Here is a 110,076-nt window from a genome sequence, read left to right as displayed (position 1 = left end):
CGCGGGAGATGCACACACCCGAGGCCACGCGGGCGCGGCGGCTCGGCCGGCTGCGCGGGCTGCCGGCCGGATGCCTGCCCCTCGCGGCGGATCAGATCGCGGCGCTCCGCTTCGCGGACGCATCCTGTGCGGACATCGCCACGTGTTCGCGTCTCGGGCTCCTCCGGACAGGCGCCGTGACATCCGGTGACGTGGACCACGTCGTCGCCGCACTCACCCGCCTCGCTCGCGCGTCCGATCCGGTTCCTCCGCGTCCCCTGGAAGAGGCCGGGGCGGCACCGTCGTGCGACGCCGCGAGCGCGGCGGCCCGCCGCGCCGCCCTGCTGGCGGAGCAGGATCGCGAATGGGACGAGGCCGCACCGACCGCGCGCCGGCCTCAAAGCTGACGACCCGTCCGGATCCGATATCGATTTCTCGCGGCGAGACCTGGCAGGGCCGCGCCCTGCCGCGGTTCGATCCGACGCGGCGCTGTTCCTGTCCTCGAGGCAGTTCCGCGCATCCTCCAAGACGTCGCGATCGGCCCCTCCGATTGGAGTCATCACCGGCAACCCTTGCGCCGCCGTATCTGCACACCATCTACAGACCATCCAACCGGATGGCGTATGGATGGTTCACATGGCCGACAAGGTGCACGATCTGCGACCCAGGCTGCCTGACAGCGAGAAGATCACGCTCAACCTCGGTTTCGTCGACCTCGGCCATATCGACCTGATGGTGCGCGACGGTTTCTACGCCAACCGTGCCGATTTCATCCGCACCGCCGTGCGCAATCAGATCGAGCGCCAGGGCGAGGCCGTCAGGCAATCCGTCAGCCGGAAGCAGCTCAGCCTCGGCCTGTCGCACTACACGAAGCAGGCGCTCGAGGCGGCGCGCGACGCGGGCGCGCCGCTGCACATCCAGGTGCTCGGGCTGGCCAGCATCGCCCTCGACGTCACGCCCGAACTGGCGCGCGCCGCCATCGCCTCGGTCGAGGTGCTCGGCGCCTTCCAGGCCAGTCCCGCCGTCAAGGCGGCGCTCGCCGACCGGACGGCCTGACGGCGCCACCTCTCCCCGCCGACGCGGCCGGACCCCGCCGCGCCCGCTTCCCGCTCAGCCAGGACCCGTCCGATGGATCACGCCACGAAGACCGCCTTCACGCGCTTCGCGTTCCCGAAGGTCGACCCGGCCCGTGCCGCCCGCGCCGCGGAGGCGATGGCCAGGCTTCAGGAGCGCCAGGCCGCAGCCTTCAGGCTGTGGTCGGGGGCGGCCCGGAGCGCCGCCGGGACGGGTGCGCCGAGCGCGGACGCGGCCAACATCCTCGACATGGTCGCGCCCTCCGCTCCCGGCGAAGCCTGGGTCGCGCCGGAGACGGCCGGAGAACGTCCGGGCCGCCATCCCCACGCCGGATCCGCGGGCGACATCGCCGGCACCGTGATGCGCACCGTCCAGGAGGCGCTGGCGAAGGCCGGCATCGGCACGGATCGCGACGGGCGGGACGGCGCGACGCCGGCCGCGCCCCGGCTTCCGGAGGGGGCACGCTTCGAGGCCCGCACCTTCACCGGCGCGGCCGGGACCCGAAACTACAAGGTCTACGTACCGAGCGGCTACACCGGCCAGGCCCTGCCCGTCGTGGTGATGCTGCACGGCTGCACGCAGAACCCGGACGACTTCGCCGCGGGCACGCGGATGAACGCGGTCGCGGAGGCGCGCAGCGTCCTGGTGATCTATCCGGAGCAGCCGCGCTCGGCCAACATGCAGCGGTGCTGGAACTGGTACGAGCCCGGTGACCAGCAGCGGGAGGGCGGCGAGCCCGCCCTGATCGCCGGCATCGTCCGGCAGGTGATCGCGGAGTTCTCGGCCGATGACAGGCGGGTCTACGCGGCGGGCCTGTCGGCGGGCGGGGCTGCCGCCGCGATCCTGGCGATGACCTACCCCGACCTGTTCGCGGCGATCGGCGTCCATTCCGGCCTGGCCTGCGGTTCGGCGCGGGACGTGCCCTCGGCCTTCGCGGCCATGAAGGGGGACGGCGCGCGCGCGACGGGACAACGCCACGCCGTGCCGCTGATCGTGTTCCACGGCGACCGCGACCGCACGGTGCACGCGGCCAACGGCGATCGCGTGGCCGCGCAGGGGCCGTCGGACCCGGAACTCCGCACAGCGGTGACCCAGGGCCGGACACCGGACGGGGTGGACTACACCCGCACCGTCCGTTCGGACGCGTCCGGCCGCGCCATCGTGGAGCAGTGGGTTCTGCACGGAGCCGGGCACGCGTGGTCGGGCGGCAGCCCGGCCGGCTCGTTCACCGACCCGCGCGGACCGGACGCGAGCCAGGAGATGATCCGCTTCTTCCTGGAGCACGCGCGCGCCGCCGGTGCCAGACCCTGAATGTTGCCGGCCGGTCGGCCGCATCGGCCCGGCCGGATCACGGGACAGACCGCTTCGATCGCAACCGGTCGGCGCGCTCGCGTCCGTCCCGATCATCCAATGGGCGCTGGGCGCAGGTCTCGAGCGGGCCCGCCGCGTCGCGCGCCGGGCGCGACGCCCGTCCGGTCAGGGCTATCTTTGTCGGCCGTGAGAGCGCAGAGTGTTGCCATCACCGGATCGGTTGATCCAGGCTCCGGTGGCTGAGGGTCCATGCCCCCGCCTGCAACGGACAGGCGCGCGTGGCAGACCTCATCACGTTTCCCGCCAAGCCGCGCTCACGACACGCGCGCCGCGCCTATCAGGTCCATCGGCTCGCCCCGACCGGTGGCGTGCTCACGACTTGCGTCATCACAGCGCGCAACGACGGCGACGCCAAGCGGCAGGCAGCGGGTCTGATCGCGGGGCATCATGCCGAACTCTGGGCAAGCGACCGCCTCGTTGCCGTCTTCGGCCTGTTCGAGACCCCGGTCGCGACCGCGATCCGGTTGCTTCCAGACCAGCCGACGCCCGAACGGTGAGGACGACGTCGTCGGGGCTGTCACCGTATCCAGGAGCGAGATCATGGCAGCGGAACAGAAGCGCGGAAATCGCGAAGCCAAGAAGCCGAAGAAGTCTGTGCCCAAGACCAACGCGTCGGCGCCCTCCGTCAAGGGCTCCGTCGCGGCGGCCACGAAACCGCCCCGGAAGGTCTGACGCGATGTTCGCGCGTCACGGCCAAGCCGCGTGGTAGAGCCCGGCCAACCCCGGCCGTGCCCGGTGATGCGGAAGCTGACCAGGTTGGTCGTCCGTATGGCGCAGCGACCCGGCCTCCTTGAGAGCGGGCGGCTGATCGATCAGCTCACGGATCTGGAAACCGAGGGCCTGGCCCGGAATATTTCGTGGCGCTCCATCGAGACGATCAGGGCCACTCGATTGAAGCTGCGCGTCGAGGGACTGATGCCGACGTCGTCTCTGCCGCTCGCTCCCTGATGGATGTGCGCATGACTGATCGTGAGATGTGCTTGGAGGCTCTGGGAGCGCTCATCGTCCGGGCGGACCCGGCCGATCTCGCGGCCGCCCAAGATATCCTGCTGCGACTCGTCCTGCGTGAAGACGGTGCGGAGCGACGCGCGGCGGCCCTCGACGGGCTCCGTGCCGAACTCGCGTGCGCGACGCGGGCGGGCTCCCGCTCGCGCGAGCAGGAAGCCTTTCACACGGTCCTCCTCGCGATGATCGAGCGGACCCGCGACATGGCCGGTGCCACGACGGCGTGACGCGCCGCCGCTGGCCGAGCGACCGCGGAAGTGCGACGCGGTCCTCCGAGGCACGAATGTCCCGCGCCTCCCGTCAGATGCCGATACTCGCCGCCCCGGCCGCGGCCGCCTGCGGAACGGTGGCGCCGTTCCGCAACGCCATCGCTATGGCGATCGACATGGTGTCGATGGCGAGCGCGCGATCCTGCCCGTAATCGTAGGAGCTGTTTCTCCCGGAACTCAGCCGCGCGTAGTAGGCGTCGGGGAATTCCCGATCGATCCGCGTTCTGAGGAGCTGAGCTGCCGCGGCGTAGTTGGCTTCGAAATCCCGGCCCTTGCTCGCCGATGCCCCCTCGAAGGTCCCGGCTTCCTTTCGCTTGGCGATCGCATCGGACCTGCGCTCCTGCGCGCTGCCAAGAAAAAACTGGATCGTTCTGGAGATCAGCCACCGGACGATGGTCATCGAAATCTCCTGAGCGGGCGGCGAATGCGTGCCCGTGCGGATACATAGCACATCGCGTCGCGCCCTGATCTTAAAAATACGACTTCGGAGACAATTAGGAGCCCCGGCCTACCGCCGCGGTATGCCGGGACGGGGGCCGGACGCCGCGCGCCCACCGAGTCGTCGCGCGTCCCGGCACCCGGCCGTGCCCGCACAGCCGACGGTCACGGCGGAGAAATCTGCGGACCCGGATGCACCAGGGTCGTGTCGTGTTCGGTCGCCTGCCACACGGGCCAGGAGCCCTCGCGCACGAACATGGCGAACGCCTCGATCACGTCCGGCCGGTCGAAGGCGTGCACGCCCTCGACTGCACGCCCGACGATGCAGACCGCATCCGCCACATCGGCCGCGGGCGAGCGGATATCCAGTGAGAACATCACGCCCGATCGATCGGGCCTGAGCGCGTCGGGCAGGACGTCGATCTTGCGCCAGAGGCAGTACCACCGGGCACAGGCCTCCGGGCGTTCGCTGTAGATCCCGCAGCCCGTTCCGGTGTTGTGCCGGCACACGATCCCTGCCGGCTTGTCGAGGGCAGGGATCGCCAGAGCACGGCAGCACACCGTGCAGGAACCGCATGACCGGCCGGGGACGGTGCGCTCGGGAACGCGCGGGGCATCCCGGCTCGGGACGCCGCGGGCTCGTGCTTCGCTTGCGATCGGTCTGTCCTCGATTGCCGTCGTGCGGCGGCGATGGTGCTGATCTCGGAGAGGCGAGGGGGCTGCGTAACCGTCGGTCGCTGCACAGCCCGCGGAGCCGCATCGCCCTCATACCGTGTCGGCGGCCGCTGTTCACGTCCCCCGTCCGGGATGCCGCTCCGCGATCGGGCCGGACCGAGAGGGCGGCGGGTGCTGCGCGCCAGAAACGGCGTCTTCCCGGCGCGTGCCGGGCGCTTCGACGACGGGCCGTGCCAAGTGGCGCCCGATCCCGCAGGCGGGTGGCTCAGGCGGCCGGGCGCCGCGCGTGCCGCCACGCCGCGATCGCGCTCCGTCTCGCCTCGAAGGCCGTGCGCAACCGCGTGCCCGGTGCGCCCTGACGCTCCGCGCCGAAGCCGTGGAGCAGGACCGCATCGGGTCCGAAGGCACGACGCATCTCGGCGCGCCAGAGGCGGTCCGCGCCGGCGAGCGTCGTCTCGGTTTCCGCGAAGCGTTCGATGTTCATGGCAGACGTCCTCCGCTCACCGCCGCCTGCCACAACGCGCTGTCCTGCCCGGAGGTCCAACGCGGCCGTGACCCCGGTCGCGGCCGCAGATCGGCTCGGGGGATCGGCGCGGCTGGAAGACCTCGTGGGTTACGAGGGTCGCACTTCGGCTTCTCCGCGCGATCCCGCGGTGTGGCCGGGCCAGGGGGCCGTCGTGTCAGAGCGCGCGCGCGAGGCCCGCTTCCAGATCGAGTGCGCTGGCGGTCTGCTGGGAGAGGCGGACGCCCGTCGGCTCGACCTCCGCATCGGCTTTCACCGCGCGGCGCACGATGGCCAGCGCCTCGTCCTCCGAGGTGGTAATCGCGGCGTAGAACATGACCAATCGGCCCGACAGTTCCGCGTCGTCGGGCCGCGTCACCTTGAGGATGAAGGCCGTCTGATTGGGTTCGATCATCGCCGCATCGGCCGGGTGGATGTCCTTCGTCGTCGTCATGGATCGCAAAGGCCTCGATCTCGGTCCATCCGGACGCCTTCCGCCGGGCCGGTGCACCATGGCGGATGCGCGTCACGGGACGCCGCGTCGTCCCCCGCGCGCCCGACTGCCCGAGACGGTTCAGGCGGGCGTGAGTTCGCCTTCCCGCACGGCGCGCTCGCCGCTCGCGGACTTGATGCGGTAAGTCGGCTCGCCGGAACGATCGTCCGGCGTCAGGCGGACCACCTCGAAGAGGCCGTCGACGGTGCTCTTACTGCCAGCGTAGCTGATCCCCAGCTGCCGGACATGCTGGCCGATCTTGAACTTGTGAGACATGGGTCGTCCTCCGGAGTGATGGCGCGCGCGGGCTGAGTTCGACCTAGCGGCGTGCTAGCGGCGTGCACGCGCCTTGCGGGCCGCGAATCGCGCGTCGCGTGCCGCCTTCTGTTCGGCGGCGCGGGCAACCTGCTGCTCCGCCTTCTCGGCGGCCAGACGGTCTGACTCGGCCTCGGCGCGGGCCTGCGCGGCCTGGACCTCAGCCTCACGCTCGATCTCGGCGGCCAGACGAACGGCTTCCCGTTCGGTCGCCCGCAGGTCCCGGGCCTGGACGACCGCGCGCCGCGCGGCTTGCCGCGCGAGGACGACCGGATCATCGGCCGCCGGGCGTGCCCGGAACCGGGCCAGTGTGGCCTGCCGCGCTCTGGCCGTCTCCGCGAGACGATCGACGAGGTGATCGGTTTTCAAAGGCTTCACGAACTCTCCGTGGGCGCACCGGACGTCAGCCCCGGTGGCGAGACATGGATGAAGCCGCTCCGCGTAGGAACGGCTTCGAAGCGCGTCACGATTGGACGCGTGAGACTCAGGCGGCCTGAAGGCTGCCGGCCGACTGCTTGCCGGTCCTCCGGTCGGTCTCCATCTCGTAGGAGACCTTCTGGCCCTCGTTCAGGCCTTGCATGCCGGCGCGCTCGACGGCCGAGATGTGGACGAACACGTCCTTGCCGCCGTCATCCGGCTGGATGAAGCCGAAGCCCTTGGTGTCGTTGAACCATTTAACGGTGCCGATGGTCATAGGTATTCCATGTCAGTGAAGGCAAATAGATAGGACGGGCGCATGGATCACACGCGCCCGGTCGCCGGATGTCGAAAATGGGAGAGATGCAGAACGCTCGCCCTGTTGAGGCGATACGGCCGGATACCTGGCCAAAAATCGATTTCATATCTGTACGCCATCGACGTGTCGATGACAAGTACATTGAGAAATTGCGCGTTCCACGCCGATTTGTGCGGCGATTATTTATCCTGAAACTTCGCGTGGCGTTTCCCGTGAACGGCTCGGACGAAGCGGCTTGCCGGTTCCCGTGCGGTCCCGCGTTCGGCCGCCCGATCTCCGGCAGTGTCGACGGCCGGTCGCGCGTGATGAGGAGGGCCGCGCCAGCGGGGCGGACAAGCGGCGGCAACGTCGGCTCCGACCCGTGATGCCTTCCGCGCCACGGCGCGGATGCGGCGACGTGGACACCTGGCCGCGGGGCGTCCCGGCTCTCTCTACACGCGCACGCAATCCACGGTTCGCGCGCAGTCTCTCGGAGCCGGCGCGCCGTCAGATCCGGAAGCGCGCTACGATGACCCAGGATCTGCCGGACTTTCCCCCGGAGGCGTTCGCCAAGCACGACCGCGATCCCGATCCCGCCTTCTACGCGCAACCGCGCTTCGTGACCCATATCGATGCCGCCGCGGTCGCGGCGGTCACCGACCTCTACAGGGCGATCGTGCCGGCGGGCGGCGACGTCCTCGACCTGATGTCGAGCTGGGTCAGCCACCTGCCGGACGAGGTCGCGTATGCCAGCGTCACCGGTCACGGCCTGAACGCCGCCGAACTCGCCGCCAACCCGCGCCTGACCCGGCATTTCGTGCAGGACCTCAACGTTGAGCCGCGCCTGCCGCTCGACACGGCCTGCGTCGACGCCGCGCTGATCTGCGTCTCGGTCCAGTATCTCCAGCGCCCCGTCTCCGTCCTGTCCGAGGTCGCGCGCGTGCTGCGCCCCGGCGCCCCGGCGGTGATCAGCTTCTCGAACCGCTGCTTCCCGACTAAGGCGGTGGCCATCTGGAGTGCCCTCGACGGTAGGGGACATGCCCAGCTCGTCGGCCTGTACCTCCAGCGCGCCGGCTTCGCCCGCGTCGAGCGGCGCGTCCTCAAGCCCGCGGGAGGTCCCGGCGACCCCGTGACGGCGGTGGTCGGCTGGACCGCCGCGGCCTGATCGGTCCGGATGCGGCCGTCACCGGGACCGCACCCGGTCTCTCAGGCCGGCGCGCGCACCGGGAACCAGTTGCCGTGGAAGCCCGGGGGGATCCGGTGCCCGAGGCGGATCCGGGCGAGGGGAGGGGCGTCGAACGCCCGCGCGTCGAGGACGGTGAAGTCGGTCACGTCGCCGGCGGTGTCGATCACGAGCCCGACGAGCCAGCCCTCGTCCTCATCGGCCCCGGTCCGCGCCGGCACGAAGACGAACTCCCCCGGGACGTGACCGGGACCGAAATCGTGCACGTGGCGCGCGCCCGTCTCGAGGTCGTGCTTGTAGAGCTGCGTCGCACCGGCGAGCTGCGTGTTGCCGTCGGCCGGCACGCTGACCGTGTAGACGTAGCGGTGGCGCTGCCCGAGGCGCCGCTCATCGATGCGGGGGAATTCCTGCGCCGCCGCGTCGATCACGCGCCGCTCGACCCGACCCGTCGACGGGTCGATGATCCAGCGCTCGAGCCGGCCCGGCGCGTCGAGCCCGCCGGCGGCCGAGGCGAACACCGTCCCGTAGGCGACGACATCGAGGATCACCCGCCCGTCCGCGTCGTCGTAGGCGTTGGCGGTGTGGAACACGAAGCAGGGCTCGACGGCGCACCAGACGATGTCGGCGCCGTCGCCCTGACGCGGGAGGAGGCCGACACGGGCCCCGTGGCCGGGGTTCCAGCGGAACGGGAAGCGGTACCCGGCGAGCAGGGCCCGGAACGAGAACGTGACCGGCAGGTCCAGCACGATCACGAAGCGCGCCGTGATCGCGCAATCGTGGATGCAGGGGCCGTGCGCGACCGCGACCGGCACATCGCGCACGACCCGCCCGCTCGGGGCGAGGACGACGTGGCGCACGCTGTCCCAGACGCGGCCGTCATACGCGACGGCGTGCGTCTCGCCGGTCAGCGGGTCGCGGTGCGGGTGCCCGCTGAAGGAGCCGGCCAGCGTCCCGTCGAACGGGTTGTAGCGCTGCGCCTCCAGGGTGGGCGAGAGTTCGACCGGGAAGCTGCCGGCCTCCACCACCGCGAAGATCCGGTCGCCGATCGCGACGACGTTGGTGTTGACGGTGTCGTTGCCGCCCCGCCGCGGCCCGGGCGCCGCGGGCCGCTCGAGCGCCGCGGCGGCCGTGCGCGAGCCGATCCAGCGGTTGCGATACCACAGCGCCCTGCCGCCCTCGAGCGCAAGACCGTGCACCATGCCGTCGCCGAGGAACCAGTCGTGGCCCCGCGTCGCCGCGCGGACGGGGTTCGCCCCCATCTTGAGATAGAGGCCGTCGAGGCCCGGCGGGATCGTCCCGGTGACCGGCAGGTTCTCCAGCGTCAGCTCCGCGCGCATCGGCGCGTGGACACCGACGACGAAGGGATTCGCCGCCCTGGGCAGCCGCAGCCGGTTGCAGGCCGCCACCAGGCCGACGCCGAACTCGGCGGCCGCGCGGAAGGCCGACTGGACTCGATTCGGCATCGGCAGCGCTTCCAGGATGGGGCGGCGGGCAGGAGCGACATCGACGCGAGGCCGTCCGGGTCCTCGCCATGGGAGGCCGCCGCACGCGCTTCACGGCGCAGTATAGCCGAAAGCGGTGAGGCGGCGTGCTGCCGGATGCCGCTGCGACCGGAGGCGGCGCGCATGACGCACGCGGGTGGTCTCGCGACGGTCCGCCTCCGCGCGACGATCCAGGGTCGCGGACGTTGCCGCCGCGCCCGTTCCCGACCCGAGGCCGGCTCTCGCGATGTCCGCTCCGCGTCGTTCCGACCTGCCGGCCCGCGGCATCGGGCCGGTGGCCATGCCTCGCCGCGACGAGACCCACGATGAATCGGCATCGGCTGCGTGGCCGGTCTCGCTGCGCGCTGGATCGAACAGCGGCCGGGTGACGTTCCTCATGGCCTACATCGCCCAGACAGGAGGAACGCTCATGCGAATTCGCTATCTGCTGCCGCTCGTCGGCTTGCTCGCGCTCACGGCCTGCAAGGACGAGAAGAAGGCCGAGACCCCCCCGCCGCCTCCGCCTCCCGCCGGCACGGCGCCGGCGAACCCTGCGCCTCCGGCCACGACGACGAATCCGGCTCCCGCCAACAAGCCGTAGCCGAGGCGCCTCGAAGGTGGCGGGCCCTGTGACGCATTCCAGGCCCACAGGGCCCGCCCGTCGCGACCGGGGCCGACGCCGCCGGCGATGCCGCCGGTCTGGGCGCGCAGCCGAAGCGAAGCTCCGCGACAGGGACGGGGCAGTTCCGTTCCGCACCGCGATCCGGCGCAGCGTCAGCACCGCCTGTTCCGCGCTCGTCTTCCGACCGCGCCGCATGTCCGGCTCCCTCGGTCGAAGCCGATCCTCCCGCTCGCACCGGCCAGGACGGGTCCAAGTCGGTCGGGTCCAAGTCGGTCGGGTCCAGGTCGGTCGGGTCCGAGTCGGTCGGGTTCAGGTCGGCCGGGTCGAGCGGGCCGATCGGGTCAGGGCGGCTCCGGTCAGAGCGAGGCGAGGGCGACACCGCCCAGGGCCGTGAGCGCGACGACGATCCACGGCGCCACCCGACCGACCGTCAGCAGCACGAACGCCAGCACGGCCACGGCGAAATCGCGCGGGTTGCCGACCGCGCTGCTCCAGACGGGATCGTAGAGCGCGGAACCGAGGATTCCGACCACCGCCGCGTTGGTCCCGCGCATCGCAGCCTGGGCCAGCGAACGCGTCCGGAACGCGTCCCAGTAGGGCAGCGTGCCGTAGACCAGGAGCACGCCCGGCAGGAAGATCGCGACCAACGCGATGGCCGCGCCGACCACGCCGTGGGGCGACGGCCCCGCGACCGCGCCGAGGTAGGCCGCGAACGTGAACAGCGGGCCGGGCACGGCCTGGGCGGCGCCGTACCCGGCGAGGAAGGTGCCGGGGCCGACCCAGCCCGGCGCGACCACCTCGGCCTGCAGCAGCGGCAGCACCACGTGGCCGCCGCCGAACACCAGGGAGCCGGAGCGGTAGAAGGCGTCGAACAGCGCCAGGCCCTGGGATGGCAGGCCGGCGACGAGCAGATGGGGCACGACGAGGAGCAGGGCGAAGGCGACCAGCGCCGCGGCGCCGGCCCGCCGGGACACTGGGACCGCGAGGTGCCCCGCCTGCGCCTGCGGTGCCGCCCGGCAGAGGACGAGCCCGGCGAGGGCACCGAGGGCGATGGCGCCGAGCTGCCCGACCGAGCCCGCGACGAACACTGTGAGGAACAGGGCCGCCACCGCGATGCCGGCGCGCGGCCGGTCCGGTGCCAGGGAGCGGGCCATCCCCCAGACCGCCTGCGCGACGACCGCCACGGCGACGAGCTTGAGACCGTGGATCACGCCGTCGGCGACCGGACCCGACAGGGCCGCGGCGCCGTAGGCGAAGGCCAAGAGCAGCAGGGCCGAGGGCAGCGTGAACCCCGCCCAGGCGGCGAGCCCGCCCAGGAGGCCGCCGCCGCGGAGCACGCCGAGCGAGAACCCGACTTGGCTGGAGGCGGGCCCGGGCAGGAACTGACACAGCGCCACCAGGTCGGCATAGCCGCGCTCGTCCAGCCACCGGCGCCGGGTGACCAGCTCGTCGCGGAAGTAGCCCAGGTGCGCGATGGGGCCGCCGAACGCGGTCAATCCGAGCTTGAGGAAGGCGCGGAAGACCTCTCCCACGGAACCGGGCGCGCGTGCGGACGCGGACTCGGGCCGCCCGGGCTCAGCGGACGATGAGGCGTCGGTCATGGGCGGCCTGGGTCCGGGCGTGTCGCGAAGGGGCGGGCGTGGCTGGCGTCCAACGACCGGCCCCGGGCACCTCGGGGTCGAGCCGCGTCCGGATGCCGTCCGGGAAGAACACCGCCGGGCGTATTACCAAGCTTACCACTTGGCCTACCAGCAGGCGCACCAGGATGACCCAACCGGTTTCCGCGGTTCGCGGGCGGCCGTGCCGGGAGCGCGTCCGTCACGTCCTCGCGAACAGGCGGAGCGGGCCAGGGGCGCTCGCGGGACTGATCCGCTCCGCTCGTGGCGGGCGAGGCCGGGCGCGGGACGAACGGCGCAGGATACCATCCCGGCCGGGCGGGATGGCACCGGACGAGTCTCGGCCTTCGATGGGCGCGAAACTGGGCAAACCTCGGGCCTTGACCTTCCAACGGTGGGAAGCCCCATCTCGTTCGGACGCCGTCGGGAGGAGAGCCACATGGTCCGCTTCGAGGTCGGGAAGACGGGGCGCGGCGGCTGCGCCGGGTCCGTGACCCGCGCCGTGCAGGCCGTCGCGCCCGGCGCCCGGATCGAGGTCGACATAGAGGTCGACCTGGCGACGAAGCGCGTCACCGCGGCCTTCTTCCCGGCCGAGCCCGTGCTCGCGGCGGCCCCAGGGGACGCCGCAGCGACCGGAATCGCACGTCGGCATCCACGTCCCGGCCGCGGACATGGTCCCGCCGCCAGAACCGGTGTAATCCCGTACCCATGAGCCCGGACCGGCAGATCCTGCGCCTGATGGCGGCGATGATCCTCGCGATCGTCGCCTACGTCGCGCCGTCCGCCGCCCAGGCCCACGAGGGCCATGCCCACCACGGCCACCGCGCGGCCGCGGCGCAGCCGAGGGCGGTCGCCCCGGTCGCCGCGTCCGTACCGGTGACGCCCGCCGCCCGGTCGGCGGCGCCGGCATGGTCCAAGGTCGCCCGCGCCACCGTCGCGGCGGCGCGCGTCGAGCCGACCGAGGACGGGTGCTGTCGTCCGGGCCGCGAGACCCGCTGCTGCGGGACGATGGCCTGCTGCGCCACCGGCGTCCTCGGGGGGGCCCCTGGCCTGTCGCCGGACCTGTTCGGCGCCGTCACGCTGGTCCCGGGCGACGTCGCCGGCCGCACCGGCCTCGGCCCCGAGGCCCTGCCCGAGCCCCCACGAACCCGCGCGTGAGATGAGGCGCGCCCGAGGCGCGCGACGCCCGAGGTGCGCCCGCCCGTGGCCGCGCCCGGCATCCCCATCGCGAGGATACCGTTTCCATGTCGACCCGTCTTGCCGCCGCCCTCGGCGCGGTGGCGCTGCTCGCCGCCGTCCCGGCGGGGCCCGCCCGCGCCCACGAGGGCCACGACCACGGCGCCGCCCAGCCCCCCGTCTCGAAGACCATCGCCCCGCGCGGCGAGGCCTTCTCCGACGCCTTCGAGCTGGTCGCCATCCCGCGCGACGGCACCCTGACCCTGTTCCTCGACCGCTTCCGGACGAACGAGCCGGTGACCGGCGCGACGATCGAGGTCGAGACCCCCGAGGGCCCGAGGACCGCCAGCGCCACGCCCGGGGGCGGCTACACGCTGCCGGCCCCGTGGCTGTCGAGGCACGGCCGGCACGACCTCGTCGCGACGGTCACCGCCGGCGACGCGGTCGACGTGCTGCCGGTCACGGTGACCGTGCCGGCCGATGCCGGCGCCGCAATTCCCGCCGAGCCGGCCGCGGCACGGGCGGCGCTCGCGCGCGTCTCGGAGGTCGCCCGCGGCGTCCGCCAGCGCCTCGGCGCCGGGGACCCGATCCTGGTCGGCGCGGTCGCCGTCGCCTTCCTGCTCGGCGTCCTCGTCACCGCCCTCGCGCGGGGCCGCCGCGGCGTCCCGACGGCGGCGCTGATCGCCGTCGGCATCACCCTCGTTCTGGGCACCGCCGCCTTCGCGCACGGCGACGACGACCGCGAAGCCCCCCCCGTGCAGGGGGCCGCGCTGACCGGGACGCGCCCGGCCGCGCCGTCCGCGTCGGATCTCGCGCAGCGCCTGCCCGACGGATCCGTCTTCGTGCCGAAGCCCACCCAGCGCCTGCTCGCCCTGCGCACGACGGTGACCGAGCGGGACAGCTTCCACCGCTCGGTCGAGCTGCCCGGCCGCATCATCCCGGACCCGAACGCCAGCGGCGTCGTGCAGTCCTCGGTCGGCGGTCGCCTGTCGCCTCCGCCCTCGGGACTGTTCCCGCGCCTCGGCACGCGGGTGCGCAAGGGCGAGGTCCTGGCCACGGTCACACCGCCGATCCAGGCCGTCGACGTCTCCGACATGCGCCAGACGCAAGGGGATCTCGACCAGCAGATCTCCATCGTCGAGCGCCGGGTCGACCGCTACAGGCGGCTCGCCCTGACCGGCGCCGTGGCCCAGACCCAGCTCGACGACGCCCTGGCCGAGCTCAAGGGCCTGCAGGACCGACGGACGGCCCTCGACAGGATCAGGCGTGAGCCGGAACCGCTCGTCGCGCCGGTCGACGGCGTCGTCGCGCAGGCCGCGGCGGTGGCCGGTCAGATGGCCACCCCCGGGCAGATGGTCTTCCAGGTCGTCGACCCGGGCCGCCTCTGGGTCGAGGCTCTGAGCTTCGACGCCCTCGCGGCGGCGCAGGACGCCACGGCACGGCTCGCCGACGGCCGGACCCTCAAGCTCGCCTACCAGGGTTCGGGCCTCGCCGACCGCAACCAGGCCATTCCGGTGCAGTTCGCCGTCCAGGGCGACGCCTCGGGCCTGCGGGTCGGGCAGTTCGTCACCGTGCTCGCCGGGACCGACACCGAGCAGGCCGGGCTGGCGCTGCCGCGCGCGGCGGTCGTGCGCGCGGGGAACGGGCAGGACGTCGTCTACGAGCACACCACCGCCGAGCGCTTCGAGGCACGGCCGGTCCGCGTCGAGCCCCTCGACGGCGGCCGGGTGCTGGTGGCGGAGGGGGTCGGGCCCGGCACGCGGGTCGTGACGCAGGGCGCCGAACTCCTCGACCAGGTCCGCTGAGGAATCCGCCGATGTTCACCGTCCTCGTCGGACAATCGGTCCGCAACCGCCTGCTCGTCCTCGCGCTCGCCGCGGTGCTCGTGCTCTACGGCGCCTTCACCGCCACCAAGCTGCCCGTCGACGTCTTCCCCGACCTCAACAAGCCCACCGTCACCATCATGACGGAGGCCGAGGGCTACGCGCCCCAGGAGGTCGAGCAGCTCGTCACCTACCCCATCGAGACCCGGATGAACGGTCTGCCGGGCGTCACCCGGGTGCGCTCGGTCTCGGGCGTGGGGCTGTCCATTACCTACGTCGAGTTCGACTGGGGCACGGACATCTACCGGAACCGGCAGCAGGTCGCGGAGCGCCTCGCCCTGGTGCAGGACCAGCTGCCCCGGGGCGTGACCCCGGTCATGGGCCCGATCTCCTCGATCATGGGCCAGATCCTGCTGGTGGCGGTCACGGGCGACACCGCGACCCCCATGCAGGTGCGCGAGGTCGCCGACTTCACGATCCGGCCGCGGCTGCTGACCATCCCGGGCGTCGCGCAGGTCATCCCCATCGGCGGCGAGGTGCGCCAGTTCCGGGTCAGCCCGAACCCGGCCGCCATGCGCGCGCTCGCCGTCACGAACGCGCAGCTCGAGGCGGCGCTCGCCCGGTTCGGCACCAATGCCGGCGGCGGATTCACCGACCAGAACGCGCGCGAGTACCTGATCCGGAACATCGGCCGGACCATGAGCCTCGACGACCTGCGCAGCCTGGTGGTCGCGACGATCAACGACGCGCCCGTCCACCTGAGGCAGGTCGCCGAGGTCTCGTTCGCCGCGAAGGTGAAGCGCGGCGACGCCGGCTACATGGCGCGACCCGCGGTCATCGTCTCGGTCGAGAAGCAGCCGGACGTCGACACGGTGCGGCTCACCCGCAGCATCGAGACCGCCCTGAAGGAGATGGGCCCGACCCTGCCGTCCGGCATCAGGGCCGACCGAGTCCTGTTCCGCCAGGCCGACTTCATCGAGACCTCGATCCGCAACGTCGCGCGCGTCCTCGTCGAGGCCGTGCTGGTGGTGGCGGTGGTGCTGTTCGCCTTCCTGCTGAACGTGCGGACGACGGCCATCTCGCTGCTGGCCATCCCGGTCTCGGTGCTGACGACCGCGGCGGTGTTCCACCTGTTCGGGCTGTCCATCAACACGATGACGCTCGGGGGGCTGGCCATCGCCATCGGCGAGCTCGTCGACGACGCGGTGGTGGACGTGGAGAACATCTACCGACGGCTCGGCGACAACCGGCGGGCGGGCAACCCGAGAGGCGTGCTCCAGGTGGTGGTGGAGGCCTCGAACGAGGTCCGCTCGGGCATCGTCTACGCGACGCTCATCATCATCCTGGTGTTCGTGCCGCTCTTCGCCCTGTCGGGCATCGAGGGTCGCCTCTTCGCCCCGCTGGGCGAGGCCTACATCATCTCCATCCTGGCGAGCCTGCTCACCTCCATCACCCTGACCCCGGTGCTGGCGTCCCTGCTGCTGCCCGGCCTGAAGACGCTGGAGGAGCACGACAGCCGACTCCTGAAGCGGCTCAAACGCGGCAACGCCGCCCTGCTGCGGGTCGCGTTCCGGCACCAGGGCCTGCTCGTCGGCACGGTCGCGGTCGCGGTGGTCGCCGCCGGCGTCGCGGCCTGGACCCTGCCGCGGGCCTTCCTGCCGCCGTTCAACGAGGGCTCGTTCACGGTCAACATGACCTTCAACCCGGGCATCTCGCTCGCCGAGAGCAACCGGGTCGGGCTGATCGCCGAGAAGCTGCTGCTCGACATCCCGGGCGTGAGGACGGTGGGCCGCCGCACCGGCCGGGCCGAACTCGACGAGCACGCCGAGGGCGTCCATGCCTCCGAGATCGAGGTGGCCCTCGACGCGGGTGCCGAGCGCCCGAAGGAGGCGCTGGTCGCCGACATCCGCGGGCGCCTCGCGGCCCTGCCGGTCGCCGTCAACGTCGGCCAGCCGATCTCGCACCGGCTCGACCACATGCTCTCGGGCGTGCGCGCCGAGATCGCGCTCAAGGTGTACGGGGAGGATCTCGACGCCCTGCGGCAGGTCGCGAACGCCCTGCGCGACCGGATGGCGGCGATCCCCGGCCTCGCCGACCTGCAGGTCGAGCGCCAGGTCCGCATCCCGCAGCTCGAGGTCCGCGTCGACTACACGCGGGCGGCCCTCTACGGGGTGCAGCCCGCGGCCGTGGTCGAGCAGATCAGCCGCCTCTCGAACGGGCGCGTGGTCTCGACGGTGGTCGACGGCGTGCGCCGCTTCGACGTGGTGCTGCGCCTGTCCGAGGACCGCCGGACCACCGCGGGCCTGGGCGACCTCCTTCTGGAGACGCCCTCGGGCTGGGTGCCGGCGCGCCAGGTGGCCGACATCCGCGAGACGGACGGGCCGAACCAGATCCTGCGCGAGAACGCCCGGCGCCGCATCGTGGTGCAGGCCAACACGGACGGCGGGCGCGACATGGCCACCGTCGTGGCGGCCATCCGCGAGGCGGTGGCGAAGGAGCCGCTGCCACCGGGCTTCTTCACCAGCCTGGAGGGGACCTTCCAGGCGCAGGAGGAGGCCAGCCGGACCATCGCGGTGCTCTCCGCGGTGTCCTTGGCGCTCGTCTTCGCCATCCTGTTCAGCCGCTACAGGTCGGTGGCGCTCGCCCTGATCATCATGGGCAACGTGCCTCTGGCGCTGATCGGCTCGGTGGTCGCCCTGTGGCTGACCGGGCAGCCGCTGTCGGTGGCGTCGATGATCGGCTTCATCACGCTGACCGGCATCGCGGCGCGCAACGGCATCCTGAAGATCAGCCACTACCTGAACCTGTCGCTGCACGAGGGCGTGCCGTTCGGGCCCGACCTCGTGGTGCGCGGCAGCCTGGAGCGGCTCACCCCGGTGCTGATGACCGCGCTCGCCGCCGGCGTCGCGCTGGTGCCGCTGCTCTACGACCCGGCGAGCCCGGGCAAGGAGATCCTGCACCCGGTGGCGGTGACGATCTTCGGCGGCCTCGTCAGCGCGACGCTGCTCGACACCGTCCTGACCCCCGTCCTGTTCCTGCGCTTCGGCCGCGCGCCGCTGGAGCGGCTGCGCGCCCTCCACGCCGACACGCCGGCCCACCCATCCCCGGACGGCGCGCGCCCGCGCCCGGCCGAGGCCTACTGACCCGCACAACCCAACTGACCCGCACAACCCAGGAGAACCGGAATGATCCTACCGAGACTGGCCCTGATCGCCGCCCTCCTCGCCGCGTCCGCCGTCTGCGCCCACGAGACCGCCGGCCAGCACGGCGGCCGTGTGACGGATGCCGGCAGATTCCACGTCGAGCTCGTCGCCAAGGGCGAGGCCGTCGACGTGTTCCTGTCCGACGAGGGCCAGAAGCCGGTCCCGGCCGTCGGCTTTAAGGGCACCGCCATCCTCGTCGTCGGCGGCAAGCCGACCCGCGTGCCGCTCGAGCCCGCCGACGGCAACCGCATGACCGGAAAGGCCGCGACCGCGCTCGGCGCGAGCCCCAAGGGCGCGGTGCAGCTCACCGGCCCGGACGGCGCGACCGCCAGCGGCAAGTTCAACTGACCCTACCGGGAGAGAACCATCCATGACGCACCTCCGCACCCTTCTCGCCGCCGCCCTGCTGTCGACCGGGCTGGCCGGGGCGGCCCTGGCGCAGGGCATGCACGACCACGGCTCCATGTCCGGCAAGGACATGGGCTCGATGAAGCCGAACCCGAAGGACGACGCCTCGACCAAGGCGTTCAAGGCCGCCGACACGGCGATGATGAAGGACATGGACGTCCCCTATACCGGCGATGCCGACGTCGACTTCCGCAGGCACATGATCCCGCACCACAGGGGCGCGGTCGCCATGGCCAAGGTCGCGCTGACGCACGCCAAGGATCCGGCCACCAAGGCGATGGCGCAGAAGATCATCGACGATCAGGAGAAGGAGATCTCCGACATGGAGGCGTGGCTGAAGCGGCACGGCCAGTAGCCGCCCGCGCCAGGACCGGAGACCGGGGCGGTCCCGGCCCGCCCCGATGGAGGTGCCTCACCCCGCGCCTGACGCGGGCGCCGTTCCCGGTCAGGCGCGGGACGGGATGCCCGGTCCCGCCCTGGCGGCGCGACCGGGACCCGGCCGAGCGTCGACAGCCCGCGATCCCGGCCGCTTGACAGCATGTTCGTTCTGGTCTGTTATTTCTGTCATGACAGAAATAACAGACATGCCGAGTCCCCTGCCGGCCGCGGTCGAGCGCTTCGTGCTGCACTGGGGCGATCTGGGCGGCCAGTGGGGCGTCAACCGCTCGGTCGCGCAGATCCACGCGCTCCTCTACCTCTCCGAGCGCCCTCTCGCCGCCGAGGACATCGCCGGCATGCTCGGCATCGCGCGGTCAAACGTCTCGAATTCCCTGCGCGAGCTGCTCGGCTGGAACCTGATCCGCCGCGTGCCCGTGATGGGCGAGCGCCGCGACCACTTCGCCGCCGAGACCGACCTCTGGGAGATGGTCACGCGCATCGCCGCCGGCCGCAAGGAGCGCGAGATCGATCCCGCCATCGCGGCCCTGCGCGCCTGCGTCGCCGAAGCGGACGCGGACCCGGCGCTCGGGGCGGTCGCCAAGCGGCGCCTGCGCGCGATGCTCGACTTCACCGAGTCGATGGAGCGCTGGTACGGCCAGATGCTCAACGTGCCCCGGGGCACGCTGGCCAAGCTCATCCGGCTGGGCGGCCGGATCGTGAAGTTCCTGCCGGCCAAGGCTGAGTGACGATCCGAGGGTCGTCTTCAGGGAGCCGAACCGATCGAGGGGCCCAGGTGACCGCGATGGGACATGTCCGTCGAGCCGATGCGGGGCCGTCCCGCGCGTTCTCCCCCGCCCGGTCGCTCACCGAGCCGGGCGACCTGCTGGACCTGCGCTTCCGGGCCCTGATCCCGGAACGCGCATGGGCGAGCCTGTCGCCGGCCGTGCGCCGCCGCTTCGGGAAGCGGCTCGCGCAGGGGGCGAGCGCGGTCTATGTCGGCCACGTCGTCGCGATGGACGTCAGCCGCTTCGGCTGGCTCGTCGCGCAGGCGACGCGGCTGGTCGGCGGCCCGCTGCCTCTGGAACGCCAGACCGGCCGCGCCGGCGTCGTCACCGTCACCGAGGACCCGGATGGCGGGGGTCAGGTCTGGACGCGGCTGTACGCCCGCGCCTCCGGCTTCCCGCAGGTGATCCACTCGGCCAAGCGCTTCGCCGGTCCCACCGGCCTGGAGGAGCATGTCGGCGCCGGCGTCGGCATGAGCCTCACGGTGGCGGTCGAGGACGGGGCGCTGACGTTTCGCAGCCACCGCTACTTCATCGCCTGCCTCGGGCGCCGCCTGCACCTGCCGGGCTGGCTCACCCCCGGCGCGCTCACCGTCACCCACGCCGATGCCGGCGGGGCCGCGGCGCCGGGCGCCTTCCGCTTCATCCTCGACATCGCCCACCCCTGGTTCGGGCGGCTGATCCACCAGGAAGCGGTCTTCCAGGACGCCGAGCCGGCGGGGCAGGGAGAGGCGGCGTGAGCACGATCCTGGTCTTCGGCGGGTACGGCGGCTTCGGGGCTCGCCTGTCGCGGCGGCTCGCGGCGGCCGGTCACGACGTGGTCGTCGCCGGCCGCCGCCTGGCGCGCGCCGAGGCGTTCTGCGCGGCCCATCCCCCGTGCCGTCCCCTTCAGGCCGACCGCAACGGTGCCGTCGCGCCCCTGCTGGAACGTGTCCGTCCCGACCTCGTGATCGATGCGGCCGGCCCCTTCCAGGGCAGCGGCTACGACCTGCCCCGGGCCTGTATCGCCGCGGCGATCCCGTACCTCGATCTCGCGGACGGCCGGGCGTTCGTGACCGGCATCGGCCGGCTCGACGCCGCCGCACGCGCGGCCGGCGTCGCGATCCTCTCCGGTGCATCGAGCGTCCCCGCCCTGTCCGGTGCCGTCGCCCGGCGCCTGGCGCAGGGGATGGAGGCGGTCACGGCCGTGGAGATCGCGATCAGCTCCTCGAACCGCGCGACCGCCGGGACGTCGGTCGCCGCGGCCATCCTGAGCTACGTGGGCCGGCCGATCCGGCTCTGGCGCGGACAGCGCTGGTCGGCGGCTGTCGGCTGGCAGGCGTTGCGGCGCGAGCGCTTCGCCCTGTCCGACGGCGCGTCCCTCGGCCGCCGCTGGCTGGCCCTGGCGGACGTCCCGGACCTCGATCTCCTGCCCGATCGGCTTCCGGGCCGGCCGGCGGTCAGCTTCAGGGCCGGGACCGAACTCGCGGTGCAGACGATCGGCCTCTGGTGCGCGAGCTGGCCGGTGCGTTGGGGCTGGATCCCGTCCCTGCAGGGGCTCGCGCGCGGGCTTCTCCTGGCGCAGCGGCTGACCGCGCGCTGGGGCTCGGATCGGTCCGGCATGGTCGTCCGGATGTTCGGCACCGCCGCAGGGCGCCGCGTCGAACGGCGCTGGACCCTCCTGGCGGCCGACGGTCATGGCCCGGAGATCCCGGTGCTGCCGGCGGCGATCCTGGCCGAGCGGATCCTGGCCGGTGCGATCGCGCCCGGGGCGCGCGACGCCGGGACCGCGCTCGACCTGTCCGATTTCGAGCCGAGCTTCGCGCGCCTGTCGATCCGCCACGACGTGCGGGAGTCGGGACAGGCCGATGCGCTCTACGCGCGCGTCCTGGGTCCGCGCTTCGCCGAACTCGCGCCGCGCGTCGCGGCCCTGCACGGCGTGCTGCGCGAGGCGGGGGCGCACGGCCGCGCCGTCGTGCGACGGGGCCGCCACCCTGTCGCGCGCGGCCTCGCGGCGCTCCTCGGATTGCCGGTCGCGGGCGCGCACGATCTCCACGTCGGCTTCAGCGAGACGCGCGGGGTGGAGCGCTGGACGCGCGCGTTCTCCGGTCGCCGGTTCACGAGCGCGTTCTCCGAGGAGCGCGGCTGCGTCGTGGAGCGGTTCGGCCCGCTCCGCTTCAGGTTCGAGCTCGCGCCCGAGGGCGGCGGCCTGCGCATGGTGCTGCGCGGCTGGTCCGTCGCGCGGCTGCCCCTGCCGCTGGCGCTCGCACCCCGCACCGCCGCCCGCGAGTGGGAGGAGGCGGGGTTGTTCCGCTTCGACGTCTCGATCGCCCTGCCACGCGTCGGGCTGGTGGTGCATTACCGCGGCTGGCTCGACACGGACGATCGCGCGCGCCGTCGATCCGGCTTCGTCCCGGGCGCAGAGCCGACCGCGCCGCCGCGGAGCGGACATCCGGCACAGGGCCCATCCCGGCCACCCGGCGGGGATCCCGGGCCGGTAACGGCCCTGCCGATCGCGTCATCGCGCGCCCGCGCCCCGTCCCGCAGCGGGCACGGTCTCGAGCCGCGTCACGGGCGGGTCTGAGCCGAGGCACCGCCATCGGCCGCGCGACCCTTCAGATTCGCGGCCGCCGCGGCATAGCCGCCACCGGCACCGTCGATGAAATGCATGTGCCCGCTGCCGGGGACCGGAGGGCTGATGCAGGTCAACTGCGCAGCCGACTGGCGCTGCAGGCCGAAATGGCAGATCCCCTGCGCCTCCGCGCCGGCGAGCTCCGCCTCGAGTCGATCGGCGAAGGCGCGGGTGCAATCCAGCGTCATCCGCAGCGCGTCATCGTACTTGCGGAAATCTGTGTTGCCCACGATCTCGCGCCGCAGAACGGCGGGATCGAACGCGCCGACCCGCGCGCCCGTGCGGTAGATCAGGTATTCCGGTATCGATCGCGCCGCGAGGCGGAGCTTGGCCCAGAAGCGGCTCCTGCGAGAGCCCGGCATCGCCCGCAGTTCGAGGTCCAGTCCCGCCCACGGTCCGCGCATTTCCGGTCCCGCGTCCTGCATCGGGCGCGCGACCTCGGCGCTGATCTCGAGCCTCTGCAGGAGCTCCTGCACGAGTTGCCGGAAGGCCGGCGCGTCGCCGCTGTGCTGGGGCACGAGCATGAGCGAGAGCATCAGCTCGTGCCGGGGACGGATCTCCTGCCAGCGGCAGGAGAGGCCGGTCAGGTCGGGCTGGGTGCCGGCCTCGGCCGGTGCGATAGCGTGGTCGCCGGCCTTCATGGCCGCCTCTGCCCAGGGCAGCCCACCTCCGCTGAACATGGCATAGGAAACGTGGGCGCTGGGCGCGTAGCGCGCCACGCGCACGTCGAGCGCGCGATCGCGCACGGCCGAGACCGGCACGAGAGCGGTGCGCAGCTCCAGTTGCAGCGCCTCGCGGACCCAGCTGGCCGTCGCCGCCAGCGCGTCTCTCGCGGCGTCCGCGTCGTCCGGGGCGACGGCGAAACTGGCCCCGTCGCCGCCGAAGACGAAGGGGAATTCGCGCCGGCCGAGTGCGTTGGAGACCGCCGTGATGATGGCTGCGCCGGCCGCATTCACCGCCTTGTAGCGGCCAAGCCCGATCTGCTGCCGGGAGCCGACGACATCGGCCACGCCGAGCCACCAATCCGCGGGCAGGGGCCGGTAGAGGCCTGGATCCATGAGGCTGGAGAAGGCGGTGAACCGGGGCAGGCTGTCGTAGAAATCCGGGGCCGCGCGGCGTGTCGCCGGTTCGCGTTCCTGACCTGCACCCATCGATGTCCCCACCGCCATCGCCCTGCTCCTCGGCGCAGCGCCAGGGCGCCGTGACGCGCCCGGATCGCGTCACCGATACCATCCTCGGTGAGACAACCCTCACCATGCTCACGGGCCGCCCTCAAGCGAGGGCGGCACGTGAGGTCCGAATTTGCGGCCGCTACGAGCTGTCGCTCGATCCGCGGCCGATGCGGCTCGGATCACGACAGTCGGGCGGCATCCCCGGGACGGATGGGGCTGGGGTCGCCGTCACGGATCCCGTCGTCGGAGCGAGGGGTTGCGGGATGGAGTCGGTCAGCCGGCCGCCGCCGCGCGTGCAGCGGCGGCCGATCGCGTGACGGAAACGCGATCCGTCGAAGATGGTCGCTCAGCTAGCCGCACACGCGCTCATGGCCGAAGAAGACAGGATTGTAGATCGCGCGGCAGTCGCCGAAGTTCGGGCCGAGGAAGGAGCTGTTCGCGGGATAGCCCCAGCTGAACCCGCCGAGGCGCCGACGGAATCCACGGCGGTAGAAATGGCGATGGTGACCGAACCCGCCGTGCCTGAAGCCTCCGTACCCGAACCCGCGATGGCCGAAGCCTCCGTGATGGCCGAAGCCTCCGTGTCCGAAACCGCCACGGCCAAACCCGCGGGCGTCGGCACTGGCGGCACCACCGGCCAATGTCGCGGCCGCGAGACCCGCCACCATCAACAACTTCGTCGAGATCATTTTCATCGTGCGTCTCCCTGTTGGGGTGAAGGCACTCTGCCGCCGACCGATGGCCGGTCGCTGTGATCCCGGTCACAGAAGCCCGGACGCGGGGCTCGACGGGGATCCCTCGCGGGGGCTCGGGTGCGCGCTTCGACCGAACCTCGACCGGTCGGGACGACCGCGAACTCCGACGCCGCGGCGGGCAGGCGGCCCGCGCCGTTGGCCGCGCCGTTGGCCGCGCGCGTGCGATCGCTCTACGCACGCTGCCCCATCACGAGCGTGACCGGCTGGCCCGCGAAAGTCTCGACCGCGGTGAAGGCGCGTGCGCGGAGTTCAGCCTCCATGGCCGCGCCTTCCCACAGATGTCCGCCGCTGCGGGCCAGCCGCAGGGCAGCGAGCGCGGCGGCCGCGGGATCCGCCGGCGGAGCGTAGAGTCCGACCACAAGATACCCCCGCGGCTCGAGCGCAGCCGTGAGCCGATCGAGCGCTGTTCGGGCCGCGTCCCGGGAGAGGAAGGGTGCCGGAAGCCACGTCAGCGAGTAGCCTGCCGAATCGTCGAACCGCGTCACATCCTGCAGACGGAGTTCGATACGGCCGTGAAAGGGGCTCGCCGCCACGTTCGCGCGCGCCAGCGCCAGGGCCGGCTCCCAGATGTCCAGGCCGACGACCCGCAGCGAGGGCCAGTGTGCCGCGGCCTCCAGCGCGATGCCGCCCACGCCGGTGCCGACATCCAGGAAGCGCCCGGTGAGTGCGGCCGCGAGCGACGGGCGCTCGGTCGACAAGGCCGCGAGGCGCCGCACGACGCTGCGCGACGCCTGGCCTTGAGCCTGCAACATCGCGGGATCGCGAACCTGCCAGACCGGCGGCCGCTCCGGGTGATCCAGCAGATCCCGCGCCTCCTCGAGCGCGTGGGTGACGGATGCCAGGAGCGCGGACACCTGCTCGGGTTCGAGCTCACCGAGGCCGCCCGGGATGACGGCGGCGACCACGTCGCGCAGTCGGCGCGCCACCTCGGGATCGACCGCCCTCGCGCTTTCCCGCGCGCCTTCCTTCGCGTCTTGCCGCAATCGCAGGGCCGCACCGATCGCGGCCAGGCCTCGCGCCGCGTTTCCCATCGCGCGCAGCGTGTGTTCAATCGTGTCGATAGCCATCCGCGACCGCCGAAGTGATGATCGCCACGACGCGTCGCGGCACCCGAACAGGACCGCCCGGCATCCTCGGAAAGAGGCCGGGCAAGGATCCGCGGTGTCTTTCCCGGCCGTGAGCCCGTGGATCACCCACCCGGGCGCTCCTCGACAGCGGCTCAAGGGACCTCAGCGCTTCCGGCCGTCACACGCGGCCTGATCGGGCCGTCCGCGACGCGCGGTGCGTCGCGATTCCGGGGACGGGATCGACGCCCGGCTCGGCCGGTGCGATGTCCGCGCGACGGGGCGTCCTGAGCGACCCCTCCGGTCGGCCGATCGTGCTCGCTGCGGCGACGGGCGTTACAGGCCGTTCGCCCGCTTCAGCATCTCGGCGGCCCGTTCGCCGATCACCGCGCACGGCGCCTGGGTGTTGCCGGTGGTCACGCGGGGCAGGATCGAAGCGTCGGCGACCCGCAGGCCGTCGATGCCGTAGACCCGGAGCGCCCCGTCCACGACCGCCAGCGCGTCGCGGCCCATCCGGGCGGTGCAGCTCTGGTGCCAGTAGGTGACGGCGGCATCGCGGATGTAGTTCGCCATCGCCGCGCCGGACAGCGGACCCGGCATGGCCTCCGCGCGCACGTACGGGCGGAACGCCGGCGCGTTACCGAGGGCACGGCAGAGGTCGACGCAGGCCGCGGCCGCCGTCACGTCGGCCGGGTGGGACAGGAAGTTCGCCTCGATGACCGGCGGCGTCGCCATGTCGGCGCTCCGCAGCCGCAGCCGGCCGCGGCTGGCGGGCTGCGCGAGGCCGGCGAACATCGTCCAGCCGTGGGCCGGAACGCCGCGCGCCGCGGTCTGCTCGCTCGGAACCGGAAACTCGACCTGGCAGAACAGCAGGTCCGGCGCCGAGAGGCCGGGCCGGCTCGTCCAGTACAGGGTCGCCTCGCTGCCGCTGTTCCGCGGCGCGATCGGGTCGGCATATTCCCAGGTGCAGCCGAAGGACACGTGGTCCTGAAGGTTCTGTCCGACGCCGGGCAGGTGCTGCACCGACGGGATGCCGAGCGCCCCGAGCTCGTCCCGGTCGCCGATCCCCGAGAGCATCAGCACCTTGGGTGTGTGGATCGCCCCCATCGACAGGACCGTCTCGGCACGCGCGCCGACCGTCCGGACCGCGCCCGCGTGGACGAACTCGACCCCCGTGGCGCGGCGGCCGTCGAAGGTCACGCGGCGGACGAGCGCGTCCGTGAGGACGGTCAGGTTGGGGCGGTCGAGCCAGGGATGGACGTAGGCGCGGAACAGCGAGACGCGCCGGCCGTCGCGGACCAGCATGTCGGTGATCGCCGCGCCGCCGGGCCCCTCCATCATGCGCCCGTTGGGGTTGTCGAAGGTCGGGATGCCGAGGTCCCGCGCGGCGTCGAGCAGGGCGTGGGCCACGGGGCTGGGATCGGAGGCGGGCTGCACCCAGACCGGACCGCCGCTTCCGCGATGCGCCGGATCGGGGGCGCCGCGCCAGTTCTCGATGCGCCGGTAGATGTCGAGGACGCTCTCGTAGCCCCAGGCCGCGTCGCCGGCCTCGGCGGCGAAGGCGTCCCAGTCGCACCGGTGGCCGCGCGCCCAGACCATCACGTTGACGCTGGAGCCGCCGCCGAGGCCCTTGCCCATCGCCATGGAGAGCGTGCGTCCGTTCAGGTGGGCATTCGGCTCCGCGCGAAAGCCCCAGTCCCGCGCCCCGCCGAGGTTGGTCGGCCAGAGGGCGGGATCGAGCACGGCCTCGGCGTCGTCCGAGCCGCCCGCCTCGAGCAGGAGCACCTGCACCTTGGGGTTCTCCGCCAGCCGCCGCGCGACGACCGACCCGGAGGCGCCGGCGCCGCAGACGACGAAGTCGTAGGCCGGTTTCAGGTCGGCGGTCAGCCGAGCCTGGTTCTCCCCCGCCCGCCGCGCGAAATCGGCCCGGTCGAGGGCGTCTGAAGTGCTCATGATCTGGAAGGTCTCACCTGTAGCAGCGGATCGGAATGATCTCGGTCAATCGAGGATCGGGCAGAAAACTCCGACGCTCACGTCTCCGCGCTCCAGCAATCGCCTCGTCGGGATTGCCGGAACATCAGTGGCGCCGCGATCGGGCTGCCGCGCGAAGCGGCGCGCGCCCCGCGTTCGACGCGCGGATCGATAACGCAATGCTTCTGTTACAGGTGGATTTCGGCGCGTGACCGCGCGCGTTACATGGGACACGGTTTTTCGTCCGCGCTGCCGAGCCGGCGAGCGGGCAGGTCGGATCGGCGGATCGAGCGGCAGGACACGCGAAAGCGGCGAGGCTCGCACCCCGCCGCTCGCGTCAGTCTCGTTGTCCGTTACCGGGTGGCCGCCGGCATCCTGCCGGGTTCACAGGCCCATCAGCACGCCGGCCGAGCCGACGACGGTCATCATGAGGCCGCCCAGGAAGGCGCCGATCATCGCGTAGGAGAAGGCCTTCAGCATCGTGTCCCCCGACCTCAGCAGCGGTTGCCGCCGGCGGTCTGGCCGTACTGCTTGACCGGGAAGTTCTGCTGGTTGGCATTGCCCTCCGCGGCCGAGCTCTGCGGGCAGGTCCAGGGGTCGCGGTCGTAGCGGCCGCCGAACGGGGCGCCGAACGAGCCCGTGGTTTCGACATCGTAGGGCGTGGAGCCAGTCCAGGCAGGACGATCGTAGGCCATGGCGGACGAGATCGGAGCTACGGCGAGCATGAGAGCGGTGACGGTAGCGGCGATACGGGTCTTCATAGGCTAATTCTTGCTCCTTTACGCAGTACAGTCCGAGACTTACGGCCCATTTCATCTTGCGTGACACTGATATGGGGGCGATTGTCTCGGAGCGACGTGCCGCTGCGCACGCGGCGTCCGGGATTAATCGCGCTGGCGGCGCAGCTGTGACCGCGCGTGACCAGGCTGTCTCTGCCGCCGGCGTCGCGGCCGCCCGGCAGACTGCGCTCACGAAGGCCCGCTCATTGAACCAGACGCGCGCTTCAGGTCTTCCCTCCATGCCGAGGCGATCCATCTCCGCCGAGGCATGGAGGAGCTCTATGCGCATTCTCGTTCTCGCCGCGCTCGCAGGTGTCGGCCTCGGCGTCCTGGCCGTCCCCGCCTCGGCCGTTCCCGCGGGCCCCGCGACCGGCCTCTCGTCGCCGTCCGACATGCTCACCGACGTCCGGATGAGGCGCCATCACGTGCGGCGACACTCGATGTCGCGGGTCCAGCGGCGCTATCCGGGTGCGAGCTTCGTCCGGAACAAGACCCCCGGCTCTGCGGGCGGCAGCAGCCGGGGTAACGGCGTTACCGGCAGCTACGCCGCGCCCAGCGGACGGTAGGCCCCCACGCTCGCGCAACGCGGCCGGCCGCGGCGGGCCTTGCGCCCGCCATCGCCGTCACCAAATTCCTGCGCGCGCGCGGGACCGGGGGCGGCAGACGGCGCAGGCGGGATGAACCCCCGCGGCCGGCGATCCCGCCGGCTTCCGGTTCGTGCCGGCGCCCTGCGCCCGCGCGGGCGAATGGTGGCGGATGCGTCGGGCTCTCAGCGCGCCAGTCTCGCGGGGAGCACCGTCGGCGCCGGGCTCGACGCGTTCGACGCCGCGAACGACGCGACGAAACCGGCGAGGGAGCGCACATTGTCCGGCTGCCGCGGGTCCCGAGCAACCGCGGCTGCCTCGCGTTCCAGCCGAAGGTTACAGGCCTTTGTCGGAAGTCCGATATCCGGCGTGCAGGCGTCGTGGCGGGCGCAGGCTGCGTCGAGGGCGTCGATAGGCGGCAGAGGCGCGTTGTTGCCGGGGCCGCAGTAGTTGCCGTGGATGAGGAACTTCGGCCCGCCATTGGCGGCCGGCTGTGCCAGGGACGGCGTGGCCCACGCGGCGGCGAGGCAGACGGGGGCGACGAGGCCTATGACGGTGCGAGTCAACATGGTGGAGACCCTCCAGCACCTGCGCCGCACAAGTCCCATCGGCGATGACGGTGCGAGACACGATTAAGCACCACACATCACGGCGCGACGTGCTCCGGAGCACCACCCCTATTTGGATGATGTCCTACCCGCATCGCGGACATCGCGGTCGCTGCGTCACCGCAGCGTCCGCGACATCGCGCGGCATCACGGAGGTCGGGCCCCGCCGCACTCTCCCCCTCTGCCTCCTCTGCCGATCGCGTGTCGGCACCTCTGTCGTGCAGACACGCCTCGCTCGGCGCGAAGAGGCGGGGCATCGGGCTGCCGACTGTGGTAGACATCACCGCATGCTCGCTGGCGATCCAGCGTCTCACGGCCTTCAGGGAGAGTCTCAGTGGCGCGTCCGGACCTCGGCACGAAGCGTATCTGCCCGACGACGGGGAAGAAGTTCTACGATCTCGGCAAGAATCCCGTGATCTCGCCCTACTCGGGCGAGGTCGTGCCGATCGCTGCCGCGACATCGTATTCCAGGGGGAGCGCTCCCGTCGTCGCGCGCAAAGAGGCGCCGAGCGACGAAGAGGACGAGACGGAGGGCCCCGAACTCGTCTCGCTGGACGAGGTCGAGGCCGAGGAGGCCGAGAAGGACACGGACAGCAACGCTGAGGATGACGACGCGCTCGACATCGAGGACGACGGGGAGCAGGTCGACGACGACAACCTCGTCGTCGATGAGGACGATGACGACACCAGCGATCTCGTCGAGGTCAACGACGACGATGACGACCAGTAGGCCCGCACGCCGCCGCCGGTCGTCCGGCGGACAGGCGCGGGTGGCCGCAATCTCAGTCGCTGTTTGATCGGGTGGTGGGGCGGCTCATGAGCAGGGCCGCCCGCACCGCCATGCGGCGCGACGGCTCGTCGGACTCGGTGTCGACCACGATCGCGGGCGCGGAGGGGTGGGCCGCGACGGCCGCCGCGAGATCGAGCACGTGGTCCGGACCGATGGCGTGATCCTGAGTGGTCGGTTCTGCCAAGTAGGCGTCGACGGCGGCGCCGACATCCTCGATGGCGATACGCTCGGCGGTCACCAGATCCCAGAGCGTGGCCTCAGCTGACATCCGCGGCGTATCGCACCTCGCGCGAGAGCATGCAACAATGTAACAACGGCTGGCTCGCGGCGCCGGCAGGCCAGCGCGTCCGCGGGATCAGGGCCCGTCGCGCAGGGGACCGATGCAGGCCGCAACCGGGTGGCCGGCCGGCGCGAAGTGATCCAGGAGCCGGTCCCCGGACCACAGCTCGGCCAACAATCCCTCGGCCAGCCTGTCGGCCTGATGCCTGGCCTCCGCGTCGTCGCGGGCTCGGATGAGGACCGTGCCGCGGTCGCTGCCGTCCGCGCCGAACCGGTGCAGCCGGTAGGCCGAGCCGACACCTCGGCGTTTCCCGGGGAAATCGATGAGGTCGGCCATCGCGGGCTCACGGCTCCGTAGGAGGGGGCACGCGTCCCCCAGCCGCCGGAACCTGAAGTCTGGCCGATCCGGCGACGGATCGAGTGTAAGAGGGCCGGGACGCGAAGGATAGAGTGCGACGGACGCCCGCTCGCTGCCGAGGCAAGGCCATCAGGGCCGGAACGCGGCCCAATCGATGTTCAGGAAGGGTCAGACCGTCGGGCCGGCGGAGGTCGCGATCCACACCACGTGCCGCGGGCCGCTGCGCCCGTTCGCGTGGGGGCGAACCTCTTCGACGGCGAAACCCGAGCGCTGGAGGCGCGCCTTGAACTTGCGGTCGGGATTGGCCGACCAGACGCCGAGCACGCCGCCCGGCCGCAGCGCCCGCCGCGCCGATTCCAACCCGTGCTTGCCGTAGAGGCGATCGTTCTCCGGGCGCACGAACCCTTCCGGTCCGTTGTCGACATCGAGCAGGATCGCGTCCCAGGCGGCCGGGCCGCACCGGATCAGGTGGTCGACATCGGCTTCGCGCAGGTCGACGCGGGCGTCGTCGAGGCAGCCGGCGAAGACGCCCGCGAGCGGTCCGCGCGCCCAAGCCGCGACCGTCGGTACCAACTCGGCGACCGTGACGCGCGCCTCGGGCTCGAGGTTGCGCAGGGCCGCGCGCAGGGTGAACCCCATTCCGAGGCCGCCGACGAGCACCCGCGCCGCGCCCCGCCCGCGCACCCGGCCGCAAGCGAGGATCGCCAGCGCCTCCTCGGAGGCCCCGCGGGTGCTGTTCATCAGCTCGATCGTGTCGGCGACGATGGAGAACTCGTGGCCCCGCTGCATCAGGTGCAACGGGGTCCCGCCGGGAACGAGGCCGGTGTCGATGTGCATCCAAGATGTCACAGGCGTCCCTCTGTGGGCCGGCGCCATGGATATTCCGGCAAACGGGAAGGATGGGTTATGAGACGCGCTCCTGACCGCGCGTCGCGCCTGCAAGACGCAGGGGCCGCGACGGCGTTCGCCTCGTCCGAGAAGCCGGCATACCCCTCATGGCCAAGCGTACCAAGTCTCTGCCGAAGGTGCAGGGGTTCGTGCTGTTCGACGTCACCTACGCCGACGGCAGCCGCGCCTCGAATCGGCGCGTGCCGGCCGAGATCCTGGGCGGCCTCGACGGCGACGAGCCGGCACGCACTCTCATCACCGAGCAGGAAGAGGAGATCGCCCGCAAGTCGGGGAGGCCGATGCGGGAGATCGAGAGCCTGACGCGGTCTCCTGCCCCGAGTTCGAAGCCCGATCTGTGACGAGCGGCCCCGATACAGGCCACTCGTCGCGCGGTGCTCAGCCAGCCTTCAGGTTGGCGGCGCTCTCCTTGCCGCTGCGGCGGTCCGCCTCGACGTCATAGGAGATCTTCTGACCCTCGTTGAGGGAGCGAAGGCCCGCACGCTCGACGGCCGAGATGTGAACGAACACGTCCTTGCCGCCATCGTCGGGCTGGATGAAACCGTAGCCCTTGGTCTCATTGAACCACTTCACGGTGCCTGTAGCCATGGCTGTATCCTGGTCGTCACCGGCTCGCCAACGTGGCGGGCCGTGACGCCTGAACGAGCCGCCGCGGCCGCCTGTTCCAAGGGCCCCCCGATCAGGAGCCTCGGTTGAGACCCCCGCGCCCTCATCCGCCGACCTCAGGCCGAACGGTCCTGGGCCAGGCTCTGCCGAGCCGGCCAGCGCGGGCACCGGCCCGCTCCGCGGCGCGATCAGGGTCGCTCCGTGCGGGGCCAGACGCCGCCTTCCGTCACGATGATGTCCATGGCGACGTCGTGCGCCTGCGGGTGGATCGTCGCGAGCCGCGCGAGCTCGAAGCCGACGCCGATGACCCGCGGCTTCGTCGACCTGGACGCGATGGTCCGGTCATAGAAGCCGCCGCCGTATCCCAGGCGGTACCCTGCCCGATCGAAGCCGACGAGCGGCGCGATCAGGACGTCCGGGTCGACAATCTCGCCCTCTGCGGGAACGGGTATGTTCCAGACGCCGCGGATCATGCGCTCGCCCGGCGACCAGACCCGGAACTGGAGCGGGCGCGCCTTCTCGACGACGACCGGAAGCGCCAGTCGCGCCCCGCTTCCGCGCAGCTCCGTCAGGAGGGATCTGGCGTCGAACTCGCCCCTGAAGGGCCAGTAGAGACCGATCGATAGGCCCGATGGCGAAGGTAGAGCGGCTCGGAGACCCTGCTCGATCCGCTCGCTCCGGGCGGCGCGGTCCTGGGCGGAGATGCCGACCCGCCGCGCGATGAGCGTGGCGCGGGTCTCCTTTCGCCATTGCCGCACGCTCGGCCAGTCGGATGCGGCGCTCTCAGGACCGCAGGGTTCGGAAGGCCGAGGCTCCGCCGCCGGGCCGACGAAGTCGGGGCCGAGCTCGTGCATGAAGCAGGGGGGAGAGCTGTACGCGCCGAACGCGGAGTGTTCGGGCGCCGCGGGTTCCGGGGGCGTCTCAGGCCGCTCGGTTGAATGCCCGACCACGATGATCTCCCGCGCGACGGTGGACCCGCACAGTCCTGGGTGACCTCGGCCAAACGCGCGCTCGGCACCTCCGGTTCGGTGAAGCGGATCACGACGTCCCGCGCCGTTCCGACCCGGCCGGCCATCGTCCCTGGCCGGTCTCCGAGCGGCACGATGGCGAATGCCGGCGAGATCCGCCGCCCACCCTCGCGGGTGCCCGGGACTGGCAGGCGCGCGCGTCGACGGCGGTCCGGCGCTTCGACCCGGGGATCCCCGGTCAGCGCGTCACGGGCGCGCCGGCGCTCGGGAAGAACAGCTGCTCGCCGCCGACCTTGTATCCCGCGATCGCCTGCTGGCCCTCCGGTGAGACGAGCCAGTCGATGAAGGCCTGTCCCTGCTTCGCCTTCACGCCGGGGTGCCTGTCGGGATCCACCAGCATCGCGCCGTAGGGGTTGAACAGGCTCCGGTCCCCCTGGACCAGGATGACCAGGTCGGCGCGGTTCTTGAACGCGAGCCACGTCCCCCGGTCGGCGAGGATGTAGGCGCCGAGGGCCGAGGCCGTGTTGAGCGCGGGGCCCATGCCCTGGCCGACATCCCGGTACCAGGGGCCGCGCACGGCCGCGAGATCGACGCCCGCCTCCTTCCAGCTGCGCAACTCGGCGCTGTGAGTGCCCGAGCGGTCCCCGCGCGACACGAACGCCGCCTTGCTGGCCGCGAGCTTGGCGAAGGCCTCGCGCACGCCCAGGCCGCGCACGCCGGCCGGATCGGAGGCCGGGCCGATCAGCACGAAATCGTTGTACATCACGTCGTACCGCCGCTTCGCGAAGCCCTCGGCGAGGAACTTGTCCTCGGCCGGACGGTCGTGGACCAGGACCACGTCGGCATCGCCGCGGCGCGCCGCGTCGAGCGCCTGTCCCGTGCCCAGGGCGACGACCTTCACGTCGATCCCGGACGTGTCCCGGAAGAGCGGGAGGATGTGCTTGAACAGGCCCGACTGCTCGGTCGAGGTCGTCGAGGCGACGACGATCGACACCGGTTCGGCCTCGGCCGGCGGCAGGACGCCGGCCGCGCTCAGGAGCGCGGCCAGTCCCAGGGTCAGGAGGCGGCGACGAAAGGCGTCCACGGCAATTCCCCAGCGAGGTAGGCCCGCGCCTCGGACGTCCGGGGCGAGAACAGGATCTGTCGGGCGGGACCATGCTCGACGGCGCGGCCCGAGGCCAGCACGATCGCCGCGTCGGCGAGGCGCGCCACCTGCCCGAGATTGTGTGAGACGAGCACGACCGTGGTGCCCGCCCGCGCCATCGCGGACACCAATCCCTCGACGATCTCGGTCGAGGCCGGGTCGAGGTTCGCGGTCGGCTCGTCGAGGAGGAGCAGGCCGGGGCCGACCGCCCAGGCGCGGGCCAGCGCCAGCCGCTGCTGCTCGCCGCCCGAGAGCCGCGTCGCCGGATCGCGGGCGCGCTCGGAGAGGCGGACGCGGGCCAGCGCCTCCTCCACCCGCGCGGCCCGCGCAGGACGGGGCAGGTCTCCGAGAGCCAGCGCGACGTTCGCGGCCGCGGTCGCGCGGATCAGCGCCGGCCGCTGGAACACGAAGGCCCGCCGGTGCGGGCCGACCTGCACCGTACCGCCGTCGGGCCGCAAGAGCCCGTCGACGACCCTCAGGGTGACGCTCTTGCCCGCCCCGTTCGGGCCGATGACGGCCGTGACGCTGCCCGCAGCGACCTCCAGGCAGAGACGGTCGAGCACCGTCCGACCGTCGAGGACCAGGGTCACGTCCTCGAGGCGGATGGCCGGCGTCGCGCTCATCCGTACACCCGCGCGGCGTGCCGGCGGAGCAGGGCCACGGCGACGTTCACCACCAGAACGAGGCCGATCAGCACGAGGCCGAGCGCCAGGGCGAGGCTGAGATCGCCCTTCTGGGTCTCCAGGGAGATCGCCGTCGTCATCGTGCGGGTATACCCGTCGATGTTCCCGCCGACGACGAGGACCGCGCCGATCTCCGAGATCGCCCGGCCGAACGCGGCGAGCGCGGCGGTCACGAGGGAGAAGCGCACGTCGTAGATCATCGCCGCGGCCTGACGCGGTGCGGAGAGCCCGAGGGAGCGCAGCTGCTCCCCGAGTTGCACCCGGGCGTCGGCGACGACCTGCTGCGTCAGGGCGGCGACGAGCGGGGTCGCGAGCGTCGCCTGCGCGGCGATCATCGCGGCGGGGGTGAACAGCAGGCCGAGCGGTCCGAGCGGACCGGAGCGGGACAGGACGAGGTAGAGCGCGAGGCCGACGAGCACCGGCGGCAGCCCCATGAAGGCGTTGAGCAGGCCGACCGCGGCGCCGCGTCCGGGGAAGCGGGCGACGGCCAGGAAAGCGCCCAGGGGTATGCCGAGCACGAGACCGATGCCGACGGCGGTGAGGCTGACACGCAGCGACAGCCACGCGATCGCCAGCACGTCCCGATCCAGGCTGAACAGGCGGGAGAGGATGTCCTGGAGCGTCTGCATCATGCCCCCGGGCCGGTCCTCGGGAATCGGACGAGGCGGATGGCGAGATCAGCCGTCGAGGCCGACCTCGTGACGCAGGTTCGGCGGAATGGACCTGTCATGCCTGTCAGGGGAGCGCGTGCGAATAGGCGGCGAGCATATCGCCCGGGGCGACCATTGTCGTGTCGGCGGGTCGGCCGCCGCGCCGGCCCTTGATCATCGAACCCGGATGGCGCATCGCCGCCACGATGATCCGGAATGCGTCCTCGGCGCTGATCCCGCTTCGGGAGGCGGCGATCCTGCTCAGCGGCGCGGCGGCTCCCGTCGAACCCGCGACCGTCCCGCTCGCAGCGGCGCTCGGACGCGTCGCCGCGCGAGCGGTCGTCGCGCACGCCGCCGTGCCCGCGGGCCCGACGGCGATGCGGGACGGCTTCGCGGTCGCGGCCGCCGCGGTGGGCGGCGCGTCGGCCTACGCGCCGATCTTCCCGGCGCGACCGCCGCCCTGGGTCGAGGCGGGACAGCCGCTGCCGTCGGGCACCGATGCCGTCCTACCCCCGGAGGGATTCGCGGACGGCATGGTCGTCGCGGACATCGCCCCGCGGGAGGGCGTGCGCGGAGCGGGGGAGGACGTCGCCGCCAACGCGCGGCTGATCGAGGCCGGCACCCGGATCGAGCCACTCCACCTGCTCGTCCTGGAGGCGGCCGGCCTGGAGGCGGTCGACGTCCGTCAGCCGCGCTTGCGCGTCGTCACCGCCGGGACGTCCAGCCTCGATACCGTGTCGCCCCTGCTCGGGCGTCTGATCGCGCGGGCGGGCGGGGCGACCGAGGCGGTTCGCGCCCGGGGAGTCGAGGAGATCGCCGAGGCGATCCGCGGCGGCACGGCGGACGCGGTGCTGGTGGTCGGGGGCAGCGGTTTCGGCCGCTCAGACCACAGCGCGGCGGCCCTCGCCCGCGCCGGAGACGTCCGCGCGCACGGCATCGCCCTGCGGCCCGGGGAGACCACCGCGGTCGGCTCCGCGGCCGGCAGGCCGGTCCTTCTGGTGCCCGGGCCTCCCGAGGCGGCGCTCGCCGCGTTCCTGGCCCTCGGCCGTCCGCTCATCGCGCGGCTCGCCGGCGCGCGGGAGCGCTCGCCTCGGAGGCACGTCCTCCTCCGGAAGATCGTCTCGTCGATCGGTCTGTCCGAGGTCGTCTTCGTCCGGAGCGGGTCGGACGGCGTGGAGCCGCTGGGCGGAGCCGGCCTTCCGCTCGGTCGGTTGGTGCAGGCGGACGGCATCGTCGTGGTCGAGCCGGAGAGCGAAGGCTTCCGGGCCGGCGAGGAGGTAGAGGTTTGGGCCCTGTGAGCGCCGACGCGGACCGTGACGGGGCGGCGGATTTCGTCGCGCGCCTCGCCGCGGCCTCGAGCCAGGAGCAGTTTCTCCGGGTGATGAGCCGGGACGACGCGCTCGCGCGGTTCCGGGCGGCGGTCCCGCACGCGCGCCTGCCGTCCGAGACGGTGTCGTTGGACGACGCGCTCGGGCGCGTTCTGGCCCGCGACGTCGCCTCGCCCATGGACGTCCCGCCCTTCGACCGGTCCCTGGTCGACGGATTCGCCCTGCGCGCGACCGACACGGAAGGCGCCGGGCCGGCGAGCCCGCGGCGTCTCACGCTGAACCGCGAGATCCTCGCCTGCGGCGTCGCGCCGACCGTCGTCGTCCAGCCGGGTACGGCGACGCCGATCGCCACCGGCGGCGTGATCCCCCGCGGCGCCGACGCCGTGGTGATGGTCGAGCACACGGAGTTCGACGCCCGGAGCCTCACCGTCGATGTCCTGACCGCGGTGCGGCCGGCGCAGTTCGTGGGCTATGCCGGGGCCGACATGGCCCGCGGCGAGACGGTGCTGCGCGCGGGAACGCGGATCACCGCCCGCGAGATCGGCATGCTGGCGGCGTGCGGCCTGGCGGCCGTCGACGTCACCGGACGCCCGCGGGTCGCAATCCTGTCCACGGGGGACGAGCTGGTCGCACCGGGCGAGACGCTGCCCGAGGGCGCGATCTACGATTCGAACGGCGCGATCATCGCGGCCGCGGTGACCGAGAACGGCGGGGAGCCGGTCCGGCTCGGGATCGTGCGCGACGAGGCTTCCGTCCTCGAGGCCGCCCTCCGGTCCGCCCTCCGGGACAGCGACCTCGTCGTGCTCTCGGGCGGCACGTCCAAAGGCGCCGGCGACGTCTCGCATCGGGTGCTGTCCCGCCTCGGCGAGCCGGGAATCCTGTTCCACGGCGTGGCCCTGAAGCCCGGGAAGCCGCTCTGCGTGGCGGTGGCGCAGGGAAAGCCGGTCATCGTCCTGCCGGGGTTCCCCACCTCCGCGATGTTCACCTTCCACGACTTCGTCGTGCCGTACGTGCGGGCGCTCGCCGGGCTGCCGCCGCGCGAGGACGAGACGATCGCGGCGCGGGTGTCCCAGCGGGTGCCCTCCGAACTCGGCCGCACCGAGTTCGTGATGACCTCCCTCGCCCACGGTCCCGAGGGGACGATCGCCCTGCCGCTGCCGAAGGGCTCGGGTTCGGTCACCGCCTTCTCGCAGGCGGACGGCTTCTTCGCGGTTCCGGCCGCGCGCGCCGGCGTCGAGGCGGGGGAGGGTGTCGCCGTGGTCCGCCTGGGCGCCGGCGTGCGGGCGCCCGACCTGACGATCGTCGGCAGCCACTGCATCGGCCTGGACCGGGTGGTCGGCCTGCTCGGCGAGCGCGGCTACCGCGCCCGCACCATCTGGGTCGGGTCGGCCGGCGGCCTCGCCGCCCTGCGGCGAGGCGAGTGCGATGTCGCCGCCATGCACCTCTTCGATCCCGAGACGGGCCGGTACAATGCCCCGTTCCTCACCGAGGGCCTGTCCCTCGCGCCCGGGTGGCGCCGCCTCCAGGGCGTCGTGTTCCGCCGCGGCGACGCCCGGTTCGAAGGGCGCGACGCCGCGGACGCGGTCGCCGCGGCGCTCGCCGACCCCGACGCCGTGATGGTCAACCGCAACGCCGGATCGGGCACGCGCCTGCTCGTGGACGGGCTGCTGAACGGTGCCCGGCCGGCGGGGTTCTGGAACCAGCCGCGCTCGCACAACGCCGTCGCCGCGGCGGTCTCGCAGGGCAGGGCGGACTGGGGCGTGGCCATCGCGAGCGTCGCGGATGCCTACGGGCTGGGCTTCCGCCCGCTGACGGAGGAGGCCTACGACCTCGCGTATCGCGCGGACGCGCGGGAGATGCCGGCGCTCGCGGCCTTCCTGAGCCTGCTGGGCGAGCCCGAGACGGCCGCCGCGCTGCGCGCTCTGGGCTTCACGCCCGCCGCGTGAGCCGCGTGACGCGCGCACCGTTGGCGGGCCTCGACGGAACGGGACGGACGATCCTGTCGCCCGCCGGGATGATCGACGGGGCCGTTTCGCGTAGGGACGCCTGCGAGGCGCTGGGGCCTCCAGCGAAGCGGCGGTGTGCGTTGGGCGAGGACACGAGCATCAGTTTGCGGATCGAGCTCGGCTCGGACACCCTGCTGGGACCGGGCAAGGCCGCCCTCCTGAGCGGCATCCGCGACACCGGCTCCATCGCCGCCGCGGGGCGCCGGATGGGCATGAGCTACAAGCGAGCCTGGTACCTCATCGACACGTTGAACAAGGCGTTCCAGGAGCCGCTCGTCTCCGCGAGCAAGGGCGGCCGCCGGGGCGGCGGGGCGGTCCTGACCGGCACGGGCGACGCCATCCTCGACAGCTACCTGCGCATGGAGCGGCTCGCCTCGGAGGCCGTGGCGGGCGAGCTCGACCTTCTCGCCTCGCTGATGAAGGTTGATTCGTAGGAGCGAGGCCGCGCGGAGGCGCGCCTCCGTGGGAAGCGGTCTCTCGACGGTCGGGCGTCGGCTTCGGTCTGTGCAGCCCGCTGCGTCATCGCGAGCGGAGCGAAGCGACCCAGGGCCGCGCGACATCTGTCAGCGTGGCGCCGACTGGATTGCTTCGCTCCGCTCGCAAGGACGGCACTGGGCCGATCAACCGGAAACAGCATCAGCCCGCTGCGTCATCGCGAGCGGAGCGAAGCGACCCAGGGCCGCGCGACATCTGTCAGCGTCGCGCCGACTGGATTGCTTCGCTGCGCTCGCAAGGACGGCACCGACTTGATCAACCGGAAACAGCATCAGCCCGCGAGCTCGCCGCATCAGCCCGATGTCCGCCGCCAGGGTCCGGCGGCACGCCTGGGCGCGCCGCCGGAGATCACGCCGCCTACTCGGCGGCCATGGCCGTGTGGACGGCGGAGGCCCGGGCCGCGCAGAACTTGAACTCCGGGATCTTGCCCATCGGGTCGAGCGCCGGGTTCGTCAGCAGGTTGGCCGCGGCCTCGGCGTAGCAGAACGGCATGAAGATCATGCCGACCGGCACGTCGCGGTCGGAGCGCACCTTCAGGTGGACCGCGCCGCGGCGCGTCTCCAGCTTCATCGTGTCGCCGGGCTCCAGCCCGAGCCGGTAGAGCTCCTTCGGGGCCATGAAGGCGACCGCCTCGGGCTCCAGCGCGTCGAGGACGCCGGCGCGCCGGGTCATCGATCCGGTGTGCCAGTGCTCGAGCACGCGGCCGGTCGACAGGACCATCGGGTAGTCCTCGTCCGGCAGCTCGTCCGGGGGCACCACGGCGGCAGGGACGATCTTCGCGCGCCCGCTCTCCGTGGGGAAGCCGGCGTAGAAGATGATCTCGTTGCCGGGCTGGTCCGGCGCGTCGACCGGGTAGGTCACGGCGCCCTCGCGCTCCAGGCGCTCCCAGGTGATGTTGTTGAACGACGGCATCACCATGGCCATCTCGCGGAAGATGTCGGCCGGGCCGCCGTAGTTCCAGGGCAGGCCGAGGCGCTTCCCCAGTTCCTGGATGATCCACCAATCCTGCCGCGCGTCGCCCGGCGGGGACACCACCGGCTGCGAGATCTGCACGCGACGGTCGGTGTTGGTGAAGGTGCCGGCCTTCTCGGCGAAGGCGGAGGCCGGCAGCACCACGTCGGCGTGGAAGGCGGTCTCCGTCAGGAACAGGTCCTGCACGACGAGGTGGTCGAGCATCGCCAGGGCGTGCCGGGCATGGTTCAGGTCCGGGTCGGACATCGCGGGGTTCTCGCCCTCGACGAACATGCCCTTTATCTCGCCGGCGTGGATCGCGCGCATGATCTCGACGACGGTGAGGCCCTTCTGCGGGTCGAGCTTCTGACCCCAGAACTCCTCGAACATCTCCCGCACCGCGGCCTTCTCGACCGACTGGTAGTCCGGGTAGACCATCGGGATCAGGCCGGCATCGGACGCGCCCTGGACGTTGTTCTGGCCGCGCAGCGGATGCAGGCCGGTGCCGGGGCGCCCGATCTGCCCCGTGACGAGGGCGAGCGCGATCAGGCAGCGCGAGTTGTCCGTGCCGTGGACGTGCTGGCTGATGCCCATGCCCCAGAAGATGATCGAGGACTTGGCGCGGGCGTAGAGCCGGGCGACCTCGCGCAGGGTCTCCGCGTCGATGCCGCAGACCGAGGCCATCTTCTCCGGCGTGAACTCGACGATCTTCTCTTTGAGCGCCTCGAAGTTCTCGGTGTAGCCGGCGATGTACTGCTCGTCGTAGAGCCGCTCCTCGATGATCACGTTGAGCATCGCGTTGAGCATCGCCACGTCCGAGCCGGGCTTGAACGCGAGGTGCTTGTAGGCGTGCCGCGACAGCACCTGCCGGCGCGGGTCCATGACGATCAGCTTGGCGCCGCGCTGCTTCACGGCGTTCTTGAGGAAGGTCGCCGCCACCGGGTGGTTCACGGTCGGGTTGGCGCCGATCACGATGATGACTTCGGCGTCGAGCGCCGCCGAGAACGGCGCCGACACGGCGCCCGAGTTCAGCCCCTCCATGAGGGCGGCCACCGACGAGGCGTGGCACAGCCGGGTGCAATGGTCGACGTTGTTCGAGCCGAACCCGAGCCGCACCAGCTTCTGGAAGAGGTAGGCCTCCTCGTTCGAGCCCTTCGCGGAGCCGAAGCCGGCGAGCGCCTTGCGGCCATGGGTGTCGCGGACCGTCTTGAGGCCGCCGGCGGCGCGGTCGAGCGCCTCCTCCCAGGTCGCCTCGCGGAAGTGCGTCCACGGGTTGGCCGGGTCGACCTGGTCGTTGGCGTCCTTCGGGACGTTGTCCAGGCGGATCAGCGGCGCCGTCAGGCGGTGGGGGTGGTGGACGTAGTCGAAGCCGAAGCGGCCCTTCACGCAGAGCCGGTTGTGGTTGGCCGGGCCGTTCACGCCCTCGGCGTAGACGATCTTCTCGTCCTTCACCTTGTAGGAGACCTGGCAGCCGACGCCGCAATAGGGGCACAGCGAGGTCACCTCGCGGTCGGGATAGACCGTCCGGGTGTTGTGCTCGGCGTCGAGGTAGGCGGACGGCATCAGCGCGCCGGTCGGGCAGGCCTGGACGCACTCGCCGCAGGCCACGCAGGTCGAGCCGCCCATCGGGTCGTCGAAGTCGAACACCACCTTCGCGTCGGCCGAGCGGTAGGCCATGCCGATCACGTCGTTGACCTGGACCTCGCGGCAGGCGCGGACGCAGAGGTTGCACTGGATGCAGGCGTCGAGATTGACGCTCATGGCCGGGTGGCTGAAGTCGCCGGTCCAGCGCTCGGCCGCGGGGAAGCGGCTCTCGGACACGTCGAGGAAGTCGGCCTGCACCCAGAAGTGCGATGTCGGGTCGTGCGAGGTCGCGCGCTCGGGCTGGTCGGCCACGAGCAGCTCGAGCACCATGGCGCGGGCCTTGGTGGCGCGCTCGGTCGCGGACTTGACCTTCATGCCCACGGCCGGCGTGCGCTTGCACGAGGCGGCCAGCACGCGCTCGCCCTCGATCTCGACCATGCAGGCGCGGCAATTGCCGTCCGGACGGTAGCCCGGCTCGGGCTTGTGGCAGAGGTGCGGGATGTGGGTGCCGAGGCGCTTGGCGACGGCCCAGATCGTCTCGCCGGGGGCGGCCTCGACCTGCTGGCCGTCGAATTCGAACGCGATGGTCGGGGGGGCGGTCGGCCGCTCCTTGAGATCGTGCAGGCCCGACGGCTCCGGGGCCGCCTGGCCGCCCGCCTTCGCCCCTTCCGAGTAGGAGCCGCCGGCTCCCGGCTTCGGGCCCGGCGCGGGGCCGCCCGCATCCTGCAGCCCGTCGGCCCGGATCTCGGGCTTCTCGGTCTTGTCGCCGCGCTGTTCGGGGGCGTTGCTCATGCGGCCGCTCCTGGCTCGGACATCGGGATAGAATTCGCCGGCACCGTCGGTTGCCTCACTCGGCAGCCGCGGCGCGCGGGGCGGGGAACAGGTCCGGGAAGTACTTGATGACGCTGCTGAGCGGGTTCGAGGCGGCCTGGCCGAGGCCGCAGATCGAGGCGTCCCGCATGCACTGGGACAATTCGCCCAGGAGCTCGGTGTCCCAGACGCCCTGCTCCATCAGGATGCGGGCCTTCTGGGTCCCCGAACGGCAGGGGGTGCACTGCCCGCAGCTCTCGTCCTCGAAGAACTTCATCAGGTTCAACGCGGCGCCGCGCACATCGTCCCGGTCGGACAGGATCACGACGGCGGCGGAGCCGATGAAGCAGCCGTACTTCTCCAGCGTCCCGAAATCGAGCGGGATGTCGTTCATCGACGCCGGCAGGATGCCGCCCGACGCGCCGCCCGGCAGGTAGGCCGCGAAGGTGTGGCCCTCCGCCATGCCGCCGCAATACTCGTCGATCAGTTCCTGGATGGTGAGGCCGGACGGGGCGAGCTTCACCCCCGGCTCCTTCACGCGCCCCGAGACCGAGTAGGAGCGCAGGCCGACGCGGTCGTTGCGGCCGTGGCTCTTCCACCAGTCGCCGCCCCGCTCGATCAGGTCGCGGACCCAGAACAGCGTCTCGATGTTGTTGATCAGCGTCGGACGGTTGAACAGGCCGACCTGGAACGGGAACGGCGGCTTGTGCCGCGGCAGCCCGCGCTTGCCTTCGAGGGACTCGATCAGCGAGGATTCCTCGCCGCAGATATAGGCGCCGGCGCCGCGGCGCAGGTGGATGCGCGGACCGCCCGCGGGGAGCTTCGCGATCTCGCGCGTCAGGATCTCGCGGGAGATGGGATACTCGTCGCGCAGGTAGATGTAGACCTCCGGCGCCTCGACGACGTGGGCGCCGATCAGCATGCCCTCGAGGAAGCGGTGCGGGTCGGTGTTGAGGTAGAGCTGGTCCTTGAAGGTGCCCGGCTCGCCCTCGTCCCCGTTGACCGCCATCAGCCGGGGCCCGGGCTCGCCGCGCACCGAGCGCCACTTGCGCCCCGTCGGGAAGCCCGCGCCGCCGAGGCCGCGCAGGCCGCCGTCGTCGAGCACCTTCAGGACGTCGTCGACCGGAAGGTCGCCGCTGCGGAGCCGGTCGAGGGTCGCGTACCCGCCGGCGGCCCGATAGGCCTCGTAGTCGACGTAGTCCGGGATATGGGCGTGCGTGTCGCCGGCCTCGACCGCGGCCCGCACGGAGGCGAGGTCGGCCTTGTGCAGGAAGTTGTGCCCGACCTCGACGGCGGGCGCGTGGTCGCACAGGCCGACGCAGGGCGCGCGCACGACGCGGACGGCGTCGGAGGCGAGTTCCCGCTGGAGCGTCTCCAGCAGCTCGTCGGCGCCGAACATCGCGCAGGTGATGCTGTCGCAGACCCGGACGGTCAGCCGCGGGATGGCGGCGTCACCCTCCTTCACGACGTCGAAATGCGCGTAGAAGGTCGCGGTCTCGAACACCTCGGCGAAGGCCAGGGCCATCTCGTCGGCGAGCGCCGCCAGGTGCTCGGCGCTGATCTGGCCGTAGGTGTCCTGGATCAGGTGCAGGTGCTCGATGAGCAGGTCGCGCTGGCGCGAGCGGGAGCCGAGAAGCGCCTCGATCTCGACCTTCGCCCGCGGCTCGACCTGGCGCCCCTTGGGGACGCTGCGCGCCTTGTTCCGCCCCCGGCCGGGATGCGAGAAAGTCCTGACTGTCCCCGGTGCCTCACTCATGCGGTATCTGATTTCCAACTGCTGGGACGGGTGGTCGCGGTGTCCTGAGGTCCGGTCGGGGGCTACTGGCCGCCGAAGGCCCGGAGCGGCTGGCCGGCCTCGGACCGCGGCTTCATCGTGGCCGCGCCCGTCGCCTCGTCCAGGGACGTGACCCTGGGTCCGACGACGGAGCGCAGCTCGGTCTCGAACGCGTCGAGGGCGTCGTTCAGGCGGTCCATCAGGGAGCCCGGCGCGTCTCCGGCCGGCGACGCGGCCGCCTGGGCGAGCGCGTCGCGGACCCGGCCGGCGAGCTCCTGCGTGAGCGGCGGCTTCGCGTCGGCGCAGTAGGCGTCCGTCACGATGGCGGCCCAGTCCGCCGCGGAGGAGGCGTCGCCCATGCTCAGGCCTGCGCGATCGAGGGACGGTTGAAGTCGTGCATGGCGTGCCCGTTCGGGTCCGTTGGCGTGGCGCTCGCTCGTGGCATACCAAATGGCAGCCGTTATAGCGGAGGTGTTATATCGTTTTTGAAGTCGTTTCAATTTGCGTGACGCCGGGGCCGCGCGTCCCGGCGGCGCGGCCGACGCTTGCCCTGAGCCCTCGCGCGGGGCAGTGGGAACGGCACGAGAGGGGCTGTCAGCGGTGTCCGGCATGCGCGTAATCGGACTCGCCGGGTGGAGCGGGGCCGGCAAGACCAGCCTGCTGGTCCGGGCCATCCCCCTGCTCGTCGCCCGCGGGGTGCGGGTGGCGACCATCAAGCACGCCCATCACGACTTCGACACGGACTGGCCCGGGAAGGATTCCTACGAGCACCGCAGGGCGGGCGCGAGCGAGGTTCTGATCTCGTCGGGCCGCCGCTGGGCCCAGGTCCACGAGCTGCGCGACGAGCAGGAGGCGAGCCTGGGTCAGCTCCTGCGGCGGATCAGCCCGTGCGACCTCGTCGTCGTGGAAGGGTACAAGCGGGAGCCCATCCCCAAGATCGAGGTCCATCGCGCCGAGAACGGCCGCCCACCCCTCCATCCGCTGGACACCACCATCGTGGGCATCGCGAGCGACGTCGCGTTTCCGGCCTCGGGCATTCCCGTCGTAGATCTGAACGACGCGGCGGCGGTGACGGGGCTGATGCTCGACGTGGCCGTTCCCTTCGAAGACGTCCTCGGGAGGCTCTAGCCGGATGGCCCAGCTCAGCGACGACTGCTTCGCGTTCGGCGGCCCTCTGATGACCATCGAGGACGCGCACGCGCTGTTCGGCGAGCGCCTCGCAGCGATCGTCGGCACCGAGGACGTTCCCGTCCCGGACGCCGACGGGCGCGTCCTGGCCGAGGATTGCGTCGCGCCCATCGACGTCCCGCCGTTCCCCAACTCGGCCGTCGACGGCTACGCGGTCCGTTTCGCGGACCTGCGCGCCTCCGATGCGACGATCCTGCCGGTCGGCGCGGTCGTCGCGGCCGGCGCCTCCCCCGAAGGCGTGTCGGTGGCGGGCTCGGCCGCCCGGATCTTCACCGGGGCCCCGATGCCGGCGGGGGCCGACACCGTCTTCATGCAGGAGGACGTCCAGGTCCTGCCCGACGGCCGGGTGTCCCTGCCGCTCGGGCTGAAGCGGGGCGCCAACAGCCGCGACGCCGGCGAGGACGCGGCGAAGGGCTCGACGATCATCGCGGCCGGCCGGCGTCTCCGGCCGCAGGACCTGGCCCTGGCGACCGCGGTCGGCCTGCGCACGCTGAAGGTCCGCCGCACCCTGCGGGTCGGCGTGTTCTCGACGGGCAACGAACTCGTCGAGCCCGGAGCGCCCCTGGGGCCGGGCGCGATCTACGACTCGAACCGCGTCCTGCTGCTCGCTCTTCTCCGGCGGATGGGCGTCGCGGCGCGCGACCTCGGCGTCATCCGCGACGACCCGGCGGCCCTCGCGGCCAGGCTCTCGGCGGCGGCCGCCGAGCACGACGTGATCCTGACTTCGGGCGGCGTGTCGACCGGCGACGAGGATCACGTGAAGACCGCCGTCGAGAGCATCGGGCGCCTCGTGTTCTGGCGGCTGGGGATCAAGCCGGGACGGCCGGTCGCGATGGGCATGATCGACGGCAAGCCGTTCCTGGGCCTGCCGGGCAACCCGGTGGCTGTCTACGTCACCCTGCTGTTCGTGGTGCGGCCGCTCCTCGCCCGGCTCGCCGGCGAGGCCTACGCGCCGTCGCGCGGATTCACCGTCAGGGCGGCCTTCCCCTATCGGAAGCGCGCGGGCCGCAGGGAGTTCGTCCGGGTCAGCCTCGCCCGGGACGCCGACGGCGCCTGGGAGGCCCGGAAGTTCCAGCGCGACGGCGCGGGCATGCTGTCATCGCTCACCGAATCCGACGGCCTCGTGGAGCTGGAGGATGACCGGACCGAGGTCGTGCCGGGCGACGCCGTGCGGTTCCACCCGCACGGGGCCCTCTGGTAGCGGGGCCGCGCTCAGGGCCTCACGCGACGCGGACCGCGCCCCAGCATTGCCGGGCTCGCGCATCCGTTATATCAAATCTGCTATATCGCTTGTGATGGGCCGTGCGAGCGGCCGCTCGATCGGCGGGCTTGAGCAACGATGTTCGATGGTGTCTGGCGGAGCCAAGCCGGCGCGGAACTCCGCCTCCTCCAGATGGGCGAGGCGGTCTCCGGGACCTACACCGCCGCCGATCCCGGCTTCGCGCAGACGCATCGAAGCCGCATCCTCGTCGGCACGGCCGAGGGCGACATCATCGGCTTCGTGACCAGCACGTCGTCGCCCCAGGAGATCACGGCCTGGACCGGGCGCCTCGTCCGGACCGACGAGAAGACGGCCGAGGCGATCCACGCGGTCTTCCACGCCGTCGAACGGTCTCCGCAGCCGAAGGCCGTGGCCGATCACGTCGCGCTCGAGACGACCATCTTCTCGAAGGTCGAGAACGCCTGTTCGTGAAGCCAGGGTCGCGTCCCTCCTCGATGGGGTCCCGAGGAACGGGGGCGACCGTGGCGCGAGGAGCGGTCGGCGCATGCGTGATCGGCGACGGCTCTAGATGAACGGAGCGTCGGCTTCGAGGCCCAGAAGGATGCGGCCGGTCGGCACGAGCAACCGGTCCTGATAATGCATGTGCTGGCAGGCCGCGTAGACATCGCGGAGCTGGCGCGCGAACGGCAGGTCTTCGAGGACGGCGGAACTGCCGGCCGCCTCGTACATGCTCGTGACAACCTGCTTCCCGACATGGCCCGCGTACCAGCAGGCCCGCCGAAGCTTGGCCTGCCACGCGAGCGTTATCGGACGGCCGTTCTCGGCTTCCCACCAGAATTCGGAGACCGTGTCCCGGGCGAAGGCGCGCGCGGCACCGAGGCTCGTCTCGGCACGCGCGATCGCGACCTGGACATCCTCGCGAAGTCTCAGGGGCACCTTGCCGCCATGCGGTGTCTTCGTCTGCGCGAGATCGATGAACGCGTCGATCGACGCCCGGGCGATCCCGAGCGGAACACCGATGGCGGCGATCGCGGCCGCCGATGCCATGGGCAGCATGTAGAGGGGCCTTCTGTCGCGAGGCATCATGAGGCTCGCGCCGTCGATGGTCTGCTCGTTCGGCACCCAGATGTCGGTGCACGCGACGTCGTGACTCCCGCTGGCCCGGAGCCCCCCGGCATTCCAGTTGCCGACGACCTCGACATCCTTCGAGGCGATGAAGACGCCGCGCAGCGACGGCCGCCCGTTCTCGTCGAGCTTCGGCCGCTCGCCGTCGATCTGCATACACATGAGTGCGGACACGGAACTGTAGCGGCAGAAGCTCGCCCAGGACCAGCGTCCGTTGATCCGCCAGCCGGATCCATGGCGAACCGCTGTTCCCGTCGGCTGGCCGCTCCCGCTGCCCGCGAACTTCCTGCCGGCAGGGATGAGCGAACGCATCACGTCCGCGTCGATCAGGTCGGCGAAGCGTGACGCGCCCCCGGACGAGATCGCGGCGCACCAGGCGACCGAACCGTCGAGTTCCGCCAGAGCTTCGATCGCCGCCAGGACGCTCAGCGGATGCGCTTCAGGACCGCCCAGGCCCCGCGGAAGCCAGAGCTGCGCGAGACCGGCGTCGATGAGCGCCTCTGCGACCGGCTCCGGCAGGTCCGGGCCGACAGCGAGGGCCGACCGGTGCTCCGCGATGAGTGGCCGAAGCGTCGCGACGGTCGCGAGAAACGCCGCGTCCGGATCTCCGGCTCGCGCGGCAGGGCGGATCGAGGGGGCGACACCGTTCATTCTCAGACCTCATGACTGTCCGAGATGCATAGTAAGTTCGGTGATCGGCCGCTTTCGTGTCTGTCGGAAGAGTTTTTGGTTACGGTCGTAACTGGGGCGCCGTCAGACGATATTATCTGCCGGTCGGGACGCGGTAGATCGCGCTGTAACGGTTGTCGTTGAATTTTTTCGCGCTGGATCCGCGATGATGATGCTTGAATGCTTCGGGTGGACGGTCTCGTGATCGCGGAAGCCGCTGACCAATGTTGACGGGCCGCGCGCGCATCGCGGCCTTCGCGCAACCTAGGACACCGGCATCTCGATGCGGCAGCGCACGCCGTCGCGGTCCAGCGCGTACTCGACCGTGGCGCCCAGGGCATATGCCAGCGCCTCCTGGATCAACTCGGTTCCGTAGCCGCGGCGAGTGACGCGCGCCGCCTGCGCGGGCAGGCCGCTCTCGATCCAGCACAGGGCCAGTCGGCGGCGCTCGCGCCGGTCGCGCACGATCTCCCAGGTGACGCTGAGATGGCCGGTCCCGGTCTTGAGCACCCCGTGCTTGACCGCGTTGGTCGTCAGCTCGTGGACGGCGAGGGCGAAGTTCTGCACCTGTCGCGCGGTCAGGTGCACCTCGGGGCCGGCGACGGTCATGCGGTCGGTCGCGCCGTCGACGTAGGCGGCCAGCTCGGCGCGCACCAGCGCGCCCACCTCGACCGAGTCGCTGCCGTACTGGCTGAGCAGGCCCTGCGCGCGGCTGAGCGCCTGCAGCCGCGCCTCGAACGCCTCGACCGAGCTGCCCTGCCGCAGTGTCTTGCCCGCCACGGCGCTGACGACGCCGAGGAGGTTGCGCGTGCGGTGCTGCAGCTCGTTGATCAGCACTTCCTGGCGCGCCAGCAGCCTGTGGTGGTCCGTGACGTCGATGTTCACCCCCGACCACTTGCGGATCGACCCGTCGGGGTTCGTGATCGGCACCGCGCGGACGTTCGACCACCGCCAGGACGCGCTCGGGGCGTGCCACAGGCGATACTCGTGATCGACCGCCGTCCGCGTCGCGACGGCCTGCCGCCACTTCGCTTCCGTGAGCGCCCGGTCGTCCGCGTGGATCGCGTGGATCCAGCCGCGCCCGAGCCACTCGTCCGGGCGCTGCCCGGTGAACGCGCGCCAGCCCGGGCTGTCGACCTCGATGAGGCCCTCGGCCGAGGCCTCCCAGCTGAACTGACCGAACCCCTCGACCAGCCCGCGGAACCGCTCCTCGCTCGCGCGCAGATCGTCCTCCACCCGCTTGCGCGCGGTCACGTCGCTGGCGGCGCCGAACCATTCGCGGATCTCGCCGTCATCGTCGAGCAGCGGCACGGCCCGGGACAGCGCCCAGCCCAGGCTCCCGTCCGCCTGCCGGACGGGGTGCTCCAGCTCGAACATCGTCTTGGATCGGATCGCCCGCTGGATGGCCTCGCGCAGGCGCGGCTGGTCGGCCGGATCGATGTAGGCGCTCAGCCAGTCGTCGTTCGGGGTGACGGTGTCGGCCAGGAAGCCGCGGCCCTCCAGGACCCGCAGCTCGCTCCAGTCCGGGCTCATGCGGTAGATGACGTCCGAGCTGGCCGTGACGAGGGCGCGGAACCGCTCCTCGCTCGCGCGCAGCCGATCCTCGGCGCGCTTGCGCTGGAGGATGTCCTTGAACAGGACCGCCACCTGCCGCCGTTCCGGCGCCCCGATCGGGAAGGCGTAGACCTCGTACCAGCGCCCGAGCGCGTCGGCGCGGTCCTCGAAGCGTTCCGCCTTGCCGGTTCGGACGATCCGGCCGTAGGTCTCGAACCAGTGCGGCTCGAGGTCGGGCGCCAGCGCCCGGACCGTCCGGCCGACCGCGTCGCGGAGCCCGGTCTGCTGCTCGAAGGCCGCGTTCACGGACAGGAAGCGGTAATCGACCGCCCGCCCGGCCGCGTCGAGCAGGACCTCGATGGTGCAGAAGCCCTCGTCGATGGCGTCGAAGAGGTGGCGGTACCGGGCCTCGCTCGTCCGCAGCTTGGCCTCGGCGCGCAGGCGCTCACCGATCTCGAAGCCGGTCATGTGGACGGCCATGACCTTCCCGTCGGCGTCGCGCACGGGCACGAGGAGCGCGTCGAAGACGTCCTCCGCGGCCCCCTCGCCGCGGGTGTCCAGCGGCTGCCCGGCCACCTGCACGGCCTCGCCCGCGAAGGCGCGCGCGTAGAAGTCCGCGACCGTCGCCCACCCCTCCGGGAACGTGCGCGCGAGCGGCCGGCCGAGACCCTCCGGGTGCCGGGCGCCGTAGAGACGGGCGGCGGCGTCGTTGTAGATCAGGAGGCGCTCGGGCCCGCAGACGAGGGACGCGACCAGCGGGCTGGCGAGCACCTGCTCGACCATCACCTTGAGGCGCTCCGGCCAGCGGGCGGGCGGCCCCAGCGGCGTCCGCTCCCAGCCGAAGTCGCGGATGCGCGCGGCCATCTCGCCGTCGCCCTGTGGCCATGCCGACACTGATACGCCGCCTCGGTGATGTCGCGCGCCAGCATGTCCGCTCGCGGCGCGCGCAGCAACGTTCAAGCCCGATCGGACGACGAAATCTTCGTTCCGCCGGGCGATGACAGCATTCGCGGGGACCGGCTCAGGCCGTCTCGGATCGCGCGAGGCCCAGCTGCTCCTCCACGCACCGACGCATCACGAATTTCTGGATCTTTCCGGAGACCGTCATCGGGAAGGCGTCGACGAACTGGATGTATTTCGGGATCTTCTGATGCGCGATCTGCCCCGCGCAGAACGCGCGCACCGCCGGCTCCGACAGGGTCTCGCCGTCGCGCAGCCTGATCCAGGCGCACAGCTCCTCCCCGTATTTCGGGTCGGAGACCCCGAAGACCTGGACATCCTGGATCTGCGGATGCCGGAAGAGGAACTCCTCGATCTCGCGCGGATAGATGTTCTCGCCGCCGCGTATGACCATGTCTTTGATCCGCCCGACGATGTTGCAGTACCCCTCCGCGTCCAGCGTCGCGAGGTCGCCGGTGTGCATCCATCCGGCGTCGTCGAGGACCTCCGCGGTCCGCGCGGCGTCGCCCCAGTAGCCCAGCATGACCGAGTAGCCGCGCGTGCACAGCTCGCCGCGGGCGCCCCGCGGCGTCACGCGTCCCTCGGGATCCACGATCTTGACCTCGAGATGCGGGTGGATCCGGCCGACGGTCGTGACGCGCCGCTCCAGCGGGTCGTCGCTCGAGCTCTGGAAGCTCACCGGGCTGGTCTCGGTCATGCCGTACGCGATGGTGACGTCGCGCATGTTCATCTGCTCCACGACCCGGCGCATCACCGCGATCGGGCACGGCGCGCCCGCCATGATCCCGGTCCGCAGGGAGCGGAGATCGAAGCGCGCGAACTCGGGATGGTCGAGCTCGGCGATGAACATGGTCGGCACGCCGTAGAGCGCGGTGCAGCGCTCGGCCTGCACGGTCTCCAGTGTCGCGCGAGGGTCGAAGCCCTCGCCCGGAAACACCATGGCGCAACCGTGGGTCAGGGCCGCGAGATTGCCCATCACCATGCCGAAGCAATGGTAGAGCGGCACCGGGATGCAGATCCGATCCTCGGCGGTCAGCCGCATCGCGCGGCCGACGAAGTGGCCGTTGTTGAGGATGTTGTGGTGGGTCAGCGTGACGCCCTTCGGGGCGCCCGTCGTGCCGCTGGTGAACTGGATGTTGGCCGCGTCGTCGAACTGCATCGCGTCGGCGAGGTCGCGCAGGGCGCCGGTGCCGGCCGCGTCGCCCCGGGCCGCGACCGCGTCGAACGGGACCGTCCCCGGGGCCGGCGGTCCGCCGATCTGGATCACCGTGCGCAGGTGCGGCAGGCGGGCGGCGGACAGCCGGCCCGGCCCGGAGGCCGCGAGTTCGGGGGCCAGGGTGCGGAGCATCCCGAGATAGTCGCTGGTCTTGAACGCCGTCGCCGTGACCAGGGCGGTGCAGCCGACATTGTTGAGCGCGAATTCCAGCTCCGACAGCCGGTAGGCCGGGTTGATCGTCACCAGGATCAGCCCCGCACGGGCGGCGGCGAACTGAGTCAGCACCCACTCGGCGCGGTTGAGCGACCAGATCCCGATACGGTCGCCGGGCCGGAGTCCGAGGGCGAGCAGGCCGGCCGCGAAGGCGTCGGCTTGGTCCTTCAGCTCGCGCCAGGTCCATCGGACGCCCTGGGCGTGCGCGACCAGCGCCAGGTGATCCGGCCACGCCGCGGCGGCGCGATCCAGGGCCTGGCCGATGGTCAGGCCGAGCAGGGGCTCGCCGATCGCCCCGTGGACATAGCTCACCGCCCGGTCGCTCATGTCGTCCTCCCTCGTTCCTCCGAACGCGCGCGCCGCCGCGGCGCTGTCCGAGGCCGCCCTTCGATCAGGGTGTCGGCGGCGGCGCGGCGGCCAGCGCGCGGGCGACCTTCGAGGCCGGCTCCCGGCCGAGCTGGGACGCGATCGACCGCCCGGCCGCGGCGAGGGCATCGAGATCGATCCCGGTCTCGATGCCCATGCCGCGCAGCATGTAAACGACGTCCTCGGTGGCGACGTTGCCGGCGGCCCCCGGCGCGTAGGGGCAGCCCCCGAGGCCCGCCACCGCGGCGTCCACGGCCGACACGCCGAGTTCGAGGCAGGCGAGGATGTTGGCCAGGGCCTGCCCGTAGGTGTCGTGGAAGTGCAGGGCGATCGCCTGCAGCGGCACGTCGGCGGCCACCCGCTCGACCAGCCGCCGGGCCGCGCGCGGCGTCCCGGTCCCGATCGTGTCGCCGAGGGCGATCTCGTGGCAGCCCATCGCGTGGAGGGACGCGGCGACGCGGGCGACCGCCGCCGGCGCGACGTCGCCCTCGTAGGGGCAGCCCAGGACGCAGGAGACGTAGCCCCGCACCCGCAGGTCGTTCGCGCGCGCCGCCTCCAGCACCGGGGCGAAGCGGTCGAGGGTCTCGGCGATCGAGCCGTTGACGTTGCGCCGGGAGAAGCTCTCGGAGGCGGCGGCGAACACCGCGATGTCCCGGACGCCGGAGGCGAGGGCCCGCTCCAGGCCCTGCAGGTTCGGGACCAGCACGGAATAGCCGACCTCGGGCCGGGGGCGCAGCCGCGCCAGAACCTCCGCGGTGTCGGCCATCTGCGGCACCCATCGGGGCGACACGAAGCTGCCGGCCTCGATGCGGGTCAGCCCGGCCTCGGCCAGGGCCTCGATCAGCGCCACCCTGGCGGCGATCGGCACCGGCGCGGGCTCGTTCTGGAGCCCGTCGCGCGGCCCGACCTCGACCACCTGCACCCGGGCCGGATAGCTCATGCGGGCCGCTCCTCCGCCGCGAAGGTGACGATCTCGGTGCCCTCCTCGACCATGTCGTCGACGGCGTGGCGGGTTTCGGCGACGGTGCCGGCCTGCGGCGCGCGGAGGGTGATCTCCATCTTCATCGCCTCGATCACCGCGAGCGGCGCGCCCTTCTCCACGGCATCGCCGGGCCGCACCCAGAGCTGGGTCAGGCGGCCCGGCACGGGCGCCGTCACCCGGTCGCTGCCGGACGCCTCGGTCCGGGGCGGGGCGAGGGGATCGACGTGGACCAGCGTCGCGTTCCGGCCGCCGACGATCACCGTCAGCTCCGCGCCGCGGCGGACCGTGCGCAGCCGGCGCCAGACGCCGTCCAGCATCAGCCGCTCGCCCTCGGCGTCCTCGGCGAGCGCCGCCAGGACGGTGCCGCCCGGCAGGTCGAGGCGGGCGCTGCCGTCGGGGAGGGGGCATGCCCGCAGGGTGACGGGCGGCGCGTCGCCGTGGCGGAACTGCAGGTCCTGGTAGCCCGCCCCGTTCATCCGCCACGCATCCGGATCGGCCCAGGGCGACCACGGGTCGCCGCTCGCCCGCGCCTGCGCCGCGACGGCCGTGCGCCGGTCGCGCAGGACGGTCAGGGCGGCGGCGGCCCAGAGCGCGGGATCGACCGCACCGGTCGCAAGCGGCGCCAGCAGGTCGTCGGCGTGGCGGGCGATGAAGCCGGTGTCGAGGTCGGCCGCGCGGTAGGCGGGATGGCCGGCGACGGCGCGCAGGAGACTGAGATTGGTCGTCACGCCGACCACCTCGTAGGCGGCGAGGGCGGCCGCGAGCTGCCGGATCGCGGCCGCCCGGTCCTCGCCCCAGACGACCAGCTTGGCGATCATCGGGTCGTAATCCGGGGTGATCCGGTCGCCCTGCACGATCCCGGTCTCGACCCGCACCCGCCCCGGCACCTCCGGCGGCTGGCGCAGGTGGGCGAGGGTGCCGACCGCCGGCAGGAAATCGCGCGCCGGATCCTCGGCGTAGACCCGCGCCTCGATCGCGTGGCCGCGCAGGGCCAGATCCGGGGCGCCGAGCGGCAGCCGCTCGCCCGCGGCCACGCGCAGTTGCCACTCCACCAGGTCGAGGCCGGTGACCATCTCGGTCACCGGGTGCTCGACCTGGAGCCGGGTGTTCATCTCCATGAAGTAGAAGGTCTCGCCCTCGGCGATGAACTCCACCGTGCCGGCGCCGACATAGCCGACCGCCCGCGCCGCCGCGACCGCGGCCTCGCCCATCCGCGCGCGCCGGACCGGATCCATCCCCGGGGCGGGCGCCTCCTCGATCACCTTCTGGTGGCGGCGCTGGATCGAGCAGTCGCGCTCGAACAGCGAGACGGCGTTGCCGTGGCTGTCGGCGAAGACCTGGATCTCGATGTGCCGGGGGCGGGTCAGGTACGCCTCGATCAGCACCCGGTCGTCGCCGAAGGACGCCCGCGCCTCGCGCTGGGCGCCGGTCAGGGCGGACTCGAACGCCGCGGCCGCCTCGACGACGCGCATGCCCTTGCCGCCGCCGCCGGCCGAGGCCTTGATCAAGACCGGGTAGCCGATCCGGGCGGCCGCCTCCTTCAGCGCCGGGAGATCCTGCGCGGCGCCGTGATAGCCCGGCACCAGCGGGACCCCGGCGCGCTCCATCAGCGCCTTGGCCTCGGCCTTGGAGCCCATGGCGCGGATCGCCGCCGGGGGCGGGCCGACGAACACGAGGCCGGCCCCGGCGCAGGCGCCGGCGAAGTCCGCGTTCTCCGACAGGAAGCCGTAGCCCGGATGGATCGCCTCCGCCCCGGCGCGCCGGGCGACGTCGAGGATCCGCTCGGCCACGAGGTAGCTCTCGCGCGCCGGGGCGGGCCCGATCGGCCACGCCTCGTCGGCCATCCGGGTGTGTCGGGCGCCGGCATCCGCCTCCGAATAGACCGCGACCGTGCCGATGCCGAGGCGCCGGGCGGTGGCGATCACCCGGCAGGCGATCTCCCCGCGGTTGGCGATGAGGATCTTGCCGAACATGGCCGCCCCCTCAGTCCCGCCGCCACGGGGCTAAGCGCTTGTCGAGGAAGGCGGCCATGCCGGCCTGCCCCTCGTCGGAAGCACGACGCTCGGCAATGCGCCGCCCGGTCTCGCGCCCCAGGTCGGGGTCCACCGGCCGCCCCTCGCACAGGAAGACGAGGTCCTTGGCCTCGGCCTGCGCGCCCGGGGCGCCCCAAAGGATGTCGCGCAGCACCTCCGCGCCGGCCGCCTCCAGCCGGTCGTCGGGCACCACCTCGTGCACGAGGCCGATCGCCCGGGCGCGCTCGGCGGAGAAGACCTCCGCGGTCTGGAACAGGCGCCGGGCCCAGCGCGGGCCGATCGCGTTGACCACGTAGGGGCCGATCGTCGCCGGGATCAGGCCGAGCCGCACCTCGCTCAGGCAGAACCGCGCGCTCTCGGCCGCGATGGCGATATCGCAGCAGGCGGCGAGCCCTACGCCGCCGCCGTAGGCCGCCCCGTGCACGAGGGCGAGCGTCGGCTTCGGCAGCCGGTCGAGACTGTGCATCAGCCCCGCGAGCCCGGCGGCGTCGGCGAGGTTGCTGTCGAAGGACTGGCCGGCGATCCGGCGCATCCAGGCGAGGTCGGCGCCCGCCGAGAAGCTCTGGCCGGCGCCCGCCAGGACGACCGCCCGGATCCCGGAGGCGGCGCCCAGCCGGTGCAGGGACGCGGTGAGGGCGGCGATCAGGCCGTCGTCGAAGGCGTTGTGCTGCTCCGGACGATTGAGCGTCAGGGTGGCGACCCCGCGCTCGTCGACCGCCTCCAGCAAGGTGCCGCTCATCCCGCGCCTCCTACATCCGGAACAGGCCGAAGCGGGTCTCGGGAATCGGTGCGTTGAGGCTCGCCGAGAGACCGAGCGCCAGGACGCGGCGCGTGTCGGCCGGGTCGATCACCCCGTCGTCCCAGAGCCGGGCGCTGGAATAGTAAGGGTGGCCCTGCTCCTCGTACTGCGCCCGGATCGGCGCCTTGAACGCCGCCTCGTCCTCCGCCGACCACGTGCCGCCGCGGCCCTCGACACCGTCGCGCCGGACCGTGGCCAGGACCGAGGCGGCCTGCTCGCCGCCCATCACGCCGATCCTCGCGTTCGGCCACATCCAGAGGAAGCGCGGCCCGTAGGCCCGCCCGCACATGCCGTAATTGCCGGCCCCGAAGCTGCCGCCGATCAGGACGGTGAATTTCGGCACCGCCGCGGTCGCGACGGCGGTGACCATCTTGGCCCCGTCCTTGGCGATGCCGCCGGCCTCGTAGCGCCGGCCGACCATGAAACCGGTGATGTTCTGGAGGAACACCAGGGGCACGCCGCGCTGGGCGCAGAGCTCGACGAAGTGGGCGCCCTTCAGGGCACTCTCCGAGAACAGGATGCCGTTGTTGGCGACGATCCCCACCGGGTAGCCCCAGATATGGGCGAAGCCGCAGACCAGGGTCTGGCCGTAGAGGTGCTTGAACTCGTCGAAGTCGCTGCCGTCCACCAGCCGGGCGATGACCTCGCGCACGTCGTAGGGCGTCCGGCGGTCGGCCGGCACCGCCGCGTAGATCTCCTCGGCGGCGTAGCGCGGCGGCTTGGGCTGCCGCGGCGCGAGCGCGGGGCGCTTCACCGCGTTCAGGTTGGCCACGATGCGGCGGGCGATGCCGAGGGCGTGGGCGTCGGTCTCCGCCATGTGGTCGGTCACGCCCGAGATCCGGGCGTGCACGTCGGCGCCGCCGAGCTCCTCGGCGCTGACCACCTCGCCGGTCGCGGCCTTCACCAGCGGCGGCCCGCCGAGGAAGATCGTGCCCTGGCCGCGGACGATGATCGATTCGTCGCACAGCGCCGGCACGTAGGCGCCGCCGGCGGTGCAGGAGCCCATCACCACGGCGATCTGGGCGATGCCCTGCGCCGACATCGTCGCCTGGTTGTAGAAGATGCGGCCGAAATGGTCCCGGCCCGGGAAGACCTCGTCCTGGCTGGGCAGATGCGCGCCGCCGCTGTCGACGAGGTAGAGGCAGGGCAGCCGGTTCTGCTGCGCGATCTCCTGCGCCCGGAGGTGCTTCTGCACCGTCATCGGGAAGTAGGTGCCGCCCTTCACGGTCGCGTCGTTGGCGACGATCACGCACTCGCGCCCCGCGACGCGGCCGATGCCGGTGACGATCCCGGCCGAGGGGACCTCGCCGCCGTAGAGGCCGTACCCGGCGAGCTGGCCGATTTCCAGGAAGGGCGAGAACGGGTCGATCAGCGCACGGATCCGGTCCCGGGGCAGGAGCTTGCCGCGGGCGCGATGGCGCTCCCGCGCGGCCTCCCCGCCGCCGAGCCGGACGCGGTCGGCGGTCGCGCGCAGGTCCGCCACCAGGGCGCGCATGGCCTCGTCATTGGCGCGGGCCTCGGGCGCGCGCGGATCCAGAGCGGATTCGATCACCGGCATGGGGCCCGCTCCCCGCTCAGGCCGTCTCGGCGAACAATTCGCGGCCGATCAGCATCCGCCGGATCTCGCTCGTGCCGGCGCCGATCTCGTAGAGCTTGGCGTCGCGCAGCAGGCGGCCGGTCGGATAGTCGTTGATGTAGCCGTTGCCGCCGAGCGCCTGGATCGCGTCGAGGGCCACCGCGGTCGCGCGCTCGGCCGCGAACAGGATCGCGCCCGCGGCGTCCCGGCGCGTCGCCCGCCCCCGGTCGCAGGCCCGCGCCACCGCGTAGACGTAGGCCCGGGCGGCGTTCGTCGCCGTGTACATGTCGGCGATCTTGCCCTGCATGAGCTGGAACTCGCCGATTGGCCGACCGAACTGCCGGCGCTCGTGGAGGTAGGGCAGGACGACGTCGAGGCAGGCGCGCATGATGCCGAGCGGCCCGGCGGCCAGCACGGCGCGCTCGTAGTCGAGGCCCGACATCAGCACGCCGACGCCGCGCCCGACCGCGCCCAGGACGTTCTCCTCCGGTATCGCGCAGTCCTGGAACACCAGCTCGCAGGTGTTCGAGCCGCGCATGCCGAGCTTGTCGAGCTTCTGCGCGGTGGAGAAGCCGGGAGAATCCTTCTCGACCAGGAACGCCGTGATCCCCCGCGGACCGGCCTCGGGATCCGTCTTGGCGTAGACCACCAGGACGTCGGCGTCGGGACCGTTGGTGATCCACATCTTGGTGCCGTTCAGGACGTAGCGGTCGCCGCGCCTGTCGGCCCGCAGCCGCATGGAGACGACGTCGCTGCCGGAGCCCGGCTCGGACATCGCGAGCGCGCCGACATGCTCGCCCGCGATCAGCTTCGGCAGGTAGCGCCGCTTCTGCGCCTCGGTGCCGTTGCGGCGGATCTGGTTCACGCAGAGGTTGGAATGCGCGCCGTAGGACAGCCCGACCGAGGCCGAGGCCCGGCTGATCTCCTCCATGGCCACCGCGTGCTCGAGGTAGCCCATGCCGGCGCCGCCATAGGTCTCCTCGACGGTGACGCCCAGAACGCCGAGGGCGCCGAGCTTGCGCCAGAGGTCCGCGGGAAACGCGTTGCTGGCATCGATCGCCGCCGCGCGGGGGGCGATCTCGGCGCGCGCGAAGCGCTCCACCTCGGCGCGCAGGGCGTCGGCCGTCTCGCCCAGGCCGAAGTCGAAATCCTGCAGGCCGATGGGCATCGCGCGTCTCCTCGCCTGAGAATCGGGCACTCGCCTCTTTGAAACGAACGTACGTTCGTTAAGCGGTGCTGGCAAGGCGATTTACGAACGGTTGTTCGTTAGCCTATAGCGGGGATCGGCGTGAGCATTCCCCGGTGTCTGTTGCGCTCTGAACTGTCTTCGGAGTGTCTTCGTGGGTCGTACCGCCGGATCGAACGGGCCGCGCACGGCCGCCGCCATCCGCCGGGCCGGGCTTCGGCTCATCTATCGCCACGGCTACGAGGCGATGACCCTGCGCGCCCTGGCCGCCGAGGTCGGGATCCAGGCGGCCTCGCTCTACAACCACATCCGCAGCAAGCAGGATCTGCTGTTCGACATCGTCCGCGACCACATGGAGACGCTGCTGGCGCGGACCGACGCGGCGCTGGCGACGGCGACCGGCACCCCGACGGACCGTCTCCGCGCCTTCGTGGCGCACCACGTCACGTACCATCTCGAGAAGAAGCAGGAAGTCTTCATCGCGAATTTCGAGCTGCGCTCGCTCGACCCGCCGCATTACGCGGCGATCGTCGCCCTGCGCCGGGCCTACGAAGACCGATTGGTCGCGCTGCTCGAGCGGGGATCGGAGGCGGGGGAGCTGGACGTCCGGGATGCGCGGGTCGCCGGCTACGCGATCCTCGGGATGCTCACCAGCGCCTGCACGTGGTACCGGCCCGACGGCCGGATGACCAAGGCGGAGATCGTCGCCCTGCACACCGACATGGCGCTGCGGGGTTGCGTCAGGCGTCAGCCATAGACCCCGTCGCGCCGGGGAACGGCGGTCGCTTCAGATCAGGCCGCCCGGCGGTGCGGCGGTGAGGGTCCTGCCGGCCCGCGTGACGAGCTTGGCGAAGGCCAGCGCCGCCGCCGAGGCCTGGGCTTCCGAGGGGAAGGTGCGGTCCGATGTCAGGACGGGCAACTGCGTCGCATCGAGGAGGACCCAGGTCCACAGACGGGTGTCGGTCGCGCGGATCTCGAAATGCATGGCGAACTCGTCGGGCAATGGCACATGCCCGCACAATGCGCCGCGAAAAGGCCTGACGCGTTAAGAGCTTGACCAGCGCAACAACCTGCGTCGGCGCGCACCGGCCTTGCCCCCGACATCCTCGCAGATCACAGGCGGGAACCTGCACCGCCCAGGGCGGATCTCGCCACGGTCGGCCCCGACTTGGCATGCCAGCTTGGCTTTATCCGGCCATTCGATGCTACCCTCGCGCGGTCGGCATGCCGTGCCGACGGCGTGAGCAGGAGCGACATGGTAGAGCGGTACCATTTCCGCCTGAGGGGGCCGGACGAGGTCATCGAGGACGAGGAGGGCGTGCTGGCAAACTCGATCGAGATCGCCGTGGCCGAGGCGACGCAGCTGATCGCCGAGATGCACGCACGGGGCGAGTTGCCCGATCCGGACGAGCGCTGGTGCGTGGAGATCCACACCACCGACGGTGTCGTGCTTCGTTCCCTTCAGCTGTACTGAGCGCTGGGCGCGGGGCGCGGGAGCTTGCGCAGGATCAGGCGGATGTGTTCGCGGAGGGTGATCGCCTCAGGCGGCGGACCGGCACCCGGAGGCTCAACCGCTATCTCCGGACCACCCAGCACCGAGGCGTACATCGAGCTCTCCACGCTTTTCGCGAGCAGTAACCATCAGCCGTAGCAAACCGTTGCAAGCATCATAAGTCAGGTTTCGCCCTACAGGACGCGGCCGCTTCTACGTCGACAGGGGCACCCGGCTCGATGGGCGACTTCCGGATATGAAGTCTCTCGCAGACGAGGCACATATTTCGGCGGCCGCGAGGCCGGCTGAGTCAGGTATTCGCCTGGACAGGTCGGCGCGGCACTGGAGGCGCGTGCCGCATCGGTCGAGGACGAGGCTGCGGCGGCACACGCTGATCTCGGCGACGGCGCCCGGAAGCCCGGCAAGCGCGGCGATGACTTGCCGGATCGGTGACCGAAGCGTCCGGCTGGGGTCGCGCAGGGTTGGCCTCGTGCGCCGCGTGCGCGGTCGGGAGGTCGACAGCGCCGCCGGCGAGCCGGATCTGTCGAAAGGGTCGCAGGCGTCGGAAAATCCCCGGCCACGCTGAAACAGGCGACCCGGCGATGCAGTTGCCGCTGCATGTCAGGACCTCGCCCCATCGCCGTCCTCGCCGAGGACGAAGAGTTCAGCCGGCTCGTCGCGGCGGACATGCTGACGGCGTTGGGGTTCGAGGTGCTGGAGGCGGAACACGCCCAGGGCGCGCTCCAGCATCTGGAGGCATGTGACGGGGCCGTCCTGCTCTACACCGACATCAACATGCCCGGCACGATGGACGGCCGCGCGCTCGCGCACGCCGTCCGGGTACGCTGGCCGGAGACCCGGATCATCGTCTGCTCGGGCTGCGATCCGCGCGAGGCGACCGCGCTGCCCGAGGAGGCCCATTTCATCGCCAAGCCCTGCGGGGAGAAACTGGTGCGCAAGGCGCTCAAGGCCCTGCACCTGCACTAGGGCCGCTCCCGACCGGGTCGGGCGAGGGGGCATGTCGCGGCTGTCTCGACCGGCGACACCTGTCCTCCAGCCGTCGCAGCACGGTCGAGAACGGCCCGTGCTGCGCTGTCTGGGCGGCCTCAGCTCGCGAGGAAGGCGGCCAGCCCGGCCAATCCCGAGAGGGAAGCGCGGCTTTCCTCCAGGCACCGCGCGTTCAGGTCCGCGGCCAAACCGTCGAGCTTGGCCTGGAGCAGGCCGATGCTGGCCGGGGACAAGTTGCCGGGGAGCAGGACAATCACGTCGCCTTCGTCGAGGTGTATCGTCTCGCGGATCGCAGCATCAGCCATCGGAGCCTCCACCGGGAATACTGATCTCTCGGCCTGTCGGTAAGCTCTCACGGGCCGAGGCCGCCGACCGTGCTCCGGCACACGCCCTCGAACACTGACTCGCGTCCGTGGCGATCCGGGGAGATCCGCGCCGGCGTCCCGCGGGCAGGACCGTCCGGCTACGCCCGAGCGCGCCGCGCCAGCGCTCGCCCGACCTCGAACAGCGCCAGATCCGACACCTGTTGCAGCCGCTGGTGGCCCATCGCGACGATCGCCGCGCGCGCCTGCAGGAGGTGATCGACCGCGATGACCATCGGGTCGTCCGCCGGCAGATCGCCCGCCGCGCTCGGAAGGAAGGGGCCGCGGTGACTGTCCGTGGTGTCGATGATGATGCCGCGACCGCGCATCCGTCCCGCCGGATCGGGCGTGAGGCTGCCACGGTCGAGAACCCATCGAACCTCGCCGCCGTCCGTGAGGACGCGGTACTCGGCCGAGACGGGGCCGCCGGTCCGGCGCACCCGGGCGATGCGCGCGAAGACCCAGTCGCGATCGTCCGGATGGGTGCATCGAAGGGCGATCTCGATGGGCAGCGGGCGCCCGGCCAGGGTCGCATCCCCGGCGAGCAGCGCCGCCGTCCCCTCGTCGAGGAGGGATTGTCCCGCCGACACGTCCGCTGTCCAGGCGCCGACATAGCCGGCGGCGCGCAATGCAAGATCAGCCGTAGTCTGCAACAGCCTGGCCTCCTCCGGCGCAAATCGGTTCGCACAAACCCGATCTCTGGTAGCGATATACCAAAATCGATGTTCGGTACCAGTATCATACCGCCCGTGCCGGAAATTTAGCAACTTCTAGTATCGGTGTGATCCGCAGATATACAACTCTCTGCAGCAGATCGTGTCGGCCAGGATCGGCGCGACGCGCGGCAAGAACTCCTCGGCGCCGCCGCAACAATGTGTCAGTGCTCCCGGCGACCCGACAGCGCCGTCATCGATCGAAGCGCGCCGCGGCCCCCCGCTCTGCTATGTTCGTGGCACAGGTTATCGTGGGCCGCCGTCACCCCGTCGACGGGACGCGGGTCCGCTGCGGGCGCGTCGGGCGCATCCGATCGGATCGGCCTGTTCCGGGGGCGCGCCCAAGGGCCTCCTTGTGGCAACGCCCGAACTTCGACAAACCCGGACGGAGCTATCGAGGACGGGCGCCCATGATCATCCGCCACACCCGCAGGCTGCAGCGATCGGGCGAGGCGGTCGCGAGCCGCGATGGTCGGCTCGTCGCGCCTGCCCCGACGGAGCCCGACTGGGATGTCCTGGGTCTGATCGATCTCGGCGGGCGCGCCACGGTGGTCGCGCTCCTGGGTCCGAACGACGCGCGCGCGTTCCGATTCCTCAACTCGGACGGCACACCGCTGGCGTCCTGCGCTGCGGACTTTCTCGCCGCGCCGTGGGACGGCGCCGGGCCGCTCGACTGGCAGGCCGAGGCGCTCCACACCGACGACGGCGACGCGTCGAACACGCGGGCCATGATCGAGGATCTCCACCTCCTGATCGAAGCCCTCGCGCGCGCGGCTGCCGCGAGCCCGGAGCACGCTGTCCGGGTCGTCACGAGCGGCGGTTCCGATCCGCGGGCGCAGGCGATGCACGCGGCGCTGGCACGCCTCAACGCCGCACCGGCGGGGGCTCCGCCCCACCTGCCCGAACTGGTGACGAAGGCGATCGTCGCGCGCGGCGGCCAGGAGACGGCCCATCCGGACGGCGGCGATCTGCGCTTCTCGATCTACCTGCCCATGCCGGGCTTCCGCTTTGTCGGCTACGCGGCGGACCGGAACGAGACGCTGTGCACGCTGATCGGCAAGAACTCGCGCCTCGCATCGGCCCTGCTGGACGTTCGCGCGAACACGGCCTACGCCCGGCCGAACCTGGGAAGCGTCGGTTTCGACGCCGCGACCCTGGTGCAGGTGCGGTTGTGGCGGCAGTACCTCCTGCCGGCGCTGATCGACGGCGCGGCGCGGTCGACGCGCGTCGGGGTGGTCTTCGAGCACGCGCACATCAGTCACGCCATCTGGAACGAGCTGGCCGCGGTCGACGACGTGCTGTCGCTCGGTCGCGCGCCGGCGGTGTTCCTGTTCGCGAGCTGCAACGAGCCGATCTCCCCGGTCGACGCCGTCTTCCCGGAGCTCGCCGGGCAGGTGTATCGCGGGATCGAAGGCCCGCTGCCCCTGCTGCAGGCTGCCGTCGCCGGCGCGGCGACCTTCCTGCCCTTCCGGTCCTACCGTGTGAGCCAGCGACTGGCGGATCGTCTCGCGGCCCTGGCGCGGAGCGCGGAACCCGCGCTCGATGCCCGCCTGACGGACGCGGCGCGCCGGGCCACGATCGTCCTGATCGGGCTGCGCCTGGAGAACCGCCAGTGGGTCCGGCAGCTCGACGGCTACGTGGCGCTGATCCGACGCCTCGGCCGGCGGCGCGGCGAGAGATTCCTCGTCATCGTCGACGGGCACAACACGCTCGCGGGCACTGCGGGCGGCTACGTCGAGAGCTACTGCGAGAGCCTCGTGCCCGCGGAGGGGACCGTGCCGTCCATCGTCCGGAAGGAGCTCGACCTGATCGGGGCGCTCCGCGCACGGGTCGCCGATGTCTCCAACGTGGAGTTGCTGCCGCTCGTGCCCTGCTCGATGGGGGCGAGCCTCGTGGCCGCGCTCCACACCGACCTGTTCGTGACGCATTTCGGGGCCGGGCTCGCCAAGTATAAGTGGGTCGCCAACGCGCCCGGATGCGTCATATCGAGCCGATCCGTGCTCAGCGGGAAGGACGATCTGCGCATCTACGACACCGAGATCTTTCGCGAGAACGTGTCGGCCTGTCACTACTTCCCCGCCGAGCGGGTGACGGACCTCGACACCTCGACCAACGCCCTGCATGTCCCCGGCAGCCGGGAGCGCGAGGATTTCGATCTCGACCTCGAAGAGTTCGCCAGCTTCGTCGAGCGGAACCTGCCCGAGCGGCGCGCCGCGCGCCCGCACTGGCTGAGACGGCTCACCCTCTTCGGGACCCGCGCCGCCACCGACGCGGCCAGGCTCTGAGCACCGGGAGCATCACGGATGAGCGATCGGATCCTGATCACCGGCGGCGGCGGCTTCATCGGCTCGCACCTCAGCGAGCGCCTGCTGGAGCAGGGCCACGAGGTGCTCTGCGTCGACAATTTCTTCACGGGCCGGAAGAGCAATATCGCCCACCTGTTCGACAATCCGCGCTTCGAGCTCATACGGCACGACGTCACGCACCCGCTCTTCGTCGAGGTGGATCGGATCTACAATCTCGCCTGCCCGGCATCCCCGATCCACTACCAGTTCGACCCGGTCCAGACGACCAAGACCAGCGTCATGGGGGCGATCAACATGCTGGGGCTGGCGAAGCGGCTCCGCGTGCCGATCCTCCAGGCCTCGACCTCGGAGGTTTACGGGGATCCGCTCGTGCATCCGCAGCCCGAGGGCTACTGGGGGAACGTCAATCCCCTCGGCCCGCGCTCCTGCTACGACGAGGGCAAGCGCTGCGCCGAGACCCTGTTCTTCGACTATCACCGACAGCACCGCGTCCCGATCAAGGTGGTGCGGATCTTCAACACCTACGGCCCGCGCATGCATCCCAGCGACGGCCGGGTCGTCTCCAACTTCGTCGTCCAGGCCCTGCGCGGCGCGCCGATCACGATCTTCGGCGAAGGGCATCAAACCCGCTCGTTCTGCTACGTCGACGACCTGGTCCTGGGGCTGCAGGCGATGATGGCCACCGACGCGGAGATCACCGGCCCCGTCAATCTGGGAAACTCGGACGAGTTCACCATCCGGCAGCTCGCCGAACTCGTCGTCGACTTGTCGGGCTCGCGCTCGAAGCTCGTGCACGCCCCGCTGCCGGTGGACGACCCGCGCCAGAGGCGGCCCGACATCGCCCTGGCCGCGCAACTCCTCGACTGGCGCCCGACCGTGCCGTTGCGGGACGGGCTCATGAGAACCATCGCGTATTTCGAGACGCTGCTGGCCTCGGAGCCGATCGGGCCGCGCTGATCCGGCGCGCGTGACGGCGAGATTGGCCGTCCCGCCGTGTCTCGGCGGGATCGGTCCTGACCGACCGCCGCCCGCTCCGGGCGAGCGGCCGTGCGCGCTCGGGGCGTCCGCGGCGGCCGACCCGGGCCTGGCCCCTATCGCGGTCCGGCGGCCTCTGCGGCGGGGCCGGCCTCCGCCGCGTAGGCGTTGATGATGCCCATCAGCAGGCCGGGAAAGCGCGCCTCCACCTCGGCCCAGCGGGAATGGTTGCGCACCTCGACGCCGTGACGCTCGCTGCGGATCAACCCGGCCTCGCGCAGGACCTTGAAGTGGTTGGACAACGAGGATTTCGGGATGACGCGGTCCCCGAGCGCCGACACGGCCGAGCAGGCCTCGACGCATCCCGCCCGCATGATCCTGGCGAAGATGGCCGCGCGGCTCGGGTCGGCGAGAGCGTGCAGGATGGCCTCGGGTCGCACGTCCTCGATGGCGGGGTGAAACAGCGGTCTCATCTTTCGTCCATATGGGGTCTTGAACGACGCTCCGTTAGTTCCGAAGTTCCGAACTATGGGACTCAGGCCGCCATCCCGCGGCCGGCCCATGCCGGAGATAGGACACATGTCGAAGCTTGCGGGCAAGGTCGCCGTCGTGACCGGCGCATCGAAGGGCATCGGTGCGGGGATCGCCAAGGCGCTGGCGCGGGACGGCGCCGCCGTGGTGGTGAACTACGCGTCCAGCAGGGCAGGGGCCGACGCCGTCGTGGCCGCGATCACGTCCGCCGGCGGCAGGGCCGTCGCGGCCCAGGGCGACGTGTCCCGAGCGTCCGAGGCGCAGGATGTGATCGAGGCCGCGATCCGCGCGTTCGGGCGGCTCGACGTGCTGGTCAACAATTCCGGCGTCTACGAGTTCGCGGCGATCGAGGAGGTCACCGAGGAACACTACCGCCGCCAGTTCGACGTCAACGTGCTCGGCGTCCTGCTGGCGACGCGGGCGGCGGCGAAGCATCTCGGCGAGGGCGGGAGCATCGTGAACGTCTCCTCGGCGATCACGCACGTCCACACGCCGGCGGCGGCGGTCTACGCGGGGACCAAGGGGGCGGTGAACGCCATTTCGGGGGTGCTAGCCAACGAGCTGGCGCCGCGCAAGATCCGCGTGAACGTCGTCAGCCCGGGCTACGTGGTCACCGAGGGCACGCACGCGGCCGGGATCTCCGGCTCGGAGATGGAGGCCGGGATGGTCGCGCAGACGCCCCTCGGCCGGGCCGGTGAGCCGGACGACATCGCCACCGTCGTGGCCTTCCTCGCCTCGGACGACGCGCGCTGGCTCACCGGCGAGAACATCACGGCCAGCGGCGGCATCCGCTGATCCACGGTGCTGCCCCTGCGCGCGTGTCGGTGCCCGACCGCGTGCCGGGGCAGCGTCGCGGAGACAACGACGCGACGACGACGGCGCCTTCGTCCACGGGGGCGGCTAGGGTGGAGCGCCGCGCCGTCCATGTCGGTCGCGGTGCCTGCCGCAGGCAGAAGGGGAGGGGAGGGATGATCCGATCGAGATGGGGACTGGCCGTGCTCGCGGCGGCGCTCGTGACAGCGCTCGCGGCGGCATCGACCGCCAGAGCCGAGCCCGCCAACCAAGTGCTGGGGACGTGGCGCATGGTGTCCGCGCGGCTCGATCCGGAGGGGCGCAACGCGCCGGCCTACGGCGCGCGCCCGAGCGGGCTGCTGGTGTTCACGCGCGACATGCACTTCGTCGAGGTGCTCACGGACGCCGACATTCCCCGGTTCGCCTCGAGCGCGCGCGGTCAGGGGACCGCGGAGGAGAACCGGGCGGCCATGGCTGGCAGCATCGGGTTCTTCGGCACCTACACGGTGGACGCCGACGGCGCGTTCAGCGGCAACCGCGTCGAGGGCTCGACCTTCCCGAACTGGGTCGGCGACGTGCGCACGACCGAGCAGCTTCGCCTGACCGTCGAAGGGGACCGGCTGAGCGAGAGCTTCCGGCGCCCGGACGGCACGCGGATCGCCATCACGTGGGAGCGCGTCCGCTGAGCCGGAGCCGTGCGCGCGACCCGGGGCTTCGGCCCGGGAGGGCCGCGCAGGAGGGCCGCGCAGGAGGGCCGCGCAGGAGGGCCGCGCAGGAGGGCCGCCCCGACCGGGGGCGGGGCGGCCATCGGCGGATCGACGCGACGGAGCCCGCGTCCGGCGGTCCGCCGCGGAGGTTCACGCGTTGGCGCCGCCGTCGACCGTGAGGGTGGTGCCGGTGATCTGGCGCGCGGCCGGGCTCGCCAGGAAGGCCACCGCGGCCGCGATATCGTCCGGCGTTCCGTAATGGCCGAGGGCGGTCATCGCCCGCTGCATGTCCGCCTGCGCCCCGTCGGACGGGTTCATGTCGGTGTCGGTCGATCCCGGCTGCACGAGGTTCACCGTGACGGCGCGCGGCCCGAGTTCGCGCGCCAGACCCCGCGTGAACGAGAGCAGGGCGGATTTCGACATGGAGTAGACCGTCACCCCGGGGAACGGGACCCGCTCCCCGAGACAGGAGCCGATGGAGATGATCCGGCCGCCCTCCTTCAGGTGCGGGATGGCCGCCTGCGACGCCAGCACGACGGAGCGGACGTTGACGTCCAGGATGGCGTCGATGTCGGCGAGGCTCATCTCCGCGACGGGGCCGCCGCGGGCGATGCCGGCGTTGTTGACGAGGATGTCGAGCCCGCCGAGGCTCTCGGCCGCCTCGTCGACCGAGCGCTTCACCGCCGCGGCGTCGGCGCTGTCGGCCTGGATGGCGCGCCCGCGGCGGCCCTTCGCCTCGATGGCGCGGACGATCTCGGCCGCTCGCTCGGCGGACCGCTCGTACGTGATGGCGACGTCCGCGCCCCGGTCCGCGAGCGCCAGGGCGATGGCCGCACCGATGCCGCGTGATGCGCCCGTCACCAGGGCGCGCTTGCCTGCCAGCTCACTCACGTCCGCCTCTTTCTGTAATGAACGACACAGAAATGGCTAGATGCGTTGCCGGCCTGGGTCAAGCGGTTTATATAACGATCGATGCAAAAATCCGCTTCGATCCAGGCAGGGGACCAGGCAGGGGATCAGGCAGGGGACCGGGCCGCGCCCGCCCGCGGTCGCGGCCGGCCCCGCGCCTTCGACCGGGAGGCGGCGCTCGATCAGGCGATGCAGCTGTTCTGGCGCCGCGGCTTCGCCGCGACATCCATCTCGGATCTCACCGCGGCCATGGGGATCGGGTCGCCGAGCCTCTACGCGGCGTTCGGCTCGAAGGAGGCGCTCTACGCCGAGGCGCTGCGCCACTACGGCGACCGGTACGGCGGGATGGTCTGGGCCAACTTCGACGCTGCCGCCTCGGCGCGCGGGGCCGTCGAGGCGCTCCTGATGGATTCGGCCGCCGCGCTCACCGGCGCCTGCGGCCGCATCGAGCCGCTCGGCTGCATGGTGACGCTCTCGGCTGCCGGCAGCGAGGGGCAGGCGGAGCTCGGCGCGTTGCTGCGCGCGGCCCGCGCCGAGGGGCGCCGACGGGTCGCGGAGCGGCTGGCGCGCGCGGTCGCGGCGGGCGAGATCGGCGCCGCCGTCGACGTCGCCGCACTCACCCGCTTCGTGCTCACGGTGCAGAACGGCATGTCGCTCCAGGCCCGCGACGGCGCGACCCGGGAGGAGCTCGAGGCCGTCGCCCGGCTGACGATGGCGGGGTGGGACGCGCGCGTCGGAGGTGAGGGCGACCGTCCGCTCCGGTGACGGTTCGGCACGCGCGGCCCGCCGGCGGCCCGATCGTCTGGGGGAGGGCGCGCGGCGTCCTCAGGCGTCCGGCGGGAAGTCGGCGATGCCGTCTTCGATGAGAAGCTTCGAGCCGCTGAAAGTTATTCGCATAACAAGCATTATGGAATGCGGTGACGAATTCCGCATGATCGGCACTTATACTACGATCTGATCCCCGGCGTCATCGCGAATCATCGCGAAGGACGGCTGCAGCCCGCGACCAGGGCAGCGAGACCGGTCCGGGCGCCGGCCAGAGGGATCCGCTGCGTGTCGCCAGAGAGCGTCACGCGAAGGGTCTTGCCGGACAGGATCCGCACCCAGTCTTGCGTCAACGTTGTCGTGGTCTGGAGCACGATCTGGTCGTCGAGTTCCAGCTGTTTCGCCCGCATCGGCAGCGAGAGCGTGCCGCCCTCCGAGGCGAACTCGACCTCGGCCCGGGTGCCGTCCCGAGCGCGGTCTCTGTCGTCGTAGTAGTCGACACTCAGCTGTCCGCCCCGCGTGTCGCAGGTGAGCGCGAGGCTCTGCGCGCCGCTGTCCGGAATCTCGTAGGCAAGATGGACGCGACCGTCCCCTTCCCGCTCCTGCCAGCGCATCTCCTGCGCCATCGCAGGGACTCCAAGACAAGACCCTAGAATTGCCACGGTAAGAAAAGTGATCTCACGGCGCATGGCCTTCGATGTCCTCACGCTTCGTCCATGGAGTTGCTGCATGATGGGTGGATTCTGTTCCGTGCGTGTATCCGGCCGGTGGCGAGTGCTCGATGATGCTGCGTGCCAGGCCGGGAAGCCGTGGAAGCCCCCGGCGCTGTCGGGCGGCCTGTCGTCGCCCGACATGTGCCCGTCTTCGTCGACGCCGGGTCGAGCGCCAGCCCTTGTCCGCATGGTCGAAGGCGTGTGCCTCGGGCGATCCGGGGGCCGCCGTCGGTCGCGCGGAGCGCCAGAGCCGTCACGATCGCGTCCGGGAATGCGCCGAACCCGTCCTCATTCCTGTCACACGCGCCCTGCGGCCGTACGGCTGCGCGCCGGCGTTGCCTCACGGTGGCGCTCCCTCTGTCATGCGAACCGCAGCCAGCAGAACAGAGCCACGGTGCCCAAACCTGTCCGATGGCATCGTCGGAGCCGGTGGCCCTGTCCAGAGGACTAGCTCATCGCCGCGCCGTGACGTTCGCTGCAGCGCGGGGTACCATACGAGGGCGCTAGACATGGACAAGCCCCGTGCTCTTCCGGCGCAACAGCGGCCGGACCCGGAGCCGACGGCACGGATGCTGCCGGCGCGCTGCGCGAGATGGATGAAGTCTTTGGGAAGCGTCCGGGACGCGTCGGCGGGATCTCGACAACGGTGCAGGACCGGCTCGACCGCCCGCCCCTCGATCCGTGCGAGGCACGGGGAGATACGGGTCACAGCGCCCTCCCCTCTCCGCGGCCATCGGGCGTCTCCGGAGGGCGGCGTGCCCGCCGACCGAACCTTCCGGCGCTGACGAGGATCGTGCATGCCCCGTTTGGCGATCACCGGCACTGAGCAGCGATACAACACGGTCGCGGCCGTCGAAGACGGCGGGCGGTGGCGCATGATCCTGCCTTTTCCGCAGGCCTCGATCCGGGCCGCCGCCCTGGTCGGCGCTGCGGGGCTGGTCTGCCTGTCCGATGACGGGGAACTCTGCCTGATCGACTGGCGGGCGGGCCGGGATCGCGTGCGGCGCCGCCTGCCGGGCGAGGGACCCTTCAATCACAAGCTGTTCGTCACCCGCGATGCCGACCGGATCGCGGTCTATCGGAGCCATGGTCCGAAGAACGACGAGCAGTACCTCGACGACATCGTCGTCCTGCGGGCGTCGGATCTCGAGATCCTGCAGCACGGGCGCGGACTCGTCTGGCATGCCGATGGCCCTGTCGGGTCCCTGTCGCCCGAGGAGGCCTATCCGCCGCGCCCGGACGGGCCGGCCATCCTGACCATTCACGGTGAGCTGTTCGAGGATCCCGGAGGGCGACTGGCCTTCATCGGCTTCCGGTGCGGGCCGGGCGGGTCGGCCTACGGGCTGTGTCGGCTCGAACGGGCCGGCGCGACGCTGCGCTACGACCCGCTGCCGGACGCGGTGAAGCCCTACTGGTTCAGCCCCAGCGGCCGCTACGCCGTCACGCCGCACTCCGATCCCGCGCGCGGGGGCCCACCGGAGGCAGCGGCCGATACGGGGGACGCCGGCCCTCCCCGCCTCGGACAGGCCGTCGAACTCTGGACAACCGGGCCCGTCGCCCGCGCGGCGACGCTCGTCGCGCGGCCCGGCTCCGAGCCTCCGCGCGCGATCACCGAGGTGGCCTGGGAGCCCGACGAGCGGGCGTTCTGGATCAAGTCGGGGTATTTCTGGGATCGGACCACGGACTTCCAGCGCATCGGCCTGGACGGCACGCGCTCGCCCGTCTTCTCCTTCGCGCGCTACGACGGCGCGAAGGCCGTCTCCGCCTTCGCGGACGTGGCGGATGCGGAGCGGGTCGAGATCCGCTTCTTCAGCAACTCCGTCTACATCCCGCGCTCTCGGTGCGCCGACGCGGCGCCCGCCCGGACGATCACCCCGGAGGAGGACGGCTATCGATCCCGGCCGTCGGCAGGCCCGAGCGCGTCGGCGGTCCGGCGCTTCCTGGCGCGCTCGCAGCCGGTGGTCACCGTCGCGGCGTTCTCGGCCGCCGCCATCGCCGAAGCCCTGGACGCGCTCACCGGCCGGATCCGAGCGGATCTGGGGGGACTCCTGCGGGGCGACGTGCTCGCGTTGACCTTCGAGGTCGGCGGGCGGGCGATGACGGAATCGGCCTTCTTCGCGCGCATCGCCCGCGAGCGCGTTGCCGTGGTCCCGGCGCTGCGCGCACTCCTCACGACTTATCTCGCGGTCCAGCCGGGGGTGGTGGAGGCCAGGAAGCTGTATCGCCAGCTCTGGGGGCCCGAGGACGATCAGGGTGCGCTGGCACCGGCCATGCAGGCGCTGCTCCACCTCGATCCGACGGCCCACGACGTCTTCCGCGACTACCTCGCCCAGCGCGACGGGGAGCACGAGGTCTTCTCCACCGACGTGATGATGAGGACCTACATCGCCGAGGCGGGCTGGCGCGACCGGGCCATGATCCGGTTCGGCGTCTATTTCGCGCTGATCCGGTACAGGGATGGCCTGATCACCCTGAGTGGCGGATTCCTGGAGGAGTACGGCGTCCTCGATGCCGCCGAGGGCCTGCTGGAGCCCGCCGACTTCGCCGCGCTCATCCTCGAGGAACTCGACGGGTTCGCGGCGCGCCCCGATCTCGACTGTCGCCTCGGGAGGGACGACCTCTACCGCGAGCTCCGCGCGAGCCTCGCGACCACCGCTTACGGGCGGACGGTCCTGACGGCGCTCGCGGCCCGATCCGCCGCGTCGTCCCGCCTCGCGTGAACGACCCGCGCGCATCGCGCGGCGGTCCAGCACCCGCGGGGCTGCCGGCCGAACCGACCTGTCCCCACTGACGTCCGGGCCGACAACCGATACGGTGGCGGGCGATGTACAAGCTCCCGCCCGGCAGCCTCTACCGGCTCCGCACCCTCGCGCAGACCGGCGCCCGCTTCTATCAGGTCAGCGGCTACATGCGGCGCATGGAGGTCCTGGGACTGGTTCTCGCGACGGGTCGGACGGATCCGGACACGAAGACCGTCGAGTACCGCATCACTGAAGCCGGCCGAGCCGAACTCGAGGAGCGTCACGGTCCGGCCTGGCCCGGCTCGGCCGAGGACGAGGCCTGACGCGCGGCGACGGCGCGACCCGAGCGCGATGGCCGGTGTCGCAGCCGCCGCGCGGCGCGAGCGGTTCAGGGAGAGGCCGCCGGCAACGGGGCCGTGACCGGGGCCGTGCCGGCGGATCGTCGACGGCTATCGGCTGCTGCCACCGCTGCCGCCCTGCGGCGACGGGCGCTCCGGCTGGTTGGCGTTGCCCGCGGCTGAGGAGCTGTTGGAACGCGTGTCGGCGGCTTGCCCGGTCGGCGACCCCGTCACCGCGCCCGGCGCGCCGGTCGCGCCCGATTGAGGCGTGACGACGCCCGAGGAGGTCGGCGGCGCGCCCGGCGCGGTGGCCGGCGCCTGCGCGTAGGCCGTCCCGGCGAGGACGGCCGCGAGCGGCGCAGCGGCCGAGAGAGTACGCAAGAGAGTACGGTGTTTCATCGGGACCTCAATCATGGATTGAAGTCTTCAACGCCGGATGCGGGAAGAAGGTTCAGGGCGGACGAGAGCCGCCTTCGCGGATCTCGGTCCTGAAACGGCCCCGTCCGGCGATGAGCCGGACGGGGGGTCGCGGGTCGCCCCCGAATCAGGCGGCTCGGACGGTGGCCATGAAGCGCCCCACCTCGGCAGCGAGATGCTCGGATTGGCGCGACAGCTCGGAAGCCGCTCCCAGAACCTGGCTCGCCGCGGCGCCCGTCTCCTCGGCCGCGCCGGCCACGCCGGCGATGTTGCTGGTCACTTCGCCGGTGCCCATCGCGGCCTGGCTGACGTTCCGGACGATCTCCTGCGTCGCCGCGCCCTGCTGCTCCACGGCCGCGGCGATCGAGGTGGCCACGTGGCTGATCTCCTGGATCCGCACGGTGATCGACCCGATGGCCGATACGGCCTGACCGGTGGAGGCCTGAACCCGGGCGATCTGCCCGGTGATCTCCTCGGTGGCCTTGGCGGTCTGCTCGGCCAGAGCCTTCACCTCCGTCGCCACGACCGCGAAGCCGCGGCCGGCGGCACCCGCGCGGGCCGCCTCGATGGTGGCATTCAGCGCGAGCAGGTTGGTCTGTCCCGCGATGGTCGAGATCATGCCGACGACGTCGCCGATGCGCGCGACCGACGCGCTCAGTTCCTGCACCAGCGCGCTGGTCTGGTCGGCCTCGTTGACCGCCACCCGCGCCATGTCGGCGGAGCCGTCGACCTGCCGGCCGATCTCCTGAACCGAGGAGCCGAGTTCCTCGGCGGCGGCGGCGACCGTGTTGACGTTGCTGGCGGCCTCCTCGGCCGCGGCCGCCACGGTGGTCGACCGGCCAGCCGTCTCGGTGGCCGTCGCCGTCATCGTCTGCGCCGTGGCCTGGAGTTCGGTGGCCGAGGACGAGACCATGCCGATGATCCCGCCGACCGCGCGCTCGAAACCGTCGGCGAGCTCGACCATCGTCCGCTTGCGTTCGACGGCCGCCGCCGCGTCGGCAATGCGCCGGATCTCGGCCTGCTCGGCGGCCTTCTGGGCCACCATGGCCTTGATGCCCTCGACCGCCTTGCCGACGGCACCGATCTCGTCGCCGCGGGCGGCCTCCTCGATCTCGGCGTCGACCTCGCCCCTGGCCATCCGCTGCAGCACGCCGACGAGGCTGGCCAGCGGCCGGTTGATCCCGAACAGCACGATCCCGCCGAGGATCCCGAATGCGACGAGAAGGCCCGACGCGGCGATGACCGTGAGCGTCAGCTTGATCTGCTCGGCGACGGCAACGGCGTGGTCCCTGGAGGCTCTGAGCTCCCTGGCGTTCGTCTCGGTCCGCATCTGGACGCCTTCCAGCACTTTGGCCCGCGCGGGGCGGCCCTCGTCGACCGAGATCGTCCGGGCCCCTTCGGCATCGTTCTTCATGCCCAGGGCGATGGCGCGGTCGGCCGCCGCGAAATACGCGCCCATATCGACCTTGATGGCTGCGTTCGCCGAATGCCGAGCCGGGGTGTCCGCGAGGGCGATGAGGCGGTCGATCGCCTCGTAGGCGAGCGTCCGCTCGCGCTGGAAGTGCTGACGCTCGGCAGCCATCGTGGCCGGATCGGTCTGTATGATGATGTTCTTCTCGGAGATCGTCGCGTTGCTCATGGCCAGCGCCATCTGCAGCGCTGTGACGGCGCGAACGGCGGCCACGTCGACGATCTGCTGGGTGTTCTTCTCGAGCTCGTCGATCGCCGACCGCGCGAAGAAGACGATGCCGACGGCGGTCGCGAGCAGTAGGGCGGCCGGTATCGCGATCTTGGTGCCCAATCGCAAATTGCGAAACCGACCCATGACATCCCCTCCAGTGTTCAGGATCGCAGAGAGCTCCGCAGGCTGCTCAATGCGGAAGGCGTTGAGCCAAGATGCGGGTGCTAAACTAAATGCAGGTTAATGATCGCGGTCTTCTTGCCGGGGATATCCTATAGTGATTTGAGGTTGCGCGCTCGGCGTCAGAGCGTGATCAATAAAAACCGCGCTCATCCGGGATTAAAGTTCCGCAGCGTGCTTCACAACCACTGGATAAACTTCCGTCGAGCGCGTGACCGCACGCACGGACACCTCCCGCGGCGGTGTTCCAACGTCGCGACCCTTGCGCAGCGACGCTGTCGGAGGGTGACCATCCGGACGAACCGGAGAAGCACTGCCGGCGAGCCGGGCGGCTGGCTCGGACCGTTGGCGGACCGTCTGCCCGGATGCGGAGGCGATGGGGCGCCACCCCGATCCGATCACACGGTTCCGATGGACGCTCCGACTCGCCGCGGCGGGTGATGCCGGGCCGCAGGTCCGCGCGATCGCGCGCCGTTCCCGACCTGCCGCGGAGCGGGAACGTCCCGTCCGCGCGTGGACCGTTCGCGAGGCACGCAGCCCACCCTCCTCCACGTAGCGGGGAGGCCCGGGCCGCGCCGCATCGGTCAGCGTCTGATAACCCTTTCTTATCAGACGTAGCGTCACGCTCAGGCGCGACCGAGGGAGATAGCCATGACGCTGCCCGCCACGCTTGCCGCCCGCGCCCGCGCCTTCGCCGACGAGGCGCTCTCGGAGAATTCCCGTCGGGCCTACCGCGCCGACTGGCAGCACTACGCGCGTTGGTGCGGCGGCCACGATCTCGCGCCCCTCCCCGCGGGTCCCGAGCAGGTGGCGAGCTACCTCACCTCCATGGCCGAGACCCACAAGCGCGCGACGATCGAGCGTCGGCTCGTCACGATCGGTCAGGCGCACAAGCTCCAGGGGTTGCCGTGGGTCCCGGCCCATCCGGCCGTCCGGGCGGCGCTGCGCGGGATGTTCCGGCGCTACGGCAGGCCGAAGAAGCAGGCCGCCGCGCTCGGCGTGCCCGAAACGCTCCGGATCGTCGCCGCCTGCGAAGGGACGGTCGCCGCGCTCCGGGACCGCGCCCTGTTCCTGTTGAGCTTCGCCGGCGCGTTCCGGCGCTCCGAGGTCGCGCGGATCCGCCACGAAGATCTCGCGTTCCGGGACGGCGCCGTCGATGTCTTCCTGCCGCATTCGAAAGGTGATCAGGACGGCGAGGGCACGGTCGTGACCGTCCTGGCGGGCGGGAGCCCCGCGACCTGTCCGATCGCCGCGCTCCGGCGCTGGCTGCAGGCGGCGCCGGCCGACGGCTACGTCTTCCGGGCGGTCCGGGCGGACGGCACCGTGATGGACGACGGGCTGCATCCGGACTCGGTGGGCCGCATCGTTCAGAAGCGCGCGGCGGAAGCCGGCCTCGTCGCCGGACCGCGCGAGCGCATCTCCGCCCACGGGTTCCGCGCGGGCTTCATCACCGAGGCGTACAGGCGCGGATCGCGCGACGAGGAGATCATGGCGCATTCCCGCCACCGGGATCTCAAGACGATGCGGGGCTACGTCCGCCGTGCCAAGCTCGCCGACGCGCATCCGGGCCGCAACCTCGGCCTCTAGCGCCGGGGCGGCGCTTCGGGCCTTCGGGAAGCCCGCGGTCGCCGCCGCAGCGGCCGTCGACCGTTTCACGGCAGGGAATGGTGAATTGCGACGACTCGCTGTTCCGGAGCGCGCCGCGTCCCTGCATCATGGTCGCGCCGTCGGGTTCGCGCGTCCGGGCCGCGGCCCGGTCAGGCCGATCGCCGTCCCGCACGACGGTCGCGCCGTCCGACCCGGCGGTGACGATCCCGACGCATGCCGTCCCGCCAGGATGAGGCGCGCCATGATGCGAGACACGCACGGAGACGAGATGACGGGGCGCGGACCGGCCCGCGCGACGCGGCGGCGTGTGCTCGCCGGCGGCGTGCTGGCGACGGGCGCGGCGGCGTCGGGCGCCGTGCGGGCGGAGGTCCACCCCGCGCGGGCCGGAGAGGTCCGCCACGGCACGGTCCGGGCCGACGGCGTGGACGTCTTCTACCGGGAGGCCGGTCGTCCCGACGCCCCGGTCATCCTGCTGCTGCACGGCTTCGCCAACTCGTCCTTCTACTTCCGGCACCTCATGCCCAAGCTGGCCGATCGCTTCCGCCTGATCGCGCCGGACCTGCCCGCCTTCGGGTTCACGCACGTCCCGGAGGATCGCGCCTACGTCTACGACTTCGCGTCGCTGTCGCGCACGACGGAGGCGTTCGTCGGCGCGCTCGGCCTCGACCGCTACATCCTCTACACGTTCGATTACGGGGCGCCGGTCGGATGGGATCTGGCGCTCGCCCATCCCGACCGCGTCGCCGGCATCGTGTCCCAGAACGGCAACGCCTATCTCGACGGGCTCGGCGACGCGGCCTGGGCGCCGCTGCGGGCCTACTGGGCCGCGCCGAACGCGGCCGCCGTCGCGGCGATCCGCGCCCGCATGACCCTCGACGGCGTCAGGGCCGCCTACGTCCAGGGTGTGCCCGACCCGTCCCGCATCGAGCCCGAGGCCTACACGCTCGACGCGGCCATCCTGGCGCGGCCGGGCAATGCCGACCGGCAGGTCACGCTCAAGCTCGACTACAAGCGCAATCTCGAGCGTTACCCGCTGATCCAGGCCTTCTTCCGCGCGCGCCGCCCGAAGCTCCTCGCCGTCTGGGGGCGCAACGACGCGTTCTTCATCCCGCCCGGCGCCGAGGCGTTCCGGCGCGACATCCCGGAGGCGCGCGTCACCTTCCTCGACACCGGGCACTTCGCCCTGGAGACGGACGGCGACGCGATCGCGGAGGAGATCCGGCGCTTCTTCTGACCCTCTCCACCGGGTATGGCGCGGACCGGATCGGACCGCCGCATCCGACACTATCCCCGGCCTGATCGTGACCCTACGGTCGCGGACCTGGATCACGGAGATCGGGCGGGTCGCGCCCGTCGAAAGGGAGATCGCGGTGCCGCAACCCCAGTCAGCCTCGTCGGCCATGCTGTTCCACATGGTCTCCGGAGGGCCGCAGCCGGTCGCCCCCTTCAGCCACGCGGTCGAGGTCGACGGCTTCGTCTTCGTCACGGGTCAGATGCCCGACACGCCGGACGGGCCCGGCGTCCTGCCCGACGGGATCGAGGCGCAGACCCGCAACGTGATGGCCAATCTCGCGACGGTCCTGGCCGGCCTCGGCCTGGGCCTCGAGAACGTCGTCGTCGCGCGCGCGTTCCTGACCGAGTTCAAGCGCGACTACGCCGCCTTCAACGCCACCTACAGATCCTTCTTCCCGCCCGACCGGCTGCCGGCCCGCACCTGCGTGGGCACGACGGGGCTCGCCTACGACGCCCTGGTCGAGATCGACCTGATCGCCCACCGCGGCGGCGCGACGTCGCCGTCGTCGGACGCGCGATTGGGCTGAGCCGCATCCTCCGCGCCCGGGCCGATCGGACGCGTCCGCGCTCAGCCTCGCAGCTGGCCGCCGCCGCGCACGACCAGGCCCAGGCCGACACACGCCGCGGTCAGGCCGAACACGACGACGTAGAGATGGTCGACCTGCAGTCCGGCAGCCGGGTAGTAGGCCGACCTCATCCATTCCGCGACCTGCAGGGCCGGATTGAACTTGGCCCAGTAGTACAGCCGTTCCGGCAAGTAGCTCGGCAGGAAGAGGACGCCGCTGGACACGTAGAGGACGATGCTGAACAGGGCGTAGCCGATCAGCCATCCGGGGAAGAAGCCGATGATCGCGACGTTGATCGTGCCGATCCCGATCCCGAGCGCGATCGCGGCGAGATAGCCGCCCACCGCCGTCAGCGGGTCCGCCGGGACCGGGTTCGTGCCGAGCGCGACCAGGACACCGCTCACGACCAGCAGGGCCAGGAAGCCGGTGACGATCTCGACGAGCACGCGGGAGAACACCAGGTCGAACAGCCTGACCTGCGGGTAGTAGGTCAGCGGCCGGTTGACGATCACGGACTTCATGACTTCGCGCGAGATGTACTGGAAGACGAGCACGGGCACGGCGCCCGTGGCGAAGAACAGGGCCCTGTCGTCGCCGAGCGGCGCGGGCAGCTTCTGAACCGTGTAGATCGTGATCAGCACGAAGACGTGCACGCACGGCCAGAGAACGACGACCCCGTAGCCCCACATCGACGCGCCGAAGCGGGTGCGCATGTCGCGCAGCATCAGCGCGTGCAGGACGTGGAGGTAGGCCTCGACCGCGTTCCTCCGCGGCTTCACGCTCGTTCGCGCGCCCATGGACCATGGCCTCTGCTGTCCGACGGCGGTCGGGAGGGGACGACGGTGCGGATGTCCGGAGGGGCCGGGGCGATGATCGAGGTCGGATCCGCCCGGCCGCACCGGCGCCTAGGCGGCGCGCGCCCGCGACGCGTCCCGCAGGCGCGTCGCCGTCAGCCAGGCCGCGGAGACGAGGAAGTAGAAGGCGCCGAACGCCGCGTAGGGCGCGACATCCACGATCCCGGGGACCGCGGCGCCGGCCGCCTGCCGGATGAAGAAGCCGCCGGCGAGCGCCGATTGCGCGCCGCTCAGGACCATGGCCCACTGGGCGCCGGCCCGCCAGCGGCGCGCGCCGGTGAGAAGCTGGAGCAGTCCCGAGAGGATGGCCCAGGCGCCGAACACCGCGAGCACCGCGTTCGGGCCCCGTCCGAGGGCGACCGCGACCGCGATCGCGGTCGCCGCGCTGATCGCCGCGTTGAGGGCCTGGCTGGGACTGCCCGCGAGGCCGCCGTTGCGCCGGGCGTCGGCCAGGTTGGCGAGCGCGTCCCAGGCGGGATAGGCGACCAGGAGCGTCGCGGCGACCGCCGGCATGCCTCTCCCGAAGCCGAGCGCGGCGGCTACCCAGGCCGTGGCGACGCCGGCACGCACGAAGTAGTAGGCGGTGAGCCAGGGCAAGGCAGGACCGCGATCGCGCTGCGGGTCGGTTCTCATCGTCGGCTCCTTCGTGTACTGAGCGCGGCTCGACGGACCGGATCTATTCGTGAACAAGGCAGATGGACACGATAGATGCCGATTTATAGCTTCGTAGATCCGGACGCGCCGAGCGAATACGCGCTTCGATGGGCCCACGTTTAGGATCGGGAGCCGGCGTCAGCCATGTCGGAAACGCTGGAAAACTTGACCGATCTTCCGGAGGGCGGGCCGCGCAGCGCCGCGTCCGGCGACCTGCTGTCCCACGTGCTCGCGCAGATCCGCCTCGCCGGGGACCGCGTCGAGTCCCGGCCGGTCGCGCCGGGCGAGCGCCTGGATCTGGATGCCGGCGCAGGCCACGTCCTCGTGGTGATCGCGGGCGCCCTCATCCTCGAAGGCGACGGCGAGTCCCTCGCGGTCGGCGCCGGCGACCTGCTGTTCCTGCCCCACGGCCTCGGAACCAGGCGATTGGTCGCCTCCGAGGGCGCGGACGTCGTCGTCTGCCGGTTCTGGTTCGATCCCTACAGTCTCCGCAGCATGATCGCGCTCCTGCCGCGGCAGATCTGCATCCGGCGCGAGGAGGGCGCCGGATGGCTCGACGGCCTCGTGCACTTCCTGCTGGTCGAGACGACCGACGCCGAACCCGGCGCGGCCCTGATGATCTCGCGCATCATCGACCTCGCGGTCATCCGCACGCTGCGGACCTGGGTTCATCTCGGCCGGACGTCGGGGTGGCTGGCCGGCCTGGCCGATCCCCGCATCGCCCGCGCGCTCAAGGTCATGCACGAGAGGCCGCTGCAGCGCTGGAGCGTGGAGGCCCTGTCGGACGTCGCCGGCATGTCGCGGTCGAGCTTCTGCGAGCGGTTCAACGCGCTCGTCGGTCGCTCACCCCTGCGCTACCAGAACGAGTGGCGCCTGAACCTCGCGCGGGACATGCTCGCCGCGGGCGAGGCCCGCGTCGGCGAGATCGGCCTGCGCGTCGGATACGAGTCGGAGGCGGCGTTCAGCCGGGCCTACAAGGCGCTGTTCGGCCACTCGCCCCGGGAGGCGACCGGTCGCGCCGCCGGGGCGCGGCCGGAAGGCTGAGTTCCGGCGCTCCGGCAGGCTCCGCCCGGGCCGATGCCGGCCGATCCCGTGTCAGCTCCCGCGATAGGTGGAGTAGCTCCACGGCGTGATGAGCAGCGGGACGTGATACTTGGCGTCCGGGTCCGAGACGCAGAAGCGCACCGGCACGCGGTCGAGGAACGGCCGCTCGGCGCCGGCACCCGTCCCGGCGAAATAGGCGCCGACGGCGAAGACGAGCTCGTAGGTCCCGGGCGTCAGGGCGTCGCCCGCGAGCAGGGGGGCGTCGGTCCGCCCGTCGCCGTTGGTCGTGGCCGACGCGACGGTCTCCCCGGTGCCGTCCCCGCTGCCGTCCCCGGCGAGGCGCCGGAGCTCGACGGTGACCCCGGCCGCCGGCTTGCCGGCGGCCGTGTCGAGGACGTGTGTCGAAAGATGGCCCATCGGCGTCCTCCCGGACGGAAAGGCCCGCGCCCGCGGCCCGAGGCGGGCGAAGGTTCGTCGGGCCGAAGGAGACGGTGGAGACGAGCACGGGGCGGGGGGCTCGGACAACCCGAAAAGCGTCCGGCATTTCCCGAATGATTTTGAAGGTCCTTGGCGCCGCGGCGGGTCGCTGCCGGCCGCGGTTCGGGGCACACCCGGGGTCGCGGCTCGGGCCGAACCACGAGCCGACATCGAGGCCGAACCCGGCCCCACGACAGATCGCGGAGGATCCGTCCCATGTATCCGATCCTGCACGAATGGGGCGGGTTCCTCATTCGATGGACCCACGTCGTCGCCGCGATCGCCTGGATCGGCGCGTCGTTCTACTTCATGCATCTCGACGCCAGCTTGCGCGCCATTCCGGCAATCCCGACCGGCAAGGGCGGCGAGGCCTGGGAGGTGCACGGCGGCGGCTTCTACCAGGTGCGCAAGTATCTCGTCGCGCCCGACCGGATGCCGGAGCACCTGATCTGGCACAAATGGCAATCCTACGCGACCTGGCTGTCGGGCTTCTCGCTGCTGTGCTGGGTCTATTACGGTCAGGCCGACCTCTACCTGATCGATCCGGCGGTCCGCGTGATCACGCCGATGACCGGGGCGGCCATCGGCCTCGGCGCCCTCGCCCTCGGCTGGCTGATCTATGACGGGCTCAACCGCTCGCCCCTGGCCAACCGGCCGCCGCTGCTCGCGGCCGCCGTGTTCCTCACGGTCGTCGCCTTCGCGTACGGCTTCCAGCAGGTCTTCTCCGGCCGGGCCGCGATGCTGCACACCGGCGCGGTGATCGCGACCTGGATGACCGGCAACGTGTTCTTCGTCATCATGCCCAACCAGCGCAAGGCGATCGCCGAGCTGGTCGCGGGCCGGGTCCCGAACCCCGCCTGGGGCAAGCAGGCGAAGAACCGCTCGTCCCACAACAACTACCTGACGCTGCCGGTGCTGTTCTTCATGCTGTCCGGCCACTACCCGATGGCGTGGTCCTCGCCCTACAGCTGGACCATCGTCGGCCTCGTGGTGATCGCGGGCGGCGTCGTCCGCCACTACTTCAACGTGCGCAATGCCGGCGGGGGCGACCGCTGGTGGACCTGGGGCGTCGCGACGGCCTGCGTGGCGGTGGCGGTCGCGATCAGCGTCGCCTCGTCGCCGGGCGCCCGCGAGCAAATCGGCCTGTCGGCCGCCGCCGAGGCGGCCCCGGCCCCGGCCCCGGCGATCAGCCTCGCGGCGGCCGGGACGGGCGCGCTCGAGGGCCCCGCGGTCGACGACGCCGTGATGGCCGTGGTCGGGACGCGCTGCGCCATGTGCCACGCCGCCGAGCCCCTGTGGCCGGGCCTGACGAGCCCGCCCAAGGGCGTGCTCCTCGACAGCCCCGAGCACGTCGCGCGCTTCGCGCCGGCCATCCGCCTGCAGGCCGTCCTGACCCACGCGATGCCGCCGAACAACATCACCGACATGCAGCCCGAGGAGCGCGCGGCGCTCGCCCGCTGGCTCGCCGCGCGATAACCGTCGGACCCCGCTTCCGCGCCAACGCAGGATCCCGCCCGTGACCGCACCGGATACAGACGGCCCCCCGCGCGACTTCGTCGGCTACGGCGCGGCGCCGCCCGACGCCCGCTGGCCCGGCGGCGCCCGCGTCGCCGTCCAGTTCGTGCTGAACTACGAGGAGGGCGGCGAGCGCTCCGTCCTCGACGGCGACCCCCACGCCGAGATCTTCCTCTCCGAGATCGCCGGGGCCACACCCTTCCCCGCGCGGCACATGAGCATGGAGAGCCTCTACGAGTACGGCGCGCGCGCGGGCGTCTGGCGGATCCTGCGCCTGTTCCGCGAGCGCGGCGTGCCCCTCACGGTCTTCGGCGTCGCGCAGGCGCTCGCCCGCAATCCGGCCGCCGTGGAGGCCTTTCTCCGCGACGGCCACGAGATCGCCGGCCACGGCTGGCGCTGGCTGCCCTACCAGGACGTCCCGGAGGCGATCGAGCGGGAGCACCTCGCCCGCGCGGTCGAGACGATCCGGAGCCTGACCGGCGAGACGCCGCTCGGCTGGTACACCGGCCGCGACAGCCCGAACACCCGGCGGCTCGTGGTCGAGCAGGGCGGCTTCCTCTACGATTCGGACAGCTACGCCGACGACCTGCCCTACTGGGTCCGCGTCGCCGGCCGGGACCACCTCGTGGTGCCCTACACCCTCGACACCAACGACATGCGCTTCTCGATCCCCGGCGGCTTCCCGTCGGGCGAGCAGTTCTTCGCGCACCTGCGCGACGCCTTCGACTGCCTCTACGAGGAGGGGGCGAGCGCCCCGAAGATGCTGTCGATCGGCCTGCATTGCCGCCTCGTCGGGCGCCCGGCGCGCCTGCCGGCCCTCGCCCGGTTCCTCGACCACGTCCTGGCCCGTCCCGACGTCTGGGTGACCCGGCGGATCGACATCGCCCGGCACTGGGCGGCCCACCATCCTCCCGGCGCCCCGGCGGCGGGACCGACCCCGGAGAGGACAGGTCCGTGATCACCATCGCCGCGCTCAACGCGCTCGCGCGCGACGCCTTCGTGGACCTCCTCGCCGAGGTCTACGAGCATTCCCCCTGGGTCCCCGAGGCGGCCTTCGACCGCGGGCCCTTCGCGGCGCGCGCGGACCTGCACGCGGCGATGGAGGCGACGGTGGCCGGCGCCGACCGGGTCCGCCAGCTCGCCCTGCTGCGGGCGCATCCCGAACTCGCCGGGCGGGCCGCCCAGCGCGGCGAGCTCACCGCGCATTCCGGCCGCGAGCAGGCGGGAAGCGGATTGCTGGGCGGCCCCTCCCCCACGGTGGCGCGGCTGCAGGACCTCAACCGGGCCTACGCCGAGCGCTTCGGCTTCCCGTTCATCATCGCGGTCCGGGGCCTCGACCGCGACGCGATCCTCGCCCGCCTGGAGCAGCGGCTCGGCAACCCGCCGGAGACCGAGCGGGCCGAGGCCCTGCGGCAGGTCGGACGGATCGCCGCCCTGCGCCTGGAGGACCTCGTCGCGGCCTGAGGCGGCCGCCTCAGACCGCCCGGCGGCCGACCAGGGCGAGCTGCTCGCTCACGTGCTGGCGCAGGGCCTCGTGCGTCATGTCGACGAAGGTCTTGGTCCGGGCCGACAGCATCTTGCGGGACGGGTAGAGCAGGCCGAGCGTCACGCTGGTCGGCGGAGTGTGCTCGAGGACCGGGACGAGCCGGCCCTCGGCGAGGTGCGCCGCGACCTCGAACAGCGGCTTCAGGACGATGCCCTCGCCGGCCAGCGCCCAGGCGGTGAGCGTGTCGCCGTCGTCGGCGTCGATGTGCCCCGAGACCGGCAGGGTCACGGTCTCCTGCCCGTCGACCAGGGTCCAGCGGAACTGCTCGGCGCCGGGATAGCGCAGCAGCAGGCAATCGTGCTGCAGCAGGTCCGCCGGCTCGGCGGGCGCGGGGTGCTCGGCCAGGTAGGCCGGCGCCGCGCACAGGACCCGCTCGATCTCCGCGACCTTCCGCAGGGTGAAGGTGGAATCGCGCATCTGCGACAGGCGGATCGCGACGTCGACCGCCTCCTGCACGAGGTCGAGGAGGTGCTCCGACAGGCGCAGCCGGACATCGGTCTCGCCGTGGCGGTCGCGGAAGCGCGGCACGAGCGGCGCGACGACCCGGCGGCCGAGGCCGAGCGGCGCCGTCACCTTCAGCACCCCGCGCGGCACCGCGCCCGCGGTCTCGACGCTCTTCTCCGCCTGCTCGACCGCCGCGGTGATGTCGAGGCAGCGGTCGTAGAAGATCCGGCCGGCCTCCGTGAGGCTCATGCGCCGCGTCGTCCGGGTGAGCAGGAGGCAGCCGAGATGCTCCTCCAGGGTCTGGATCCGGTAGCTCACCACCGACGGTGACAGCCGCAGCGAGCGGCCGGCGGCCGAGAAGCTCCCCGTCTCCGCCGAGCGCAGGAAGATGCGGATGCTTTCCAGGGAAATCATGGGCGGGGATCGTCAGGAGCGGTTCGGACCTGTCAACGGACTGTCCCGACAATGTGAACTCGGCGTCCGACCCGATCATCCCCCGCGGCGTGACGCTTCGGTCGGTGCAGCCCGCTCCGTCATTGCGAGCGCAGCGAAGCAACCCAGGGCTGCAGGACATCGGGGAACGTGGTGCCGGCTGGATTGCTTCGCTCCGCTCGCAACGACGGCGGAACCGATCTGATCAACCGAAACGGCATCAGAAGACGTGGAACGCGACGCCGGCGAGGAAGCTCTTCTCCTCGGTGCCCTTGAAGGTCGCGGTCTCGACGTTCCCGAACTTGTTGTGCCAGTACTGGAACCCGACGAAGACATCGACCCGGTTGGGCCGATCGTAGACGAGCTTGCCGAGATCGAGCACGAGGTTGGTGCGCGACAGGAATTCGAGCCCGCGGGGCGGGTTGAAGGCGTAGGCGGCCGGGTTGCTCACGCCCCGCCCCTTCGGCAGCACGATGTTGTTGAAGCCGACGAGGCTGAGCGGCAGACCCGTGAAGGTCAGGGGAAAGTTGTAGACCAGCTCGAATTCCGGAACCGTGTCGAAGCTCTGGTCGCGGTCCGGCTGGAGATTGAACCCGTTCCGGTTCCACTCCTTGTAGGCTTGCACGGAGAGGTTGAGAAAGCCCGCCGGCACGTCGAAGGCGAAGTTCAGGCCGCCGACGATGTCGCGCTTCTTCGAGCCGAAGGCGTCGTTCTGGGCGTTGGCGTCGAAGCCGAAGGCGAGCGACACCTCCTTGACGAGGCCGGGAACCGTGAAGGCCTTCGTGCCCGTGAGCGCGTTGAGGCTCAGCGTGCCGCGATACAGCCCGTAGGCTTCGGTGTTGCCGTAATCGGCGAAGAACGGGGCGGCGACGGAGCCCGGCGCGTTGGTGGTGCCGGCCGGGAACTGGGAGCCGGACTTGAGGATGTCGAGGGAGAAGAAGTTCGTCCCGTAGGCCCAGGCATCGGCGTGGGAGATGTTCAGGATGTGCTTGGGCGCCGCGCGGGAGACGAAGCTGCCATCGGGGCGCTGGATCTGGATTCCGGGCGAGACGGTGGGGAACTGGTAGCGGTAGCTGATCTGGGTGTCGGCGAAGAGGAAGAACGGGCCGTCCTCCACCACCGTCGTGGCCTCGGGCGCCACCGGCGCCGAGGAGGCCGTCCCGAGGTCCTGCGCCCCCGCCGCGCACGTCATCCCGAGCGGCAGCAGCGCGGCCGCGATCCGACAAGCCATGGTCATGTCCGCCCCCTCCTCCCGGCCGCCTTCAGTGCGAAGCGTCGGCCCGCAAACCCGCGCGCTGGCGCGCGACCTCGTCCGGCGTGACCGCCTGACCCTGCCCGCCCCACTCGGCCCGCATCCAGGTCGCGAGGTCGGCGAGCGCCGCGTCGTCGATCAGGGCGGCGAAGGGCGGCATGGCCTCCATCCGCTCGTTGCCCGGGAAGCGCTGCGCCGGGAGCCCGACGAGGATCGCCCGCAGGAGGCCGCCCGCGCCCGCGACCCGCATCGCGGCGTTCGTCCGCAGCGGCACGGAAACGTGGGGGATCCCCTCCCCCGCCCCGCCGTGGCAGCCGGCGCAGAGGCCGGCGTAGCTGGCCCGTCCCCGGGCCGCGACCGAAACGGGGATCGCCGCGGGGATCGCCGCGGGGGTGGCGGCGACCGGCGTCTCGGGCTCGGCCGGCAGGGCGTCACGGTCGAACAGGTAGGCGGAGAGCGCCGTGAGGTCGGCCTCGTCCATGTGCTGCGTCGAGAAATGCACGACGTCGAACATCTGGTGCGTCGCGCCGCCCTGGGCCGAGAGCCCCGTGCGCATGAAGTCGCGCAGGCCGTGCGGGGTGAAGCCCATCCGCGCGAGGCCCGCGGGCGTGATGTCGGGCGCCTCGACGCCCTCGATCGTGGCGCCGCGATAGACGGCGTCCGGGCGCATGGCCTGGATCACGGTGCGCGGCGTGTGGCACTCGCCGCAATGGCCGAGGGCGTCGGCGACGTAGCGGCCCCGGTTCCACAGGGGGGAGCGGCCCGGATCGGGCGCGGCGACGGTCGCCGGCAGGCTCAGGAGGTTCCAGGCCGCCAGGGTCCAGCGCTGGTCGAACGGGAAGGCGAGGGTATTGGCCCTGTTCTCCACCGCGACCGGCGCGCGGGTCATCAGGTAGGCGTAGAGGGCGTCGACATCCTCCGGCGTCAGACCGCGATACGACGTGTAGGGCATCGCCGGATAGAGGTGGCGGCCGCCCGGCGCGATCCCGTCGCGCAGGGCCCGGTGGAAGTCGGCGCGGCTCCAGCCGCCGATGCCCTGCGGGCTCGGCGAGATGTTGGTGGCGTGGATCGTGCCGAAGGGCGTCTCCAGGGGCAGTCCCCCCGCCCAGGGGGCGCCGCCCCGGGCGGTGTGGCAGGCGAAGCAGTCGGCCGCGGCGGCGACCTTGGCGCCGCGGGGGGCGAGGCCGCGCACGGCCTCCGCGCTCAGCGGGGTCTCGACGTCGCGCGCGACGACGCTGCGCTCCAGGGCGCCGGAGGCGACGAGGCCGGCCGCCGAGACGGCCACCGCGAGGGCGGCGGCGAGCCCGGCGCCGACGCGCCGCGCGGGGGTGGTGAGGGACGGGATCCGCACGGCGCGCCTCAGGCGGTCACCAGACCGGGGGTCGCCAGCACGAGGTCGCGCACCGCCTGATGGTAGCGGACGTAGCCCGTGCAGCGGCAGATGTGGCGGTCGAGCGCCTCGGTGACGACCCGCTCGACCTCGTCGCGGCGGATCGGCTCGCGGCGCAGGCGCTCGATCAGCACGCTCGCCCCGGTGACGAAGCCCGGCGTGCAGTAGCCGCACTGGAAGGCGAATTTCTCGATGAAGGCCTGCTGGACCGGCGAGAGCACGACGGTGCCGTCCGGCGCGGTGCGGGCATGGCCCTCGACGGTGCGGATGCTCCGTCCCTCGAACCAGTGGGCGCCGGTGATGCAGGCGCGCATCTCCCGCGGGCCGGCCGCCTCCTCCAGCATCACCGTGCAGGCGTGGCAGATGCCCTGCCCGCAGCCCATGCGGCTGCCGGTGAGGCCCAGCCACTCGTGCAGGACGTCGAGCAGGCTCGTGCCGACGGGGACGGGGATCGGACCGACGGCCGCGCCGTTCACGCGGAGCGAGAGGTCCTTGATCTCGATGGCGGCGCTCATGCCAGTGCCTCGCGGATGCGCTCGGGCCGGATGGGGAGTTCGTGGAAGCGGTGGCCGATCGCGTGCGCGACGGCGTTGGCCAGCGCCGGGACGACGGCGATCATCACGACCTCGGCGATGCCCTTGGGCGGGTCGGTCTCGGAGAGCGGCGGCAGGATCTCCACCGTCTGGTTCCACGGGGCCACGTCGCGGGCGCGGGGAAGCTCGTAGCGGTTCCAGTTCCACGTGCCGTCGCCGGGGCCGTCCTCGTAGAGGGGCAGCACCTCCTTGAGGGCGTGACCGATCCCCATGGCGAGGCCGCCCTGCACCTGGCCGGAGACCAGCTCGGGCACGATCTGGCGGCCGCACTCGAGGATCGAGTGGTGGGACAGGATCGTCACGTCGCCGCTGGCGGTGTCGACCGCGACCTCCGCCAGGGTGGCCATCGGCGCGTAGTAGGTCGTGCCGACATTGTTGCGCTGGGTCGGCGGGTAGAAGACCGCCGCGCGGGGCACGAAGTGCCAGCCCGCATCCGCCATCAGGGCGCGGCGCTCGGGCGGGGCCCCGGCGCCGTAGCGCACCGACAGGGCGTCGATCGGCAGGCGCGTCCGGCCGGTTCCGGGCAGGTCGAACTCGGCCTCGGCCCATTGCCAGCGGTTGAAGGTGTGGAGGGTCACGCCCACCGGCAGCCCGAGCCGGTGCGCCTCGGCGGCCACCGCCTCCAGCGACAGCGGCGGCAGACCGCCGCCCAGCACCCGGCCGTCCACCAGCCGCAGGTCCTCGCGGGCGACCACGTGGTAGGAGGCCAGCGCCCCGCCGCCGCCGCCCCGCGCCCAGAGCGCGCGGGCGGCGGGCCAGACGGCGTGGTCGACGAGGAACCGCGCGGCCGTCCGGGTGGCGTGGCCGAGGTAGTAGGCGGAGTTGGTCGCGCTCATCGGCGAGGTGAAGCGCGGCGTCCAGCGGGGGTTCTGCGCCCGGCGGTCCTCCTCTTCCTGGGACGTCGTGTAGGGCTGGTCGGAGGTCTCCAGCGGCATCTCGGGCCAGCGCACCACGCCGAACGCGGTCTCGGCGGGGACCCGGCCGAGGATCTCGGCCACCATGACCGCCTGCGAGGTGGTGACGCCCGGGCCCATCTCGTGGGCGACGTGGCGCAGGCTCAGGCGGCCCCGCGGGTCGAGCTCCAGCGAGGCGACCGCCGCCTCGGCGCCCGTGCCGTAATCCTTGTGCACCTGCGCGAAGCCGACGCCGTAGCGGCGGCCGGGATGGGCGGCCTCGTAGGCGGCCTTGCGCGCCGCCCGGTCCCGCCAGAGCGGGTGCGCGGCGGCCTTCGTCAGGATCTCCGCGTTGCGCAGCGCCCCGGCCGGGACCGCGCCCTGGCTGTTGCGCTGGCCCGAGCGGAGCACGTTGCGCAGGCGCAGGTCGATCGCGTCGATGTCCAGGAGCGCCGCCGCCTCGTCGACCATCATCTCGGTGGCCGACATGGTCTGGAGCGTGCCGAAGCCCCGGGTCGATCCGGCCTCCACGGCCCGCGAGGCCAGGGCGATCGCCTGGAAGTCGCTCTTCGGCAGGTAGTAGATCGACTGCGCCGCGGTGGCGCCGACGAAGGAGACCGCGACGGAGTAGTTGGGGCGCCCGCCGCCGTCGCAGGCGAAGCGCCCGGTCATGGCCCGGAACCGGCCGCTGGCCCGGTCCACCAGCAGGACGTTGTCCATGCGGAAGGCGTGGCGCTTCAGCCCGTTCTGGAACTGCTCGAACCGGTCGTTGGCGAGGCGCACCGGCCGGCCGCCCGCGTAGAGCGCGGCCACGACGCAGAGGAACGGGAAGATGTGGTGGTCCTTCGTCCCGTACCCGACCGTGTAGCCGACCTTGAGATCGACCTCCCTGAGCGGGAACCGGGATTTCGAGACCAGCGCGGCGGCGGCCTCGGCCACGTCGTAGGGCGACTGCGTCGCCATCATCAGGCGCAGCGTGCCGGTGGCCGGATCGTACCAGACGTTGCCGTTGTCGGCCTCCATGGCCGAGGCGTCCGTCGACTGCGACCGGTAGGTCCGCCGCATCACCAGGGCGTCCGCGCCGGCGCCGTCGATCTCGGCGGCGATGGCGGCCGCCGCCGCCATGCCCCGGGCGAAGGGGCCGTCGTCGCCGGCCTTCGGCCAGGCGGGCTCGTCGCCGGAGAAGCCGGCGAAGATCGGGGACTGCGCGAACGGCGAGAACCGGTCGGGCGCGTCCGGCGCGTCGCCCTCGATCCGCACCCAGCGCGAGGCGCCGTAATGGGCCGGCGGCCTGGGACCGGTCTCGGCGCCGTACTGCACGACGTCGTCGGCGAAGCGCAGGGCGCGCTTGGCCGCGGCGAAGCGCGGGAAGTCGGCGTAGATCAGGATCGCCACCGGCTGCCCGAGCAGGCGCGGCGTCTCGCCCTGCGGCACGAGGAACCAGTCGCCGAAGAAGTCGGCGTGCGGGACCGAGACACCGTCCGCCACCAGGTCCTCGTGCCGGACGATCCGGTCCGGCCGCAGGGCTGCCGGGAGCCGCGACAGGTCGAGGCCGGCGAAGCGGCGGTCGGCGCGGGTCGCCGCGACGAGGAAGGCGTGGGCTTGGCCGTCGGGCCAGCCGGCGAGGTCGCGGGCCCGGTAGTCGCGGGAGAAGGTCTTGGCGCCCGTGACCTTGGCGACGGCGTCGAGGCGGTAGCGGGGCCGGCCCGGCGCGGCCCACGGGGAGCCGGCGGACAGGCCGGTCTCGGCGAGCTGCGCCCGGGCCGGGGGCGCCAGGAAGGAGACCTTCACGGCGACGCCCGCCGCCGCGCCGGCCTTCAGGAAGTGGCGCCGCGAGAGCGCCTTGGTCGCTTCGGCCGACATGGCTTCTCCCCTCAGGCCCGGTCCAGGACGGCCGCGTGCGGGAAGGCGGGCTCCGCGTCGGCGACGCGGTGCTCGGCCTCGGCACCGAGACGGTCCGAGTTCAGCAGCAGGTTGAGGACGATCGCCCCGATGGCGCCGAGGGTGATCCCGCTGTGCAGGATCGGCCCGGCCCAGTCCGGCGCCGTGGCGGCGAAGAGCTTCGGCGCCGCCATCGGGATCAGGCTCAGGCCGATGCTGACCGCGACGACGATCTGGTTGCGGCGGTCCCCGAGATCGGCGCCGCCGACGATCTTGAGGCCCGCCGCCGCGACCATGCCGAAGATCACGATGCCGGCGCCGCCGAGCACGGCCGGCGGGATCGACGCCACCGCGAAGGCGACCTTGGGCAGGAGGCTGACGCCCAGGATGATGAAGCCCGCCGCGACCGTGACGTAGCGGCTGCGCACCCGCGTCATGTTCACGAGGCCGACGTTCTGGGAGAACGAGGTGTGCGGGAAGGTGTTGAGGCAGCCCGCGATCAGCGTCGAGAGCGAGTCCGCCATCAGGCCGCGGGTCAGGGTCCGCTTGTCCACCGGGCGCCCGACGATGTCGCCCACCGCCAGGAACATGCCGGTCGACTCGACCAGCGTGACCATCATGACGATGCACATCGCCGCCACGGCCGTCAGGTGGAAGGTCGGCCAGCCGAAGTGGAACGGCGTGACGAGGGCGATGAGCGGGCGCTCGGCCAGCCCGTCGAGGCGGAACAGGCCGAGCGGCCAGGCGAGGCACAGGCCCGCGACGAGGCCGATCAGCACGGCGACGTTGGCGACGAAGCCGGTGGCGAAGCGGCTGACCACCAGGATCACCGCCAGCACGAAGGCCGCGACGCCGAGATGGACCGGGGCGCCGAAATCGGCGGCCCCGAAGCCGCCGCCCGCCCAGTTGATCCCGACCGGCAGCAGCGTGACGCCGATGATCAGGATGACCGTGCCGGTGACCAGCGGCGGGAAGAAGCTCGCGAGCCTGGAGAAGAACGGCCGGAGCAGCAGGCCGAACACACCCGCCCCGATGGTCGCGCCGAAGATGCCCGGCAGGCCGATCGTCGGATCCTGCGCCATCGCCACCATCGGGCCGACCGCCGCGAAGCTGACGCCCATGATGACCGGCAGGCGGATGCCGAAGATCCCCAGGCCGAGGGACTGGATCAGGATCGCGATGCCCGTCACCAGCAGGTCGCAGTTGATCAGGTAGGCGACCGTCTCGGTCGGCAGGTTCATCGCCGCGCCGAGGATGAGCGGCGGCGCGACAGCCCCCGCGCTCATCACGAGCACGTGCTGCATGCCGTAGGCGAGGAGCTTGGGAAGGGGCGGGATCGCGTCGACCGCGTCCACCTCGCGCGTTGTCCTGTCGTGAGACGTCATGGGCGTGTCCTCCGCCAGCCGGGACCTGTCGAGGCGTCGTCCCGTGATGGTGTCGTCGGGGACCCGGCAGCGGTGGCCGGACCTCTTCCGGGTCCGGGCCGCCAGGAGCGGGTGTGGGGCCAGTCGCAGGGCGGGCCGTGGCGGCACGCCCGGGGGCGGGGGAGCGGGCTCTCGGCGGCCGCTCCGGGGTCATGCGCTGCCGACTTGGCTGGCTCTCAAACCTTGCATGGCTGGCCGCGAATGCCATGCCGGGATTTCGGAAGCAGTTTGCGAAAAATCGCCAAGGTGGCCGGTGGCGGCTGCCGTATGCTGCGGCCCGCTGACGGCCCCGAGACGGTGCGCCCGGCACGGCGTTCCTGCTGCCAGAGGGCGGCATCTGGCCGTGGGGAGGCGTCGCGGCCCGTCCGGCGCGGCCTCCAGGGCGCACCCGGAGAGACGCGATGACCTCCCTGCTGCTGACGAACGCCGACATCCTGGTGACGATGGACGCGCAGCGCCGGGAGATCCCCGGCGGCGCGGTCTACGTGGAGGACAACCGCATCGTCGCCGTCGGCCCCGCCGCCGAGGTGCCGCAGCGGGCCGATACCGTCCTCGACCTGCGCGGCCACGCGGTGATGCCGGGCCTCGTGAACACCCACCACCACATGTACCAGACGCTCACCCGCGCGGTGCCGGCCGCGCAGGACGCCGAGCTGTTCGGCTGGCTGAAGGCGCTCTACCCGATCTGGGCCCGGCTCACGCCCGAGATGGTCCGCGTCTCGACGCAGACCGCGATGGCGGAGCTGATCCTCTCGGGCTGCACCACGTCGAGCGACCACCTCTACATCTACCCGAACGGCTGCCGGCTCGACGATTCTATCGAGGGCGCCGAGGAGATCGGCATGCGCTTCCACGCCGCCCGCGGCGCGATGAGCGTCGGGGAGAGCGCGGGCGGACTCCCGCCGGACTCGGTCGTCGAGGACGAGACGGCGATCCTCGAAGACACGCGCCGTCTGATCGAGCGCTGGCACGATCCGGAGCGCTTCGCCATGCGCCGGATCGTGGTGGCGCCCTGCTCACCGTTCTCGGTCAGTCGCGGCCTGATGCGCGATGCCGCCGAGCTGGCCCGGCACTACGGCGTCTCGCTCCACACCCACCTCGCGGAGAACGACGACGACGTCCGCTACAGCCTGGAAAAATTCGGGATGACGCCGGCGGAGTACGCCGCCGACCTGGGCTGGACAGGCCCGGACGTGTGGCACGCCCACTGCGTCAAGCTCGACCGCGCCGGCATCGCGCTGTTCGGCCGGACCGGGACCGGGGTGGCGCACTGCCCCTGCTCCAACATGCGCCTCGCCTCGGGCATCGCGCCCGTCCGGCAGATGCGGTGCGCGGGCGTGCCGGTCGGGCTCGGCGTCGACGGCTCGGCCTCCAACGACGGGTCGCACATGCTGGGCGAGGCGCGGCAGGCCATGCTGCTCGCCCGCGTCGGCTTCGGACCGGCGGCCATGACCGCGCGGGAGGCGCTGGAGATCGCGACGCTCGGCGGCGCGAAGGTGCTGAACCGGGACGATATCGGCGCGCTGGCCCCCGGCATGGCGGCCGACATCGTCGCCTTCGACCTGCGCGGCCTCGGCATGGCGGGGGCGCTGCACGACCCCGTCGCCGCCCTCACCTTCTGCGCGCCGCAGACGGTGGCCTGGAGCGTCATCAACGGGAAGATCGTGGTCCGCGAGGGCCGCCTGACGACCCTCGACACCGGGGCGCTTACCGCCCGCCACAACGCCCTCGCGGCGGCCCTGGTGCGCGGCGAGGCGTAGGCCGCCCTACCCATCCTCCGCGGAGGGGCTCGCGGATCCAGACATCGGGTTCGGCGACGCGGCTCCAGGATCGGGCGCGCGTCCCTGTCAGCGTCAATGTCCGCTGGAGATTTGAGAAGATCCTGGCACGCAGAGATGGAGTCTGGAGTAATGCCCTCTTATAATCTCTTCGATTGATAATTCATGCGCGGCCGTCTTTGCGAGCGGAGCGAAGCAACACAGAGCCGCGCAACGTCTGTAAAGGTCGCGCGACCCTGGGTCACTTCGCTTTGCTCGTGATGACGGCGAGGAATGCGTCGACCGCAGCATCCGGCCGGAAAGCGTATTACCTTCGGGTCGAGCCTGTCAGACATCCACCTCCGTCGCCAGCCCCTTGGCCACCGCGCGGTCGACCGCCACCGCGGCGACCGCGAGGTCCTGCAGCCCGACCCCGGTGCCGTCGAACAGGGTGATCTCGGACTCCGAGACGCGGCCGGGGTGATCGCCGTTGATCACCGCCCCGATCTCCACGATGGAATCCGCGGCGAGGAGCCCCCGCGCGACAGCGTGCTGCGCCTCGCCGATGCTGACCGACTGCGCGACCTCGTCGGTGAACACCGTGGCGGCGGCGAGCAGTGCGGCCTCCACCTCCTGCTTGCCGCGCGTGTCCGTCCCCATGCAGGCGACGTGCGTGCCCGGCCGGACCTGCGCGGCTTTCAGGATCGGCGCGAAGGAGGACGTGATCGTCACGACGACGTCGGCCTCGGCGCCGAGGCGGTCGAGGTCGACCGCCTCGAACGGCACGCCGCGCTCCCGCGCCACCGCCTCCATCCGGCCGAACATGCCGGGATGCAGGTTCCACGCGAGGACCCGCTCGAACGGCCGCTGCGCCAGCGCGGCGCGCAGCTGGAACGCCGACTGGTGGCCCGCGCCGATCATGCCCAGCACCCGCGCATCTTTGCGGGCGAGGTGCCGGACGGAGATGGCGCAGGCCGCGGCCGTGCGCAGCGCGGTGAGGAGGTTGCCCCCGACGACGGCCCGGCAGCGGCCGGTATCGGCGTCGAACAGGAACACCGTCGACTGGTGGTTGGTCAGGCCCTTCGCGGCGTTGCCGGGCCAGAAGCCACCGGCCTTGAGGCCGAGCGCGAGGCTGTCCCGGTCGAAGCCCGACTTGAAGCCGTAGAGCGCGTCGGCGTGGCCGATGGCTTCCCGGACGACCGGGAAGTTGCCGGCTCGCCGCCGCGCCATGGAGGCGAAGACCTGTTCGACGGCGGTAAAGCACTCCGCCTCGGTCAACAGCCCGTCGATCGCGTGCTCGGGAACGATGATCATCGCGGATGTGTCCTCAATTCGTGAGCCGGCATGTCGCCCCCGTCATCGCGGGCGTCGCGAGGCGACCCAGGGCAGCGGGCCCCGTCGAGGCGCGTCCCCGGATCGCTGCGCCGCGCTCGCGATGACGGACGGTGTGCAGGGTGCGTCAGTAGGCCTTGCCGCGGGCCGAGACCGGCCAGAGCGTCTCGACCCGGCCGTTGCGGACGCCGACATACCAGTCGTGGACGTTGCAGGTCGGATCGCAGTGGCCGGGGACGAGGCGCAGACGGTCGTTGACCTTCAGCCGGCCCTCGGGATCCTCGATCACCCCGTGCTCGTCCGAGCACTTGATGTATTTCACGTCGTCGCGGCCGAAGACGAAGGGCAGGCCCGAATCGACCGACTGCACCTTAAGTCCCGCGTCGCAGATCGCCTTGTCGGCCTTGGCGTGGCTCATCACGCTGGTGAGGATGAACAGGGCGTTCTGCCACTCGCCCGCGTCGATGCGCTTTCCGTCCCGGTCGCGGATACGCCCGTAATCGGCGTCCATGAACGCGTAGCTACCGCATTGCAGCTCGTTGTAGACGCCGGATCCCGCCTCGAAATAGTAGCTGCCGGTGCCGCCGCCGCTGACGAGCTCCGGCTCGAGGCCCTCCCGGTTCAGCGCCGCGACGGCGTCGCGCACCTGGGCGATGGCCGCGTCGAGCTTGGCCCGACGCTCCTCGTAGCCGTCGATGTGCTGCATGGCGCCCTGGTAGGCCTGGAGTCCGGCAAAGCGCAGGTTCGGCGCGGCCGCGACGGCCCGGGCGATCGCCACCACCTCGGGGCTCGTCCGCACGCCGCAGCGGCCGGCGCCGCAATCGATCTCGACGAAGCAGTCGAGCTGCGTGCCGTGCCGCTGCGCCGCCGCCGAGAGGTCGGCGACGTTCGCCACGTCGTCGAGGCAGACGATGATGCGGGCGCCGTGCAGCGGCAGCCGCGCCAGCCGGTCGATCTTGCCCGGGTCGCGCACCTGGTTCGAGACCAGGATATCCTTGATGCCCGCGCGGGCGAAGACTTCCGCCTCCGAGACCTTCTGGCAGCAGACGCCGCAGGCGCCGCCGAGGCTCTGCTGAAGCTTCAGGATATCGACGGACTTGTGCATCTTGCCGTGGGCGCGGTGGCGCATCCCGTGCGCCTTGGCGTAGTCGCCCATCTTGCGGATGTTGCCTTCCAGCGCGTCGAGATCGACGATCAGGCAGGGCGTCTGGATCTCGTCCTCGCGCATACCGGGCAGCGCGGGGACGTCGAAGCCGACTTCGAGATCGGCGGATCGGGCGTTCATGTGCATCGTGGGCCTCCCGTTATTGCCAGGGCAGCGCGTCGAGATCGACGTTCCCGCCCGTGATGATCACGCCCACCCGCTTGTTCGCGAAGACGGGGCGGTTCTTCAGCACCGCCGCCAGGGCGACGGCGCTGGACGGCTCCATGACGATCTTCAGCCGCTTCCAGATCAGCTGCATCGCCGCGACGATCTCGGCCTCGGAGACCGTGAGGATATCCGCGACGTGGTGGCGGACGAAGTGCCAGGTGAGGTCCTTCAGCGGCACCTTGAGCCCGTCCGCGACCGTCACCGGCGCGTCGTCGGCGATGATCCGTCCGGCCTTCAGGCTGCGATGGGCGTCGTCGGCCTGCTCGGGCTCCGCCGCGTAAACGGCGATGTGCGGGGCGAGCCCGGCCAGCGTCAGGCAGGTGCCCGACACCATGCCGCCGCCGCCGATCGGGGCGATCACCGCGTCGAGATCCGGGACCTGCGCGATCAGCTCGCGGGCGCAGGTTGCCTGCCCGGCGATGATGCGGGGATCGTTGTAGGGATGCACGAACTCCGCACCGGTCTCGGCGACGACCTCGGCGAACACGGCCTCGCGCGATGAGGTGGACGGCTCGCACTCCACGACCCGGCCGCCGTAGCCGCGCACGGCGTCCTTCTTCGCCTGGGGCGCGGTGCGCGGCATCACCACCGTGCAGGAGATGCCGCGCCGGCCCGCCGCGTAGGACAGGCAGGTGCCGTGGTTGCCCGACGAGTGGGTCGCCACGCCCCGGGCAGCCTGCGCGTCGGTGAGGCTGAAGACGGCGTTCGAGGCGCCCCGCGCCTTGAAGGCGCCGGCCTTCTGCAGGTTCTCGCACTTGAAGAACAGCCGCGCGCCGGCCGCTTCGTCGATGATCCGCGAGGTCAGGACCGGCGTCTCGTGAATGTAGGGCCGGATGCGCTCGTGCGCGGCCAGGACGTCGTCGAGGGTGGGCGTGATCAGGGCGCTTGCCATGGCGCGCCCCCTCAGGCGGCGGCGCGCAGGGCGGCGGCCGGGGCGCGGCGGTACACCGCCTGCGCGGCCGCGACCCCCGATCCCAGCGCGATGCGCAGGCCGAGATCGGCCATCGCCATCTCGGCGGCGGCGATCCCCGACAGCGCCATCACGTCCGTGAGGCTGCCGAGGTGGCCGATGCGGAAGACCTTCCCGGCGACCTCGCCGAGGCCCACCCCGAAGGCGACGTCGTAGTGGCGCGCCGCGTGGGTGACGATCCGCGTGGCGTCGAAGCCCTCCGGGGTGCGGATCGCGCTCACCGTGTCCGAGTAGAGGTCCGGGCGCGCGGCGCAGAGTTCCAGGCCCCAGGCGGCGACGGCGGCGCGGATCCCGTCCGCGATGCGGCGGTGCCGGGCGAAGACGGTCTCGAGCCCCTCGGCCAGGAGCAGTTCCGTCGACAGCTTCAGGCCGTTCAGGAGGCCGACCGCCGGCGTGTAGGGATAGGCGCCGTTCGGGTAACCCTTCGCCATGTCGCGGATGTCGAAATAGGTCCGCGGCAGCGTCGCCGTCGCCGTGGCGGCCAGGGCCTTGGGCGAGAACGCCACGATGGCGAGGCCCGCGGGCAGCATGAAGCCCTTCTGCGAGCCCGTCACGGCGACATCGACGCCCCACGCGTCCATGCGGAAATCCATGGACGCGATCGAGCTGACGCCGTCGACCAGCAGCAGGGCCGGGTGGTTGCTGGCATCCAGCGCGCGGCGCACGGCGGCGACGTCCGAGCGGACGCCGGTCGCCGTCTCGTTGTGCGTGACGAGCACGGCCCGGATGCGGTGCGCCTTGTCGGCCGCGAGGGCCTCGGCGAAGCGATCCGCCGGAAGCCCCTCGCCCCACGGGGCCTCGATGACTCGGACATCGAGGCCGTGGCGGCGGGTCATGTCGATCCAGCGGTGGCTGAACATGCCGTGGCGCGCCGCCAGCACCGTGTCGCCGGCGCTGAGCGTGTTGGAGAGCGCGGTCTCCCAGCCGCCCGTAGCCGTCGACGGGAAGATGAACACCTCGGCGTCCTCGCTCTTCAGGACCTTCTTCACGCCGGCGAGCGCCGGATGAAGGATCTGCGCGAACAGCGGCGACCGGTGATCCAGCGTCGGCATGTCGGCCGCGCGGCGAAGCACTTCCGGCATATTGGTCGGGCCGGGAATGAAGACGGGATTCTGTGCGAACATCGGCGGCGCTCTCCTCCAATACGGGAACGATAGCACCGCCGACACCGTATTGATATTTTCTTGAAAAACTTTTTCATCAACGGGCGAAGCGCGAAAAGACACGCCGTGGCAACGTCTTACCTTTTTCCGTTGTGAGAAAAATTTTTCCATCCTAGGAATTGCGCGGGATCGGCGAAGGCGAGGACGGCATGGATTCGGGAAACCGGCGGCGCGGGCGGCCGAAGGGGTTCGGCGGCGCCAAGCCGGCGGCGACCATCCAGGCGCTCGACCGCGCCCTCGATGTCCTCGACGTCCTGGCGGGCGGCGACGGGCTGACGCTCTCGGAACTGGCCGGCAGGCTCGAGCAATCCGTGGCGACCATGCACCGGGTCCTCGCGACGCTCGAGCGCCGCGGCCTCGTCGAGATCAGCGCCGACAAGCAGGAGTGGCACGTCGGTGCGGAGGCTTACCGGCTCGGATCGGCGTTCCTGCGCCGCCACAACGTCGTCGAGCGGAGCCGGTCGATGATGTGGACGCTGATGCAGGAGACCGGCGAGACCTCCAATCTCGGCGTCGAGAAGGATGGCAACGTCCTGTTCGTCAGCCAGGTGGAGACCCACGAGACGATCCGCGCCTTCTTCCCGCCGGGCTCCCTGTCGCCGCTGCACGCGTCGGGCATCGGGAAGGCTCTGCTGAGCACCTACGCGCCGGCCCGGACCGAGCGCCTGTTCCGGGGAAAGACCTTCGCGCGGTTCACCGACAAGACCATCGGCTCACTGGACCAGCTGCGCGACGACGTCGAGGCGACCCGCCGCCGGGGCTACGCGATCGACGATGAGGAGCGGAGCATCGGGATGCGCTGCGTCGCCGCCCCGATCCTCAACGTCCACGGCGAGGCCATCGCGGGGATCTCGGTGTCGGGGCCGACGCACCGGCTGTCCGACGAGAAGCTGCGCGCGATCGGCGAGCGGGTGCGGAGAGGCGCCGCCGCGGTCTCGCGCGCCCTCGGAGCGCCCGCCGCGACGATGACCGCGACGCCCGACGCGCCGGGCGCGCCCGACCGGGACTGACCAGCGGTGCTCCAGTGCGGCGAGGCGCGCCCTAGCGCTCGGGATGTCGGCGGCGCGGATCGACGGTGCCGACCGCCGACGGGGGCCTGCCGTCGCCGTCGAGGATACCGGCGCGCCCGTCCGGCGCCGTCCGCGGATCCGCGAGCGTCGCGCGGCCCTGGAGGCCGCCGGGGGCGGTGACGGCCGGGATGCCGGCGGGGGCGGTGAAGCTCTGCGCCAGGGCGGGCCCGGACAGGCCGATCCCGATCACGGCGCCGATCAGAAGACGAGAGGTCATGGCGGAGGTCCAGCTCAGGTCTGTCGCCGGGATCATCCCGGTCGCGTTACGCCTCGATGTGGGATCCGCGACCCCGGGGTCCAACACGCGGGATGAGCCCCCGTGCACCCCGCCGGCCCGGGCGGTGCCGCCCCGCGGCCCGCGTCCGCCCCGCAGGGCTCCGTGACCGTGGCGGGCGAAAGTCCGGAACGGAGAAGCCGAGCTTCGAGTTGAGGGGCCGCTGAATCAGGGGCCATCCGTGAGACCGTCTCTCCTCGCCACGCTCGGGCTGCTGCTCGTCGCCTACCCGCACGCGTCCGGGGCGCAGGGCGTTCCGGACTCGCGAGGCGTCCAGAGCGTCCAGAGTGTCCAAGACGCGCAGGATGTCCGGGGCCTGCCGGCCGCGACCGTCGAGCCGGGCGAGCCTCGCCCGGGACCGCCCCCGCCGCTCCCGGACATCTCGGACCCGAACGGCCGGGCCGGCGAGGCCCTGAACGAGCCCGGCGAGCGCTCCGGCATCCCGAAGGCCCTGCGCTCCTCCGGATCGAAGGCGGGCGGGCCGGCCAACGATCTCAACCCGAGCGGGCAGGCAGAGGCGCCGGCACCGCCGAAGGGCGACCTGGGCCGGGTCATCGCCGGCAAGGAGCTGTTCCACGGCAATTACTGCGGCACGGGTCAGCGCGGCGAGGGGCTGCCGCCGACCGACGCCCTCGATGCCGCGTGCATGCGCCACGACGCCTGCTACGACGCGGCGGGCTACCGTTCGTGCGCCTGCGACGCGACGCTGAGGCGCGAGGCTTCCACCGTGTCGGACAGCCCGGACGCGGCGCTGGAGGTGCGGCGCCGGGCGCTGAGCGTGATCGAGGCTACCGCCGCGATGGCGTGCCGCGCGCCCTGAGCGCCCGCCGCGATGCGGGGATCTCGCCCCGGTGACGCCACCATGGACTTGCATCCCGGCGCATGCCTGCTTTCACGGGCCGCAGTCGAAGTCCGGTCTCGCCCCTTGTCCCACCGCACCGCATCGCAGGGTTCTGTCGCGCCCGCCGCCCGCCGCGGGGCGGGCGCGGCGCGCTGGATCCCGCCCGCGATCCTGGCCGCCGGCCTCCTCGCGACCGGGCTGAGCACGGCCCTCACCTGGCAGGCGGCGGCGCTGCGCGACCGCATGACCTTCGAGCACGCCACCGAGATCGAGCTGCGCACGGTCGAGGACCAGTTCCGCACCTACACCGCCCTCCTGCGCGGCGCCGCCGGCCTGTTCGCCGCCGAAGGCGCCACCGTCACGCTGGCCCAGTTCCGGGCCTACGTGCAGCGGATCGAGCTGCAGCGCCTCTATCCCGGGTTCCTCGGCATCGGCTTCACGCCGACCCTGCCCGCCTCCGCGCGGGAGACGTTCGCCGCGCGCGCCGCGGCCCTGGGCGTCGAGAATGCCCGGGTCCGGCCGCCGACCGACAACCCGATGATCAGCCCGGTCCTGTTCGCCGAGCCGCCGAACCCGCGCAACCTCGCCGCCATCGGCTACGACGTGATGTCGGACCCGGTGCGGCGCGACATGGTCGAGCGGGCCCGCGACACCGGCCAGCCGGCCGCCTCGGCGCGGATCCAGCTCGTGCAGGAGATCGACGCGAACAAGCAGGCGGGCTTCCTCGTCGCCATGCCGGTCTATGCCGGCGGCGCCGTGCCGCCGGACCTCGAGGACCGTCGGCGACGCTTCCTGGGCTTCGTGTTCGGTGCCTTCCGGGCCGACGACCTGTTCAACAGCATCGTGGCGGCGGAGGCCGAGGAGGACGCGGCCTTCGCCATCTACGACGGCGCGCCGAGCGAGGCGAACCTGCTGCACCGGTCCGCGCAGGCCTCCGCCACCGGGGCGGGGCGCCTCACCCGCGAAGCGCATCTGGAACTCGGCGGCCGCACCTGGACCGTGGCGTTCGCGCAGCGCGTCTCGCCCCGGCGCGGCTCGGCGCTGCCGGAGATCTGGCTCGTCTGCGGCGGCGGCCTGTTCGCCACCGCCCTGCTGGCCTTCGCGGCCTACCGGCAGCGCCGCACGCAGGACGAGATCCGCCAGCTCAACGCCTCGCTGGAGGCCCGCGTCGAGGAGCGGACGCGCGATCTTCGGGCGGCGGCCGACCGTCTGCGGCAGGCCGGGGAGGAGCGGGCGCGCATGGAGGAGGCGCTGCGCCAGTCGCAGAAGATGGAGGCGGTGGGCCAGCTCACCGGCGGGCTGGCGCACGACTTCAACAACCTTCTGGCGGGCATCTCGGGCTCGCTGGAGCTCATCGAGGCCCGCATCGCCCAGGGGCGGTCGAAGGATGTCGGCAAGTACATCGCGGCCGCCCAGGGCGCCGCCCGGCGGGCCGCGGCGCTGACCCACCGCCTGCTCGCCTTCTCGCGCCGCCAGACGCTGGCGCCCAGGGCGATCGACGCCGACCGGCTGGTCCGCGGGATGCTCGACCTGATCCAGCGCACGGTCGGGCCGAGCGTCGAGGTGCGGCACGTCGGGGCGGACGGGCTCTGGGCCGCGCTCGCGGACCCGTCCCAGCTGGAGAACGCGCTCCTGAACCTCTGCATCAACGCGCGGGACGCGATGCCCGGGGGCGGCCGGATCACCATCGAGACCGACAACCGCTGGATCGACCGGCAGCAGGCCGACGCCCAGGACATGCCGGAGGGGCCGTACCTGTCGCTGTGCGTGTCCGATACCGGCACCGGCATGCCCCCGGAGGTCGTTGCCCGGGCCTTCGACCCGTTCTTCACCACCAAGCCGATGGGCGAGGGCACCGGCCTCGGCCTGTCGATGATCTACGGCTTCGCCAAGCAATCCGGCGGGCAGGTCCGGATCACCTCGACGGTCGGCCAGGGCACGAACGTGTGCATCTACCTGCCGCGGCACTTCGGCGAGGCGGACGCGGACGGGCCCGACCCGGGCAGGGGCCTGATGGCGCAGGCCGAGGCGGGCGAGACCGTGCTGATCGTGGACGACGAGCCGACGGTGCGCATGCTGGTGACGGACGTGCTGAGCGACCTCGGCTACACGGCGATCGAGGCCACGGACGGCGCGGGCGGGCTCAGCGTGCTGCAATCGGGCGCGCGGATCGACCTGCTCGTCACGGATGTCGGCCTGCCCGGCGGCATGAACGGGCGCCAGATGGCCGACGCCGCCCGGGTCGGCCGACCGGAGCTGAAGGTGCTGTTCATCACCGGCTTCTCCGAGACCGCGCTGCCGGGCGACGGGCGTCTCGAGCCCGGCATGGCGGTGCTGACTAAGCCCTTCGCCGTGGAGGCCCTGGCCGCCCGCATCCGCGAGCTGATCGCGCGCTGAGCCGGGCCCGCCGCGACGGCGGCGCATCGCCTGTCTCGAGGTGCGCCGGATCGGCGCAGGGCGCCCTCGGGCGGCACGGCCGCGGCCACCGCCGCCCTGCCATTCGTTGAGATCGCGGCCCCGGAGGCCTATGCAGGGACACCATGGAACTCCAAGCGTCCACCGCCCGTCCCCTGGCGCCCCCCGTCCGCACGCCGTCGCCGCGCGGGCCCGCTGCGCCGTTCCTGCCCATGAGCCGAGCCGAGATGGCGGCCCTGGGATGGGAGTCCTGCGACATCGTGCTGGTGACCGGTGACGCCTACGTGGACCACCCGAGCTTCGGCATGGCCATCATCGGCCGGCTGCTCGAGTCGCAGGGCTTCCGGGTCGGCATCATCGCCCAGCCCGACTGGCACTCGGCGGAGCCGTTCAAGGCGCTCGGCAAGCCGAACCTGTTCTTCGGCGTCACCGGCGGCAACCTCGATTCGATGGTGAACCGCTACACGGCGGACCGGCGGTTGCGCCACGACGACGCCTACACGGCCGGCGGCGAGGGCGGCCGGCGCCCGGACCGCTGCACCATCGTCTACACGCAGCGCTGCCGCGAGGCCTTCAAGGACGTCCCGGTCGTGCTCGGCGGCATCGAGGCGTCGCTGCGCCGGATCGCGCACTACGATTACTGGTCCGACAAGGTGCGCCGCTCGATCCTGGCCGACGCCAAGGCGGACCTGCTGATCTACGGTAACGCCGAGCGCGCCGTGGTCGAGGTGGCGAACCGCCTCGCGGCCGGCGAGGCGCCGCACCAGCTCGACGCGATCCGGGGCGTCGCCCTGTTCCGCCGCGTGCCTGCCCACTACACCGAGCTGCCCGCCGACGACCTCGACTCGACGGACGAGGCTGCCACCCGCCGGCCCGGCGAGACCGTGATCCGGCTGCCCGCCTACGACGAGGTCAAGGACGACAAGGAGGCCTACGCCCGCGCCTCGCGCGTGCTGCACCGGGAGGCCAATCCCGGCAACGCGCGCCCCCTCGTCCAGCGCCACGGCGACCGCGACCTGTGGCTCAACCCGCCGCCGATCCCGCTGACCAGCGACGAGATGGACGCGGTCTACGACCTGCCCTACGCCCGCGCCCCGCATCCGTCCTACGGCGACGCGAAGATCCCCGCCTGGGACATGATCAAGTTCTCGGTGACGATCATGCGCGGCTGCTTCGGCGGCTGCACCTTCTGCTCGATCACCGAGCACGAGGGCCGCGTCATCCAGAACCGCTCGGAGGGCTCGATCCTGCGCGAGATCGAGCGGATCCGCGACAAGACCCCGGGCTTCACGGGCGTGATCTCGGATGTCGGCGGGCCGACGGCGAACATGTACCGGATGGCCTGCAAGGACCCGAAGATCGAGGCGGCGTGCCGGCTGCCCTCCTGCGTCTTTCCGGACGTCTGCCCGAACCTGAACACCTCGCACGACGACCTGATCCGGCTCTACCGCAAGGTCCGCGAGGTGAAGGGCGTCAAGAAGGTGATGGTCGCCTCGGGCGTGCGCTACGACCTCGCGGTGAAGAGCCCCGAATACATCAAGGAGCTCGTCACCCACCACGTCGGCGGGCGCCTGAAGATCGCGCCCGAGCACACCGAGCGCGGCCCCCTCGACAAGATGATGAAGCCGGGGATCGGCACCTACGACCGGTTCAAGGAGATGTTCGACGCCGCCGCCAAGGAGGCGGGCAAGAAGTATTACCTGATCCCGTACTTCATCGCGGCGCATCCGGGCACGACCGACGAGGACATGATGCACCTCGCGCTCTGGCTCAAGAAGAACAACTACCGCGCCGACCAAGTCCAGACGTTCCTGCCCTCGCCGATGGCGACCGCAACCGCGATGTACCACACCGAGATCAACACGCTGCGGGGCGTGAAACGCGGCGGCAGCGAGTCGGTCGAGGCGATCAAGGGCCTGCGCCAGCGCCGGCTGCACAAGGCGTTCCTGCGCTACCACGACCCCGAGAACTGGCCCCTGCTGCGCGAGGCGCTGCGGGAGATGGGCCGCGCCGATCTCATCGGGCCGCGGCCGGACCAGCTGGTGCCGTTCTCGCAGCCGCCGGGGACCGGCGCCGGGGCGGGCCGGACGGGCGGCCAGCCGCGACCCCGCTACACGGGCGGCGGCCAGCGCTTCACCACGAAGGGCGTGCCGCTGCGCAAGTGACGGTTCGTGACGGGTCCGGCGCGCCGTAACGAATTGATACGCGCCGGCCATATTGCCGCGCGGCCGGCCGGTCAGCCTCACCGGCGGTCGACACGGAGGTCGCGATGGCTGTCGCCTGCCCTGTTCTGACGCCCAAAGAGCGCGAGGCGTCCGAGATCCTGGACGCCGCGCAGCGCGCGATGATGGAGACGGTGCAGGCGGCGGTGGCGGAGGCCGCCGCGCGGGTGCGCCAGCAGAACCTCGATGCCGGCCTCGACCTCGCCCCGCCGCCCCGGGCCTATTTCGAGTCCGTGGTGCACCAGCGGATGTACCTGACGCTCTGCGGGGCGGCGGTCGGCACGTTCGCGGGCGGCGACGCCAGGACGGCGATCGGCCTCATCCGGAATCAGCAGCTGATCGCCAACCGCTACTGGGGGGCCGGGATCGCGGTGACGCCGAGGGCGCCGTGACGGCGGCGCCCGAGAGCGCCGCCGGGATCGTCCTAACGCGCGTCGACCGGCTCGCCGGGATCAGCGCCTACCCGTGGACCCTGACGCGGCGCGTCTTCAGCCCGCAGCAGGCCGAGGCCGAGGCGCTCGTCCTCGGCTGGATGGCGGAGGCCGGCCTGTCGGCCCGGCGCGATCCCGCCGGCAACCTCGTCGGCCGGATTGAGGGCGCGGTTCCGGGCGGCCCGGCCGTCGTCGTCGGGGGCCACGTCGACACGCGCGAGGATGCCGGCCGCTACGACGGGACGCTCGGCGTGCTGATCGGCATCGCCGCCGTCGAGCGCCTGATCCGGCACGGACCGCCGCCGCGCCACGCGGTCGAGGTCGTCGCCTTCGTCGCGGACGCGGCCGGCCGGTTCGGTCCCCGGCAGCTCGGCAGCCGGGCCGTGGTCGGGCGGCTCGCCCCGGACGCGCTGGACTGGGACGACGCCTACGGCGTCACCCTGCGTCGCGCCCTGGAGGCGCACGGGCTCGACCCGGCGCGCCTCGCGAGCGCGCGCCGGGCCTCGGACGCGATCCTGGCCTATCTCGAGGTCGCCGCCGAGGCCGGCCCCGTGCTGGAGCGATCGGGAGCGCCGGTCGGGATCGTGCCGGCCCTGTCGGAATCGACGATGCTCCGGGTCACGCTGACAGGCGCCGCCGTCGACGCGGCGGCGAACCCGATGCCGGGCCGGCGGGACGCCCTCGCCGGGGCGGCCGAATGCGTCCTCGCCGCCGAGCGCGTCGGCCTGGCGCGGGAGGGGGTCACCGTGACGGTCATGCGCCTCGACGTCGCGCCGGTGCCGACCTTCGTGGTCGCGGGGTCGGCGACACTGGGCGTCCGCCTCGATTCCGCCGACGACGGCGCGCGGCGCGCGGCCGTGGCGGAACTCGCCGCGGCGCTCGAGGCGGTCGCGGCGCGGCGCCGGCTGGGGATCGCCGTCGAGCGCAGCGTCGATCCCGATGCCACCCGGTGCGATCCCGGTCTGGTCCGCCTGTTCGAGGAGGCCGTCGCGGCCGCGGGACACCGCGCCGTGCGGCTGGCGCAGGGCGTGACCACCGACGCGTCCCACATGGCCTTGCTCGGACCGATCGGCCTCGCGCTGATCCGCTGTCGAGGCGGAGTCGGCTGGGGGGCGGCGGGGACCGTCGACCCGGCCGACGTCGCGGTCGGCCTCGACGTGCTCGCCGGCGTTGTCGGCGCGCTCGCGGGCGGCGCGCCCTCCCCGCGCGAGCCGCGGGACGGGCACCTCAGCCCGTCTTGGCCGGCAGGGTGAAGAGGTCGACGAAGGACCGCGCCAGGTCGGCGGGGCCCGCGACGGCGAGCGTCCCGCCGGCGCCGTCCCGGTCCAGCGGCGCCTTGCCGTAGATCGTGCGGCGCATCGCCATCGTGTCGCCGGTGAAGGCGAGGTCGGGCGCCTCGGCGACGCCCCGCCGCACGCGGATCCCGCCGCCGGCCACCGTCGCGACGAAGTCCTCGCCGGGGAAGTGGAAGGCGACCGTCGCCGACAGCGCCGACGCCCGCCCGCGGTCGACCAGGGCCTCGAGCGACATCATGGCCGACGCCCCCGACATGAACAGGCTCGGATCGTGCCGCGGCGAGCGGGCGGCCCAGCGGCCCAGATCGCGCATCAGCGGCGCGGCCTCGCGGCCCCAGTCGGTGAGATCGTAGACCTGCACGTTGGCCGGCGACGGCAGCCGGTAGCGCAGGGCGATGCCCGCCGCCCCCAGGCTCTCTAGCCGCTGCGTCAGCACGTTCGCGCTGATCCCCGGGAGGTTTGCCCGGATCTCGCTGAACCGCCGGGGGCCGTAGACCAGCTCGCGCATGATCAGCAGCGACCAGCGCTCGCCGATGAACTCCAGCGCGAGGGCCGTGCCGCAGGCGTCGTCGTACAGGCGCTCGCGAGGCCGGGATGCTAGATCGGTTATTTTTTCTGACTTCATGGTTGCTTTGTGTAACCGAGAATGCGAGCCTGGGCAAAGCGGGGCCGGAGGGGGCGCCGCGCAGCGGCCGCAGCGGCGATTGTCACGGAGGAGCGCCCGATGCCACCCGCCGAGGGGACACCCATCTGGTTCGAGCTGAACGCGTCCGACCCGGACGCCGCGCAGGCCTTCTACGAGGCGGTCGCCGGCTGGCGCGTCGCGCCGTCGCCGATGCCCGAGCACGGCGGCTACCGGATCGCGGAGGCCGACGGGGCGCCCGTGGCCGGGATCCGGCGGCCGATGCCCGAGGCCCCCGGCCTCCCCGGCTGGGCGGTCTACCTCGCGACCTCGGACGTCGACG

109 protein-coding genes (2 of these 109 cut by a window edge) are annotated in these 110,076 nt (G+C 72.1%); 52 read left to right on the top strand and 57 right to left on the bottom strand.

The annotated features are described in order from the left end of the window. The 7 genes from BMY19_RS11435 to BMY19_RS11410 form a co-directional block, all read left to right on the top strand. Nucleotides 1–386: the 3' portion of a hypothetical protein gene (locus BMY19_RS11435; RefSeq protein ID WP_100251782.1), read on the top strand. Its footprint begins 304 nt before the window's first position; the window shows 386 of its 690 coding nt (coding positions 305–690); its start codon lies off the left edge, out of view; the stop codon is at nt 384–386. A 229-nt stretch (nt 387–615) separates the two neighbouring features. Beyond that, a complete protein-coding gene (locus tag BMY19_RS11430) occupies nt 616–1,035 on the top strand; it encodes a CopG family transcriptional regulator (protein WP_020094887.1) in 420 nt (139 codons plus the stop codon). Between the two features lie 72 nt (nt 1,036–1,107). Further along, nucleotides 1,108–2,364, top strand: coding sequence for an extracellular catalytic domain type 1 short-chain-length polyhydroxyalkanoate depolymerase (locus BMY19_RS11425; RefSeq protein WP_100251781.1), 1,257 nt, complete (start codon nt 1,108–1,110; stop codon nt 2,362–2,364). A gap of 278 nt (nt 2,365–2,642) precedes the next feature. Further along, a complete protein-coding gene (locus BMY19_RS11420; RefSeq protein ID WP_091681675.1) occupies nt 2,643–2,921 on the top strand; it encodes a hypothetical protein in 279 nt (92 codons plus the stop codon). 43 nt (nt 2,922–2,964) lie between these two features. Further along, nucleotides 2,965–3,096 carry a hypothetical protein gene (locus tag BMY19_RS31630; protein ID WP_267965807.1) on the top strand — a complete coding sequence of 44 codons (132 nt, stop codon included), beginning with the start codon at nt 2,965–2,967 and terminating at the stop codon, nt 3,094–3,096. 66 nt (nt 3,097–3,162) lie between these two features. After that, nucleotides 3,163–3,372, top strand: a complete 210-nt coding sequence (locus BMY19_RS11415) for a hypothetical protein (RefSeq protein WP_020094884.1) — start codon at nt 3,163–3,165, stop codon at nt 3,370–3,372. Nucleotides 3,373–3,383: 11 nt separating this feature from the next. Next, on the top strand, nt 3,384–3,656 hold the full coding sequence (locus BMY19_RS11410; RefSeq protein ID WP_139215629.1) for a hypothetical protein: 273 nt from the start codon (nt 3,384–3,386) through the stop codon (nt 3,654–3,656). 73 nt (nt 3,657–3,729) lie between these two features. On the opposite strand, the gene BMY19_RS11405 is transcribed toward BMY19_RS11410, so the two are convergent. From BMY19_RS11405 to BMY19_RS11375, 7 genes are all read right to left on the bottom strand, one after another. Further along, on the bottom strand, nt 3,730–4,098 hold the full coding sequence (locus BMY19_RS11405; protein ID WP_020094882.1) for a hypothetical protein: 369 nt from the start codon (nt 4,096–4,098) through the stop codon (nt 3,730–3,732). Nucleotides 4,099–4,301: 203 nt separating this feature from the next. Then, entirely contained in the window at nt 4,302–4,646 is a 345-nt protein-coding gene (locus tag BMY19_RS11400) for a hypothetical protein (protein ID WP_100251778.1), read from the bottom strand. A 430-nt stretch (nt 4,647–5,076) separates the two neighbouring features. Continuing rightward, nucleotides 5,077–5,295 (bottom strand): hypothetical protein, encoded by a 219-nt coding sequence (locus BMY19_RS11395; RefSeq protein WP_100251777.1) that lies wholly within the window; start codon nt 5,293–5,295, stop codon nt 5,077–5,079. A 196-nt stretch (nt 5,296–5,491) separates the two neighbouring features. Continuing rightward, nucleotides 5,492–5,767, bottom strand: coding sequence for a hypothetical protein (locus tag BMY19_RS11390; protein ID WP_020094879.1), 276 nt, complete (start codon nt 5,765–5,767; stop codon nt 5,492–5,494). 120 nt (nt 5,768–5,887) lie between these two features. After that, nucleotides 5,888–6,082 carry a hypothetical protein gene (locus tag BMY19_RS11385; protein WP_020094878.1) on the bottom strand — a complete coding sequence of 65 codons (195 nt, stop codon included), beginning with the start codon at nt 6,080–6,082 and terminating at the stop codon, nt 5,888–5,890. A 54-nt stretch (nt 6,083–6,136) separates the two neighbouring features. Continuing rightward, entirely contained in the window at nt 6,137–6,499 is a 363-nt protein-coding gene (locus BMY19_RS11380) for a DUF6481 family protein (RefSeq protein WP_043712997.1), read from the bottom strand. Nucleotides 6,500–6,605: 106 nt separating this feature from the next. Then, nucleotides 6,606–6,815, bottom strand: a complete 210-nt coding sequence (locus tag BMY19_RS11375; RefSeq protein WP_012329763.1) for a cold-shock protein — start codon at nt 6,813–6,815, stop codon at nt 6,606–6,608. A 550-nt stretch (nt 6,816–7,365) separates the two neighbouring features. Between BMY19_RS11375 and BMY19_RS11370 the strand changes: the two genes are divergently transcribed. Continuing rightward, nucleotides 7,366–8,001 (top strand): class I SAM-dependent methyltransferase, encoded by a 636-nt coding sequence (locus BMY19_RS11370; protein WP_100251776.1) that lies wholly within the window; start codon nt 7,366–7,368, stop codon nt 7,999–8,001. A 41-nt stretch (nt 8,002–8,042) separates the two neighbouring features. Here BMY19_RS11370 and BMY19_RS11365 read toward each other — a convergent pair whose 3' ends face one another. Then, the gene (locus BMY19_RS11365) at nt 8,043–9,482 is read right to left on the bottom strand and encodes an 8'-apo-carotenoid 13,14-cleaving dioxygenase (protein ID WP_100251775.1); all 1,440 of its coding nucleotides are present in this window, start codon (nt 9,480–9,482) and stop codon (nt 8,043–8,045) included. A gap of 265 nt (nt 9,483–9,747) precedes the next feature. Between BMY19_RS11365 and BMY19_RS11360 the strand changes: the two genes are divergently transcribed. Then, nucleotides 9,748–10,101, top strand: a complete 354-nt coding sequence (locus BMY19_RS11360; protein ID WP_100251774.1) for a hypothetical protein — start codon at nt 9,748–9,750, stop codon at nt 10,099–10,101. A gap of 377 nt (nt 10,102–10,478) precedes the next feature. On the opposite strand, the gene chrA is transcribed toward BMY19_RS11360, so the two are convergent. Continuing rightward, the gene (chrA, locus tag BMY19_RS11355) at nt 10,479–11,654 is read right to left on the bottom strand and encodes a chromate efflux transporter (RefSeq protein ID WP_100251773.1); all 1,176 of its coding nucleotides are present in this window, start codon (nt 11,652–11,654) and stop codon (nt 10,479–10,481) included. Between the two features lie 523 nt (nt 11,655–12,177). On the opposite strand from chrA, the gene BMY19_RS31140 reads away from it, so the two are divergent. From BMY19_RS31140 to BMY19_RS11310, 9 genes are all read left to right on the top strand, one after another. Continuing rightward, a complete protein-coding gene (locus BMY19_RS31140; RefSeq protein ID WP_056530506.1) occupies nt 12,178–12,450 on the top strand; it encodes a heavy-metal-associated domain-containing protein in 273 nt (90 codons plus the stop codon). After that, nucleotides 12,447–12,896, top strand: a complete 450-nt coding sequence (locus BMY19_RS11345) for a hypothetical protein (RefSeq protein ID WP_100251772.1) — start codon at nt 12,447–12,449, stop codon at nt 12,894–12,896. Before BMY19_RS31140 ends, BMY19_RS11345 begins: the two co-directional genes overlap by 4 nt. Before the next feature lie 86 nt (nt 12,897–12,982). Further along, a complete protein-coding gene (locus tag BMY19_RS11340; protein ID WP_100251771.1) occupies nt 12,983–14,719 on the top strand; it encodes an efflux RND transporter periplasmic adaptor subunit in 1,737 nt (578 codons plus the stop codon). Nucleotides 14,720–14,730: 11 nt separating this feature from the next. Beyond that, complete coding sequence (locus BMY19_RS11335; RefSeq protein ID WP_100251770.1) at nt 14,731–17,880, top strand: efflux RND transporter permease subunit; 3,150 nt, start codon at nt 14,731–14,733, stop codon at nt 17,878–17,880. Nucleotides 17,881–17,922: 42 nt separating this feature from the next. Further along, complete coding sequence (locus BMY19_RS11330) at nt 17,923–18,288, top strand: hypothetical protein (protein ID WP_100251769.1); 366 nt, start codon at nt 17,923–17,925, stop codon at nt 18,286–18,288. A gap of 22 nt (nt 18,289–18,310) precedes the next feature. Then, complete coding sequence (locus tag BMY19_RS11325) at nt 18,311–18,703, top strand: CopM family metallochaperone (protein WP_020094868.1); 393 nt, start codon at nt 18,311–18,313, stop codon at nt 18,701–18,703. 211 nt (nt 18,704–18,914) lie between these two features. After that, on the top strand, nt 18,915–19,472 hold the full coding sequence (locus BMY19_RS11320) for a GbsR/MarR family transcriptional regulator (protein WP_056530495.1): 558 nt from the start codon (nt 18,915–18,917) through the stop codon (nt 19,470–19,472). Between the two features lie 56 nt (nt 19,473–19,528). Continuing rightward, nucleotides 19,529–20,248 carry a DUF4166 domain-containing protein gene (locus BMY19_RS11315; protein ID WP_100251768.1) on the top strand — a complete coding sequence of 240 codons (720 nt, stop codon included), beginning with the start codon at nt 19,529–19,531 and terminating at the stop codon, nt 20,246–20,248. Next, on the top strand, nt 20,245–22,071 hold the full coding sequence (locus tag BMY19_RS11310) for a saccharopine dehydrogenase family protein (protein ID WP_100251767.1): 1,827 nt from the start codon (nt 20,245–20,247) through the stop codon (nt 22,069–22,071). The genes BMY19_RS11315 and BMY19_RS11310 overlap by 4 nt, the downstream gene beginning before the upstream one ends. On the opposite strand, the gene BMY19_RS11305 is transcribed toward BMY19_RS11310, so the two are convergent. The 5 genes from BMY19_RS11305 to BMY19_RS11285 form a co-directional block, all read right to left on the bottom strand. Beyond that, nucleotides 22,056–23,288, bottom strand: coding sequence for a DUF3095 domain-containing protein (locus tag BMY19_RS11305; RefSeq protein ID WP_100251766.1), 1,233 nt, complete (start codon nt 23,286–23,288; stop codon nt 22,056–22,058). The genes BMY19_RS11310 and BMY19_RS11305 overlap by 16 nt on opposite strands. 353 nt (nt 23,289–23,641) lie before the next feature. Continuing rightward, nucleotides 23,642–23,986: a hypothetical protein gene (locus BMY19_RS11300; RefSeq protein WP_100251765.1), complete on the bottom strand. Its 345-nt coding sequence runs from the start codon at nt 23,984–23,986 to the stop codon at nt 23,642–23,644. Between the two features lie 230 nt (nt 23,987–24,216). Continuing rightward, nucleotides 24,217–25,113: a class I SAM-dependent methyltransferase gene (locus BMY19_RS11295; RefSeq protein WP_244534895.1), complete on the bottom strand. Its 897-nt coding sequence runs from the start codon at nt 25,111–25,113 to the stop codon at nt 24,217–24,219. 333 nt (nt 25,114–25,446) lie between these two features. Continuing rightward, nucleotides 25,447–27,063 carry a GMC family oxidoreductase gene (locus BMY19_RS11290; protein WP_100251763.1) on the bottom strand — a complete coding sequence of 539 codons (1,617 nt, stop codon included), beginning with the start codon at nt 27,061–27,063 and terminating at the stop codon, nt 25,447–25,449. A 512-nt stretch (nt 27,064–27,575) separates the two neighbouring features. Further along, nucleotides 27,576–27,842, bottom strand: a complete 267-nt coding sequence (locus BMY19_RS11285; protein ID WP_042672249.1) for a hypothetical protein — start codon at nt 27,840–27,842, stop codon at nt 27,576–27,578. Nucleotides 27,843–28,141: 299 nt separating this feature from the next. On the opposite strand from BMY19_RS11285, the gene BMY19_RS11280 reads away from it, so the two are divergent. Next, entirely contained in the window at nt 28,142–28,426 is a 285-nt protein-coding gene (locus BMY19_RS11280; protein ID WP_020094858.1) for a hypothetical protein, read from the top strand. A gap of 203 nt (nt 28,427–28,629) precedes the next feature. Here the strand turns inward: BMY19_RS11280 and BMY19_RS11275 are convergent, their stop codons facing one another. Continuing rightward, nucleotides 28,630–29,013: a phospholipase A2 family protein gene (locus BMY19_RS11275; protein WP_042672250.1), complete on the bottom strand. Its 384-nt coding sequence runs from the start codon at nt 29,011–29,013 to the stop codon at nt 28,630–28,632. A 373-nt stretch (nt 29,014–29,386) separates the two neighbouring features. Between BMY19_RS11275 and BMY19_RS11270 the strand changes: the two genes are divergently transcribed. Beyond that, entirely contained in the window at nt 29,387–29,782 is a 396-nt protein-coding gene (locus tag BMY19_RS11270) for a TIGR02300 family protein (RefSeq protein ID WP_020094856.1), read from the top strand. Nucleotides 29,783–29,834: 52 nt separating this feature from the next. Here BMY19_RS11270 and BMY19_RS11265 read toward each other — a convergent pair whose 3' ends face one another. From BMY19_RS11265 to BMY19_RS11255, 3 genes are all read right to left on the bottom strand, one after another. Beyond that, nucleotides 29,835–30,110, bottom strand: a complete 276-nt coding sequence (locus BMY19_RS11265) for a hypothetical protein (RefSeq protein ID WP_020094855.1) — start codon at nt 30,108–30,110, stop codon at nt 29,835–29,837. An 87-nt stretch (nt 30,111–30,197) separates the two neighbouring features. Beyond that, a complete protein-coding gene (locus BMY19_RS11260; RefSeq protein ID WP_100251762.1) occupies nt 30,198–30,458 on the bottom strand; it encodes a hypothetical protein in 261 nt (86 codons plus the stop codon). 189 nt (nt 30,459–30,647) lie between these two features. Beyond that, nucleotides 30,648–31,328 (bottom strand): spermidine synthase, encoded by a 681-nt coding sequence (locus BMY19_RS11255; RefSeq protein WP_100251761.1) that lies wholly within the window; start codon nt 31,326–31,328, stop codon nt 30,648–30,650. A gap of 146 nt (nt 31,329–31,474) precedes the next feature. Here BMY19_RS11255 and BMY19_RS11250 point away from each other — a divergent pair, with 146 nt between their 5' ends. Continuing rightward, the gene (locus tag BMY19_RS11250) at nt 31,475–31,726 is read left to right on the top strand and encodes a hypothetical protein (RefSeq protein WP_020094852.1); all 252 of its coding nucleotides are present in this window, start codon (nt 31,475–31,477) and stop codon (nt 31,724–31,726) included. Between the two features lie 37 nt (nt 31,727–31,763). Here the strand turns inward: BMY19_RS11250 and BMY19_RS11245 are convergent, their stop codons facing one another. From BMY19_RS11245 to BMY19_RS11225, 5 genes are all read right to left on the bottom strand, one after another. Beyond that, nucleotides 31,764–31,973, bottom strand: a complete 210-nt coding sequence (locus tag BMY19_RS11245; protein ID WP_020094851.1) for a cold-shock protein — start codon at nt 31,971–31,973, stop codon at nt 31,764–31,766. A gap of 206 nt (nt 31,974–32,179) precedes the next feature. Next, nucleotides 32,180–32,845 (bottom strand): 5-formyltetrahydrofolate cyclo-ligase, encoded by a 666-nt coding sequence (locus BMY19_RS11240; protein ID WP_244534896.1) that lies wholly within the window; start codon nt 32,843–32,845, stop codon nt 32,180–32,182. Between the two features lie 352 nt (nt 32,846–33,197). Further along, nucleotides 33,198–34,043, bottom strand: coding sequence for an ABC transporter substrate-binding protein (locus BMY19_RS11235; RefSeq protein WP_100251759.1), 846 nt, complete (start codon nt 34,041–34,043; stop codon nt 33,198–33,200). Then, entirely contained in the window at nt 34,016–34,726 is a 711-nt protein-coding gene (locus BMY19_RS11230; protein ID WP_100251758.1) for an ATP-binding cassette domain-containing protein, read from the bottom strand. Before BMY19_RS11230 ends, BMY19_RS11235 begins: the two co-directional genes overlap by 28 nt. Continuing rightward, nucleotides 34,723–35,418: an ABC transporter permease gene (locus tag BMY19_RS11225; protein ID WP_091927623.1), complete on the bottom strand. Its 696-nt coding sequence runs from the start codon at nt 35,416–35,418 to the stop codon at nt 34,723–34,725. The genes BMY19_RS11230 and BMY19_RS11225 overlap by 4 nt, the downstream gene beginning before the upstream one ends. 224 nt (nt 35,419–35,642) lie before the next feature. On the opposite strand from BMY19_RS11225, the gene BMY19_RS11220 reads away from it, so the two are divergent. From BMY19_RS11220 to BMY19_RS11210, 3 genes are all read left to right on the top strand, one after another. Further along, the gene (locus tag BMY19_RS11220; protein ID WP_100251757.1) at nt 35,643–36,734 is read left to right on the top strand and encodes a molybdopterin-binding protein; all 1,092 of its coding nucleotides are present in this window, start codon (nt 35,643–35,645) and stop codon (nt 36,732–36,734) included. Next, nucleotides 36,731–38,710, top strand: a complete 1,980-nt coding sequence (locus BMY19_RS11215; RefSeq protein WP_100251756.1) for a molybdopterin biosynthesis protein — start codon at nt 36,731–36,733, stop codon at nt 38,708–38,710. Before BMY19_RS11220 ends, BMY19_RS11215 begins: the two co-directional genes overlap by 4 nt. Nucleotides 38,711–38,874: 164 nt before the next feature. Next, nucleotides 38,875–39,204 (top strand): winged helix-turn-helix domain-containing protein, encoded by a 330-nt coding sequence (locus BMY19_RS11210; protein WP_024827492.1) that lies wholly within the window; start codon nt 38,875–38,877, stop codon nt 39,202–39,204. 418 nt (nt 39,205–39,622) lie between these two features. On the opposite strand, the gene fdhF is transcribed toward BMY19_RS11210, so the two are convergent. The 3 genes from fdhF to BMY19_RS11195 form a co-directional block, all read right to left on the bottom strand. Next, the gene (fdhF, locus tag BMY19_RS11205) at nt 39,623–42,592 is read right to left on the bottom strand and encodes a formate dehydrogenase subunit alpha (protein WP_100251755.1); all 2,970 of its coding nucleotides are present in this window, start codon (nt 42,590–42,592) and stop codon (nt 39,623–39,625) included. A gap of 55 nt (nt 42,593–42,647) precedes the next feature. Further along, nucleotides 42,648–44,366, bottom strand: a complete 1,719-nt coding sequence (locus BMY19_RS11200) for an NAD(P)H-dependent oxidoreductase subunit E (protein WP_100251754.1) — start codon at nt 44,364–44,366, stop codon at nt 42,648–42,650. Nucleotides 44,367–44,428: 62 nt separating this feature from the next. After that, entirely contained in the window at nt 44,429–44,743 is a 315-nt protein-coding gene (locus BMY19_RS11195) for a hypothetical protein (protein WP_056530459.1), read from the bottom strand. 250 nt (nt 44,744–44,993) lie between these two features. Between BMY19_RS11195 and mobB the strand changes: the two genes are divergently transcribed. The 3 genes from mobB to BMY19_RS11180 all read left to right on the top strand — a co-directional run bounded on the left by mobB (nt 44,994) and on the right by BMY19_RS11180 (nt 47,265). Further along, nucleotides 44,994–45,512: a molybdopterin-guanine dinucleotide biosynthesis protein B gene (gene mobB, locus BMY19_RS11190; protein ID WP_042675035.1), complete on the top strand. Its 519-nt coding sequence runs from the start codon at nt 44,994–44,996 to the stop codon at nt 45,510–45,512. A 4-nt stretch (nt 45,513–45,516) separates the two neighbouring features. Next, the gene (glp, locus tag BMY19_RS11185; RefSeq protein WP_056530454.1) at nt 45,517–46,773 is read left to right on the top strand and encodes a molybdopterin molybdotransferase MoeA; all 1,257 of its coding nucleotides are present in this window, start codon (nt 45,517–45,519) and stop codon (nt 46,771–46,773) included. Between the two features lie 138 nt (nt 46,774–46,911). Continuing rightward, nucleotides 46,912–47,265, top strand: coding sequence for an avidin/streptavidin family protein (locus tag BMY19_RS11180; RefSeq protein ID WP_100251753.1), 354 nt, complete (start codon nt 46,912–46,914; stop codon nt 47,263–47,265). A 93-nt stretch (nt 47,266–47,358) separates the two neighbouring features. Here BMY19_RS11180 and BMY19_RS11175 read toward each other — a convergent pair whose 3' ends face one another. The 8 genes from BMY19_RS11175 to BMY19_RS11140 all read right to left on the bottom strand — a co-directional run bounded on the left by BMY19_RS11175 (nt 47,359) and on the right by BMY19_RS11140 (nt 59,455). Next, nucleotides 47,359–48,570 (bottom strand): acyl-CoA dehydrogenase family protein, encoded by a 1,212-nt coding sequence (locus BMY19_RS11175; protein ID WP_100251752.1) that lies wholly within the window; start codon nt 48,568–48,570, stop codon nt 47,359–47,361. Nucleotides 48,571–48,852: 282 nt separating this feature from the next. Further along, complete coding sequence (locus BMY19_RS11170) at nt 48,853–51,006, bottom strand: PAS domain-containing sensor histidine kinase (RefSeq protein WP_100251751.1); 2,154 nt, start codon at nt 51,004–51,006, stop codon at nt 48,853–48,855. Nucleotides 51,007–51,163: 157 nt separating this feature from the next. Next, on the bottom strand, nt 51,164–52,858 hold the full coding sequence (locus tag BMY19_RS11165) for an AMP-binding protein (RefSeq protein ID WP_100251750.1): 1,695 nt from the start codon (nt 52,856–52,858) through the stop codon (nt 51,164–51,166). Nucleotides 52,859–52,922: 64 nt separating this feature from the next. Further along, nucleotides 52,923–53,837 (bottom strand): hydroxymethylglutaryl-CoA lyase, encoded by a 915-nt coding sequence (locus BMY19_RS11160; RefSeq protein ID WP_091978542.1) that lies wholly within the window; start codon nt 53,835–53,837, stop codon nt 52,923–52,925. Next, nucleotides 53,834–55,852, bottom strand: a complete 2,019-nt coding sequence (locus tag BMY19_RS11155) for an acetyl/propionyl/methylcrotonyl-CoA carboxylase subunit alpha (protein WP_100251749.1) — start codon at nt 55,850–55,852, stop codon at nt 53,834–53,836. The genes BMY19_RS11160 and BMY19_RS11155 overlap by 4 nt, the downstream gene beginning before the upstream one ends. 10 nt (nt 55,853–55,862) lie before the next feature. Further along, a complete protein-coding gene (locus BMY19_RS11150) occupies nt 55,863–56,651 on the bottom strand; it encodes an enoyl-CoA hydratase-related protein (RefSeq protein ID WP_100251748.1) in 789 nt (262 codons plus the stop codon). A 10-nt stretch (nt 56,652–56,661) separates the two neighbouring features. Continuing rightward, nucleotides 56,662–58,269 carry a carboxyl transferase domain-containing protein gene (locus BMY19_RS11145; protein ID WP_100251747.1) on the bottom strand — a complete coding sequence of 536 codons (1,608 nt, stop codon included), beginning with the start codon at nt 58,267–58,269 and terminating at the stop codon, nt 56,662–56,664. A 16-nt stretch (nt 58,270–58,285) separates the two neighbouring features. Further along, nucleotides 58,286–59,455 (bottom strand): isovaleryl-CoA dehydrogenase, encoded by a 1,170-nt coding sequence (locus tag BMY19_RS11140; RefSeq protein WP_100251746.1) that lies wholly within the window; start codon nt 59,453–59,455, stop codon nt 58,286–58,288. A 172-nt stretch (nt 59,456–59,627) separates the two neighbouring features. Between BMY19_RS11140 and BMY19_RS11135 the strand changes: the two genes are divergently transcribed. Next, on the top strand, nt 59,628–60,230 hold the full coding sequence (locus BMY19_RS11135) for a TetR/AcrR family transcriptional regulator (RefSeq protein ID WP_020094829.1): 603 nt from the start codon (nt 59,628–59,630) through the stop codon (nt 60,228–60,230). A 30-nt stretch (nt 60,231–60,260) separates the two neighbouring features. Here BMY19_RS11135 and BMY19_RS11130 read toward each other — a convergent pair whose 3' ends face one another. After that, complete coding sequence (locus BMY19_RS11130) at nt 60,261–60,458, bottom strand: hypothetical protein (protein ID WP_100251745.1); 198 nt, start codon at nt 60,456–60,458, stop codon at nt 60,261–60,263. A 270-nt stretch (nt 60,459–60,728) separates the two neighbouring features. On the opposite strand from BMY19_RS11130, the gene BMY19_RS11125 reads away from it, so the two are divergent. Both BMY19_RS11125 and BMY19_RS11120 read left to right on the top strand, forming a co-directional pair. Further along, nucleotides 60,729–60,947, top strand: a complete 219-nt coding sequence (locus tag BMY19_RS11125) for a DUF6894 family protein (protein WP_020094827.1) — start codon at nt 60,729–60,731, stop codon at nt 60,945–60,947. Nucleotides 60,948–61,583: 636 nt separating this feature from the next. Continuing rightward, complete coding sequence (locus BMY19_RS11120; RefSeq protein ID WP_100251744.1) at nt 61,584–61,952, top strand: response regulator; 369 nt, start codon at nt 61,584–61,586, stop codon at nt 61,950–61,952. 119 nt (nt 61,953–62,071) lie between these two features. On the opposite strand, the gene BMY19_RS11115 is transcribed toward BMY19_RS11120, so the two are convergent. Together BMY19_RS11115 and BMY19_RS11110 are read right to left on the bottom strand one after the other, a co-directional pair. Continuing rightward, complete coding sequence (locus BMY19_RS11115; protein WP_020094825.1) at nt 62,072–62,278, bottom strand: hypothetical protein; 207 nt, start codon at nt 62,276–62,278, stop codon at nt 62,072–62,074. A 158-nt stretch (nt 62,279–62,436) separates the two neighbouring features. After that, nucleotides 62,437–62,988 carry a PAS domain-containing protein gene (locus tag BMY19_RS11110; protein WP_244534894.1) on the bottom strand — a complete coding sequence of 184 codons (552 nt, stop codon included), beginning with the start codon at nt 62,986–62,988 and terminating at the stop codon, nt 62,437–62,439. Between the two features lie 470 nt (nt 62,989–63,458). Between BMY19_RS11110 and BMY19_RS11105 the strand changes: the two genes are divergently transcribed. Together BMY19_RS11105 and BMY19_RS11100 are read left to right on the top strand one after the other, a co-directional pair. Beyond that, on the top strand, nt 63,459–65,333 hold the full coding sequence (locus tag BMY19_RS11105) for a hypothetical protein (protein WP_100251743.1): 1,875 nt from the start codon (nt 63,459–63,461) through the stop codon (nt 65,331–65,333). Between the two features lie 18 nt (nt 65,334–65,351). After that, the gene (locus BMY19_RS11100) at nt 65,352–66,311 is read left to right on the top strand and encodes a UDP-glucuronic acid decarboxylase family protein (protein ID WP_020094822.1); all 960 of its coding nucleotides are present in this window, start codon (nt 65,352–65,354) and stop codon (nt 66,309–66,311) included. A gap of 134 nt (nt 66,312–66,445) precedes the next feature. Here the strand turns inward: BMY19_RS11100 and BMY19_RS11095 are convergent, their stop codons facing one another. Further along, complete coding sequence (locus BMY19_RS11095) at nt 66,446–66,802, bottom strand: ArsR/SmtB family transcription factor (RefSeq protein WP_020094821.1); 357 nt, start codon at nt 66,800–66,802, stop codon at nt 66,446–66,448. Between the two features lie 106 nt (nt 66,803–66,908). On the opposite strand from BMY19_RS11095, the gene BMY19_RS11090 reads away from it, so the two are divergent. Further along, nucleotides 66,909–67,655, top strand: coding sequence for a glucose 1-dehydrogenase (locus BMY19_RS11090; RefSeq protein ID WP_020094820.1), 747 nt, complete (start codon nt 66,909–66,911; stop codon nt 67,653–67,655). 173 nt (nt 67,656–67,828) lie between these two features. Continuing rightward, entirely contained in the window at nt 67,829–68,338 is a 510-nt protein-coding gene (locus tag BMY19_RS11085) for a lipocalin-like domain-containing protein (protein WP_042675022.1), read from the top strand. 171 nt (nt 68,339–68,509) lie between these two features. Here BMY19_RS11085 and BMY19_RS11080 read toward each other — a convergent pair whose 3' ends face one another. Beyond that, nucleotides 68,510–69,250, bottom strand: a complete 741-nt coding sequence (locus tag BMY19_RS11080) for a glucose 1-dehydrogenase (protein ID WP_020094818.1) — start codon at nt 69,248–69,250, stop codon at nt 68,510–68,512. A 207-nt stretch (nt 69,251–69,457) separates the two neighbouring features. On the opposite strand from BMY19_RS11080, the gene BMY19_RS11075 reads away from it, so the two are divergent. Next, nucleotides 69,458–70,033: a TetR/AcrR family transcriptional regulator gene (locus BMY19_RS11075; RefSeq protein WP_056530404.1), complete on the top strand. Its 576-nt coding sequence runs from the start codon at nt 69,458–69,460 to the stop codon at nt 70,031–70,033. 212 nt (nt 70,034–70,245) lie between these two features. On the opposite strand, the gene BMY19_RS11070 is transcribed toward BMY19_RS11075, so the two are convergent. Next, nucleotides 70,246–70,659 (bottom strand): hypothetical protein, encoded by a 414-nt coding sequence (locus BMY19_RS11070; protein WP_100251742.1) that lies wholly within the window; start codon nt 70,657–70,659, stop codon nt 70,246–70,248. 962 nt (nt 70,660–71,621) lie between these two features. Between BMY19_RS11070 and BMY19_RS11065 the strand changes: the two genes are divergently transcribed. Next, nucleotides 71,622–73,466: a hypothetical protein gene (locus tag BMY19_RS11065; RefSeq protein WP_244534893.1), complete on the top strand. Its 1,845-nt coding sequence runs from the start codon at nt 71,622–71,624 to the stop codon at nt 73,464–73,466. Between the two features lie 104 nt (nt 73,467–73,570). Beyond that, complete coding sequence (locus tag BMY19_RS11060; protein WP_042674370.1) at nt 73,571–73,810, top strand: hypothetical protein; 240 nt, start codon at nt 73,571–73,573, stop codon at nt 73,808–73,810. Between the two features lie 126 nt (nt 73,811–73,936). Here BMY19_RS11060 and BMY19_RS11055 read toward each other — a convergent pair whose 3' ends face one another. Together BMY19_RS11055 and BMY19_RS11050 are read right to left on the bottom strand one after the other, a co-directional pair. Further along, a complete protein-coding gene (locus tag BMY19_RS11055) occupies nt 73,937–74,239 on the bottom strand; it encodes a hypothetical protein (RefSeq protein WP_234083300.1) in 303 nt (100 codons plus the stop codon). A gap of 130 nt (nt 74,240–74,369) precedes the next feature. Next, nucleotides 74,370–76,067: a methyl-accepting chemotaxis protein gene (locus tag BMY19_RS11050; protein WP_100251740.1), complete on the bottom strand. Its 1,698-nt coding sequence runs from the start codon at nt 76,065–76,067 to the stop codon at nt 74,370–74,372. Nucleotides 76,068–76,754: 687 nt separating this feature from the next. On the opposite strand from BMY19_RS11050, the gene BMY19_RS11045 reads away from it, so the two are divergent. The 3 genes from BMY19_RS11045 (at nt 76,755) to BMY19_RS11035 (ending at nt 79,531) form a co-directional block, all read left to right on the top strand. After that, nucleotides 76,755–77,690 (top strand): site-specific integrase, encoded by a 936-nt coding sequence (locus BMY19_RS11045; RefSeq protein WP_100251739.1) that lies wholly within the window; start codon nt 76,755–76,757, stop codon nt 77,688–77,690. A gap of 289 nt (nt 77,691–77,979) precedes the next feature. After that, complete coding sequence (locus BMY19_RS11040) at nt 77,980–78,945, top strand: alpha/beta fold hydrolase (protein ID WP_170862950.1); 966 nt, start codon at nt 77,980–77,982, stop codon at nt 78,943–78,945. A 166-nt stretch (nt 78,946–79,111) separates the two neighbouring features. Then, nucleotides 79,112–79,531 (top strand): RidA family protein, encoded by a 420-nt coding sequence (locus tag BMY19_RS11035; protein WP_100251815.1) that lies wholly within the window; start codon nt 79,112–79,114, stop codon nt 79,529–79,531. A 41-nt stretch (nt 79,532–79,572) separates the two neighbouring features. Here the strand turns inward: BMY19_RS11035 and BMY19_RS11030 are convergent, their stop codons facing one another. Beyond that, entirely contained in the window at nt 79,573–80,367 is a 795-nt protein-coding gene (locus BMY19_RS11030; RefSeq protein WP_100251738.1) for an ABC transporter permease, read from the bottom strand. A 108-nt stretch (nt 80,368–80,475) separates the two neighbouring features. Beyond that, a complete protein-coding gene (locus BMY19_RS11025) occupies nt 80,476–81,057 on the bottom strand; it encodes a DUF308 domain-containing protein (RefSeq protein ID WP_100251737.1) in 582 nt (193 codons plus the stop codon). 165 nt (nt 81,058–81,222) lie between these two features. Here BMY19_RS11025 and BMY19_RS11020 point away from each other — a divergent pair, with 165 nt between their 5' ends. Beyond that, nucleotides 81,223–82,122 (top strand): helix-turn-helix transcriptional regulator, encoded by a 900-nt coding sequence (locus BMY19_RS11020; protein WP_100251736.1) that lies wholly within the window; start codon nt 81,223–81,225, stop codon nt 82,120–82,122. Between the two features lie 51 nt (nt 82,123–82,173). Here BMY19_RS11020 and uraH read toward each other — a convergent pair whose 3' ends face one another. Further along, the gene (gene uraH, locus BMY19_RS11015) at nt 82,174–82,539 is read right to left on the bottom strand and encodes a hydroxyisourate hydrolase (protein WP_020094530.1); all 366 of its coding nucleotides are present in this window, start codon (nt 82,537–82,539) and stop codon (nt 82,174–82,176) included. Nucleotides 82,540–82,815: 276 nt separating this feature from the next. Between uraH and BMY19_RS11010 the strand changes: the two genes are divergently transcribed. The 3 genes from BMY19_RS11010 to uraD are packed head-to-tail and all read left to right on the top strand — an operon-like array spanning nt 82,816 to nt 85,578. Next, the gene (locus tag BMY19_RS11010) at nt 82,816–84,075 is read left to right on the top strand and encodes a urate hydroxylase PuuD (RefSeq protein WP_100251735.1); all 1,260 of its coding nucleotides are present in this window, start codon (nt 82,816–82,818) and stop codon (nt 84,073–84,075) included. A 40-nt stretch (nt 84,076–84,115) separates the two neighbouring features. Continuing rightward, a complete protein-coding gene (gene puuE / locus BMY19_RS11005; protein ID WP_100251734.1) occupies nt 84,116–85,072 on the top strand; it encodes an allantoinase PuuE in 957 nt (318 codons plus the stop codon). After that, nucleotides 85,069–85,578, top strand: a complete 510-nt coding sequence (gene uraD / locus BMY19_RS11000; RefSeq protein ID WP_100251733.1) for a 2-oxo-4-hydroxy-4-carboxy-5-ureidoimidazoline decarboxylase — start codon at nt 85,069–85,071, stop codon at nt 85,576–85,578. Before puuE ends, uraD begins: the two co-directional genes overlap by 4 nt. Nucleotides 85,579–85,588: 10 nt before the next feature. On the opposite strand, the gene BMY19_RS10995 is transcribed toward uraD, so the two are convergent. From BMY19_RS10995 to BMY19_RS10970, 6 genes are all read right to left on the bottom strand, one after another. Further along, a complete protein-coding gene (locus BMY19_RS10995; RefSeq protein ID WP_100251732.1) occupies nt 85,589–86,518 on the bottom strand; it encodes a LysR family transcriptional regulator in 930 nt (309 codons plus the stop codon). A 238-nt stretch (nt 86,519–86,756) separates the two neighbouring features. Beyond that, nucleotides 86,757–87,773: a hypothetical protein gene (locus BMY19_RS10990; RefSeq protein ID WP_100251731.1), complete on the bottom strand. Its 1,017-nt coding sequence runs from the start codon at nt 87,771–87,773 to the stop codon at nt 86,757–86,759. A gap of 25 nt (nt 87,774–87,798) precedes the next feature. Continuing rightward, complete coding sequence (locus BMY19_RS10985) at nt 87,799–89,139, bottom strand: cytochrome c (RefSeq protein ID WP_100251730.1); 1,341 nt, start codon at nt 89,137–89,139, stop codon at nt 87,799–87,801. 8 nt (nt 89,140–89,147) lie between these two features. Continuing rightward, the gene (locus BMY19_RS10980) at nt 89,148–89,693 is read right to left on the bottom strand and encodes a (2Fe-2S)-binding protein (RefSeq protein WP_091682396.1); all 546 of its coding nucleotides are present in this window, start codon (nt 89,691–89,693) and stop codon (nt 89,148–89,150) included. After that, nucleotides 89,690–92,527: a xanthine dehydrogenase family protein molybdopterin-binding subunit gene (locus BMY19_RS10975; RefSeq protein ID WP_100251729.1), complete on the bottom strand. Its 2,838-nt coding sequence runs from the start codon at nt 92,525–92,527 to the stop codon at nt 89,690–89,692. Before BMY19_RS10975 ends, BMY19_RS10980 begins: the two co-directional genes overlap by 4 nt. Nucleotides 92,528–92,538: 11 nt before the next feature. Then, a complete protein-coding gene (locus BMY19_RS10970; RefSeq protein ID WP_100251728.1) occupies nt 92,539–93,930 on the bottom strand; it encodes a nucleobase:cation symporter-2 family protein in 1,392 nt (463 codons plus the stop codon). 440 nt (nt 93,931–94,370) lie between these two features. On the opposite strand from BMY19_RS10970, the gene BMY19_RS10965 reads away from it, so the two are divergent. Beyond that, nucleotides 94,371–95,729, top strand: a complete 1,359-nt coding sequence (locus tag BMY19_RS10965) for an 8-oxoguanine deaminase (protein WP_100251727.1) — start codon at nt 94,371–94,373, stop codon at nt 95,727–95,729. A gap of 345 nt (nt 95,730–96,074) precedes the next feature. On the opposite strand, the gene bhcD is transcribed toward BMY19_RS10965, so the two are convergent. The 4 genes from bhcD to bhcA form a co-directional block, all read right to left on the bottom strand. Continuing rightward, nucleotides 96,075–97,040, bottom strand: a complete 966-nt coding sequence (gene bhcD / locus BMY19_RS10960) for an iminosuccinate reductase BhcD (RefSeq protein ID WP_100251726.1) — start codon at nt 97,038–97,040, stop codon at nt 96,075–96,077. A 145-nt stretch (nt 97,041–97,185) separates the two neighbouring features. After that, the gene (gene bhcC, locus BMY19_RS10955) at nt 97,186–98,349 is read right to left on the bottom strand and encodes a 3-hydroxy-D-aspartate aldolase BhcC (protein WP_100251725.1); all 1,164 of its coding nucleotides are present in this window, start codon (nt 98,347–98,349) and stop codon (nt 97,186–97,188) included. Between the two features lie 13 nt (nt 98,350–98,362). Continuing rightward, on the bottom strand, nt 98,363–99,322 hold the full coding sequence (bhcB, locus tag BMY19_RS10950; RefSeq protein WP_100251724.1) for a beta-hydroxyaspartate dehydratase BhcB: 960 nt from the start codon (nt 99,320–99,322) through the stop codon (nt 98,363–98,365). 11 nt (nt 99,323–99,333) lie between these two features. Continuing rightward, the gene (bhcA, locus tag BMY19_RS10945; protein WP_100251723.1) at nt 99,334–100,524 is read right to left on the bottom strand and encodes an L-aspartate--glyoxylate aminotransferase BhcA; all 1,191 of its coding nucleotides are present in this window, start codon (nt 100,522–100,524) and stop codon (nt 99,334–99,336) included. A gap of 188 nt (nt 100,525–100,712) precedes the next feature. Between bhcA and bhcR the strand changes: the two genes are divergently transcribed. Then, nucleotides 100,713–101,573, top strand: a complete 861-nt coding sequence (gene bhcR / locus BMY19_RS10940; protein ID WP_091978571.1) for an HTH-type transcriptional regulator BhcR — start codon at nt 100,713–100,715, stop codon at nt 101,571–101,573. Between the two features lie 31 nt (nt 101,574–101,604). Here bhcR and BMY19_RS10935 read toward each other — a convergent pair whose 3' ends face one another. Further along, complete coding sequence (locus tag BMY19_RS10935) at nt 101,605–101,850, bottom strand: hypothetical protein (protein WP_170862949.1); 246 nt, start codon at nt 101,848–101,850, stop codon at nt 101,605–101,607. Between the two features lie 238 nt (nt 101,851–102,088). On the opposite strand from BMY19_RS10935, the gene BMY19_RS10930 reads away from it, so the two are divergent. The 5 genes from BMY19_RS10930 (at nt 102,089) to BMY19_RS10915 (ending at nt 109,069) form a co-directional block, all read left to right on the top strand. Beyond that, nucleotides 102,089–102,727 (top strand): phospholipase A2 family protein, encoded by a 639-nt coding sequence (locus BMY19_RS10930; RefSeq protein ID WP_100251721.1) that lies wholly within the window; start codon nt 102,089–102,091, stop codon nt 102,725–102,727. Between the two features lie 105 nt (nt 102,728–102,832). Continuing rightward, on the top strand, nt 102,833–105,145 hold the full coding sequence (locus BMY19_RS10925) for a CHASE domain-containing protein (RefSeq protein ID WP_100251720.1): 2,313 nt from the start codon (nt 102,833–102,835) through the stop codon (nt 105,143–105,145). Nucleotides 105,146–105,288: 143 nt separating this feature from the next. Then, complete coding sequence (locus tag BMY19_RS10920) at nt 105,289–107,328, top strand: YgiQ family radical SAM protein (RefSeq protein ID WP_100251719.1); 2,040 nt, start codon at nt 105,289–105,291, stop codon at nt 107,326–107,328. A 104-nt stretch (nt 107,329–107,432) separates the two neighbouring features. Next, complete coding sequence (locus BMY19_RS30860) at nt 107,433–107,777, top strand: hypothetical protein (RefSeq protein ID WP_170862948.1); 345 nt, start codon at nt 107,433–107,435, stop codon at nt 107,775–107,777. Further along, the gene (locus tag BMY19_RS10915) at nt 107,774–109,069 is read left to right on the top strand and encodes a hydantoinase/carbamoylase family amidase (RefSeq protein WP_170862947.1); all 1,296 of its coding nucleotides are present in this window, start codon (nt 107,774–107,776) and stop codon (nt 109,067–109,069) included. Before BMY19_RS30860 ends, BMY19_RS10915 begins: the two co-directional genes overlap by 4 nt. Here BMY19_RS10915 and BMY19_RS10910 read toward each other — a convergent pair. After that, entirely contained in the window at nt 109,044–109,736 is a 693-nt protein-coding gene (locus tag BMY19_RS10910) for a winged helix-turn-helix transcriptional regulator (RefSeq protein ID WP_100251717.1), read from the bottom strand. The genes BMY19_RS10915 and BMY19_RS10910 overlap by 26 nt on opposite strands. A 99-nt stretch (nt 109,737–109,835) precedes the next feature. On the opposite strand from BMY19_RS10910, the gene BMY19_RS10905 reads away from it, so the two are divergent. Further along, on the top strand, nt 109,836–110,076 hold the 5' portion of the coding sequence (locus tag BMY19_RS10905; protein ID WP_100251716.1) for a VOC family protein. The gene runs 551 nt beyond the window's last position; the window shows 241 of its 792 coding nt (coding positions 1–241); it begins with the start codon at nt 109,836–109,838; its stop codon lies beyond the right edge, outside the window.

Source organism: Methylobacterium sp. UNC300MFChir4.1, assembly GCF_900110155.1.
In the GTDB taxonomy this organism is placed as follows: Bacteria; Pseudomonadota; Alphaproteobacteria; order Rhizobiales; family Beijerinckiaceae; genus Methylobacterium.
Note: the sequence above shows the minus strand (reverse complement) of the source record. Positions and strands in the feature narration are given on the sequence as shown.

Excerpts from the sequence above, each read along its gene's own strand:
- BMY19_RS11055 (WP_234083300.1), bottom strand. The coding sequence starts at position 74,239 with ATGATTGAGGTCCCGATGAAACACCGTACTCTCTTGCGTACTCTCTCG.
- uraH (WP_020094530.1), bottom strand. The coding sequence starts at position 82,539 with ATGGGCCATCTTTCGACACACGTCCTCGACACGGCCGCCGGCAAGCCG.
- BMY19_RS10920 (WP_100251719.1), top strand. The coding sequence starts at position 105,289 with ATGGAACTCCAAGCGTCCACCGCCCGTCCCCTGGCGCCCCCCGTCCGC.
- BMY19_RS11130 (WP_100251745.1), bottom strand. The coding sequence starts at position 60,458 with ATGCATTTCGAGATCCGCGCGACCGACACCCGTCTGTGGACCTGGGTC.
- fdhF (WP_100251755.1), bottom strand. The coding sequence starts at position 42,592 with ATGAGCAACGCCCCCGAACAGCGCGGCGACAAGACCGAGAAGCCCGAG.
- BMY19_RS11045 (WP_100251739.1), top strand. The coding sequence starts at position 76,755 with ATGACGCTGCCCGCCACGCTTGCCGCCCGCGCCCGCGCCTTCGCCGAC.
- BMY19_RS11140 (WP_100251746.1), bottom strand. The coding sequence starts at position 59,455 with ATGCCCATCGGCCTGCAGGATTTCGACTTCGGCCTGGGCGAGACGGCC.
- BMY19_RS11300 (WP_100251765.1), bottom strand. The coding sequence starts at position 23,986 with ATGAAAATGATCTCGACGAAGTTGTTGATGGTGGCGGGTCTCGCGGCC.
- BMY19_RS11085 (WP_042675022.1), top strand. The coding sequence starts at position 67,829 with ATGATCCGATCGAGATGGGGACTGGCCGTGCTCGCGGCGGCGCTCGTG.
- BMY19_RS11320 (WP_056530495.1), top strand. The coding sequence starts at position 18,915 with ATGACAGAAATAACAGACATGCCGAGTCCCCTGCCGGCCGCGGTCGAG.
- BMY19_RS11115 (WP_020094825.1), bottom strand. The coding sequence starts at position 62,278 with ATGGCTGATGCTGCGATCCGCGAGACGATACACCTCGACGAAGGCGAC.
- BMY19_RS11050 (WP_100251740.1), bottom strand. The coding sequence starts at position 76,067 with ATGGGTCGGTTTCGCAATTTGCGATTGGGCACCAAGATCGCGATACCG.
- BMY19_RS11180 (WP_100251753.1), top strand. The coding sequence starts at position 46,912 with ATGTTCGATGGTGTCTGGCGGAGCCAAGCCGGCGCGGAACTCCGCCTC.
- BMY19_RS11155 (WP_100251749.1), bottom strand. The coding sequence starts at position 55,852 with ATGTTCGGCAAGATCCTCATCGCCAACCGCGGGGAGATCGCCTGCCGG.
- BMY19_RS11295 (WP_244534895.1), bottom strand. The coding sequence starts at position 25,113 with ATGGCTATCGACACGATTGAACACACGCTGCGCGCGATGGGAAACGCG.
- BMY19_RS11405 (WP_020094882.1), bottom strand. The coding sequence starts at position 4,098 with ATGACCATCGTCCGGTGGCTGATCTCCAGAACGATCCAGTTTTTTCTT.
- bhcC (WP_100251725.1), bottom strand. The coding sequence starts at position 98,349 with ATGCACATGAACGCCCGATCCGCCGATCTCGAAGTCGGCTTCGACGTC.
- BMY19_RS11360 (WP_100251774.1), top strand. The coding sequence starts at position 9,748 with ATGTCCGCTCCGCGTCGTTCCGACCTGCCGGCCCGCGGCATCGGGCCG.
- BMY19_RS11230 (WP_100251758.1), bottom strand. The coding sequence starts at position 34,726 with ATGAGCGCGACGCCGGCCATCCGCCTCGAGGACGTGACCCTGGTCCTC.
- BMY19_RS11260 (WP_100251762.1), bottom strand. The coding sequence starts at position 30,458 with ATGGCCGACCTCATCGATTTCCCCGGGAAACGCCGAGGTGTCGGCTCG.
- BMY19_RS11105 (WP_100251743.1), top strand. The coding sequence starts at position 63,459 with ATGATCATCCGCCACACCCGCAGGCTGCAGCGATCGGGCGAGGCGGTC.
- BMY19_RS11200 (WP_100251754.1), bottom strand. The coding sequence starts at position 44,366 with ATGAGTGAGGCACCGGGGACAGTCAGGACTTTCTCGCATCCCGGCCGG.
- BMY19_RS11315 (WP_100251768.1), top strand. The coding sequence starts at position 19,529 with ATGGGACATGTCCGTCGAGCCGATGCGGGGCCGTCCCGCGCGTTCTCC.
- BMY19_RS11265 (WP_020094855.1), bottom strand. The coding sequence starts at position 30,110 with ATGTCAGCTGAGGCCACGCTCTGGGATCTGGTGACCGCCGAGCGTATC.
- BMY19_RS11160 (WP_091978542.1), bottom strand. The coding sequence starts at position 53,837 with ATGAGCTATCCGGCCCGGGTGCAGGTGGTCGAGGTCGGGCCGCGCGAC.
- BMY19_RS11335 (WP_100251770.1), top strand. The coding sequence starts at position 14,731 with ATGTTCACCGTCCTCGTCGGACAATCGGTCCGCAACCGCCTGCTCGTC.
- BMY19_RS11070 (WP_100251742.1), bottom strand. The coding sequence starts at position 70,659 with ATGGCGCAGGAGATGCGCTGGCAGGAGCGGGAAGGGGACGGTCGCGTC.
- BMY19_RS10965 (WP_100251727.1), top strand. The coding sequence starts at position 94,371 with ATGACCTCCCTGCTGCTGACGAACGCCGACATCCTGGTGACGATGGAC.
- BMY19_RS11095 (WP_020094821.1), bottom strand. The coding sequence starts at position 66,802 with ATGAGACCGCTGTTTCACCCCGCCATCGAGGACGTGCGACCCGAGGCC.
- BMY19_RS31630 (WP_267965807.1), top strand. The coding sequence starts at position 2,965 with ATGGCAGCGGAACAGAAGCGCGGAAATCGCGAAGCCAAGAAGCCGAAG.
- BMY19_RS11425 (WP_100251781.1), top strand. The coding sequence starts at position 1,108 with ATGGATCACGCCACGAAGACCGCCTTCACGCGCTTCGCGTTCCCGAAG.
- BMY19_RS11290 (WP_100251763.1), bottom strand. The coding sequence starts at position 27,063 with ATGAGCACTTCAGACGCCCTCGACCGGGCCGATTTCGCGCGGCGGGCG.
- BMY19_RS11030 (WP_100251738.1), bottom strand. The coding sequence starts at position 80,367 with ATGGGCGCGCGAACGAGCGTGAAGCCGCGGAGGAACGCGGTCGAGGCC.
- BMY19_RS11035 (WP_100251815.1), top strand. The coding sequence starts at position 79,112 with ATGCTGTTCCACATGGTCTCCGGAGGGCCGCAGCCGGTCGCCCCCTTC.
- BMY19_RS11285 (WP_042672249.1), bottom strand. The coding sequence starts at position 27,842 with ATGAAGACCCGTATCGCCGCTACCGTCACCGCTCTCATGCTCGCCGTA.
- BMY19_RS11165 (WP_100251750.1), bottom strand. The coding sequence starts at position 52,858 with ATGAGCGACCGGGCGGTGAGCTATGTCCACGGGGCGATCGGCGAGCCC.
- bhcD (WP_100251726.1), bottom strand. The coding sequence starts at position 97,040 with ATGATCATCGTTCCCGAGCACGCGATCGACGGGCTGTTGACCGAGGCG.
- BMY19_RS11150 (WP_100251748.1), bottom strand. The coding sequence starts at position 56,651 with ATGAGCGGCACCTTGCTGGAGGCGGTCGACGAGCGCGGGGTCGCCACC.
- BMY19_RS11365 (WP_100251775.1), bottom strand. The coding sequence starts at position 9,482 with ATGCCGAATCGAGTCCAGTCGGCCTTCCGCGCGGCCGCCGAGTTCGGC.
- BMY19_RS11090 (WP_020094820.1), top strand. The coding sequence starts at position 66,909 with ATGTCGAAGCTTGCGGGCAAGGTCGCCGTCGTGACCGGCGCATCGAAG.
- BMY19_RS11065 (WP_244534893.1), top strand. The coding sequence starts at position 71,622 with ATGATCCTGCCTTTTCCGCAGGCCTCGATCCGGGCCGCCGCCCTGGTC.
- BMY19_RS11220 (WP_100251757.1), top strand. The coding sequence starts at position 35,643 with ATGATCCGGAATGCGTCCTCGGCGCTGATCCCGCTTCGGGAGGCGGCG.
- BMY19_RS11100 (WP_020094822.1), top strand. The coding sequence starts at position 65,352 with ATGAGCGATCGGATCCTGATCACCGGCGGCGGCGGCTTCATCGGCTCG.
- BMY19_RS11145 (WP_100251747.1), bottom strand. The coding sequence starts at position 58,269 with ATGCCGGTGATCGAATCCGCTCTGGATCCGCGCGCGCCCGAGGCCCGC.
- BMY19_RS11240 (WP_244534896.1), bottom strand. The coding sequence starts at position 32,845 with ATGCACGAGCTCGGCCCCGACTTCGTCGGCCCGGCGGCGGAGCCTCGG.
- BMY19_RS11020 (WP_100251736.1), top strand. The coding sequence starts at position 81,223 with ATGTCGGAAACGCTGGAAAACTTGACCGATCTTCCGGAGGGCGGGCCG.
- bhcA (WP_100251723.1), bottom strand. The coding sequence starts at position 100,524 with ATGTTCGCACAGAATCCCGTCTTCATTCCCGGCCCGACCAATATGCCG.
- BMY19_RS11075 (WP_056530404.1), top strand. The coding sequence starts at position 69,458 with ATGCAGCTGTTCTGGCGCCGCGGCTTCGCCGCGACATCCATCTCGGAT.
- BMY19_RS10995 (WP_100251732.1), bottom strand. The coding sequence starts at position 86,518 with ATGATTTCCCTGGAAAGCATCCGCATCTTCCTGCGCTCGGCGGAGACG.
- BMY19_RS10980 (WP_091682396.1), bottom strand. The coding sequence starts at position 89,693 with ATGAGCGCCGCCATCGAGATCAAGGACCTCTCGCTCCGCGTGAACGGC.
- BMY19_RS11040 (WP_170862950.1), top strand. The coding sequence starts at position 77,980 with ATGACGGGGCGCGGACCGGCCCGCGCGACGCGGCGGCGTGTGCTCGCC.
- BMY19_RS11395 (WP_100251777.1), bottom strand. The coding sequence starts at position 5,295 with ATGAACATCGAACGCTTCGCGGAAACCGAGACGACGCTCGCCGGCGCG.
- BMY19_RS11385 (WP_020094878.1), bottom strand. The coding sequence starts at position 6,082 with ATGTCTCACAAGTTCAAGATCGGCCAGCATGTCCGGCAGCTGGGGATC.
- BMY19_RS11280 (WP_020094858.1), top strand. The coding sequence starts at position 28,142 with ATGCGCATTCTCGTTCTCGCCGCGCTCGCAGGTGTCGGCCTCGGCGTC.
- mobB (WP_042675035.1), top strand. The coding sequence starts at position 44,994 with ATGCGCGTAATCGGACTCGCCGGGTGGAGCGGGGCCGGCAAGACCAGC.
- BMY19_RS10990 (WP_100251731.1), bottom strand. The coding sequence starts at position 87,773 with ATGACCATGGCTTGTCGGATCGCGGCCGCGCTGCTGCCGCTCGGGATG.
- BMY19_RS11370 (WP_100251776.1), top strand. The coding sequence starts at position 7,366 with ATGACCCAGGATCTGCCGGACTTTCCCCCGGAGGCGTTCGCCAAGCAC.
- BMY19_RS11410 (WP_139215629.1), top strand. The coding sequence starts at position 3,384 with ATGACTGATCGTGAGATGTGCTTGGAGGCTCTGGGAGCGCTCATCGTC.
- BMY19_RS11375 (WP_012329763.1), bottom strand. The coding sequence starts at position 6,815 with ATGACCATCGGCACCGTTAAATGGTTCAACGACACCAAGGGCTTCGGC.
- BMY19_RS11275 (WP_042672250.1), bottom strand. The coding sequence starts at position 29,013 with ATGTTGACTCGCACCGTCATAGGCCTCGTCGCCCCCGTCTGCCTCGCC.
- BMY19_RS10975 (WP_100251729.1), bottom strand. The coding sequence starts at position 92,527 with ATGTCGGCCGAAGCGACCAAGGCGCTCTCGCGGCGCCACTTCCTGAAG.
- BMY19_RS11430 (WP_020094887.1), top strand. The coding sequence starts at position 616 with ATGGCCGACAAGGTGCACGATCTGCGACCCAGGCTGCCTGACAGCGAG.
- glp (WP_056530454.1), top strand. The coding sequence starts at position 45,517 with ATGGCCCAGCTCAGCGACGACTGCTTCGCGTTCGGCGGCCCTCTGATG.
- BMY19_RS10935 (WP_170862949.1), bottom strand. The coding sequence starts at position 101,850 with ATGACCTCTCGTCTTCTGATCGGCGCCGTGATCGGGATCGGCCTGTCC.
- BMY19_RS11415 (WP_020094884.1), top strand. The coding sequence starts at position 3,163 with ATGCGGAAGCTGACCAGGTTGGTCGTCCGTATGGCGCAGCGACCCGGC.
- BMY19_RS11245 (WP_020094851.1), bottom strand. The coding sequence starts at position 31,973 with ATGGCTACAGGCACCGTGAAGTGGTTCAATGAGACCAAGGGCTACGGT.
- BMY19_RS11325 (WP_020094868.1), top strand. The coding sequence starts at position 18,311 with ATGACGCACCTCCGCACCCTTCTCGCCGCCGCCCTGCTGTCGACCGGG.
- BMY19_RS30860 (WP_170862948.1), top strand. The coding sequence starts at position 107,433 with ATGGCTGTCGCCTGCCCTGTTCTGACGCCCAAAGAGCGCGAGGCGTCC.
- BMY19_RS11060 (WP_042674370.1), top strand. The coding sequence starts at position 73,571 with ATGTACAAGCTCCCGCCCGGCAGCCTCTACCGGCTCCGCACCCTCGCG.
- BMY19_RS11305 (WP_100251766.1), bottom strand. The coding sequence starts at position 23,288 with ATGGCGGTGGGGACATCGATGGGTGCAGGTCAGGAACGCGAACCGGCG.
- BMY19_RS11195 (WP_056530459.1), bottom strand. The coding sequence starts at position 44,743 with ATGGGCGACGCCTCCTCCGCGGCGGACTGGGCCGCCATCGTGACGGAC.
- BMY19_RS10970 (WP_100251728.1), bottom strand. The coding sequence starts at position 93,930 with ATGACGTCTCACGACAGGACAACGCGCGAGGTGGACGCGGTCGACGCG.
- BMY19_RS11120 (WP_100251744.1), top strand. The coding sequence starts at position 61,584 with ATGTCAGGACCTCGCCCCATCGCCGTCCTCGCCGAGGACGAAGAGTTC.
- BMY19_RS11340 (WP_100251771.1), top strand. The coding sequence starts at position 12,983 with ATGTCGACCCGTCTTGCCGCCGCCCTCGGCGCGGTGGCGCTGCTCGCC.
- BMY19_RS11170 (WP_100251751.1), bottom strand. The coding sequence starts at position 51,006 with ATGGCCGCGCGCATCCGCGACTTCGGCTGGGAGCGGACGCCGCTGGGG.
- BMY19_RS11390 (WP_020094879.1), bottom strand. The coding sequence starts at position 5,767 with ATGACGACGACGAAGGACATCCACCCGGCCGATGCGGCGATGATCGAA.
- BMY19_RS11010 (WP_100251735.1), top strand. The coding sequence starts at position 82,816 with ATGTATCCGATCCTGCACGAATGGGGCGGGTTCCTCATTCGATGGACC.
- BMY19_RS11250 (WP_020094852.1), top strand. The coding sequence starts at position 31,475 with ATGGCCAAGCGTACCAAGTCTCTGCCGAAGGTGCAGGGGTTCGTGCTG.
- bhcR (WP_091978571.1), top strand. The coding sequence starts at position 100,713 with ATGGATTCGGGAAACCGGCGGCGCGGGCGGCCGAAGGGGTTCGGCGGC.
- BMY19_RS31140 (WP_056530506.1), top strand. The coding sequence starts at position 12,178 with ATGGTCCGCTTCGAGGTCGGGAAGACGGGGCGCGGCGGCTGCGCCGGG.
- bhcB (WP_100251724.1), bottom strand. The coding sequence starts at position 99,322 with ATGGCAAGCGCCCTGATCACGCCCACCCTCGACGACGTCCTGGCCGCG.
- BMY19_RS11225 (WP_091927623.1), bottom strand. The coding sequence starts at position 35,418 with ATGATGCAGACGCTCCAGGACATCCTCTCCCGCCTGTTCAGCCTGGAT.
- BMY19_RS11175 (WP_100251752.1), bottom strand. The coding sequence starts at position 48,570 with ATGAACGGTGTCGCCCCCTCGATCCGCCCTGCCGCGCGAGCCGGAGAT.
- BMY19_RS11330 (WP_100251769.1), top strand. The coding sequence starts at position 17,923 with ATGATCCTACCGAGACTGGCCCTGATCGCCGCCCTCCTCGCCGCGTCC.
- BMY19_RS10910 (WP_100251717.1), bottom strand. The coding sequence starts at position 109,736 with ATGAAGTCAGAAAAAATAACCGATCTAGCATCCCGGCCTCGCGAGCGC.
- BMY19_RS11025 (WP_100251737.1), bottom strand. The coding sequence starts at position 81,057 with ATGAGAACCGACCCGCAGCGCGATCGCGGTCCTGCCTTGCCCTGGCTC.
- BMY19_RS11345 (WP_100251772.1), top strand. The coding sequence starts at position 12,447 with ATGAGCCCGGACCGGCAGATCCTGCGCCTGATGGCGGCGATGATCCTC.
- BMY19_RS11125 (WP_020094827.1), top strand. The coding sequence starts at position 60,729 with ATGGTAGAGCGGTACCATTTCCGCCTGAGGGGGCCGGACGAGGTCATC.